Annotated in this window: 100 protein-coding genes, 4 pseudogenes and 1 other annotated feature; of the genes and pseudogenes, 50 read left to right on the plus strand and 54 right to left on the minus strand. The window is 37.2% G+C overall.

The window, feature by feature from the left end; all coding sequences use genetic code 11:
* The coding region (locus tag EGS47_RS00005; protein WP_125269053.1) for a hypothetical protein at positions 1-1,204 on the plus strand (1,204 nt) is incomplete at its 5' end.
* Positions 1,205-1,248: 44 nt separating this feature from the next.
* Here the strand turns inward: EGS47_RS00005 and EGS47_RS00010 are convergent.
* Positions 1,249-2,184, minus strand: coding sequence for an AraC family transcriptional regulator (locus EGS47_RS00010; protein WP_005006248.1), 936 nt, complete (start codon positions 2,182-2,184; stop codon positions 1,249-1,251).
* A 122-nt stretch (positions 2,185-2,306) separates the two neighbouring features.
* Between EGS47_RS00010 and msrA the strand changes: the two genes are divergently transcribed.
* Genes msrA through EGS47_RS00045 form a run of 7 tightly spaced genes read left to right on the plus strand, consistent with a single transcriptional unit; the run spans position 2,307 to position 6,134 of the window.
* Positions 2,307-2,795 (plus strand): peptide-methionine (S)-S-oxide reductase MsrA, encoded by a 489-nt coding sequence (gene msrA, locus EGS47_RS00015; protein ID WP_005006250.1) that lies wholly within the window; start codon positions 2,307-2,309, stop codon positions 2,793-2,795.
* A 27-nt stretch (positions 2,796-2,822) separates the two neighbouring features.
* The gene (locus EGS47_RS00020; protein ID WP_005006251.1) at positions 2,823-3,059 is read left to right on the plus strand and encodes a glutaredoxin; all 237 of its coding nucleotides are present in this window, start codon (positions 2,823-2,825) and stop codon (positions 3,057-3,059) included.
* A gap of 31 nt (positions 3,060-3,090) precedes the next feature.
* A complete protein-coding gene (gene msrB / locus EGS47_RS00025; RefSeq protein ID WP_005006253.1) occupies positions 3,091-3,531 on the plus strand; it encodes a peptide-methionine (R)-S-oxide reductase MsrB in 441 nt (146 codons plus the stop codon).
* Between the two features lie 55 nt (positions 3,532-3,586).
* Positions 3,587-3,832 carry a glutaredoxin family protein gene (locus tag EGS47_RS00030; protein WP_032056445.1) on the plus strand — a complete coding sequence of 82 codons (246 nt, stop codon included), beginning with the start codon at positions 3,587-3,589 and terminating at the stop codon, positions 3,830-3,832.
* Positions 3,833-3,882: 50 nt separating this feature from the next.
* A complete protein-coding gene (locus EGS47_RS00035; protein ID WP_002122973.1) occupies positions 3,883-4,191 on the plus strand; it encodes an antibiotic biosynthesis monooxygenase family protein in 309 nt (102 codons plus the stop codon).
* Positions 4,188-5,462, plus strand: coding sequence for an acetyl-CoA C-acetyltransferase (locus tag EGS47_RS00040; RefSeq protein ID WP_000857678.1), 1,275 nt, complete (start codon positions 4,188-4,190; stop codon positions 5,460-5,462). The genes EGS47_RS00035 and EGS47_RS00040 overlap by 4 nt, the downstream gene beginning before the upstream one ends.
* A 9-nt stretch (positions 5,463-5,471) precedes the next feature.
* On the plus strand, positions 5,472-6,134 hold the full coding sequence (locus EGS47_RS00045; protein WP_032056447.1) for a peptide-methionine (S)-S-oxide reductase MsrA: 663 nt from the start codon (positions 5,472-5,474) through the stop codon (positions 6,132-6,134).
* Between the two features lie 187 nt (positions 6,135-6,321).
* On the opposite strand, the gene EGS47_RS00050 is transcribed toward EGS47_RS00045, so the two are convergent.
* The 3 genes from EGS47_RS00050 to EGS47_RS00060 form a co-directional block, all read right to left on the minus strand.
* Positions 6,322-7,293: a sensor domain-containing diguanylate cyclase gene (locus tag EGS47_RS00050; RefSeq protein WP_005028453.1), complete on the minus strand. Its 972-nt coding sequence runs from the start codon at positions 7,291-7,293 to the stop codon at positions 6,322-6,324.
* A gap of 369 nt (positions 7,294-7,662) precedes the next feature.
* Positions 7,663-8,064, minus strand: coding sequence for a RidA family protein (locus EGS47_RS00055; RefSeq protein ID WP_005028450.1), 402 nt, complete (start codon positions 8,062-8,064; stop codon positions 7,663-7,665).
* Positions 8,065-8,176: 112 nt separating this feature from the next.
* On the minus strand, positions 8,177-8,878 hold the full coding sequence (locus EGS47_RS00060) for an IS1 family transposase (protein WP_005005861.1): 702 nt from the start codon (positions 8,876-8,878) through the stop codon (positions 8,177-8,179).
* 155 nt (positions 8,879-9,033) lie between these two features.
* On the opposite strand from EGS47_RS00060, the gene EGS47_RS18545 reads away from it, so the two are divergent.
* Entirely contained in the window at positions 9,034-9,447 is a 414-nt protein-coding gene (locus EGS47_RS18545) for a hypothetical protein (protein ID WP_010591495.1), read from the plus strand.
* A 75-nt stretch (positions 9,448-9,522) separates the two neighbouring features.
* Here EGS47_RS18545 and EGS47_RS00075 read toward each other — a convergent pair whose 3' ends face one another.
* Positions 9,523-9,951 (minus strand): hypothetical protein, encoded by a 429-nt coding sequence (locus tag EGS47_RS00075; protein ID WP_005006263.1) that lies wholly within the window; start codon positions 9,949-9,951, stop codon positions 9,523-9,525.
* 189 nt (positions 9,952-10,140) lie between these two features.
* On the opposite strand from EGS47_RS00075, the gene EGS47_RS00080 reads away from it, so the two are divergent.
* On the plus strand, positions 10,141-10,674 hold the full coding sequence (locus EGS47_RS00080) for a hypothetical protein (RefSeq protein WP_005006266.1): 534 nt from the start codon (positions 10,141-10,143) through the stop codon (positions 10,672-10,674).
* Positions 10,675-10,712: 38 nt separating this feature from the next.
* Here the strand turns inward: EGS47_RS00080 and EGS47_RS00085 are convergent, their stop codons facing one another.
* Positions 10,713-11,354, minus strand: a complete 642-nt coding sequence (locus EGS47_RS00085) for an N-acetylmuramoyl-L-alanine amidase family protein (RefSeq protein WP_005028445.1) — start codon at positions 11,352-11,354, stop codon at positions 10,713-10,715.
* 158 nt (positions 11,355-11,512) lie between these two features.
* On the opposite strand from EGS47_RS00085, the gene EGS47_RS00090 reads away from it, so the two are divergent.
* Positions 11,513-12,265, plus strand: a complete 753-nt coding sequence (locus tag EGS47_RS00090) for a hypothetical protein (protein ID WP_005006271.1) — start codon at positions 11,513-11,515, stop codon at positions 12,263-12,265.
* A gap of 275 nt (positions 12,266-12,540) precedes the next feature.
* Positions 12,541-12,924 (plus strand): annotated as a pseudogene (locus tag EGS47_RS18820) (site-specific integrase); the annotation flags it as partial.
* 73 nt (positions 12,925-12,997) lie between these two features.
* Here EGS47_RS18820 and EGS47_RS00100 read toward each other — a convergent pair.
* A complete protein-coding gene (locus tag EGS47_RS00100) occupies positions 12,998-13,324 on the minus strand; it encodes a hypothetical protein (protein WP_005028412.1) in 327 nt (108 codons plus the stop codon).
* A 145-nt stretch (positions 13,325-13,469) separates the two neighbouring features.
* On the opposite strand from EGS47_RS00100, the gene EGS47_RS00105 reads away from it, so the two are divergent.
* The gene (locus EGS47_RS00105) at positions 13,470-14,459 is read left to right on the plus strand and encodes an IS5 family transposase (protein WP_228711773.1); all 990 of its coding nucleotides are present in this window, start codon (positions 13,470-13,472) and stop codon (positions 14,457-14,459) included.
* Positions 14,460-14,512: 53 nt separating this feature from the next.
* On the opposite strand, the gene EGS47_RS00110 is transcribed toward EGS47_RS00105, so the two are convergent.
* Positions 14,513-16,237, minus strand: a complete 1,725-nt coding sequence (locus EGS47_RS00110) for a bifunctional protein-serine/threonine kinase/phosphatase (protein WP_125269054.1) — start codon at positions 16,235-16,237, stop codon at positions 14,513-14,515.
* 51 nt (positions 16,238-16,288) lie between these two features.
* Positions 16,289-17,098, minus strand: coding sequence for a formate/nitrite transporter family protein (locus EGS47_RS00115; protein WP_000323725.1), 810 nt, complete (start codon positions 17,096-17,098; stop codon positions 16,289-16,291).
* 280 nt (positions 17,099-17,378) lie between these two features.
* On the opposite strand from EGS47_RS00115, the gene cynS reads away from it, so the two are divergent.
* Positions 17,379-17,828 carry a cyanase gene (cynS, locus tag EGS47_RS00120; protein ID WP_017480642.1) on the plus strand — a complete coding sequence of 150 codons (450 nt, stop codon included), beginning with the start codon at positions 17,379-17,381 and terminating at the stop codon, positions 17,826-17,828.
* Positions 17,829-17,907: 79 nt separating this feature from the next.
* Here the strand turns inward: cynS and EGS47_RS18550 are convergent.
* Both EGS47_RS18550 and EGS47_RS00130 read right to left on the minus strand, forming a co-directional pair.
* Positions 17,908-18,015: pseudogene (locus EGS47_RS18550) on the minus strand (serine/threonine-protein phosphatase 2); the annotation flags it as partial.
* 49 nt (positions 18,016-18,064) lie between these two features.
* Positions 18,065-18,403: pseudogene (locus tag EGS47_RS00130) on the minus strand (integrase core domain-containing protein); the annotation flags it as partial.
* Positions 18,404-18,456: 53 nt separating this feature from the next.
* Here EGS47_RS00130 and EGS47_RS00135 point away from each other — a divergent pair.
* Positions 18,457-19,389, plus strand: coding sequence for an IS5-like element ISAba12 family transposase (locus EGS47_RS00135; protein WP_002114401.1), 933 nt, complete (start codon positions 18,457-18,459; stop codon positions 19,387-19,389).
* Positions 19,390-19,592: 203 nt separating this feature from the next.
* Here the strand turns inward: EGS47_RS00135 and EGS47_RS00140 are convergent, their stop codons facing one another.
* Genes EGS47_RS00140 through EGS47_RS00170 form a run of 7 tightly spaced genes read right to left on the minus strand, consistent with a single transcriptional unit; the run spans position 19,593 to position 25,417 of the window.
* Entirely contained in the window at positions 19,593-20,894 is a 1,302-nt protein-coding gene (locus tag EGS47_RS00140; RefSeq protein ID WP_125269055.1) for an MSMEG_0569 family flavin-dependent oxidoreductase, read from the minus strand.
* Positions 20,895-20,904: 10 nt separating this feature from the next.
* A complete protein-coding gene (locus EGS47_RS00145) occupies positions 20,905-21,195 on the minus strand; it encodes an MSMEG_0570 family nitrogen starvation response protein (protein WP_004638769.1) in 291 nt (96 codons plus the stop codon).
* The gene (locus EGS47_RS00150; RefSeq protein WP_125269056.1) at positions 21,183-22,229 is read right to left on the minus strand and encodes a sll0787 family AIR synthase-like protein; all 1,047 of its coding nucleotides are present in this window, start codon (positions 22,227-22,229) and stop codon (positions 21,183-21,185) included. Before EGS47_RS00150 ends, EGS47_RS00145 begins: the two co-directional genes overlap by 13 nt.
* Positions 22,229-22,792 (minus strand): MSMEG_0567/Sll0786 family nitrogen starvation N-acetyltransferase, encoded by a 564-nt coding sequence (locus EGS47_RS00155; RefSeq protein WP_125269057.1) that lies wholly within the window; start codon positions 22,790-22,792, stop codon positions 22,229-22,231. The genes EGS47_RS00150 and EGS47_RS00155 overlap by 1 nt, the downstream gene beginning before the upstream one ends.
* A gap of 10 nt (positions 22,793-22,802) precedes the next feature.
* Positions 22,803-23,882: an MSMEG_0568 family radical SAM protein gene (locus EGS47_RS00160; RefSeq protein ID WP_004638764.1), complete on the minus strand. Its 1,080-nt coding sequence runs from the start codon at positions 23,880-23,882 to the stop codon at positions 22,803-22,805.
* A 31-nt stretch (positions 23,883-23,913) separates the two neighbouring features.
* The gene (locus tag EGS47_RS00165; RefSeq protein ID WP_125269058.1) at positions 23,914-24,906 is read right to left on the minus strand and encodes a Nit6803 family nitrilase; all 993 of its coding nucleotides are present in this window, start codon (positions 24,904-24,906) and stop codon (positions 23,914-23,916) included.
* 28 nt (positions 24,907-24,934) lie between these two features.
* A complete protein-coding gene (locus EGS47_RS00170) occupies positions 24,935-25,417 on the minus strand; it encodes an MSMEG_0572/Sll0783 family nitrogen starvation response protein (RefSeq protein ID WP_004638761.1) in 483 nt (160 codons plus the stop codon).
* A 232-nt stretch (positions 25,418-25,649) separates the two neighbouring features.
* Between EGS47_RS00170 and EGS47_RS00175 the strand changes: the two genes are divergently transcribed.
* A complete protein-coding gene (locus EGS47_RS00175) occupies positions 25,650-27,560 on the plus strand; it encodes a sigma 54-interacting transcriptional regulator (protein WP_125269059.1) in 1,911 nt (636 codons plus the stop codon).
* Between the two features lie 132 nt (positions 27,561-27,692).
* A pseudogene (locus tag EGS47_RS00180) lies at positions 27,693-28,458 on the plus strand (IS5-like element ISAba31 family transposase).
* Positions 28,459-28,482: 24 nt separating this feature from the next.
* Here EGS47_RS00180 and EGS47_RS00185 read toward each other — a convergent pair.
* The 4 genes from EGS47_RS00185 to EGS47_RS00200 are packed head-to-tail and all read right to left on the minus strand — an operon-like array spanning position 28,483 to position 31,515.
* Positions 28,483-28,998, minus strand: a complete 516-nt coding sequence (locus EGS47_RS00185; protein WP_125269061.1) for a hypothetical protein — start codon at positions 28,996-28,998, stop codon at positions 28,483-28,485.
* Positions 28,999-29,015: 17 nt separating this feature from the next.
* Positions 29,016-30,236 carry a hypothetical protein gene (locus tag EGS47_RS00190; protein ID WP_125269062.1) on the minus strand — a complete coding sequence of 407 codons (1,221 nt, stop codon included), beginning with the start codon at positions 30,234-30,236 and terminating at the stop codon, positions 29,016-29,018.
* Positions 30,233-30,688: a response regulator gene (locus EGS47_RS00195; RefSeq protein ID WP_125269063.1), complete on the minus strand. Its 456-nt coding sequence runs from the start codon at positions 30,686-30,688 to the stop codon at positions 30,233-30,235. Before EGS47_RS00195 ends, EGS47_RS00190 begins: the two co-directional genes overlap by 4 nt.
* Complete coding sequence (locus EGS47_RS00200) at positions 30,685-31,515, minus strand: hypothetical protein (RefSeq protein ID WP_125269064.1); 831 nt, start codon at positions 31,513-31,515, stop codon at positions 30,685-30,687. The genes EGS47_RS00195 and EGS47_RS00200 overlap by 4 nt, the downstream gene beginning before the upstream one ends.
* Before the next feature lie 171 nt (positions 31,516-31,686).
* On the opposite strand from EGS47_RS00200, the gene EGS47_RS00205 reads away from it, so the two are divergent.
* Both EGS47_RS00205 and EGS47_RS00210 read left to right on the plus strand, forming a co-directional pair.
* Positions 31,687-32,079: a helix-turn-helix domain-containing protein gene (locus EGS47_RS00205; RefSeq protein ID WP_171455400.1), complete on the plus strand. Its 393-nt coding sequence runs from the start codon at positions 31,687-31,689 to the stop codon at positions 32,077-32,079.
* Entirely contained in the window at positions 31,971-32,441 is a 471-nt protein-coding gene (locus tag EGS47_RS00210) for an IS5/IS1182 family transposase (protein ID WP_077165880.1), read from the plus strand. The genes EGS47_RS00205 and EGS47_RS00210 overlap by 109 nt, the downstream gene beginning before the upstream one ends.
* A 12-nt stretch (positions 32,442-32,453) precedes the next feature.
* On the opposite strand, the gene EGS47_RS00215 is transcribed toward EGS47_RS00210, so the two are convergent.
* From EGS47_RS00215 to EGS47_RS00250, 8 genes are all read right to left on the minus strand, one after another.
* Positions 32,454-34,913, minus strand: a complete 2,460-nt coding sequence (locus EGS47_RS00215; protein ID WP_125269065.1) for a hypothetical protein — start codon at positions 34,911-34,913, stop codon at positions 32,454-32,456.
* A gap of 678 nt (positions 34,914-35,591) precedes the next feature.
* A complete protein-coding gene (locus EGS47_RS00220; protein ID WP_125269066.1) occupies positions 35,592-36,368 on the minus strand; it encodes a hypothetical protein in 777 nt (258 codons plus the stop codon).
* 90 nt (positions 36,369-36,458) lie between these two features.
* A complete protein-coding gene (locus EGS47_RS00225; protein WP_044432026.1) occupies positions 36,459-38,129 on the minus strand; it encodes a PcfJ domain-containing protein in 1,671 nt (556 codons plus the stop codon).
* Positions 38,126-39,766, minus strand: coding sequence for an LPD1 domain-containing protein (locus EGS47_RS00230; RefSeq protein WP_125269067.1), 1,641 nt, complete (start codon positions 39,764-39,766; stop codon positions 38,126-38,128). The genes EGS47_RS00225 and EGS47_RS00230 overlap by 4 nt, the downstream gene beginning before the upstream one ends.
* An 18-nt stretch (positions 39,767-39,784) precedes the next feature.
* Positions 39,785-40,168, minus strand: a complete 384-nt coding sequence (locus EGS47_RS00235; RefSeq protein ID WP_078389377.1) for a hypothetical protein — start codon at positions 40,166-40,168, stop codon at positions 39,785-39,787.
* Positions 40,169-40,174: 6 nt separating this feature from the next.
* On the minus strand, positions 40,175-40,942 hold the full coding sequence (locus EGS47_RS00240) for a hypothetical protein (RefSeq protein ID WP_078389378.1): 768 nt from the start codon (positions 40,940-40,942) through the stop codon (positions 40,175-40,177).
* A 1-nt stretch (position 40,943) separates the two neighbouring features.
* Positions 40,944-42,266: a hypothetical protein gene (locus tag EGS47_RS00245; protein WP_005005746.1), complete on the minus strand. Its 1,323-nt coding sequence runs from the start codon at positions 42,264-42,266 to the stop codon at positions 40,944-40,946.
* 90 nt (positions 42,267-42,356) lie between these two features.
* A complete protein-coding gene (locus EGS47_RS00250; protein ID WP_228262012.1) occupies positions 42,357-42,902 on the minus strand; it encodes a hypothetical protein in 546 nt (181 codons plus the stop codon).
* A 48-nt stretch (positions 42,903-42,950) separates the two neighbouring features.
* On the opposite strand from EGS47_RS00250, the gene EGS47_RS00255 reads away from it, so the two are divergent.
* A complete protein-coding gene (locus EGS47_RS00255) occupies positions 42,951-43,304 on the plus strand; it encodes a hypothetical protein (protein ID WP_005005748.1) in 354 nt (117 codons plus the stop codon).
* Positions 43,305-43,403: 99 nt separating this feature from the next.
* Here EGS47_RS00255 and EGS47_RS00260 read toward each other — a convergent pair whose 3' ends face one another.
* Entirely contained in the window at positions 43,404-44,150 is a 747-nt protein-coding gene (locus EGS47_RS00260; protein WP_125269068.1) for a hypothetical protein, read from the minus strand.
* Between the two features lie 60 nt (positions 44,151-44,210).
* Here EGS47_RS00260 and EGS47_RS00265 point away from each other — a divergent pair, with 60 nt between their 5' ends.
* Positions 44,211-44,573 carry a hypothetical protein gene (locus tag EGS47_RS00265; protein ID WP_005005750.1) on the plus strand — a complete coding sequence of 121 codons (363 nt, stop codon included), beginning with the start codon at positions 44,211-44,213 and terminating at the stop codon, positions 44,571-44,573.
* Positions 44,574-44,748: 175 nt separating this feature from the next.
* Here EGS47_RS00265 and EGS47_RS00270 read toward each other — a convergent pair whose 3' ends face one another.
* The 6 genes from EGS47_RS00270 to EGS47_RS00295 all read right to left on the minus strand — a co-directional run bounded on the left by EGS47_RS00270 (position 44,749) and on the right by EGS47_RS00295 (position 48,358).
* Positions 44,749-45,048: a hypothetical protein gene (locus EGS47_RS00270; protein ID WP_125269069.1), complete on the minus strand. Its 300-nt coding sequence runs from the start codon at positions 45,046-45,048 to the stop codon at positions 44,749-44,751.
* Between the two features lie 187 nt (positions 45,049-45,235).
* Positions 45,236-46,135, minus strand: coding sequence for a hypothetical protein (locus EGS47_RS00275; protein ID WP_125269070.1), 900 nt, complete (start codon positions 46,133-46,135; stop codon positions 45,236-45,238).
* 15 nt (positions 46,136-46,150) lie between these two features.
* On the minus strand, positions 46,151-46,930 hold the full coding sequence (locus EGS47_RS00280) for a M48 family metallopeptidase (protein WP_068523911.1): 780 nt from the start codon (positions 46,928-46,930) through the stop codon (positions 46,151-46,153).
* Positions 46,923-47,411, minus strand: a complete 489-nt coding sequence (locus EGS47_RS00285; protein WP_106438923.1) for a hypothetical protein — start codon at positions 47,409-47,411, stop codon at positions 46,923-46,925. Before EGS47_RS00285 ends, EGS47_RS00280 begins: the two co-directional genes overlap by 8 nt.
* A 9-nt stretch (positions 47,412-47,420) precedes the next feature.
* Complete coding sequence (locus EGS47_RS00290) at positions 47,421-47,930, minus strand: hypothetical protein (protein ID WP_125269071.1); 510 nt, start codon at positions 47,928-47,930, stop codon at positions 47,421-47,423.
* A gap of 5 nt (positions 47,931-47,935) precedes the next feature.
* Entirely contained in the window at positions 47,936-48,358 is a 423-nt protein-coding gene (locus tag EGS47_RS00295) for a hypothetical protein (RefSeq protein WP_005005760.1), read from the minus strand.
* A 164-nt stretch (positions 48,359-48,522) separates the two neighbouring features.
* Between EGS47_RS00295 and EGS47_RS00300 the strand changes: the two genes are divergently transcribed.
* A complete protein-coding gene (locus tag EGS47_RS00300; RefSeq protein WP_005005764.1) occupies positions 48,523-49,176 on the plus strand; it encodes a hypothetical protein in 654 nt (217 codons plus the stop codon).
* A 65-nt stretch (positions 49,177-49,241) separates the two neighbouring features.
* Here the strand turns inward: EGS47_RS00300 and EGS47_RS00305 are convergent, their stop codons facing one another.
* From EGS47_RS00305 to EGS47_RS00335, 6 genes are all read right to left on the minus strand, one after another.
* Entirely contained in the window at positions 49,242-49,754 is a 513-nt protein-coding gene (locus tag EGS47_RS00305; RefSeq protein WP_005005767.1) for a hypothetical protein, read from the minus strand.
* Positions 49,755-49,761: 7 nt separating this feature from the next.
* Positions 49,762-50,892 (minus strand): hypothetical protein, encoded by a 1,131-nt coding sequence (locus tag EGS47_RS00310; protein ID WP_125269072.1) that lies wholly within the window; start codon positions 50,890-50,892, stop codon positions 49,762-49,764.
* 685 nt (positions 50,893-51,577) lie between these two features.
* Positions 51,578-52,423, minus strand: coding sequence for a hypothetical protein (locus tag EGS47_RS00320; protein WP_227555112.1), 846 nt, complete (start codon positions 52,421-52,423; stop codon positions 51,578-51,580).
* Between the two features lie 125 nt (positions 52,424-52,548).
* Positions 52,549-53,151, minus strand: coding sequence for a hypothetical protein (locus EGS47_RS00325; RefSeq protein ID WP_005005776.1), 603 nt, complete (start codon positions 53,149-53,151; stop codon positions 52,549-52,551).
* Complete coding sequence (locus tag EGS47_RS00330; protein WP_005005779.1) at positions 53,144-54,934, minus strand: hypothetical protein; 1,791 nt, start codon at positions 54,932-54,934, stop codon at positions 53,144-53,146. Before EGS47_RS00330 ends, EGS47_RS00325 begins: the two co-directional genes overlap by 8 nt.
* 167 nt (positions 54,935-55,101) lie before the next feature.
* Positions 55,102-55,578, minus strand: a complete 477-nt coding sequence (locus EGS47_RS00335; protein WP_044432065.1) for a hypothetical protein — start codon at positions 55,576-55,578, stop codon at positions 55,102-55,104.
* A gap of 1,522 nt (positions 55,579-57,100) precedes the next feature.
* On the opposite strand from EGS47_RS00335, the gene EGS47_RS00340 reads away from it, so the two are divergent.
* The 23 genes from EGS47_RS00340 to EGS47_RS00450 all read left to right on the plus strand — a co-directional run bounded on the left by EGS47_RS00340 (position 57,101) and on the right by EGS47_RS00450 (position 98,383).
* On the plus strand, positions 57,101-58,735 hold the full coding sequence (locus EGS47_RS00340) for a hypothetical protein (RefSeq protein WP_125269074.1): 1,635 nt from the start codon (positions 57,101-57,103) through the stop codon (positions 58,733-58,735).
* Positions 58,736-58,766: 31 nt separating this feature from the next.
* Positions 58,767-60,803, plus strand: coding sequence for an N-6 DNA methylase (locus tag EGS47_RS00345; RefSeq protein WP_228711774.1), 2,037 nt, complete (start codon positions 58,767-58,769; stop codon positions 60,801-60,803).
* Between the two features lie 153 nt (positions 60,804-60,956).
* A complete protein-coding gene (locus tag EGS47_RS00350) occupies positions 60,957-61,349 on the plus strand; it encodes a helix-turn-helix domain-containing protein (protein ID WP_171455400.1) in 393 nt (130 codons plus the stop codon).
* Complete coding sequence (locus EGS47_RS00355) at positions 61,241-61,711, plus strand: IS5/IS1182 family transposase (protein ID WP_077165880.1); 471 nt, start codon at positions 61,241-61,243, stop codon at positions 61,709-61,711. The genes EGS47_RS00350 and EGS47_RS00355 overlap by 109 nt, the downstream gene beginning before the upstream one ends.
* Before the next feature lie 36 nt (positions 61,712-61,747).
* Positions 61,748-66,352, plus strand: coding sequence for a DEAD/DEAH box helicase (locus tag EGS47_RS00360; protein ID WP_228711775.1), 4,605 nt, complete (start codon positions 61,748-61,750; stop codon positions 66,350-66,352).
* Between the two features lie 72 nt (positions 66,353-66,424).
* Positions 66,425-66,631 (plus strand): hypothetical protein, encoded by a 207-nt coding sequence (locus EGS47_RS00365; RefSeq protein WP_077067968.1) that lies wholly within the window; start codon positions 66,425-66,427, stop codon positions 66,629-66,631.
* A 33-nt stretch (positions 66,632-66,664) separates the two neighbouring features.
* Positions 66,665-71,098, plus strand: coding sequence for a hypothetical protein (locus EGS47_RS00370; RefSeq protein WP_098733067.1), 4,434 nt, complete (start codon positions 66,665-66,667; stop codon positions 71,096-71,098).
* 2 nt (positions 71,099-71,100) lie between these two features.
* Entirely contained in the window at positions 71,101-71,994 is an 894-nt protein-coding gene (locus tag EGS47_RS00375; protein ID WP_044108758.1) for a hypothetical protein, read from the plus strand.
* 68 nt (positions 71,995-72,062) lie between these two features.
* On the plus strand, positions 72,063-72,491 hold the full coding sequence (locus EGS47_RS00380; RefSeq protein WP_125269075.1) for a hypothetical protein: 429 nt from the start codon (positions 72,063-72,065) through the stop codon (positions 72,489-72,491).
* A gap of 9 nt (positions 72,492-72,500) precedes the next feature.
* The gene (locus tag EGS47_RS00385) at positions 72,501-73,301 is read left to right on the plus strand and encodes a hypothetical protein (RefSeq protein ID WP_227555118.1); all 801 of its coding nucleotides are present in this window, start codon (positions 72,501-72,503) and stop codon (positions 73,299-73,301) included.
* Between the two features lie 25 nt (positions 73,302-73,326).
* Positions 73,327-74,289 carry a hypothetical protein gene (locus EGS47_RS00390; RefSeq protein WP_044108754.1) on the plus strand — a complete coding sequence of 321 codons (963 nt, stop codon included), beginning with the start codon at positions 73,327-73,329 and terminating at the stop codon, positions 74,287-74,289.
* 12 nt (positions 74,290-74,301) lie between these two features.
* On the plus strand, positions 74,302-75,138 hold the full coding sequence (locus EGS47_RS00395) for a hypothetical protein (protein ID WP_005028686.1): 837 nt from the start codon (positions 74,302-74,304) through the stop codon (positions 75,136-75,138).
* A gap of 5 nt (positions 75,139-75,143) precedes the next feature.
* Entirely contained in the window at positions 75,144-76,334 is a 1,191-nt protein-coding gene (locus tag EGS47_RS00400; RefSeq protein WP_005028684.1) for a hypothetical protein, read from the plus strand.
* 12 nt (positions 76,335-76,346) lie between these two features.
* Positions 76,347-77,588 carry a hypothetical protein gene (locus EGS47_RS00405; RefSeq protein WP_044108753.1) on the plus strand — a complete coding sequence of 414 codons (1,242 nt, stop codon included), beginning with the start codon at positions 76,347-76,349 and terminating at the stop codon, positions 77,586-77,588.
* A gap of 209 nt (positions 77,589-77,797) precedes the next feature.
* Positions 77,798-85,084, plus strand: coding sequence for an LPD1 domain-containing protein (locus tag EGS47_RS00410; protein ID WP_125269076.1), 7,287 nt, complete (start codon positions 77,798-77,800; stop codon positions 85,082-85,084).
* Positions 85,085-85,371: 287 nt separating this feature from the next.
* A complete protein-coding gene (locus EGS47_RS00415) occupies positions 85,372-92,598 on the plus strand; it encodes an LPD1 domain-containing protein (RefSeq protein WP_228711776.1) in 7,227 nt (2,408 codons plus the stop codon).
* 9 nt (positions 92,599-92,607) lie between these two features.
* The gene (locus EGS47_RS00420) at positions 92,608-93,039 is read left to right on the plus strand and encodes a hypothetical protein (RefSeq protein ID WP_005005806.1); all 432 of its coding nucleotides are present in this window, start codon (positions 92,608-92,610) and stop codon (positions 93,037-93,039) included.
* 272 nt (positions 93,040-93,311) lie between these two features.
* The gene (locus tag EGS47_RS00425) at positions 93,312-93,884 is read left to right on the plus strand and encodes a hypothetical protein (RefSeq protein ID WP_077170154.1); all 573 of its coding nucleotides are present in this window, start codon (positions 93,312-93,314) and stop codon (positions 93,882-93,884) included.
* Complete coding sequence (locus EGS47_RS00430; protein ID WP_077170153.1) at positions 93,838-94,626, plus strand: hypothetical protein; 789 nt, start codon at positions 93,838-93,840, stop codon at positions 94,624-94,626. Before EGS47_RS00425 ends, EGS47_RS00430 begins: the two co-directional genes overlap by 47 nt.
* 8 nt (positions 94,627-94,634) lie before the next feature.
* Positions 94,635-95,117, plus strand: coding sequence for a hypothetical protein (locus EGS47_RS00435; protein WP_005028671.1), 483 nt, complete (start codon positions 94,635-94,637; stop codon positions 95,115-95,117).
* Between the two features lie 97 nt (positions 95,118-95,214).
* A complete protein-coding gene (locus EGS47_RS00440) occupies positions 95,215-96,810 on the plus strand; it encodes a hypothetical protein (protein WP_125269078.1) in 1,596 nt (531 codons plus the stop codon).
* Positions 96,779-97,998 (plus strand): IS3 family transposase gene (locus tag EGS47_RS00445; protein WP_125269079.1). Its coding sequence is split into 2 segments (ribosomal slippage): positions 96,779-97,055 and positions 97,055-97,998, totalling 1,221 coding nucleotides; the frame shifts between segments, so codons are not numbered across the junction. The genes EGS47_RS00440 and EGS47_RS00445 overlap by 32 nt, the downstream gene beginning before the upstream one ends.
* Positions 97,054-97,170, plus strand: a sequence feature (AL1L pseudoknot). (Overlaps the previous gene by 117 nt.)
* Before the next feature lie 100 nt (positions 97,999-98,098).
* Positions 98,099-98,383 carry a hypothetical protein gene (locus tag EGS47_RS00450; RefSeq protein WP_228711777.1) on the plus strand — a complete coding sequence of 95 codons (285 nt, stop codon included), beginning with the start codon at positions 98,099-98,101 and terminating at the stop codon, positions 98,381-98,383.
* Between the two features lie 48 nt (positions 98,384-98,431).
* Here the strand turns inward: EGS47_RS00450 and EGS47_RS00455 are convergent, their stop codons facing one another.
* Complete coding sequence (locus EGS47_RS00455) at positions 98,432-98,833, minus strand: hypothetical protein (RefSeq protein ID WP_005028669.1); 402 nt, start codon at positions 98,831-98,833, stop codon at positions 98,432-98,434.
* 49 nt (positions 98,834-98,882) lie between these two features.
* Positions 98,883-99,296, minus strand: a complete 414-nt coding sequence (locus EGS47_RS00460) for a hypothetical protein (RefSeq protein ID WP_005028668.1) — start codon at positions 99,294-99,296, stop codon at positions 98,883-98,885.
* Positions 99,297-99,562: 266 nt separating this feature from the next.
* Between EGS47_RS00460 and EGS47_RS00465 the strand changes: the two genes are divergently transcribed.
* Complete coding sequence (locus EGS47_RS00465) at positions 99,563-102,568, plus strand: DotA/TraY family protein (RefSeq protein WP_125269080.1); 3,006 nt, start codon at positions 99,563-99,565, stop codon at positions 102,566-102,568.
* A 61-nt stretch (positions 102,569-102,629) separates the two neighbouring features.
* On the opposite strand, the gene EGS47_RS00470 is transcribed toward EGS47_RS00465, so the two are convergent.
* Positions 102,630-103,124: a hypothetical protein gene (locus EGS47_RS00470; RefSeq protein ID WP_098733064.1), complete on the minus strand. Its 495-nt coding sequence runs from the start codon at positions 103,122-103,124 to the stop codon at positions 102,630-102,632.
* Positions 103,125-103,367: 243 nt separating this feature from the next.
* Between EGS47_RS00470 and EGS47_RS00475 the strand changes: the two genes are divergently transcribed.
* The 3 genes from EGS47_RS00475 to EGS47_RS00485 are packed head-to-tail and all read left to right on the plus strand — an operon-like array spanning position 103,368 to position 106,253.
* Positions 103,368-105,380, plus strand: coding sequence for a peptidoglycan DD-metalloendopeptidase family protein (locus EGS47_RS00475; RefSeq protein WP_005028664.1), 2,013 nt, complete (start codon positions 103,368-103,370; stop codon positions 105,378-105,380).
* Positions 105,381-105,402: 22 nt separating this feature from the next.
* A complete protein-coding gene (locus tag EGS47_RS00480; protein WP_005005820.1) occupies positions 105,403-105,813 on the plus strand; it encodes a hypothetical protein in 411 nt (136 codons plus the stop codon).
* 14 nt (positions 105,814-105,827) lie between these two features.
* A complete protein-coding gene (locus tag EGS47_RS00485) occupies positions 105,828-106,253 on the plus strand; it encodes a hypothetical protein (protein WP_005028662.1) in 426 nt (141 codons plus the stop codon).
* A 52-nt stretch (positions 106,254-106,305) separates the two neighbouring features.
* On the opposite strand, the gene EGS47_RS00490 is transcribed toward EGS47_RS00485, so the two are convergent.
* Positions 106,306-106,950, minus strand: coding sequence for a hypothetical protein (locus EGS47_RS00490; protein WP_005028658.1), 645 nt, complete (start codon positions 106,948-106,950; stop codon positions 106,306-106,308).
* Entirely contained in the window at positions 106,943-107,941 is a 999-nt protein-coding gene (locus tag EGS47_RS00495; RefSeq protein ID WP_228711778.1) for a 3'-5' exonuclease, read from the minus strand. Before EGS47_RS00495 ends, EGS47_RS00490 begins: the two co-directional genes overlap by 8 nt.
* Positions 107,942-108,113: 172 nt before the next feature.
* Between EGS47_RS00495 and EGS47_RS00500 the strand changes: the two genes are divergently transcribed.
* Positions 108,114-109,246, plus strand: a protein-coding gene (locus EGS47_RS00500; RefSeq protein WP_223235881.1) for an IS3 family transposase whose coding sequence is annotated in 2 segments (ribosomal slippage) — positions 108,114-108,366 and positions 108,366-109,246 — 1,134 coding nt in all. Because the reading frame shifts where the segments join, the coding sequence is not laid out codon by codon here.
* Positions 109,247-109,277: 31 nt separating this feature from the next.
* Here the strand turns inward: EGS47_RS00500 and EGS47_RS00505 are convergent.
* From EGS47_RS00505 to EGS47_RS18555, 6 genes are all read right to left on the minus strand, one after another.
* A complete protein-coding gene (locus EGS47_RS00505; protein ID WP_125269081.1) occupies positions 109,278-109,784 on the minus strand; it encodes a UvrD-helicase domain-containing protein in 507 nt (168 codons plus the stop codon).
* 3 nt (positions 109,785-109,787) lie between these two features.
* A complete protein-coding gene (locus EGS47_RS00510; protein WP_005028652.1) occupies positions 109,788-110,345 on the minus strand; it encodes a hypothetical protein in 558 nt (185 codons plus the stop codon).
* A complete protein-coding gene (locus EGS47_RS00515; RefSeq protein ID WP_005028650.1) occupies positions 110,345-110,914 on the minus strand; it encodes a hypothetical protein in 570 nt (189 codons plus the stop codon). Before EGS47_RS00515 ends, EGS47_RS00510 begins: the two co-directional genes overlap by 1 nt.
* A 12-nt stretch (positions 110,915-110,926) precedes the next feature.
* A complete protein-coding gene (locus EGS47_RS00520; protein ID WP_044110994.1) occupies positions 110,927-111,601 on the minus strand; it encodes a hypothetical protein in 675 nt (224 codons plus the stop codon).
* 12 nt (positions 111,602-111,613) lie between these two features.
* The gene (locus EGS47_RS00525; RefSeq protein WP_044110992.1) at positions 111,614-112,519 is read right to left on the minus strand and encodes a hypothetical protein; all 906 of its coding nucleotides are present in this window, start codon (positions 112,517-112,519) and stop codon (positions 111,614-111,616) included.
* A 122-nt stretch (positions 112,520-112,641) separates the two neighbouring features.
* Entirely contained in the window at positions 112,642-114,171 is a 1,530-nt protein-coding gene (locus EGS47_RS18555; protein WP_024160802.1) for a Type IV secretion system protein IcmP/DotM, read from the minus strand.
* Positions 114,172-115,343: the final 1,172 nt, after the last annotated feature.

Genomic DNA, 115,343 nt, shown 5'->3' on the forward strand with positions numbered 1-115,343 from the left:
TCAAGTCGCGGAAGTGCCTTGCGTGCTGATTAATCGATTAGATAAAAACGAAATTTGTGTTCAGGCAGTTGGCAGTGTGTCGAAACCAGCTTTTTATTGCGATGAACCTATTCCATTGGCACTAAACAGTTATTGTTCCCAAGTCATTGCCAGTCACCAGCCATTGCTAGTTGAAAATGCAATCGGTACCCGATACGAGAACAATAACCCGACATTTGCCGCAGGCTTTAGTTATTACTACGGGCTGCCTTTGCTTTGGCCTAGCGGAGAAACTTTCGGTACTTTGTGTATGTTGGACCGGGCAAGCGCAGACCGGGCATCACAACACTGTTCCTTACTCACACTCTTTAAGCAGGCTATTGAATATGATTTGCAATTGCTGCAGCAACAACAAGAGCAGCTCAAGCGTGAGCAACAAGCAGACTTAAAATTTATCCAACTTTTCAATGAGATATCCAATAGGATAAAACCGGTAGCGACTAATAAGTTACTTCAATCCGAGTTATTTGTACTGTTGACTAGCCAGTACCAATATTGGCATCAGGAGCTTGAGCTACAGCTTAATCAAACTGTCTTAGCTCATGAAAACTCCATTCATATCGCGGCACTGGTTCGAATTTGGTCAAATTTGTTGGCAATTGCCCATGAAACAGAATGGTTGAGAGCTACAGCTGTCGCTGAACCTTATAGCTGTGAGGCTGAAGCGTCACTGGTTGATGCAACGCCATTATTAGAACAAGCAGTCTATAAAACAGCGTTGACGCTTGGTACTGAACTCGTTTTGAGGAGTCATTTGCCTAACCCACTGTTACTCAGTGGGAGACCTGAGTTATGGTCGCTGATAGGGCTGGCTATCACCAGCTTTTTAGTCATTGGCGCCAGCGGCACCAGTAAAACGGTATTTGTCAGTAGCCGAATAAAAGGTAAACATAGAGTTTTGGAATGGTCCCTCCATGTAAAAGGCCAGACGATGCCACTGCATTTTACCCGTGATAATCAAGCGCTTTATGGTTTTGCTTCCGTATGTGCCGAGCTCGCTGGTGCTGTGTTGGAATCTGGTGAGCAGCAATTAACTGAGAGTATTCATCAACAGAGTAGTTATCTGAACTCGAATCGTGATCACGTCGACGACATTGAAAGCAGGAATGCTTCAAGAACTCGGTTTATCTGCTTATGGATACCGGTGGTGGGAGACGATTTATAAACTCTCAGCGATGAAAGTCGAAGTTGTGTCTTAGATTATCATTTTTACGCCATTTTAGAATTTTCCTTTCTATAAGCACTAGGAGTTACGCCAATTTTTTTCTTAAATAATTTTTGAAAGTGTTCATGTGCCGGATACCCAATGGCTTCACTCACTTCAGGAACAGATTTACCGGTTTCTTTAAGCAGCTGCTTCGCTTTTTCAAGCCGACAATAGGTTAAATAATCAAGAGGTGTCATGCCAGACAGTTTCTTAAACTTAACGCTGTAGTTCGTACGCGACATTCCAGCAATCTCAGCGAGATCGTCAAGACCCCATTTTTTATCGAGACTATGATGGATAGCTTCCAAGGATTTGCTGAGTTGCGGATTTTCGATCAATTTGAAAAATCCTACATTTTTGTTGGATTTGTACATGTGAATTCTTAACGCTTGCACGAAGATAATTTCGGTCAGCTTCCTGACTAGCGTGTTGCTTCCAGGAAGCCCTGATTTTGCTTCCTGCTCTATAATACTTAAAAGCATGGTAAGCCAAGGCGAGTGGGAGTTCTCAGTACTCTTGATATGCACGACGTTTGGCAGCGAATTTAAGAATGGATGATCGGGTCCGCCATCAAAACAAAAATGTCCGCAAACGACGTTTGCTTTGAGCTTGCTCTGATCACCATATTCCAGAACTTGAGTTTCAGTGAGGTTGGCCTTGGATCTAAATTCGACCGCGGGCTCGGCCTTGATTTTTGGTGCACTGGTCATGGTGTGCTCCATCCCTTTGAATAAAATCAAAATATCGCCTTGCTCCGCCAAAGCCTTAAGTTTAAGTTTTGGCACCTCGTACCAAAACTCGCCATGGGTCACGATGTGAAATCTCGCTAGATTCTCTTCCTGCGGGAGACTGATGCCCCAGTCTCCTGCAAATGATGTTCTATACCAGTAGCTACTAGTAAGCTCTACCTTATCTAAAATCTCACTGAGAACATCCATACTTAGCTCCTACGCAAACTGTCTAATAAGTCACATTATACGAACTACTGGGCATGTTATATCTATTATACATGCTGTAAAGTCAGTTTAATCAGTAAATAGATAAAAACCAAGGAGGCTTTATGAAACTAAATTATGTGATCGTTGCCGGAGGGTGTTTTTGGGGTCTTGAAGACCTCCTTAGGAATCTGGACGGCGTGACGTCAACAAAGGTGGGCTACTCTGGCGGAGATTTTGATGATCCTACCTACGCCGATATTAAAACAGGGAAAACGGGTCACGCCGAAGCTGTTCGCGTGGAATACGACCCAGACGAAATATCTCTCGAAGAGATTCTACATTACTTTTTCAAGATCCATGATCCAACTACGAAGAATCGCCAAGGGAATGATGTTGGATCTTCGTATCGCTCTGCTGCGTTCTATCGTGACGATGCCCAGAAAGCGATTATCGAAAACGTGATTGAGGAGGTCAATGAGATCGGTCGCTTCGAGAATGAAGTAGTTACGACCGTCGCCTTGGAAAAAGAATTCTACGACGCTGAGGCATATCATCAAAACTATTTGCAAAGGAATCCCAACGGATACTCTTGCCATTTTGAAAGAGACTAAACCATAAACCAAATGAAAGAGGAAATTATGAAAACACTTAAGAATGTTGTCATCTATACGAAAGACCATTGTCCATTTTGCGCACGCGTAAAGAATTACCTAACTTCTGAAAAGGTTGATTTCAAACAAATTCGCGTAGACGACGATCCGAAGACTTACTTGGAGTTGAAGGAAAGAACAAATCTTCAAACTGTTCCGCAAGTTTTTGTGGATGGAGAATTCATTGGCAGTGCTACAGACTTCTTCTCGTGGATTGATGGCTAAAGAGCAAGCCCTAAAATAAAGGATCAAATATATGTTCAATTGGAAAAGCATTTACAGCTACCTCGATAACGGCACTCCAGCACCTCCCAGAAAAGTTGAAAGGAGCGAGGAAGAGTGGAAAGAAATTCTGACGCCCGCGCAATTTCGGGTTATGCGAATGAAAGGCACCGAACGCCCGCACACGGGAGGACTCTGTTCATTTTATGAAGCAGGTAGATACGCCTGTGTTGGCTGCGACACCGAACTCTTTGACTCGAACCTAAAGTTCGATTCGGGAACGGGATGGCCGAGTTTTTCTGAGCCTGTCGCCGACAACGTAATTCAATATGAACTGGATACGACGTACGGGCGCAGAATCGAAGTGTTATGCAATGTGTGCGAAGCCCATCTGGGGCACGTTTTTCCAGATGGCCCTGAGCCATCAGGGGTCCGATTCTGCATTAACTCTGAGTCATTGAAGTTTGTAGAATAATTTTTAAATTGAGGAGTTTTATGAAAGTGAACCTTTTGGAAAAAGAAGCCGTTGTGTGTTGATCAAGCTGTTCGGTCATAAAGACTGCCATAAAACCAAGATTTACCAGTCGTACTTGAAAGAAAAAGGAATCGAGTTTGATTTTTTAGATGTTCACGAAGACGACGCGGCAGCTGATGAACTGCGATCCCTTTATACTACTGGAAAGTTAAATTTCCCGACAATACTGGTTGGGACAAAGAAGCTGAGAAACCCCAAGTTCAAGGACCTTGACAAGTGGTTGGAAGCTTCGATAAATTAACGAGATCTTTTTTTTGAGGATTGTAATTAGCTTAGTAAGGAGTCAGATCAATGATTATAGCAGTTTTCCGCAGTCGTGTTGCCAAGGAGCACGGTGGGGAGTTTGAAAGAAGATACGCCGAGATGTCCGCGCTTGTCGAAGCCATTCCTGGTTACGGAAGCCATGAGCGGTTTTCTTCTCCTAACGGTGAAGATGTTCTAATTGTCGAGTTCCTTACCAGAGAAGCTTTCGATGCTTGGGATAAGCATCCCGAACACAAAAAAGCCAAGATGCTTGGCAAAGACTACATTTTTGAATCGTACGACGTGAAGGTCGGAGAAGTTTTTGAACGGCACACAAAGCCGGAGGTGAAATTATGAAAACGAGAAACGTTTATATCGTAGGTGGAGCTCGGATTCCATTTATGAAATCTATGACCGCATATCGAGACGTCTCAAGTGAAGAACTAATGACGGCGAGCCTAAAGAGTTTAGTTGATAGATATAACTTGGAAGGAAAAACTGTGGGCGATGTAGCCTTAGGAGCTGTCATGCACAGCTCGGCTAACTGGAATTTGGCTCGTGAAGTCGTTCAATCCTCCGGTTTGCATCCAAACACTCCGGCATATAACGTGCAACGTGCTTGCGGAACGAGCTTGGAAAATACGATTCAGATTGCTCACAAAATTTCTAGCCACCAAATTGAAAGTGGCATTGCGGGCGGTGTTGATAGCAACAGCGATTTGCCCATTATGGTTAGTCGAACTTTCGCAAGAAAATTGATTGCGTTGAATTCTGCCAGAACGCTTGGTGAGAAAGTAAAAATCATTTTAGGAATTAAACCTAGCGATCTAAAGCCAGTGTTGCCCGCAGTGGTTGAGCCACGCACCGGAAAATCAATGGGTGAGCATTGCGAACTCATGGTTAAAGAGTGGAATATTTCTCGCCAAGAGCAAGATGAGTTAGCGCTGGCAAGTCACAGAAATGCAGCTCAAGCATATAAAGATGGGTTTTATGATGATCTCGTCTTTCCATTCCAAGGAAATAAGACCGATGGAATTTTGCGTGCTGATACAACTTTGGAAAAATTGTCGAAGTTAAAACCTGTTTTTGATAAATCAGAAAAAGGGACTTTGACGGCGGGAAATTCAAGCTCGCTCACAGATGGCTCATCCACCGTTCTTTTGGCTTCCGAAGAAGAGGCTAAAAAGAATAATTGGCCGCTGTTGGCCAAGATTGTGGATTCTCATACTTCTGCCGTGGATTACGTCGCTGGCGAAGGTTTGCTCATGGCTCCAACTGTGGCGGTCAGTGAATTATTGAAGCGAAACGGCTTAAAGCTTCAGGATTTTGATTTTTACGAAATTCACGAGGCGTTCGCTGGACAAGTGCTCTGCACGATGAAGGCGTGGGAGTCTGCTGAATACTGCAAAACACGTTTGGGACGATCAGAGCCTCTCGGAAAAATTGACCGCTCGAAGCTAAATGTCCGTGGAAGTAGCATTGCCCTTGGGCATCCGTTTGCGGCTACTGGCGCTAAGATCGTCGGAGTTTTAGCAAAGATACTGCACTCAGCTGGTCCTGGAAAACGTGGCCTTATCGTCGTTTGCACGGCGGGAGGAATGGGAGTGGCTACAATTCTTGAAAGTTAGGAGAAAAATATGTCGGATCTAAAAATGAATAAAGAAGACGGTGTTGAAAGCTATGAATTTGCAACCCCTGAAGCTATCGAAGAAGCATTGAAAACCGGAAAACTTAGTCAAACGGTTTTTGGCACGGGCTGCTTTTGGGGACCGGATTCAAATTTTGGAGGGACGCCGGGAGTAGTGCAAACACGTGTTGGCTACGCTGGAGCATCAACTCTGGATCCGAGTTACCGCAACATCAAGGGACACGCCGAAGTCGTCAGAGTGATCTACGATAAAGACCAAATTAGCTATAGAGAACTTCTTGGAGGTTTTGAGTCATGGTTTGTTCATGTCAGAAAGCAGGGTCAGTATCGCCAGATACTTTTTGTCTTTGATCAGGAGCAAAAACAAGTCACTGAAGAACTGATCCAAGCGATTGGAAAGGATAAGTCTCCCGAGGTGATTGAAGCCGGACAACAAAATGGTTATTTTTGGCCAGCCGAAGATTACCATCAAAAGCATCGTCTTCGCAGAAACAAACAGCTTGTAAGTCTTGCTGAAGTAGATTTCGGTCCTCGCTGGGATGAACATCTGTATTTTACTAAATTGAATAGTACCGACAGAAAAGGCTTCAGTCTTTCAAACTGGTTAAAAAAGTTGTCTCCGCAAATGCAGAAAGCTTACCGAATCGGCTAATCTGAAATTGTGCTGGCTAAAGCACTCTATTTTCGCTACGCAATCAATGTGCCGGCCAACTTTAAATAGAGTCCCACAGTGTACAAAGAAGCTGTGCAAGTGGCATTTTACCGATGTATTTAAACGGACTAATTATTGCCCATATGAGACCAGCTTATCTACCAGTTGTTAGGTGATCCCCCTCAAATTAACAGAACACACTGGTTTGATTGCGGCCTTGGGCTTTAGCTTTGTATAACATCTGATCGGCGGCTTCGAGCAACTGCTTTTTGTCGTTAAATAAATCAGCGCTGGCCAAACCGATGCTGACCGTTAATTGTCGTAATGGCCATTCATGGTTAGCCACTACCAGCCTTAATTTTTCCAGTGTTTTATTGGCCGACACGATGTCTGTGCCTGGCAAGATCAGCACAAACTCTTCACCACCATAACGGGCGAAAAAGTCATAGTTCCTGCTGTTGCGCTGAAACAGACCTGCTACCAGGCTCAGTGCCTGATCACCTTCGGCATGTCCATAGCTGTCGTTAAAACTTTTAAAGTGATCAATATCAATCAGCGCCAACACAAATGACTGGCCTGTTCTTTGCCTGCGAGCAAATTCAGCTTCAAACCTGAGGTCAAATGCTCGTCTGTTGTTTACCCCTGTCAATGCATCTGTCATGCTGGTTTTGTGTAGTTGTTCGCCGACTTTTTTCAGTTCAAGTATGGCGATCACTTGCCTGGACAGAGCCTGTAAAGAGCTTATCTGCCGCTGATTCAGCTGCTTAGGCACATGATCATAGACACAAATTGTACCTATCACTACACCTTCGGGATCAATCAGCGGCGAGCCAGCATAAAATCGGAAGCCAGGCTCAGTAACCACCATCGCATTAGTACTGAATCTGGGATCTAAAGTCGCGTCAGGGACCACCATTACCGCATCAGGTGTTTCCATGGCATACACGCAAAAGGACTCTTTAATTAATACAGAGGTACCTGAAATACCAACTTTGGCAATTAAATTCAGCTTTGTGTCATCGATTCGCGTCACTATAGCCACCGGCACATCGCAGATATAACGCGCCAGTTCAGTGATATCCCGCAGGTTCTGATCTGCTTCAGCAGGATCTTTTAGTGTGGTTTCTGCAATAGCTGTTGGAGCTAAACTAATGGTCATATGCTTCTCCGTTTTTCTGCTGCATTTTTCAAAGATCCTGCATGGAAAAATGAATTAAGCCGTTGATTTAACTCTAGCATAGATCTGTCAGACTTGAAGTTATCCCTGTAGCATTGGTGTTGTTTTGTACAATAGTTACCTGCTTGATTTGAGTTTTAGCTGTGTTTATAAGCTTTTGGCTTTTCCTGTCCTTGCTGATACTGTTAATTGAATTGCTTTGGCCTCCTTCGTTTGTTCTATGACTCCATGGCAGGTTTCTGTCCGGAGGCTTTGAATGTTATTGTTGACTAAGCTTTATCAACCTGGCTATCTAAAGCTAATGCTGCTGATCACTAAACGGTCAACCGATAAAGTAGCTTTATAGTCACCTTATGGAATGATGGCTGTGACCCGTATTTCGATACGCATCTCCGGCAGCCCTAAAGACTCAACTCCCAACTGTGTCCATATTGGAGCCCGGTGAGGCATATAATGGCGATACAGGCTGGTCATTGTCTTGTTCACTATTGGGGGGAAACCGCCAACATGATAGGAGTTAACATGAACAACCTGTTCCCAGCTGGCGCCTGCAGTCGCAAGAGTGCGCTCCACGTTAATAAATGCCTGGGCGATCTCTTCCTCAAGAGAGTTTGGTATCTTTAAATCATCATTCCAGCCACCCTGACCAGATGTTTCGACACAATTGCCAATTTTTAGTGCCTGAGAATAATGCAATGCGTTCAGCAAAGTTTCTCCGTAGCCAGGGGTGATGAAAAGTAACGGTTTTTCCATGGTATTTCTCCGAATGGTAATTTTTCAATTATTTTCTTATCAAAGTGTGAAGCATCTTTTGTAAGCTTTTTCTGGAACAAAAAGTGGTGGTGTTTTAAAAAGTATGCTGACATTAAATGAAGCCATTATTGATGTAAAAGAAGGTTAAGTCGAAGGCTTTAAAATGGTTTTCAAGCTTTTTGGAGAAATTGCAACTTCTTCTAAAACCACGCCTTATTCGATGCCTTATTTTGCAATTATTACCTTCAATTCCTACAGTAAACAACTTACCAATACTTTGCTTGCAGTTTTTAAAAGCAGTGATGAAACTGTCCCAATGATCACTTGCAATTCGGGTGTAGTGAATACCTAATTGTTTAAGCTTTGTCTTCAACCTTTGGACTGTAGCTAAATCTCTCTTACCCCAAACATAAGCAACAATCTCACCTGTTTCTCGATGGTAGGCGTAAATAAGCCATTGTTTATTATTTTTATTTCCAACAAAAGTCCAGAATTCATCTACTTCGAGAGATTCATAATGACTTTGTTTAGGCTGAATTTGATAGGCCGATTCAGTTAAAGTCCGTAAGACTTTACCGATACTAATGCGCTCAACTTCAGCGATATCTCGTATACCGCTGCCTCTGACCATTAACTGTAATATTTTACGAGTAATGCCAGAATTACATCCTAGATAGCTCAGAGCATGGTCACCAATAAACTGACGTTTGCAGTCTTTGCATTGGTAGTTTTGTTTCCCATCTACTTTGATGCCATTTTTCTTTATACTGTCACTGAGGCAGGTTGGACATTTGATTTCTAGAGTTATTTGCATTTCTCTATTTTATCAAAATTCAACCTGCTTTTTTTTAGCATACTTTTTGATACACCACCGTTGTTCGATATACCTTTGACGGTTTTCTATCTCCAGAGTACCAACACTATATAGACGAATTCATTGCAGAAAATGAACTGGATGAAGATGTCATTTTGAATATCAGAAATAAAACATCATCAGATATAGGCCTGGTTAATGTTGGCTTTAATCTAAATGGTTGCATCCTTGGCTTAACCCATACGGATGAATGGATGGAACATTTATTCCACTTGGTTAAGTTCATTACTGACAGTGAAAAACGCGAGAAAAGTAGGAACTTTTTGTCTGAACAAGACAAAATCAAGGAACAAAAAGTTTTAGAAAAACAAGCCAAAGAAAAAGAAAGGGAAGTGATGATTCAACAGGTAGAGGATCTCACCAATACCGATGATTTTAAATTATGCAAAACGAAGGGTGAAATATTGTTGTTTTGGGAAAAGAACATTCCTGACCTATACAAAACTCTATCCAGAACTTTTATGGAAACAATGTCTAAGAAATATATCTCTATATTGCGTGGCTCATGAAGTGATACGATATGAGGAAGAACAACGAGTAGTGCATAAATCAGTGTTCTTGAACAACGCAAACAACAATAAATATTAGTACTCAGCATTCACCAAAGTTTTGTATTGAGAATATTTCGTCAAATTTACTGTGTCACGTACTTGGCCATATTGAATACTGCCTAGATCTGAGTAGGTAAGGTTTTTCTTTTGAGATACTGCAACCAATAATTCATAGTTATTTCTTTGATTGAGTTCAATTGCTGAAGCGATATTTTTGTCTTGGCTCACTTGAGAAATAATGCTTTGGATCTCCTTTCTATCTGAAGCAGATACATCCAATGTAGTTAAATAAAATCCGATCGATAGAAATATTGTGGCGGTTAAAGTGAATAGGGATGCACCAGTAAGATAAACGGCGCGTAGAGTTCTATACTTTGTATAAACCACAACTGAAGATATGCAGATTGCCAAACATAGCGCAAGAATAACGGCATGTTGGTCTAGATAATCTGAGAAAAGCATTGTAAAGCCTGAAGCACAAAAACATGTTATATCACTTAGCTACCAAGCCATTTGTAGTATTTGAGACTTATCGTATATATGAAATATAAATAGCAAACCTTTGGTATATACTGAATCGGTTTAAAGTGCTGAAACAATAGGCTTTAGAAATAAAATACTAGTCAAAATGTGAATAATCAGGGGGTACACATGGGGCAAGCTAAGCAAAGAGGTACAGCTCAAGAACGTGCTGAAAGTGCAATTCAAAGTACGATTGATGCAACCTTGGCAAAGATTAAGACCGTACTTGATAGATACTATCAAGACATGCCGAATAACTTCTCGCAAGCTGAAAATTACTTTACTGGATATGTCGCTGCATTTGATATTAAAGATGGGATGGAACTTGAAGGTAAAGAGTCTGAATGGGCTTATGATGGTTTACCTACGCCTACCGCTTTACTCAAACTCGTTGAAACTGAGTTAAACGAAGTGATACGTGAAGATAAAGAGTTTTTGGATGACTTTGATCCTGAAATGTATATTGAAGAACTAGGCGAAAACTTGATGTTCTTCCGCTATATAGGTGCTTCTAGTTTCGATACGCCAGATGATGTTTTGCATAATATTCAAACAGTGTCATTTTGGGCGCCACACTTGGTCATGATTAATGGCGTATGGCATAACACTTATGATGCTGGTGCGGTCAATGATGATGGTGAAACGGTCGGCATAAGATTCTAATTCTAGAGGGGTGCATATTGATTACTGCAGCATGCACCTTATTGGTTTAAACATTGCTGTATCGACTGAGCAATATTTTCAGATATTTTCCAGATTACTTTCTGATTAGATAAGCGATTTGCTTCTTCAGGATTGGCAATCACGCCGATCTCAATTAAAACCGCCGGCTTTTGTGATTTCTTCAGGACCACTAGATTGTCATATTGATATACGCCATTTGAGGTCAAAAGCTTTTTGTTTTCACCTGGTATATTAATGCCATGGTAAGTAGAAGGGCTTTCACCAATTGATTTTAGGTTCTGGCCAATGAGATTGGCGCATTTCAAACTTTTTCCGTATTCTGGATTTTTCTTTGATACAAAAATTGAAAAACCTTTGAGTTGATTCTTGTACTTGGTCAGCTCAGTAGGTATTGAGTCGTGGTGCACCGAAATAAAAAGATTAGCATTAGGGTATCTGGTCGCACGTTGAACCAGTGAGACTTTATCTTCATTCACTGAAGATCTGAGCACTTGGACATGACGCGATTTAAGAAAGTATTCAATAGAATTGACCATGCTAAGGTTGTAAGTGTATTCAGGATAGCCGTTAGCTGCAGTAGATCCAGCTTGTTTTGGTGAATGGCCAACATCAAGTACTACTGAATTTTCAGCAAAGATAGATTGTGTAATGATTGACATTGCTAATATCGATATACATTTTAGCTTTAGCACAATTAAAACCCTTTAAGCTATTATTATGGTTTTAAGTATATTTAATTTAAAAAAAATTAAAAGGTTTAAAAGGTTTTGTTAAAATGGTTTTAAGATGGTTTTAAGATGGTTTTAAAGTACTTATCATGAGAGCTCTAAATACAATTTTGGATATAAAATTTATACATCGACTGTTCACTCAGTTTGTAGAACATCACCCACGACCATTGAGTGTTCACTTCCTGAAAGGCACCTATATAGATGAATTAGAGGGTTATAAGTCTAAATGGCTCGTTCGTTCTATTCAGCGTCTTATTAAAAATTGGGTCCAATTGGGGATGATAGAGGATCTAGGGCGTTCTACTTGTCGCTCATCTAAATATTATAGATTAAGTAAGTATGGTGAGCTGTTCCTTAAAATATATAGAACGAATGCTAATGTTAACTTTTATGACAATCCTAAGTTTAAGATATTAAAAAAAGATATTTCATATCGTTATTTTACCTTTACATATTTTGCAGTTTGCCAAAACAAATCCTTTAAATTGTCAGATCTGCAAAAACTTGGTGACTGCCTGAATTACCACATTCACGGACGTTCTTGGCAGCGTAATATTAATTTGTTCATTGAAGCTGGAATTATTTCATGTGAACGTCAATGTCCATCAGAAAGTTATAATTATCATGTAATCAAAGCATCCATCCATGCATTTGTGAAATCAGAACCCATTGAACGCATTGAGTTTGAAAAAAACTTGCTGAACTTAGGTATCGTGAACAATTATGAAAAATATATAGACTACAATAATTTGCTGTTTCACGTTTTGTTTAGCAAATGGATTAACAGTCCAGTTGACTTTGGATATTTTGTCGATCAAAACTTTTACGGTGCCAGCTAAGCTCACTCAAAACATCTACGGTGTAATACACCGTAAAAAGAATTGCACCTGGTACTTGCCACTAAAAAATGACAGTGAATGACATTTTGAGAGAAAAAAATTGTGGGGTAGTGCCTTTTCTACTCCTTTGAGAATTATAATTATGACAATTCCGATACACCTAACAATAACTTCATATTTTTCTTTCTTGAACTAAGATTCAATAACTTAACTAATTTCTATTTCAATCATAAAATATGATATGTTGACCTTAAGAATAATTCATAAACTTTACTATGTTTGCTTTAAAAACAATTCATTTAGAAAAGAAAGTCTCAAACGAAAATCAAATTATTCTTTTATTTGATTTAGATTCATTCTGTCCATGTATGTACCCTATGCTGTACACCATGAAATTTCTTAGATTTCAAAGTATCTCTACGCAGCATGCAGATTTAATCGCAATAAAATTTTGGTATGAATTTTGGTTTGAAAAGTTTGCCACGTCCTTTTGTGAGTCGTTCTATTCGACATCCTATAATTTTGAGATCATTCAATGTGAAATTGATAATTTCATTGTTTACTTAGAAAATAATAAAAAACTTGAAAGTAATCTTATACGGCTAAGCAATTCAGAACATATTAATTACACAACAATTGGTCATAGAGTTAGATCCTTCTGGCTTTGTTGCATAAATATCTAAGACTATGATTTTGTTTAATTTATTTTTGGATTAAAATTTAAACAAATCCTTAAAAATCAGTATCTTGAAGAATGTTTATACAACAAAGCCGTTTTAAACTAAAAAATGTTTGTAATACTATTTTATTTAAATCACTCTGCGATCTAGGTATTAAATTTAAGACTTTCCATGGTTTTAAATAATCTTGCAGATTTTTTTGTGGTTCGAGAATATTTAAATCTTTATTAATATCAAAATTTGAGGGAATTCCATTTGTATTTTTTGCTAATAATTCCTTAACTAAATTTGTTGGAATAGCTCCATTTAAATGAACGTGTAAATCACCCTTAGGAAGATTCACTATCATATCTTCATTAATTTTTTGTAGTGCAGACATAAGTGTAGAAATTAATATAGCTGATTGAATTTTATCATAAAATCTATTTCCAAGTTATTTATTTTTAAATTTTTCTATTTCAATTCTGAATGGCTTTGTTGCACAAACCTATCTGTAAAGGGTTTTTCAGCGATATAATTTTCAAATGAAGAAGCCTACACACAAAATCTACCGCACAACCAATTGGCCCGCATATAACCGAGCACTTATGAGTCGCGGAAATATTGCCATTTGGTTTGATCCTGCTACGCAATGGTATGCGCCATCAAAAGGCAAACAAGGGCGAAATCAAACCTACTCCGACGCAGCCATCCAATGCTGCTTAATGATTAAATCCTTATTCCGTCTGTCTTTACGTATGGTCACTGGCTTTGTGCAAAGTCTGATTAAACTTTGCGGATTAAATTGGATAGCTCCAGATTACACCACGCTTTGTAGAAGACAAAAGCATATTGATATTGTAATCAGCTACCAAAAAAGTAGCGATGGGCTGCATCTACTCATGGACTCTACAGGCATGAAGTTTCTAGGTGAGGGCGAATGGAAACGCAAGAAACATGGACCTGGATATCGTCGCCAATGGCGTAAACTTCATATTGGTATAGATGCCAAAACCCTACAAATACGAGCAGTTCAGCTTACAACCAATAATGTCAGTGATTCACAGGTGCTTGGTGATTTACTTGGTCAGATTCCACAAGATGAGCGGATTGACTCTGTTTATACCGATGGAGCTTATGACACCAAGCAATGCCGTCAGGTCATTGCAGATCGGCAAGGGCATGCGGTGATTCCACCTAGAAAAAATGCGAAACAATGGAAAGATACAAAGAGTAGCTCGCTAGAGCGAAATGAATTACTTCGAACAATTAAACGTTTAGGCAGGACACTATGGAAAAAATGGTCAGGCTATCATCGGCGAAGTTTGGTTGAAACTAAGATGCATTGCATCAAATTATTAGGAGATAAACTCAGTGCAAGGAGTTTTGATAGCCAAGTGAATCAAATCCATGCACGTGTAGCAGTCCTTAACAGGTTTACGGAATTAGGTCGACCCTTACCCAAGTTACGCCTTAAATTTAGCTCAATTAGGGGCGCTTTGCATTTCAAATCTTTGTGCAACAAAGCTGTTTGAATAAAAACTTATCTATATACCTTCAATTTTAAGCATGGTTTGATCCTATCTTTTCAAATAAATGGCCATGCAATACTCAGTAAAAATAATAGCCCTAATACGGCGCAACTCATTTGCCAAAAACGCAAAGGATCTCGTTCAATGATTGCTGGTGGTTTAGAGTTTAATAATTCTTTGGAAGGATGCATTAGATTATGAATGAGTTCAGATAAGGCCTCAAAACGATGTGTCGGTTCAATACTCAGCGCTTGGCCTAAAATTTTATCTAACCATATAGGTAAATCAGGCCGATATTTCCTGATGGAATGATATTGAACTTTTTTCATCTGCTTTAAACTGTTACAGCGAGCTAAATCTGTCCCATAAGGTAATTGTTTGGTGAATAAATAATAGGCCATTACCGCCAAAGAAAATTGGTCTGAATGTACAGATGGCGAATGATCAATAAAATACTCCGGTGCCATAAATGCCAAGGTTCCGAGTGCTCGATTCGCATTTTTAGGATTAATTTCGACCAGGCCTCTTACTGCCGTTGAACCATAATCAATCAGTTTAATTTTCATGGCATTTTCTGCATTTATAACCATGATGTTTTTTGGTCGTATATCCTGATGTAGCATTTCCAGCCGGTGCATTGCATTTAAAGCCAAGGCTGTTTGTTGCAAAATTGGTAAAATCTCATCCAGATTTAAAGGCTTTTCTTGGCGATGCAGCCATTGAGCCAAGGTTTCACCCTGTAAATATTCATAACATTGGAATAAATATTTTTTCTCAGTGTTATGTGGATAACACTGCATCAGGTTGTCATGTTTCAGACGTTTCGATACCCAATCTTCGAGTTGAAACTGCTCTACGGCATTTTTATCTTGCTGTAAATCTACCCCCAAAGTTTTTATAACCAAGGGCTGCTGCTGAGTATCGTGTGCCAAATACAGGCAACTGCGATGATTTTGGTGCAAAATTTTATCAATAACATAGCCTTCAAACACTTCCCCTTTACTGAGCTGTTGTGGAAATACATAATCCTGCTGAATATGAAACTGATTCAGTTCAGGCAGCTGTTCTACATGGATCACCTGGAGACTTAAGTTATCATCACTGCCCTGTTCTAAAGCTTTTTCAACGAATGCTTTGGCAAGTTGATTTAAATCTGCATCTACTAAAATTAAATCTAATAATTGTTGATCTGTGACAAATTCATAGACCCCATCCGTCATCAGTAAAAAAATATCTTTTTCTTTGAGCTCAATATTTCGATAATCAATTTCAATACGATAGTCGGCACCTAAGGCTCGGCTAAGATAATGCTCTCTTGAAGACAACCAGACACGATGATCATGGGTCAGTAATTCAATTTCATGATCGCGAATGCGGTAAATACGACTATCACCAACATGAAAAACATGGGCTTGTTGCTGTTTTAAAATCAGTGCAGATAAGGTACAGACATAACCTCGGTCTTTATCAAAACGTCCTTGACTTTGTTGAGTCTGTGCATAAAGCCATGAATTGGTCGCGCGGATCACCCGTTCTGCTGAAGTCTGTGTACTCCAGGCATCTGAAGTAGAATAATAGTCAGATAAAAAACTGCCAACGGCGGTTTCTGCTGCAAGATGACTGACATTACTGCTACCGATTCCATCCGCTATAACACAGGCAATACCTTTCTGTTTCAGCACATGTCCTTCGGGCAGATATACTCCATGGAAATCCTGGTTCTGTTGTTTAATTCCGGCAGTAGAATATTGCCCAATACTGACTTTTAATGTTTTTTTCATGCTGAAAGCTCAAAAAGGGATCTATATGATCCCTTTATAAAATGGTGAATATTAAAATTCTTTTTTAACACCAGTACGGACATGGGTTGTATAAAGTGCCAGACCTGTTAATGCCAAACCACCCACCAGATTACCTAAAGCAACCGGCAGTTCATTCCATAGGAAGTAGTCAGCAATCGAGAAGTCACCGCCCATCATCATGGCAAATGGGAACAGGAACATGTTAACGACAGAGTGCTCAAAGCCCATGGCAAAGAACAGCATAATTGGCATCCACATGGCAATGAATTTGCCACTCACCGTAGTAGACATCATCGCGCCAATGACACCTAATGACACCATCCAGTTACACAGCATGCCACGGATAAAAATAGTCATCCAGCCGGCGAATCCGTATTCGGCATAACCTAATGTCCGCTCCTCGCCAATATGCGCAATTTTCACGCCGACAGGGTTTGGATCCGCTGCAAAACCCATGGTATAAACCGCTGCCATGAGCACTGCAACGACTAAACAGCCTGTAAAGTTCCCTACAAACACCAAGCCCCAGTTTTTTAGAATACGTCCCCATGTCACCCCTGGGCGTTTATCTAGCCATGCCAGCGGCGTAAGTACAAATACCCCAGTTAACAGGTCATAGCCCAATAAATACAACATACAAAAACCAACTGGAAACAGGAGCGCACCAATTAGTGCTGATCCTGTTTGCACGGCTATGGTAATGGCAAATACTGCTGCCAGTGCCAAAATCGCACCTGCCATAAAGGCACGAATCAATACATCACGGGTTGCCATATGTAATTTGGATTCACCCGCATCTACCACTTTTTTTGCAAACTCTGCAGGAGCAAGATATGCCATGTTGTCGTCCTCTTTTTCAATATACGGACCTGTTTTTCGAAAAAAAGACGCCTAAGATCATTGAAGACCTTAGGCGCCGTTGCCTTGAATATTAGAACAGGTAATGGTGAATGGCGTCGTTGCCATGTATATCGAAATATAAGCAAAAGCTATGCCACAAATAATTAACAATCACTTAAATATTCATTTTCTATTTAGCATGAACTCTAGAATGCTGTTGGCATGATATCTGCATTATGCGTTCTACATACATTCATTTGAGAATAATTTGGAGAGGATTATGATTACCCATCGTCAACAAGTAACTGACATGATCATTTCAGCGAAAGTTTTAAAGTCAATTAAGTGGTCAGATGTTGCCAAAGAGATTGGTCTTTCTAAAGAATGGGTAACCGCTGCATGTTTAGGTCAGATGGCGTTTAATAAAGAGCAAGCAGAAAAGATTGGTCAGATTTTTGGCTTAAGTGATGAAGCCGTTGCATGGCTACAGATCGTGCCATATAAAGGTTCCCTGCCAACTAGCGTGCCGACAGATCCGCTGATTTATCGCTGGTATGAGGTTGTCAGCGTCTATGGCATGACTATTAAAGAACTGATCCATGAAGAATTTGGTGATGGAATTATGAGCGCAATCGACTTCAGCATGGATATTCAGCGTGAGGAAAACCCGAACGGTGACCGGGTAAATGTCGTATTGTCTGGCAAGTTTTTACCTTATAAAACCTATTAATTAATCGTTTGATAAAGCCATCATATTGATGGCTTTTCATTTCTTCGTAAGGAGATCTTTTATATCACCGTCTTTATCCTTATTTAATTTTGACTATACACAGCTTCTGGGTATAAGAGGAACCGACATCAATATAGTGACAGTTATCAATCTGGGTATGTTTTTTCACAATGGTATGCCCTAAATAGGTTTTGAACTGAACCGTACCGGGTTTGTCGGAGACTATTTTATTTAAGTTAGGCCTCCTGACCTAACGGGTTAATCTTATCATAGTACATTGCTTCAAACTCAAAAGGCGATACATAACCCAGTGCACTGTGTACACGCTTTTTATTGAACCAATCTACCCAATTTAATGTCGCAAGTTGTACATCCGCTAAACCTTGCCAATCTGCTTTTAAATATTCAATCACCTCTGTTTTGTATAAGCCATTCACCGTTTCAGCCAGAGCATTATCGTATGAATCACCCGTTGTACCGACTGATGCTCGTAAATTTGCTGCTTCTAAACGATGGGTATAGCGAATAGAAAGATATTGAACACCTCTATCTGAATGATGAATCACATTCTTAGGGCTTTGTTGCACAAACCTATCTGTAAAGGGTTTTTCAGCGATATAATTTTCAAATGAAGAAGCCTACACACAAAATCTACCGCACAACCAATTGGCCCGCATATAACCGAGCACTCATGAGTCGCGGAAATATTGCCATTTGGTTTGATCCTGCTACGCAATGGTATGCGCCATCAAAAGGCAAACAAGGGCGAAATCAAACCTACTCCGACGCAGCCATCCAATGCTGCTTAATGATTAAATCCTTATTCCGTCTGTCTTTACGTATGGTCACTGGCTTTGTGCAAAGTCTGATTAAACTTTGCGGATTAAATTGGATAGCTCCAGATTACACCACGCTTTGTAGAAGACAAAAGCATATTGATATTGTAATCAGCTACCAAAAAAGTAGCGATGGGCTGCATCTACTCATGGACTCTACAGGCATGAAGTTTCTAGGTGAGGGCGAATGGAAACGCAAGAAACATGGACCTGAATATCGTCGCCAATGGCGTAAACTTCATATTGGTATAGATGCTAAAACCCTGCAAATACGAGCAGTTCAGCTTACAACCAATAATGTCAGTGATTCACAGGTGCTTGGTGATTTACTTAATCAGATTCCACAAGATGAGCGGATTAACTCTGTTTATACCGATGGAGCTTATGACACCAAGCAATGCCGTCAGGTCATTGCAGATCGGCAAGCGCATGCGGTGATTCCACCTAGAAAAAATGCGAAACCATGGAAAGATACAAAGAGTAGCTCGCTAGAGCGAAATGAATTACTTCGAACAATTAAACGTTTAGGCAGGACACTATGGAAAAAATGGTCAGGCTATCATCGGCGAAGTTTGGTTGAAACTAAGATGCATTGCATCAAATTATTAGGAGATAAACTCAGTGCAAGGAGTTTTGATAGCCAAGTGAATGAGATCCATGCACGTGTAGCAGTCCTTAACAGATTTACGGAATTAGGTCGACCACTTACCCAAGTTACGCCTTAAATTTGACTCAATTAGGGGCGCTTTGCATTTCAAATCTTTGTGCAACAAAGCCATTATAAATTAATCAGTAGCCTTTGTTAATTCTCAACAAGCCCTAGTATTAATTACAAAAGGTTGTTGATTCATTTTGGCTATCCTATGTTTTTTAACAATATTGGAGATTTGATGCAGCCGAAAGTTGAGACTATTCAGCTACCTGATAATTAAGCCAATGATGATAATGTTGAGGATATATGCAGAGGTGCAACATTTAATTGTTGAATGAGATGATCAGCAATAAACTCGGCATCTTTAGCAACATCCATAAAACGTCCTGAACCCCATGTGTTTAACCAAGGTAAACCAATAAAGCTTACTTCAGAGTCAACGGTAATACCGCGATCATGTTTTGGATATCCATTTGTCTGGAATATATCTAAATCAATCCAAGAATAGTCTGGTCTAAATCCGATACACCAAATGATTGAGGTGATGTTCTCTTCAACTAAATCGATATGGGTAATTTCCTGCTCTGGCTGCCAAAGTGGCTGATATACAGATGCTGGTTCTTCAGTCACAATATTATTTTTCTCTAGATAGTCATCAATAGAGGCATTAATACGATTGTAAGTTGCATCTGCCATATCTAAGTTCTGGATTAAATCTGGACGGAATACAAACTGACCTTCCTTATAATCCTCAAATCGTCCAAGCAGTCGCATACCTTCTAATGCAAATTTACGTAGATCAATATCACGACCACCATCTCGCCCAGTCACGTAATGATTAGTGCTGTTACGAACTTCTTCACTGTATCGATGATCTTTGACTGTAGTCTCGTAATAGCCCATTTCATAAAGCCACTTCACTACGTCTTTACCACGATAAAAACGTGCACAGCGTGGTGCATCTCCCGTAGAAAGATAGACCTTTTTACCAGCCAAATGTAGATCTTCAGCGATTTGGGCTCCCGATTGCCCTGAACCGACAACCAAAACATTACCTTCAGGTAACTGTTCCACATTAAAATATTGTTCTGAATGCAGAACTAACACTTGCTCAGGCACTTGATCACTTAGTTTTGGATAAATTGGGGTGTGATAACCACCAGCTGCTACAACTAATTGTTTAGCAGTAGTTGTGCCTAAACTGGTTTCAATTTCAAAGTGTTGAGGTGCAATTTTTGCAACATGGTTAACCTGAACATTTAATAAAACTGGTGGATTCAATTTTTCAATGAAGTCGTCGAGATATTCAACAATTTCATTTTTTTTCATAAATCCGTCAGGGTCATTGCCGTTATATGGATGCTCTGGAAGCAAACATTGCCAATTGGGGGTAACCAAAGTGAAATTATCCCACCGTTTACTACGCCAGCTATGGGTCAACTCTGATTCTTTTTCTAGAATCACATGATCAATCCCTGCTTTTTGTAAATAATGACTAATACATAACCCTGCCTGACCACCACCAACAATCACGACGTCATAATTTGGTTGTAAATCTTGAATTTGCATATTAAGCATCTTGTTCCCCTTATTCATTGTGCATTTCAGTAATTTCAATTTGGTCTTCGTCTTTTAAGGCGAATAAGTTAGCTTGGCGTTTAATCGTGGATAAGCTGTCCATGGCTGAACTACATGCAAAGCCATAACGTACTCGTACTCGTTCTGATGCAGCAGATAACCCATCTTCAGCCAACGTTAAAAACTGTATTGCTGGATATGAATGTCCTTTAGATAGATATTCATAAATAACCGTGGATGGAGAGTAATATTGAATCAGCTCACCATTTGGCCATTTCACGGTAAAATTTACACTTGGCATAATGTTGGCTCCTGTTGCTGTACATGTAGGGAAAGATGGGAAAATGGAGCTTGTGCAAGGACTTTTTGATAATTCAGCCCAGTAAAAGCCTGTTGTTGAAAATCCCAAAAAATCTGTTGCTCATTCTGCTGCTGAATCTGTACCTTGCCAGAATTTGTGACCTCACCAATCACCGCACAATCAATATCTTGTGAAGCAAATAATTCAATGATGTCCTCACATTCTTCGCTATCGGCAGTCAGTAAGAAGCCATAACTTGGGAAAATTTGAAGCCATTTCAACCAATCTGTATGTTGCGGTTTCGGAATCTTATCTAACCAAAGATTCGCTCCTGATCCCGTTGCCTCAAGTAGCATTAACAAACTGCCTAAGATTCCTGCATTACTGATGTCGCGTGCCGCATACGCGAGATGCTGTTCTGCAATTTCGGGCAATACTTCCAACTGAGTCCTTAAAACCGCAGCAGGAACATGTTCAAAACATTTCCAATAGGTGGTTTGCTCATGGAATTTGCCCTGCATATTCAGTGCAATTAATATCTTCTGCCCCGCTTGAACATGAAAGACCGAGAGCAAATGATTCGCCAATCCTTGTATGGCAACGGAGAGCGTAGGTTGAAAATCTGTATGAATATTGGTGTGTCCACCCACAAGCTTTACGCCATAGGCATCACAAGCTGCTTGCATGCCAGCAAATAACTGTTGACCACTTTGTGTATCGGTATGCCAATAACTATTCACCACAGTTAAAGCTCGCCCACCCATTGCTGCAATGTCGCTCACATTTGCCATCACCGCAGACCATCCTGCAAAATAAGGGTGCTTAGCCACAAAACTTGGTAGCATTCCTTCGCAAGCATGCAATAAATATTGTTCACCGAATTGCATCGCAGCAGCATCATCCGCAGGTAATGCATATAAATCTTGTATAGTGTGAATGTTCAGATTCAACTGCGATTTAATCGCATGAATATCTTGCTTAGACTGCATTGCTGGCGTGATTTGCAGTTGTGGTAGTAGTTCTGAAAGTCTCATCAGCAGATCTCCCTATAGCTATAAGCTTGCATCACCACATGTTGTAATGGGTAATTTTCAACTTGAGCCTGCATGAGCACATGTGGAATATTTGCAACATTCAGCTCATGTACAGTGTCCCAACACAACTTTTGAAAATATCGTTCGTTCTGTTGCTGAACCGTCGCAAGGAATGTGGTACAGCCTAAATTTTTGGCAGTGGATACGGCTGCATTAATCAACGCTTTACCAATTGCATGTTGATGACGGTATACAGGATCAACACACAAACGCCCGCCCCACCATGTCTGTTCAGCTTCAGGGAAAATACGAACAGCACCAATGACACGATCATGTTCCCCAAATATTTGTCCAATCGCCACAATCGCTAGAGCTTTGAAATCATGTTCATCACGATCTTCTTTTAAAATTTTCTGCTCATCACGGAACGTTGCTTCACGCAATTGAAAATATTGGCGACGCTCCCAATCTTCTGCTACAACTTTGATAATGATGTCATTCGTGACAAATTGCTTCAGCTCTTCATTGAGCTCAATCAACCATGCATAGTTAGATAATTTCATCATCAACTCCTTATTCATAAGCTCTGAGTGAAGAACAAGCCCCACATTTTGCACAACCTGCCTGCGTATCCTGTGAATTCAAACCATACTGGCGAAGCTGCGTGCCAATTTGGGGATAAAGCATTTGCATAAATGCTGAATCAGGTTTGGGGTGATGCTCTAAAGCCGTTCCCTGTATCGGCACAAAAGGAACTACAAAGGGATAAACCCCTATTTTTGCTAGACGTTCCGTCATGCTGATAATTTCTTGTTCGGTATCTCCTAAACCAACCAAGATATAAGTACTGACTTGCCCTCGTCCAAAGACTTTCACTGCTGCTTCAAAAGCAGAAAAATAGAACGCAAGTGATACTTCTGCCTTACCCGGCATAATTTGCTTGCGTACCCGATCACTTACGGCTTCTAGATGCATCCCGATGGATACTGCTCCTGCATCTTTTAATTTTCGAAACCAAGAAAAATCATCAGGTGGTTCACACTGCACTTGAATCGGTAAATCAACTTTCGCCTTAATCGCAACAACTGAGTCATATAAAATGGCTGCACCGCGATCAGGCGTATTCGGTGTTCCTGTGGTCAGCACCATCTGAGTCACCCCATCCAGTTCTACGGCTGCCTTCGCCACTTCAGCCAATTGGTCGGGGCGCTTGCGAATAATCGCGCGCCCATCTTTTAAAGACTGATCAATCGAACAAAACTGACATGCCGTTGTTTTATCATTCATGCGAATACAATGTTGCAGCACCGTTGTTGCCAACACATCATGGCTATGCAGCGTGGCAATCTGTTCATACGGAATGCCCTCTGCTGTGCTTAAATCATAAAATCTTGGTCGCGTTGGCGAAGTTAACGTTGCAACAGGTATGCGGTTTTTAAAGACAATCACCTCACCTGTTGCAGCATCTTTTTTACCCGTATAAGGAGAATCCTGTGAGGCAAGGTTTAACACCGGAATCATGAGCGTCTGACCACTCAAGGTCATGGCTTTATGATCGCTTGGACCAGCGCCACCTTTGCGAGAAAGTCCAACCTCACCTTCCCATTTCAACCCGTTACATTGCAAATCACTGAGTAATTCAATCGCAGACATGATCTTCTCCTGTTATTTTTAAACGGGGTTTCTATGCTTGTACTTCGGCAAATTCAGAAACTTTTTCGATGCTGTTATTCGATGGATTCTCTAGCTTTAACTCATGCAAAACTGAGGTAGGACGACGATCAATCAATAAACTAAGTAATTCTGGACGACTATAATGCCCAACAGAATCCATCATCCGTTTACGTTTTTCGATTAAGGCAAAGTCTAAATCGGCAATCACATAGCCTTCGCCTTGTGTGATCGGTTCAGACAAAAATTTACCTTCTGGAGAAACAATGGCCGTAAAACATCCCCCAGAAATTGGACCCAGTTCACAACCAGTGTCTTGCATAATTTGTTGTTGTTGCTCTGGATCAAGCCATGCTGTGGCATTCACCACAAAACAGCCCGACTCTAAAGCGTGGTGCTGAATGGTGGCACTGATCTGATCTGCAAAAATCTGCCCCACGAGTGAACCCGGAAACATCGCCGCATGAATTTGCTCACCATCCGCCATCAAAGCAAACCGAGCCAAAGGGTTATAATGCTCCCAGCATGCCAGTGACCCAATACGCCCGACAGCAGAGTCAATCGCACGCAACCCACTGCCATCGCCTTGTCCCCACACCATACGTTCATGGTAAGTTGGGGTAATCTTACGACGATGCTGAATAATCGAACCATCAGCATCAAACAACAATTGAGCGTTATAAATCGTGCCACCTGTACGCTCATTAATACCAATAGAAACCACAATGTTCGCTTCTTTGCATGCCTGTCCAATTAAAGTTGTTGCTGCCGATGGCACGACAACCGATTCATGCAATAGCTTTAAATGTTCTTTACCCATGGCAAACGGTGGTTGCACAAAAGAAAAATAAGGGTAATAAGGCACAACGGTTTCAGGAAATACGGCAAATTGCACACCTTGCTGCCCCAACTCCAAAATCGTGTCACAGATTTTCTTGACTGTACCCGCTTGGCTATACAACACAGGGCTACATTGAACTGCCGCCGCTTTAATGATTTGGCTCATGACTTATTCCCCTTTTTTTCTTAAATACTTAAACAGTCCACGTATCAATAATTAATGCATTGTCACGACGCATCAAAAGTTTGAGATCCATCACATCGAGAGGATTAATCGGACGAATTCCCTCCATTAAAGCTTTTTCAGTTTGCCCATAAAGTGCTTGTAAGGCGAAACGACAGGCATAGACTTCACCGCCTTCTGCCATAAATGCTTTTAATTGATTATTAACCGCCAAATGTCCCGGGAATGCTTCTGCACCCAACGTTGGAAAACCACGTTGTACCCCCAACTGAACACCCGGACCGTAGAGCAAAATTTTAGTTTCAAAGCCTTTACGTAATAATCGTTTTGCTTGTAAGACATTGACCAAACCAATAGAACCTTCAAAGGCAACGGTATGGAATGTCACCAATGCTTTTTCACCCGGTTGAGCTTTTACATCCTCAAATACCTTTTCTTCATAATCGACAAGAAAATCACCATCTTTGTATTGTTCAATATCTACTTTAGGCATAGCCGTTCCTCATATCTACGGTTTCAATTCAACCAACTGTTTTGGTCTATCCGTGTTATTGCGAGAGCCATGCCAACATGATTAAAATACTGTTTTAAAATCCCTATACTATTGAAAAATATATTTTTATTATTTATTTAAGAGAGCTTTATAAAAATAAGAATGTGTTGAATAACTACGGTTTTTCGTAGTATTATGAAATTTCATAGTCAAGATTACGATTTTTCATAGCATGAATAATATCGACTTTATTTCTGATTGGGCATCTTCTGAAGATTCGATTCGTCCGCTTGCTTTTGAGCATACATCTCAAGCATTAATCGTGATCGACCCACATCAAAATCGCTTTATTGATTTGAATATTAGCGCGTCTCAATTATTACGCTACGAACGACATGAATTGATTGCAAAAACAGTCACTTCTGTTTTTGGACACATCACTCAATTGCCACATCTTATGGCGTTTACAGATGAAGCTCTCAGTAAGGGCTATGCTTGGAACAATGAGCTATATGCTTTTGATAAAGAAGGTGAAAAAATACAATTGGATGTCACTGCCATTCGTCTGCCTTATAAAAATAAAAATTTACTTATTTGGTCATTGGTCGATGTTAAGGATTTAGAATTACGCCAATTGAATAAAAATGCAGACAAGGTCATTCGTGCAGGGCTTAAAGAATGGCAAGCTTTACAAGAATTATTTATTGAATCAGATACAGGCAAGCATCTACTTCTTAGCTCAGTTGGTGATGGAATCTATAGTATTAATAAGCAAGGATTATGTACCTTTATCAATCCTGTCGGCGCAAAAATGTTAGGTTTGGAGTCCGATGCTGTATTGGGTAAAAATATTCATAAAATCCACCATCATACCCATGAAACTGGAGAACATTACCCTGTAGAAGAATGTCCCATCTATGCTGCCGTACAAGATGGAATTGTTCATGAAGGCATCCAAGAAGTTTTCTGGCGACGTGATGGCAGCTATTTTCCAGTTGAATTTACCAGTACGCCGATTATCCGTGACAGTGAAATCATTGGTGCTGTGGTGGTTTTCCGAGATATTACTGACCGTTTAAATACTGAAAAACAACTTACCCATGCTCTTAACGAACTACAAGACTTAAAAAGTCGACTAGAACAACAAAATGAATATTTACAGGAAGAGATATTACAAGAGAATCAATATCATGAAATTGTGGGAAATAGTGCCTCAATTTTACAAATCATTGAAAAAATTAAAGTGGTTGCTTCTACTGATGCCAATGTCATGATCTATGGAGAATCAGGAACTGGAAAAGAGTTAATCGCACGTGCCATCCACCAGTCCAGTCACCGTAAACAGCATCCACTGATTCGTGTGAACTGTGCGGCGATCCCCTCTGAATTATTTGAAAGTGAATTCTTCGGACATGTTAAAGGTGCTTTTACAGGCGCAATTCGTGATCGAGCTGGACGCTTTGAACTTGCTGATCAAGGGACTTTATTTTTAGATGAGATTGGCGAGATTCCACTCGAATTACAAAGTAAATTGCTCCGAGTATTGCAAGAAGGGACTTTCGAAAGAATTGGGGAAGAAAAAACACGACACGTTGATGTCAGGATTATTGCTGCCACTAATCGAAAATTAAAAGAAGAAGTGAAGCTGAAAAACTTCCGTGAAGACTTATATTTCCGTCTGAATGTATTCCCAATCCATTCTCCTGCATTACGTGAACGTAAACAGGACATTCCTTTACTGGTCTCGCACTTTACCAAGCTGATCAGCGAAAATCGTAAAGTGCCTTATTTACCTTTTTCACAAAAGCATATACTCGAACTGCAACACTACGACTGGCCAGGTAATATTCGTGAATTACAAAATGTGTTGGAACGTGCATTAATCACTGCCAAACACGGTGCTGTTTCTTTCCAATATTTACTGGAACAAGAACCATCTCAGACCGTACAGCACAATCACGCCGCAGCAATCGAACAAATCCTGACGATACAACAACTCAAACAGTTAGAAACGACAAATCTTCAACTGGCAATCAAACAATGCGAAGGGAAAATTTTTGGTGATGAGGGTGCAGCTAAACTGTTAGGCATTAATCCTACGACACTAATTTCAAAATTAAAAAAAATGGGAATTGAATATTAAAAACCTCTCTTAAAAGCATGATCGAACTTGATCATGCTTTTCAACCAGAAATTAGGGTGTGTTGACACTTTTAGCTTAAAAAAATAGCGAAGTAGTAAAATCAAATCGCCAAACACAATTTTACTATTCGCTATGCCTCGTACCATGCTGACAGATCAACACTGGCAAAAGTTGAAAGTTATTCTGCGTAATTTATCCATTCACCTCAACTCAAATTTACGCAATTTTATTGAAGCTATTCTCTATAGAATTAGAACAGGCTGTCCGTGGCGAGATATTCCTTCTTGTTTTGGTCATTCCAACTCTATTTTCAAACGTTTTAATCGTTGGTCAAGCAGCGGTAAGTTACTTAGATTATTCAAATTACTAGCCTCATGCCCCGATATGGAGTGGATTTTTATTGATGGCTCTCATGTACGTGCTCATCAACATTCTGCCGGCATAGCGAATCAATCTATTTCTAAAAGTGTAGGAGGAAACTCCTCAAAAATACATTTGATTGTTGATGCACATGGCAATCCTATTGATTTCATGATTACCGATGGAACCACACATGATGTTAAAGTTGCACCTGATTTAATATCAACATTAGATTTAAAAGAGACAAAAGTGGTATGTGCAGATAAAGGCTATGATTCAGAACCACTGCGTGAACAGATCAGGAAAACAGGGACTAAAGCGAATATACCAAAGAAAACAAATAACCAATCGAACAATGACCATATGGACTGGTATTTATATAAAATCAGGCATTTAGTTGAAAATATGTTTTGTAGATTAAAGCAATTTAGAGGAATAGCTACTCGATATGACAAGCTCAAAAGAAATTATCAAAGTTCTGTTGCTTTAGCCTGTATATTTTTATGGCTACCTTTATAGGGTTAATTATGAACAGTAAATGTCAACAGACCCTAATTAATATCTAATTTAAAGTTGATTTGTTGTTGGTCTTTGTCGGAGTCTCAAAAGAAATTTTTTCAAAAACAATTAGGCTAAAAACCAAAACACCGATTAAGCCTATTAGTCCCATGATTAAGAAAGTTGATCTAAATATTAGACCATAAGTTATAATTTTAGTTACAATTTTTTTTTCCATATTGGCTTTTGACAGATTACTTTCTTCATTACAAAAAATTCCAATATCAATGGAAGAGTTTCTTTCTAATTTTTTAAAAACCTCTTCAGACTGTTTAATAAGAAAGGATGTTCTTTGATCTAACTTCCAGAAAACAAATGAGGTAATACTAAGAAAAATTGATAAAAATATTCCTATATAAGCAAAGGTACTTGCAGACTGAAAAGAGACGCCTATCGCAGTCCCTAATCCTGCAATGATAAAAAGAAAATAATTAAACATTGTAATCCTTTGGTTTGAGTGTAGCTCAAAGTATTTCCATGCATGTTCAACTGCTTGTTCAGAATTAATCTTGTTAGTCATAAGTAATTCCCATTTAATCAAAGAATCTGAGAGAGAAATTTTTCAAAAAATTTATCTAAAATTATGGCACTATTATTAGCTGCATAATCTTGTAAATCGTCATTTTTTTCAGAATCAGCATAATCGCTTACACCTTTCAAAGCAAAATATATAGGCTCATAATATGCACTGGTGCAAGCATCATATAAACCATAAATTTCCATCTCAACACCATAAATATTTTTATCTTGCTGATCTTGAATTTTGTCGATTGTTATATCATCTGCTATTACTGAGGCTCCTGAAACTAATGAACCAATTTTGATAGCTGGAGAAATATTAAATTTTTGACAATTAATTTTTAATTCCTCTAAAACATTCATGTCTCTTGAGAGTTGAATAAAACAATTTTTAATTTTATCCTTTATGTTTAAGTGATGGGGCTTAACCTTAAATTCTACTTCATCAGTAACTTTATTTTTTAATAGTTTTCCACTTTGATAGTTCCAACAGGATTCCGCAATAATTACATCACCTAGAGAAACTTCATCTTTATTTCCTGCACAAATTCCTGTCATAACAACAATTTTAGGTTGTAATATTGGAAGTAGTCTAGAACATAAGATAGATGTAGCCACCATTCCAATTCTAAGTGCATAAGTTGCAGCAATTTTATATTCAGTGCCATCAATCGTTAAAATACCAGGATAAATAAAAATATTATCATCTAAAAGTATAGGCTTACCCCAACTCCAATTCAAAGCTAGTATTTTATCAAGTTCAGGTGAATGTAATGCACAAATAATAAGTATATCAAAGGTTGTTTTCGATTCTTTGATAAAGTTATTTCCTTCGATTATATAGTTTACACAAGCTAAAATATTATGAAGCCACTTATCATCTGTATCACTATATTCAAGAACAACCCAAGATTTATTAGAAAATATATCTCTTAACTCAGTAATTAAATCACAATCACTAGTTATTCCTATAATTCTTTTAGGTTTATTACCACACTCATCATGAAGGTATTCTAAAAAATCAATACAATTTTGCTTATCATCATCATCAACATTACTATATGGAATAAGAATATCTAAAAGTACAATATCAAAAATAAGTTTATCTACATTATCAGTTGCATCAAGAATATTTGAAACAATTACAATATCATTCTCAGAGATCGTATTAATTTTCAACAGCTCAGTTTTTAATTTTCTGTAACGTCTGGGTTCATTATCAACAATAAGAATCTTCATTTAATGAACCTTGTAAAGTATTCTTTTAATGATGTTTTCCAAGAATCATTTGTTGAATTATAATGTATTACATCCAATATGTATTCTGGGAATTCAAACTGTAAACTTTGTTTTAATTTATCAATGTCTAATGATAAACCATCATCTTTAAGAAATGATTCATATCCCGTTACTACAATAGTTTTACACACTATTTCTTGAATTAATAAAATACGTAAAACATCTTCACCGCCAAATCCTCTTGGTGTTCCACCATTATCATGATCATTAATATCAAAAGTAGGCAATGACATATCTAAGATCATTAAATCCGGTATTTCAATATCAATTGAATCTAAAGCTGAATTAGCTGAATTAGCAAATGAAATTTCTAAATCTAGTTTTAAACCTTTAAGAAAATTTAAAATATTTTGTCGTTTAGGGTATTCATCCTCTACTAACAAAATTTTCATTTGATATCCTCAATTTTTTCGTTAATAAAATCTGTTCTAATTAAAGGATAGACCAGTCTGACTCTAAAACTTTTATCCGTATTATATCCAAAATCAATACTAAAGTTATCATCATTATCTTCAGCAGCAACTAATTTAATTAAACCAGAATGTCCCTCTTGTCGGCTTCTAATGATACTTTTAGATTTAATTTCTGCATTAATTTGACTTACTGTTTCAGAATTTTTTATTTTAGCACGACTATGACATTCATTAATAAATTCAATTTCTAGTCTATTATTATCACAATCAAATATTGTATTGGATATAACTTTTGGATTATCTAATAAAGAATGCTCCTGAACATTATCTAATAGAATAAAATAAATATCGTTAAAAACGGGTAGATTTGATAGACTTAAGCGAAAATCATCGCCAGTACTATCAATAACTTTTATAGAATTCTCTATTTCAACATTAATGTTATTAAGTGATTTAGAAGCTGTGCTAATGGCTAAATCAATCATTTCTTCTGGTTTAATGTATGTAGAATGTGCTTCTAAGTCATTTCTAGTGAACCAATTTCCAATTTCAATAAGTACGGCTTGTATAGAAGAATTACATCCAGTAATTTTTTGATCCAATTCTAAATACTTATCATTGATAATTGGTAGGTGTTCACCGATTTGCTTTTTAATATTTAATTTTAAATTATCAAATAATGTACTAATTTGATGGCTTAAATCATTATTAATATAACTTTTTGTAATTTTTAGTGAGTGACTTAAACTCCCCCATAGAATATCTATTAGAGATGCTAATATACTATCAATATCATCTTGCTTCATAATAGACTTCCTTCATAAATCAAAAAACGTACAATTTATTTGATCTTAAATTAATCAGCAAAATTATTTAATTCAAGGGATAATCCTTGGATGAAATTCAAAGATATTCAAAAATTATCAGACGTTAAGTTTCGTAGGCTTACCGGTGTTAGTTGGGCTACATTTAACCTCATGCTGGCCGAGATAAATAAGCAGTTACCCCGTCATATTGGTAAAGGACGACCGCATAAATTACCGTTGGAAGATCGTTTGCTCTTATGTATAGAATATTGGAGAGAATATCGAACATTTTTCCATCTTGGTATGAGTTACGGTGTATCTGAAACGAGTGCAATTCGTATCACACGTGTTATTGAAGATACCTTAATCCGTTCTGGAAAATTTAACTTGCCAAAACAACTTCCTAATCGAGATGAAGTGGATTGGGAAGTTGTTGTGATTGATGCAACTGAAATATTAGTTCAACGTCCAAAAAAAAACAGAAGAAATGGTATAGCGGTAAAAAAAAGCGACATACCTTTAAATTTCAGCTATCTATGCACTATACAACAGGTGAAATACTGAGTGTATGTGGAAGTCATGGAAGCATGCATGATTTTAAAATATTTAAAAAAAGCATGAGGAAATTAAAATTTAAGCCCTTTTTTATCGTTGATAAGGGGTATTTAGGGATAAAGAAATTGGGTTTTGGATGCCTCATGCCATCTAAAGCAAAGAAAACTGAAAAACTAGATTCTGAATTAAAAAAGTTAAATAAAGAGATTGGTCGTAGACGAATTCAAGTAGAGCATGTATTTGGAAGGATGAAATGTTTTAAGATTTTATCTTGTGTATATAGAAATCGTCGTAAACGATTAAACCTGCGGTTTAATTTACTTGCTGGCATATACAATTTAGATTGGGTGAAAGATAAACTATTAAATTGATTGAAAAATGATTTATGAAGGAAGTCTAATATATCGAAGTATGGGTATATAGTTTGAAGGCGTATTTAATATAAGCATTCCATCGGGCTTTTCTGGGGATTTTATATGTAAACGATTTTCTTTTAAATCCAGTAAATTTTTGTCGAAAGAAGCTGAAAAGTTTTTAAAAACTTTCTGTAACTTATCCTCGAGTTCGTGATGTTCTAAGCATAAATAATCAATCCATAATTGATTGTCTTGATAGCTTCCATTTTCTGAAACTTTTGTAGTAATAAGTTGACTTTGCTCTAGTTCATTACGTAATCTACCAATAAATGATTGATGTCTAATTCTTTTGCTGAGGTAATAATCTAATCCCCAATTTGAATTGAAAAGAAATGCTTGTTCACATCTTCGAAGAATATTTAAAAGTAACAAGTCAGCATCACTTTCTGGAACAAAATTGCTCAGGTAGTTTTCATTAGAGTAAAGACCTTGAATTAATTCTAAATATTGTACATTATGATCAGGTAATATTTCAGCTAAGTCTTGATATCTGCTAATTTCATCAGAGATCTCATGAACTGCCCATTTTTTAAATGCATCAACATCTACATATATTCTAGATGAACTTAATACCTTTTGCCCTTCATCTAAAGTTTTTAGATAGTTTAGTCTTGAAAGTTCATGTTCATATTTGTCAGAATTAATTTTATCTAAATATCTTAGTTTATTACAAATTTCTATTCTTTCATCAATTACAAGCTTGCTTCCATTCAGTGCTTTTAAACGGCACATATCAAGATTGTTTGGGACACATATTTCAGAAAGAAAATTTACTAATTTAAAATTTGTTGGAAGCTTGGTTAATTCAGATGGCTTATCTACATTATAAAAATTACATACAGACTTTATACCCAAGCGTAAACTTGCCAATAGATTACTATCATCTGAGTGTAATAAACACACATGAATTATATTTTCACGATCTAAGTGGTTTTCAATATTTTTAACATCTTTATATTTTATACTTTTTACAATTTTTTTAAAAATATATGAATCATAATTGTTTAAAAAATCCAAATTTATTGAGTTTAATATATTTAACACACCTATTGTATCATTTTGCAAGAAACATAATTTTAATAAATTATGTTTACAATAATTATGTATAAAAATATTTTCTGATGAGTCTAGCTGTAACAATAGGTTGTAAGATGAACCATAATTTTTTGAGTTTAAAAGCTTAATGGTTTTCAGTAGGATATGAATATCACTATTACTATTCAGTTTTTCTAAATCAATTTTTTTATCTTCTAAACCGATAGTTGGACTGTTTAAACCAAAATTATCATATTCTAAATGACAATCAATTTTCACATCACTCAGTGGTTTAATTATTAATGAAATAGCTTTAACGGTAGGGAGTAAGTCAAAGTTTAATACATGTTTATTATATTGATTTAATATTGTGGCAGACGTTTTATTGAACTTTGTGAAATTTAAAAATCCATTTATTGTTTGTTCAAATAAATTTTCTCCATTATAATATTCATTTTCGTACAAATTATACGCATTATTTATTATTCCCCAAATATCAACGAGATTATTTTCAATAAAAATTCTTTCTTTTGCTACATTTGGATTGTTATTTAGCTCATGCCAAGTGTAATTTCTAGCATTAGCATTAGCATTGATATCATTTTTTATTAATTTAATTATTTTCTTTATTCTATAATCATCAAGGATATTCAATTGCTCAATTTTTTTAGAATATTTTTGTAAAAAAATAATTTGATTATTCATTATAAGATGTTGAATTACATTAATAAATGTATCATATAAATCATAAATAGAGTGGGCTTGTTCAATTAAGAGTAAATCTTTAATGTCATTAAAATCTTGAGGATATTGACCTAATATTTTGTATCTTAAATAATTTGTTAATTCTTTTTGCTCTTTATAATATTTATGTTTTGAGAGTGAATTTTCAAAATCTTCAACAAACTTTAAATAATTTGTTTTTTCTTCATTTCGTGAGCTAATAAAAAATACGATATAAGACAATAATCCTGTTTTATATATTTTTCTAAATGAATTTGTATATTTCTTTTGTTCTGCAAGTCCATTAAAAGTTTGTTCAAAACTAATCTTTAGTTGTATAGACCATAAAGATGCACCATTTTTATTTTCGAAATTCTCTAATTTATCAAATATTATTTTAAAGTCACCACTGTAAGCAAGAGTTTCAACTTCGACTAAAAATTGAAAAAAGCTGTTTAACTTTTCTGCTTCAGCTATCAGTCTCTCCATTACCCATGATAACTCTTTATCCCAACTTACTTCGGGCATGTTTACAAAAAGTCCTGCTGTATCTGCATAAGATTTATTAGTATATTTATTATTATCTCTTATCTGACATTCAACTTGTTGTTTTACCCATGTTATAAATTGCTTAAAATTTTTAGGTTCTAATTCAGCTCTTGCTAGCATAAAAATTTGATTAATGTTTCTTTTTAACTTTTCATTGGATCAGTTTAATGATTTACCATCAAAAACTTTCTGGTTTTTTCGTTCAGCTATCACTCCCCTAACTTTATTTTGTAATTTTTCATACTTATTCATGATTTTATAAGCCATATCTAGATATTTTCATTTTTTATTTTCTTATAAATATCAATGAATTTCAATATGTTTAACTTGTTGTTGTCGCTTAATATTATAATTTTATTTTTTTATAGAATATTGTCTAAGATATCCAAACCCCACAGGTTCATGAATCAGATTTATGAAAATCGCTAACTATAAATATAAATAGTTGAATTATTTAGTTATTATTTATTTTTGTTTATGAATCTAACTTTAGGTAAACATAAGTTAAATTGAGAATTAAAATGAATAGGGTAGTCGCAATTTCCAAAAAATGACAGCTCAAGTGTCGTTTAGATACTAACAATTTGTTTATTATAACAAATCTTAAGCATGTTAGCTGTCGTCATTCTTTGATACGGTCTACGTACTACCGTACAATCATCAGCTATATTCATGGTGTTACTTTGCATAATTTACATTTTCTGCATTCAAACCAATCAATCCAAAATTACGTGCACGTTCGAGACACATAAGCTGTCATTGACGACACATGTAATGTCACTGGTTGCGTTCGTGCGTCTATTTCCGTTGAACTATGCTATACCTTGAATAGCCAGTTACTCGGTTCACTGAAATACTGACCGACACGTTAGATTTCAGTTTTAAATCAAAATAGCGATCAATCGTCACAATTAGATGTTTTACATAATCAAAAACTACATATGTTAAATCCTTTAAATCATTGTTCTGGTGTGCAACTTCAATAAATTCTGAAAACAACGCTACACCTGTTTCGTTGGCCAGATTCGCTAACTGATTATCCAATCCGGCAATTGCCGTTAATTCTGATGCAATCACCACTTTATGCATTGCTGTTTCCGCTTCAATGCCTTTGTACTCAATCCCCTTGTATATATAGACATCGTTTTCTCGTTTGCCTTGGTTCCAAGGGTTATCCGTACCATCCAGTCTAGGCATGCTGTACGGTCGTTTTAGTTTTGCTGGAGGTGTTTGTTTAGCGGTGACTTCATAAAGGTTAAATACGCAATCTGTGTAGCGTTTAAGGCTATGGTATGTCAAAGCTTGCTGTTTGGCGGTCAACTCCCGTGGTGATACATGATTCACCAAGGTTTTGAACATTTCTAATGATTCTGGTGTGAACGATCCATCTTTTTTTGCATTGTCCATCAGGTCTTTTTTAGCCCATTTATGCTTTAGTTTTTCCGCTTCAGCATCAGATATTTTCTCTCCCCGATACACGTATCCACGCGCTGGGTTTGTATACTCAAAATCTGCTCGTTTTACTGCCTTGTAGACCATTGTTTTTGTCATTTGTTTTGCACCAGTTTTTCCCATAAGGGATTATCAGTTTAAAGCCTCATTCTCTATTTAAATATGGATACAAAACTTAATTTTTGCACAATGATTTTAACTATTTGTCTTTAATTAACGAACTTGGTTTTGATTAATTTCTTTTAAAAATGCTCGTGTAGCTTTTTTAAGGCCATCACTCGGTACCTTGTTACGGTATCCGTAACTTTGAAATACCACATACTTTTGATCGACCATCTCTAAACCAAGTGTCGCCTGTTCGTCTAGATCGTTGTCTTGTTGAACATGGAATACGATCACTGAACCCTCTTCTGCTGAGTGTTTGAAGTTGTGATATACACAATGGCTCATTTTACTTCCCTCGATGTAGAGGTCATAAAAATTCAGGATCTCAGTAAAACGGTACCCGTTGTGCTCAACTGGTTCGGGTAAGACTCTTGCTGGCCAGTTGCGATCGATTAATTTTTGTTTTTTGTTTTCTATCTGCAGTCTATTTTTTTCATCTATCCAGTGTTGAATGCGGATCTTCATGCCTTGGATGCTTGACCGCTTATCAAACTGGTGAGCTCTAACCTGTTGCATGTAATCAAAGATTATATCTATATCTGAAGAAAGCTGGTTTGACTCTGACTGCTTCCCGATATAGGCGTTTCGTGCCTTTGTGTCTTTGTTGATATACATATGCTTATAGAAAGCATGGTAAATGGTCTTAATGTTATGTTTGCACAACTGCCAGTTATTGCCACGCAACACATGGCGAAGAGTCCTGTTTAGCAAGCGATTTATAAAACGACTATTCGGTTTTTTTACACCGAGCTCCAGATGTAGTCCACTCAAATAAAGTAGGATCTCAACGCTTTGATGTTCTCTGAAACGGTTTACATGTTCATCATAGGTGCCATTTGCCTTACCATACATCATGGCATTTTCTCTGCCGTACTCAAGATCAGTTCTGATTATTCCAAAAAAATGAGCCGTGATTGAGGTACCAATGTTTTTAAACCGGTTAAATGATTTTCTCGGTATTTTGAACAGATAATTCATACAACCATCAATATTCAAAAATACGCCGTCATTTAAAAGTTCGGCTGTGATTCTTTTCTCGCGGTCCAGCGGATCTAGGTAGACATATAGCGCGGTAAAATCTGGATTGTTTATGATGTACCTTTCAGCTGCAGCACAATCTAGACTTCTCTTTGCCAAGAAATCTACGATTTTGAGTGTTTGCAGATGCCGTGCTGTATAGTAGCCAACCTTAAAACCTGTCTTTACAATATGTGTGAAGTCGATCCCACTGGTTCTTTTAAACCATTCAACTATGACGTAATTTGAGTATGAGTGGTTTTTGTATAAGCCTCTTATGTAAGACATATACAGTATTTCCACAAGCGTAAGCTCTTTGCTCGTGAAGTTAAAACCTTTCTCGATTCTCTTTACATGAAGAAAGTCGGTGGCTACCTTGACAAAGATTTCTCCAAATGAGGTGTAATGACCGTAGCTGAAATAATTAATTCGGTAGATTGGGTTGTGGCGACCGCTTGAGGGCTTAACACGTACCCATTCTTTTTCGCTTCGGTCGTAACACCAAAACTCGTACCCTAAACAACAACGTTTATTCACGACATAGCGGTAGGTGTTGCAGATCGTAAGCATATTCTCAGTGGCGTTAACTTCCCAAGGTTTAAACGCAATAAGCTCTGTTATTGCTTCCCTGTAAAGTCGTGTTGCTTTGGGATTATTGAATAAGATCCGTTCTTTTTTTGAGGTCTTGGTGATTGCATTCATTTCGTCCACGACCACACTAATGCTTTTAGCCAATCATCCATCAAATCAACTAAAATTGCCCGTTCTCTGCCTGTTGGATATGCGCTTAACTTCATATTCCAACTATTTGCCGACTCTTCTGTGCCGTGCACCAAAAACCCATTTTGTTGATCATTTTCAGCCAGCTTATCCGTCACCCAACATTCAAACAGTCTGGCAAAGATTTCTGTTGGCTGTGACCAATACATTGACCGTGATTGATCTAGGTGCATGGCGTTATTCATAAAGCCCGTACCGCCTTGTCTTTCTTCGTAATCAAGGTATTTGGTTGACTTAAAAGTAAGATAATTAACCAGCTTGATAAACTTATCTGCAGTCTGGCCATCTTTAAGATGTTTGTATGCTGACTCTTGATGATTCTGTACTGAGTAACGCCCTTTACTGGTGTAAAGAAAGTATTCGCTAAAAAAGTTATTATTGAGTCCGTTTCGTTTTGCCAAAACACAATCAAATCCGTGCGCGAACTCATGGGCTAGTGCTCCAACACCTTGCGTCTTGGTCAAATGAATAAGCATATTACCTGGTTCAAAGTGAGCAGCTGCGCTATCAACGCCTGTGCCACGCGAACCGAATGCTATTCCTAGCTTACCGCCTAAAGATGCGAACGTAACGGGTAGACCTAGAAGTTCGACAAGATCCATTAGTGAGTCATACGTGCAATTCAGAAACCATGCACGTTCCTTTTGATTTACCCAATTACCGAACTCGACTCCAGAAAATTTGAAATAGTCCATAAGCAACTGGCTATCGATGTTTTCACCCTTTCGATGGTCCTTACCCTCGCGTACTTCAACTCTGTCGTAGCGCGGTCTTTTTGGGGGTTTTGCGCGTCCTTTTTTGGGTTCTATGACTCGTTCATCTAAAATTGGCTGAAAAAATGTTTTTACTTTTTCTAGTGCTGCATTGAATGTGTCGTATTCTGTCCAATCATCTAGTGTTTGAAAGCGCTTTGCTGAAATGGATTTAACGGCATACCACTTATATTGACCAGTCTCAGTGTTTAATAACTTTTTGGCACCATAATTATCTGCATCAAGTACACGATCGTCTGGCCATCCTAAAGGGATTAGATTATTTAAGCGTAACTGTGTGTCTGAACTAAATGATAGTGGGTGTTTAACTCTGCGATTGGTATGTCGTCCAGCTGAGTAGCGTTCTAAAATATCTTTTTCACTTCGTCCAGCACCAAACTTAACGCTCATGTACGCATTAAAGTCGTCTGTCAGTTGTTCTAAACGTTCATAGTGTGAGCTTTCATATTTGTTTTTTAAGAAGTGTAGTGTAGCAATGTAGGCATCATCCCATTGCTTTTGATCTATGCTAAACCAACCACCCCCTAAAGGCTTGTTGGTTAAGTTTGCATAGACCAAAGAAAATAATAGTGCATGTTTTACAGGTTTGTGGCCAGATTGGGCATCAGCTCTAAAATCAGGCTTTTGCCAATATTCCTTTTTAGTCACTAGGCTGTCAGACTTAATTCCATTCATGTTGCCTGAAAAGTCTGGTGATGGGTTGTCTTTACGTGCACCAGCAAACTTTTTACCTACATCCGTAATAGGACCATCTTTTTTTTCATTACTATTTATTTCTTCAGTCATAGCTAAACCACTTAATTGTTAGTTGCGTATATCGTCCAAGATCTCTGACAGATCAAACAGATTAATATCTTTGAGTTTCGCTTCAGCATTGATGCGCTCAAGTAATTTCATAAAACCAACAAAAATAATGTGTGGTATTGGTCTATTGTTGATATGCACGGGTGTTGACCAAGTGCGTACACGCGTTTCGCATATTTCAAGCCCTTGTTCTTCAAAAAGCTTGATCAATGTCGGGATGTCTTTGTCTAGTTGAGTAAGGGCTAATAGCGACCGAAATACATCATTTAAGCTAATAGAGTGGTGATGACGGTTCGGATTGTGCTGTTTTCTATTGTCGCCCTGTTGTTGATTAAAGTAATGATGGTTTTCGCGGTTTTGAGATGGTCTGTTTAAATATTTCATTTGTTATTAAGCTCCAAAAAGATAGCTGTAAATCAGGTACAAAATAAAAGTTATTGTTAATCCCGACACCAATAGAGAATTGATCGGGTAATTTTCTAAGTTAAAAGGTTTTCTGTGATAGCTCACTCCCCAATCTGAAACAGATCCTCGCTCTACGGCACTGTAAAAGTTAGTTTGTGAGGCGTTTAAACGGTTGTTGTCTACTGATATGAATTCCAGTTTGCACAGCAATTCGTCACTCAGGTAGTTAAAGAAAGTCGTTGGTGCACCATTTGATAGGATGTGTATATAACCGACCTGTTTTTGGGTATAACCCATTCGCTCATACGCTTTTTGAAATTCGTGCGTTAAAGTCGCACTAAACTTATCCCCCTTATTTTTGCCAATCAGTTCAATTGGTGGCTCAGCTCCAGCCTGAATAAGCTTGGTGAATTTAGGACTACCACAACCCCAATTTTGAGAGATCCAAACACCGCGTTTTGTGTCGTGAATCAAACCATCAACAATGACCACGGCTGCATCACCGATGTCGCCGTTTTCTTTTTCTGTAAATTCGGTGTTATCAACGTCTTTTCTGAATTCTTCAGGCATTGGCCTTAAAACTTCTAAAAGATTGGTACTGTCACTTTGTACATGACCAGTAGCCAAAATCATCGACTCAATTTTTTTTAGGGCATGTTCAGGTACTATCAATACTGAATGTACACGCTGGTCATACGCATCAGATTGAATGTCTTGAGCTTCGGTATTCTTTTCAATAGTGCTTAATTCCATATTATTTCTCTGCCTGGGCTTTCTGGTATTCAACTGCAGTCTTCATTGAATATTCGGTATCATCTTCGTGCTCTGTACCAACCATGCTTTGCTGACCTTGGTATATACCTTTAACAGCATTGACGAATGCGTTATGCGCCGTAGCGTTGTAATACGTTAAGTTTCCAGCACTGGTCGAATCATTGAATGTCAAAGTATTAGGAACATGCCAAACTGCTGAATAAGCCTTGCCATCGATAACAACAATAGGTTCAAACTCGACCGCTTCACGGTGCTTGGTTTCATTCCATGGTGTATAGAAAACAGTATTGTTTTTGAGGTTGTAGACCTTGAATACGATCTGGCCAAGATTCCGTATTTTGGCCTCTTTGTTGTATGCCTCTAAAACCTTGTCTTTTTGGAAGTCTGTAATTTCAAGCTCAGGGTTCTTCGTAATCACCAGTGTTTCATCAGTCGTTTTAATCTCAGATGGAACGTAGATTTTTGAACCTTTAGGGAAACGTCCTGATTTCTCCAATGCGGATCTAAACTTGTTATTTGCATCCAAGAAGTTGCCAAACTCACTACTGAAGTAGCTGTAAAAATTTGATGCACTGGTGAACATGCCAAACTGATTCACCCGAACAATTTGCTCAGATACAGTGGATGCTAAACTTGCATATGGTTTGCCCGACACATCAATTTCGCGCCATTTGTAGTTACGTACACCTACTTCTTTGTCGCATGCATCATTAAACATAGATGTAGAAACAATATCGCCGTCCAAGCGCTTCACATAAGCAACCGGGTAACTGCGGATAGGTGCCATACGAACAGCTTTGTTTGAATTGGTGTAAAAGCCAGATGACGAAATGATATTTTGTTCAGATGATTTAATTTGATAACTTCGTAATGTATTTAACTGTCGATCAAAGCTATCAATTTCAGATTCATATAAAACATCACCCTCAACAGATGTCGCGATTGAATAAGGGGCATACATCACATCGCCCTGAACTTTATCCATGATCTGCTCAGCTTCAATACGATATAACGGCTGTGAGAACATGCCATTTGATGCCAAAGCTGGTAGATCTCCCCCTACACCAAAATTACACGCTACTTTGTGGCTGGTGGTAGAAAGGCTTGATTGAGGTAATTTGTAGTTAGATGGATTGTAAGTGGTAACACGTTCATCATATTTGCGAACTTGTTCCTCAACTTTCTTTTCAATGGGATCTATTTGTTCTTCTTGAGATGCAGTATCAGTATTTGAAGGCTTTAACTTATCACAACCAAATAGCAAAACTGACAATATCGCTATGGTAAGGGTTTTCTTATTCACTAATTAATGACCTAACTTAAAACTACTAATACCCCACATTATAATTAAAAATAAGTATTAATGAAGTGGTATTTAATAGTTTAAGGACTTTTAAGCGAAAAACCCAATATCATTAATTAGTTTTAACGAACATTCTTTTAATGCAACTTCATAACCGCCGTTATTATTAAATGTAAAAGCAAATGGTAGCATTTTATCAATCGCAAATATCTTCTCTAATAAGTCGTTGTTTTCTGCAGATGGCTTATCTTTTAAGGCATATTGCATGGAAAACTTAGCATTTATACCCGTGCTTTTATATAAAGCATTTATTTGTTCTTTAAGGCTTTTTTCCACTTCTTGCACAGTATTGAAAATAAAATTCTGATTAACAGTGAATTTATCAGTTTTCAAAGATCCAAAGGTCCACGCCAGACTCTCCGAAACCACATACCCTAGAACAGTCTGCAATTCTTCATCTTCAAATTTGTGATAATGAACGTATGATTTAGTTTTACCGTTAAAATATAAAATAGAAATGGAGAACAACACCTCTTTTTGAGCATATTTAAAAGGTACTTTAACAAGACTATAAAAGTTTAAGAGCTCAACGTTGGAGGCTTTAGACATATTTTTTAAAAAAATTTTTAAAGACATTAAAGTGATTATACTAAAAATATAAAAGAAATGTTAAAGGGTTTTAAAATGGATACAGTTGTTCTAAAAAATAGTTTAATTGCTAGTTTAGTTTTTGTATGTGTGTTCCTGGTGTTCCAAAACATCGACCATAGAGTTTCTGAACGTATACAGCTTGAGTCAACCAGTGCAGCATTCGAGTCGCTTGATAAAGACTTTTCTGCGATCAAAAGAAATGTGGATACTGAATTCAATAAGCTCCCGAAGTACGTGAAGCCAAGCAAAGAGCAATCGATCAATGATGCATTGGAATTCATTAAATTCTCGAAACAGACCTTTACTGACACAATGGCCCAAAATGAAGAACTTTTAGCAGAAGTTAAGGGTTTTGAGAAAAAGGCAAATGATGTTTTAGAAAAATAATAGTTATTTTAAAAAGAAAAATGGGAAGCTATAAGCCTCCCATTCTTTTAATGTCGTAAGAAACATTTAAATTTTGTTCTTAAAAGTATTATAGTAAAACTAATAATTTATGCAAATACTTTTAACAGAAATATCTAAAAGGTCTTTAACACTCAACGAATCCGAATAACTTAGACAGTGTGAATAAATTGTTAAAGTAGTCGAGTGTATATGTAAAACATTGGTATACCCATTAGAGATATGCGAATTATTATATATGTAAAACCTAACATACTTTTTAGTCGTATCTTGCGTAAAACTTACCAGATAATCTTTTGTGTTTTCATTTATGTTATCTTCGTATTGCTCTGTTATGCTCAGGATCTCTTTGCTGTTCAGCCAATAACTGCCTGTTTTATCTTGTTTAATCTGTTCCAAAATCAAATTATTTAATGACTGGTACTCTTTCGTTATTGCTTTGGCATATCGTTTTGATGACTGATGTTCTTTCCAGTCAATTTTTGCTTTCTTAAACAGTTTGAAAGCTGTAACCGCGCACAATATAGCTGAGATGGTACATAATATTATTCTACTACTATCACCTATAATGCCAATCATTCCTAAATGCACATCTTTTGAGAATAAACCGTTCAAAGATAGGTATACGCCAAAGATACAAAAACTTAACGCAAAAACCACAACTAAAATTAAAGTTGCTCTAATTAAAAGCTCATTAAAAGTAATTTTTCTTAAACTTTTGGTATAAAGCTTAATCTTATCTTTTTCAGATTTTAACATTTTAGCCAAGAACTTATGTTCTCTTTTTCCTCTGATAAAAGGTGGTGTTACAGCATCTTTAAAAGTCATGTATAATCTAAAGTATTTTAACGTTCCATTAAATATACACTACACCTGGGCCTATTTAAAATGAAACATTATAGAATTATCGCTATTTTAATACCTTTAATATTTTCAGGTTGTGCAGCAAGCCACTCAGACAAAGAGCTTGTTGACTCTTATTACAATGACCAACAAAAAACAATAGAAAGCGATGTAGATCAACTCGTTAATTCCTACTCCGCTAAAGTCGTTACTCAGTACTACCCTGAACCATACTTCAATCCAACCAAGCCAATACCGCATTATTACGCTTTAAAGCTTGATGAAATGGGTATCCCTTACCCAAAAGAGCTTGTATACGACAATGCCGACTATAATTTTTATAAAGAGCAGGCTAAGTTTAATGCAAACAATAATGACGTAATTGATACAGATCACCACGATCACTAAAACTTTTTTATCGTAGGTGTTTTGTTGAGGGGCGTTTCTTGCCGAAACCTTTCTTAACCCCTTAGTGTATGAGGGTAAAAGATTCATACTATATTTTAGAAAATACACTTGATGGAGATAAAGACCAAAAAATCAAAGTGTTGAGAGTAAGCCAGTATGATACTTTTTATTACCCTCATACATTATCTTCTGAACTATCTTCACTCCTTTTTTGATTGGCTTCTTTGATAACATTTTCAATAAAACAGATAACTAAATTTAAAGCGATTAAAAATAATACGATATAGCCAATATTTTTTAGAGTTAGTACAAAGTTATTGAATACATAAGTTGATGCTTTTCCTATTCCTATATAAACCACATAACATGCAAATATAACCAATGCTATTGCACTAATTGAAATTATTGCAAGTCCAGTATTTTTTAAAAATGAGCGCAATAAGTATTTATCGAATTTAGAATTATTCATAGCCATATACTATCCTTCATAAAAATTTCATTTTCTAACATTGAACGAAGCGCAACTATTGCTGCACCACCGCCAACAATAATTATGATAAAGCCGAATAAAAAATTGAGATTCATGTTTGCAGCTATGTTTAATTATTTAGATTTAAGCAACTTAATTAGTAGCATTACAATAGTTATTGTACGAGAGTACTTTACTCTCGTACACTTAGAAGATAAGCATCTGGATTCGTTTTTAATTCTTTATCTAACATTATTAGCTTATTCAACATATCTTGGTTTGTCGTCTTGGGAATGATCCAACCGCCAAAACTAATATTGTTTAATTTGATGTTAGGTAGTGGATCTTGTCTATTTTGTTCCAGTAACCAAAGATAGTTTTCACTACAAACAAATAAGACTTTTAATTCCTGATCAATGCGCCGTAAATCACAATATCTGAATAGGTTTACGTTACCTGGTGCTTCAGCATTGATAATTGGTTTTTTTCTTGTTTTTTCACCATGTAACTTAAAGTATTTAACACAACTTTCAATGTCACTTTTTAAATTGATTGGTGCAGTTTCTATTGGTGCCTCTGATAATTGTTCTTCAGCATATTCAAAATAGATCCAACATACATCTTGGTCTTTTAGCTTTTCAAAAAGCCAATCTGGAACGTCATGCAATTTTTGTTTTAGTACAAATGGTTTTCCTACATTCGTAATCTTGACGCTTCTTTTCTTGTACGTGTCCAGCTCCCCTATCTTCTTCACGCCACTTTTATATAAATAACGGTTTTTGAGAACTACTTTACTCTTTTTTATCTCTTTTTCAGGTTTAGGATCAGTACTGGATTTTTCAAGCTCAACATTCAAACAAAAGTAATCTATTCCTTTGGTAAACAATTGAAACTTCCCCTCCTTTTCAATTAAGGCAAAATTCCCTCTGATTTCAGCACCTACTATATCTTTAGATATTAGAAATCGATCATCAACGGTTTGTTCATTTAAGAGCAGTAAAGCCGATTTAAAATCTACCTTGTGTTCTGGTATTACAACATAACCGTGGTCAAACAACTTTTTGCTCACTCGGATAACTGTGTAAATATCCATAACCAGCTCCTTATATTATTTCCTGTAATTTTGGTTGATGTAGTCTTGGATCGCTACAATTCTTTTTTCTGAAGTAGGATGCGTTGATAAGAAATCAATTTTAGTGCCCTGTTTTTCTTGGGCTACTACTTTATTCCAAAAGCTGACTGCGCCCTGTGGGTTGTAACCAGCACGAACCATAATATCAACACCTAGAAGATCCGCTTCACTTTCAAGTTTGCGCGAACCAGGTAAGTTAACCCCATAATCGCCTAGTAAACTTGTGCCAGATACAACCATGTCACCAAGACCAGCCGAACTAGCTGCAAGCACACCTAAACCAGTTAAAAGCTTTTTACTTACCTTTTCACGCCCATGATCACGTAAAGCATGTGCAATTTCGTGGCCGATCAGTGCAGCCAATTCATCATCAGTTGCATTAATTTTTGTGATAGAACCAGTCAACACACCGATCTTGCCTCCAGATAGACAAAACGCGTTGATTTCATTATCTCGGATTGTATTAACTTCCCAATTCCAATTTGCTGCGTCAGCTCGATAATGTGGAACTTGTGCGATAAGACGTTTTGCTACTCTATTTACTTGAGCGTTATTCACAATCAATCCACGCTGTTTAGCAGTCGTGATGATGTTGTTGTAAGACTGAGTACTTTGCTGAAGATATTCTTTTTCAGAATACAACATGATTTGTTTGCGTTTAGAACCCATTCCATCAATAGTACTAGATACGCAACCAGTTAAAAGAGATCCGGCAACAGCCAAAACACACAAAGATTTCATCTTAAAATCAAACATTTTGTTTTCCTTTATTTTTAAAAACATTTAACAAGTTAAAACTGCGCTTATTAAGCTTGTTTTTATCTTCCAAATCAGTAATACATTTAAACTCTTTTAAGATGTTTTTGTAATGCTCTTTTTGTTCATTTTCTGACTTATTAAAACCTTTCAAAGCTAACTGTTCAATAGTTTTAGGGCTGAATAATTTCAGAAGAACTATATTTAATATTAAAGTACCAGCCAGTAAGCCCAACGCATAAAGCTGAACAACTGAAGTACTGTATTTAGGTTCCATCGGACCAAGTGAACCAAAGCATATAAAGCTAAATACAGATAAAGTAACTGCAGCTATAAAACTAGATACCGTAACTTTAATCTTGAACTTATATCGTGCAATTAAAGCGACAATTAAAAAACCAAAAAGTATGGTACCAATTGCCGTAGCCATTATGACTAAAAAGAGTCCAGGGTTTGTGTTTGATGGATCTAACATTTCCATAGAATATCCTTAAATAAAACCCTTGCTTTCTAATAGGGTGAAACGATCTTTAAACAGTACAAAGAATGTTTTTTTAACGCTTTCGTACTGGTGTTTGATAATGTCTAAAGCACTATCATATGCACCTAGTTTCACGTAATTAACAAAATTGGCATGATCAAAACCTTTAAGTTTGTGACGTTTAATAAAGTCCTTAAAGTCTTGCTCTTTTTCTTTAAATTGATTCTCAAATTCAAAGAAAAGTTTGCCTAATTTCATGCTGTATAGTTTTAAATTGACAATAAGTTCGACTAAAGGTGTTTCATTTCCTCTAATCGTAACCAGCATGTCTTTATCTTTTGTGATTTCGAGCGATGGTAAAAAATTAGATAAATTAACCAGTAGATCACTTAATAAAACTTGTTTATTAAAGTATGTGACCAAAACAGGTGCGCTATCTGGCACATATGCTTTGATACGTTCAAATTTACTTAAAGCTTCTGGAGAAGCATGACCACTAAGGGCTAATTTCACTAACATATATTTCACTCGACATCTAATTCATTTTTTAAAACCAATTTGTATTTTGGATGAACCCCAAGTCTAAGTTGAAGTAATGTCCACGCTTGCTTTGTTATTAACTTTTCGCCACTTTCAAACTTTGACCACTGTATATTGTTGTACAATCCTGTGTGACTAGACATTTTGGTTTTACTTAAACCACTCCAGACTCTTAGTTGTTTTCCTAAGACTGGTATTGGAACCAGCATTAAACCATTGTCCTCTTGTTCCTTTAAAATCTTTAAAGCTGCCTTTTTACCTACTAATTGACCGCCATCTTCACAAATATAAGTAATACGAGCTGTATATTGTTCAGAGTTTAAGCACTCTTCTAACAATGCTAGAACTTCATCCTGAGGATTCGTTAAACCCCCTCCAACCGTATCGCCTGTATCAGTTTTAATCACGAGTTATACCTTTTAAGATAGATATTCTTATAGTATATACGAAAAACATTTAAAAGATTTTTTTAAAAAAACAAAATGTTCATTTTTTGTATTTTAGCTAAAACCACTTATAATATGATTATTGGTATTAACCAAAGTTTAAAACATATTGAAAGGTGTTTAAAATGACTAACTCTAAAACTAACGCTAAAACCAAAGAGAACCGCTTAAACCAAAATGGCAGTTTAAGCAAAACCGACCAACGCAAGCTTAAACCTATTTCTTTTTGCTTATTAGATACAGAACAAGTGACAATGCTGGAGAAAATTGAAAAGTTTCAATATGGCAATTTCTTTAAAAACATTATTGCTTCTATGACTGATGAAGAAGTTGAACAGATCGCGAATAGCAACAAGAAAAGCGATCCAATCATTCCTCAAAAATTACTAGATCTAAACATCACAAAAGGTTTCTTATCTTGTCGTTCAATTGCAAAGGTGCTTTTTAAACACAATAAAGTTGAATCTATGCTGCATGAGCTACGTAACTTTATCTCTGACGAATTCATTTTAAAGTTAGCTGAAGACCGCAACTTAACACTATCTATAAGCGACTCAGAAGTCGATTCTAATACCTCTTCAGGTATGTTTGATGATCGCTATGCGATGGCTGATACTGGCTATAAGAGCCGTACAACACCTGTTTTCAATCAGCAAAATATTGAATCTATAAAATCCATTGTTCGTGAACATGAGAAGCTTCCAAAACATGTCGAATTAGACAATGATTTCATTGAACAGTTTATGAATGACAATCCTGAAGTATTCGCAAAATTATAAAAACACAAACAAAAAAAACCATCTAATTTTTAGATGGTTTTTTTATGTCTTAATTATTTCTAGAATCAGCTATAAAGCTTCGCTGGCTCGTCTGCAACTGGTATCACTGGCTGTACTTCTTGCATAAGAATTTTAGTCACTTCATCCAGTGGTGCAATGTTGGAAGGTAAAAACTCTATTGCTTCAGGAAATTGTGATTTAAGGTAAGCATCTATGGCTTTGTGAATAGCTCGGTACCATTCTCGCGATTCGCTCTCTAAATTAAACATGCTTGAAATTGAAGCTTCTAGATCCGCAATATATTTACTTGGTAGTAAAGCTTTACGCTCCATATAAGCTTGATGTGCCATAGCAAGCCAGATAAAGCGATTTAATTCCTTACTACTTCCCTCTACGCTATTATCTTTAAAGTTCAACGTTCTAAATTTGCAAATGTGAAAATGTTGCTCACTAAAATATTTAAAGAAATCTTCATACTCAATTACAGAAATGGATTTTTGTAGCACCAATGGTATATCTAATGCGAGATCCACTTCGACTTTACGTGTACCAATGCCATTTTTAATAACAAATTTCATATTCACCTCAAAATAAATTAAATTGTTTAAAGGTGTCTCTATCATTAAAAGTAACCAGGTGATGCGATTCAATTAACGATTTAAGGTCCTTAGCCTGAGCAACTGGCTGTATTTCAATGCTGGCGATTTGTGCAGCTTCATGAATTAACCCTATGATTTGAGCACGGCTTTCTAAATATGCAGATAGATCGCGAGTTTCTTTGAATGAAGAAATGACAAAGTTAATATTCTTTTCTAAATTCTCACTCAAACTGCTTAGTGTTTGGTTAATTGGTGCATACTTTTCTATATGCTCTAAGACTGTTGCATGATCTAGAAAAAAACTAACTTCCAGCAATAATGAATTGTAAAAATCAATAAAGTTCGTTTCTTTTTCAAAGATGAAAATTTCTTGGCTATCTTCGTCATTAGGTATCTCAATTGAACCTTTTGAGATCTCAAAACTTTCATCCCCCAACAATGTATGCAGAATTCGGCCTAAGTGTTCTGCATGTGGTTTGCTGTTAGTAAAGTTGATTTTCAAGTTTTCATTTGAATCAGCAATACGGACTAAAATATAGTTTGTTGTGTGAAATAATTCATCTGCATTGTCAGTAAAATTTAACATTGAAATCTGATTATCTGTTCCAGCATCAGAATCAAGTTGCTTATCCAAAAATTCATGGTTATCAATAAAAAGCTTAGCTACACCGTTTGTAATAATGCTTTCGTATTCACCAAAGTTTTGTGCAAGGTATTCGCTCATTAAATTTGGCAAAACTTCTAATAAACTTTTTTTAAGATCCGATAATTCAATAGCAGAATTGAATAACGAATCTGGCACAAGGTTTTCTACCTCTTCATCAAGCGCTTCATCGTTTGGTGACAACCCTTTTTGCTGTGCAATTGCATTACGGAAGGAAGCCATAATTGAGATTGTCAAAATTGAAAGTGTTACCGTTTTAACCCATTCACTTTTCACATCGTTAGGCACGTAAAAAGCGCAATTACTAACCCACTGGTGGTTATGATTAAGAATCCGCCTTAAAGGGGTTTTAGTGGCTGGAAAAATTTCAAAGACAGTATTTAAGATTGGGTTTTTACCCAATTTGATGCTTTTATTATTACCGTAAAAATAGATGCTGCGAATATCAGACATAATATACTTTCTTAAACTTAACTTTGGTTACATATTATCACTGATTTAGTTTTAAAAAATATTTTTTAAAACTATTAATTTTATTTTTTTGTGTTTTAATTCTGCCCTTGCTCACTGCTTTTAAAACCCAAAAAAAAAGGTAACTTTTGCTTAGGCTACGGTGGGAACTTGGTATTACAGTGTTATTTGGTAGCTAAAAAAATAAACATTGATAAACTATTGATAGTAAAAGAGATAAGGAATAGATAGATTTCTTTGCGTGTAGGGATATACTTTTCATCAAACATTTTGTTTATCGCATACAGAAGTGAAGAAAAACATAAAATGAATATGATGATTTGCAATATATATGATGGAGTATTGAGGGTTTCTGGTAGATATTTAATCTTGTATATCGTTGTATTTAAAAACATTTCAAACACAAAGAATACAACTACAAAGATGTAGCAAATATTGAAAATGGCAACTAAGTTGTATGCCGATTTGAGTACCAGGCCTGTCATCGATTGTTCACTTGAATCAATCTCACCCGTTTTTGGAATTTTAAAAAGCACAACGCATTCCAGTTTTAAGAGTGTATCTATTATACTTTTAGAATACCTTTTATCAACTATAAAACTTTGTTATTAAAATAAAAAAATGGCCTTTTAAGACCATTTTAAAACACCCTACCCTCCTTTTAAGACTAGCCGTTGTGCTTATCTTTAGAATCACGGTAAGTAGAGATATGGTAGAAGAAAAAGCACGATAAAAGTGAGAAAAGCACCACCCCGAACGTGTTCCAAAATCTGCTATTTGATAGTTCAGAAATACGTTTATTGATTTCTGAGATAACACATGGATTCGCTTTTGCAACTTCAACATTTACATTGCAGACTTCAGCATATTGGAATAGGAATGTTTTATGGCCAATGTCATACATTTCTTGGATCTGGTTAATATTGGTCGTATTCAGAAGAACCATAACAAGAGAGATCAGTGCTACAAATATAGAGATAACAAGAAAGCACTTCACAATGATTTCACGAGCCACATCATCAACACCACTTAAATATCTTTCGAGCAATATATTTAGCTTAGTTCGACCATCAAGGATAATGTTATAGTCATGTTTTACTTCATTATTTCCTGTATGGTTTTGATTTGTTGGTTCAACAGGAATGTCAGATAATTCGGCTGGTAAAGTGACTGCAATTACATTTTTTTGTTCTTCAGGTGCTAAACTTTTATTGCTGCTGTTTGATACAAAATCTTTTAATAAGGGTACTGGCTCACTTTTAAGGTGTTCTGTTTTTACAACCTCGTGAGCCGACTCATTTGCATCGAATAAGATCTTGTCTGTTCTTTCTGGATGCTTGAGATGTATATATTGATAAATAAAATAATTGATCTTTTGCTGTAAGACCGGGCTTTTATCAACTTCACTTTCCACATCTGCACCAAAAGTCTCTGTTATAGATGATTTTAATTCTTGTACTTCGGATTGATTCAGCAATTGATATAGTTCATATATTGTTTTAGAACTGATCATGATAAAACCCACATTAATATTCATTAAACTGTTAGTAGTATATAGAATGTGGTTTTAAAATAAATAGGTATGTTTTAAGAATAAAAAAAACCGCCTTTTAAGGACGGTTTTAAAAGGGGGTTTAATTAGTATAAACAGTTGCCGTTTGCACCAATAGAGCGTCCATTCTGGCTTAAATACCGTTGTACGGTGTTAGCAACATCTCTTGGGAGTTGATTATTCACTTTTTGTATAACATCGACTTTGTATTTATTCTGACAACTCACAATACCAGCCAACATGTTATTGATCAGTGATGTATTGTCTTTACCATCCAATTTACGTGTTTCTTCGTTTATCACTATGAATTGAACAATATTTAGATAGTTATTCGTGAGGTTGTCACCACTTTTTGATGACTTGTTTAGATTCTCAATGGTCGAATTCAAGTTATTCATTCGTGCTTCAAGGCCAGAATCACCAGTGACATTTGCATTATTGTTTTGGTAACGCGTAGCTGTGGTGTTCCGATTAGAATTATATTGTCTTTGCTGTATCGGCTGTTGCTGAACCTGAACTGGTGCTTGCTGTTGAATTTGACCAGGTGCTTGCTGTTGTTGAGCTGGCACTTGCTGAGTTGAATCTTCATTTGAAGTTGCTTTTTTATACCAATCACTAAAATCGGCATTTGCACTACTACTCAATATAGTAGCCGTAAAAATTGCACATAAATAAAGTTTATTATTCATTGTCTGAACTCTCTTTACCGTTGTAGTTCGCTGGACTAATAGCTTTTAAACTGAACTCATTTGCAAGTTTCCACAACCGCATAAATGTCTTTTGCTTTTCTTGTACCCAATAGTCCTTATCTTTTTTTAGAAGATTCTTTAATACATCTGAGTTCAAGTGGAAATTATCATCAAAAAAATGTTCAAACAGGAGTTCTGTTAAATAGTTTTGAGTTAACGTTTTTTTATTTTCATTACCCGTACCAAAGAATATTTGGCAAAGCTTTGTGCTTTCACACACGAGATCTATGTATTTTTTCTCGTCTGCATTTCGCTGGTGGCGCAAATGAGGATGTGTAATAAAAATAGAATTACGTATGAAAGCATAATCAATAATTACAGTAGCTTCCGTTTTCTTTGAAATGTACTCAGCGTTTGTAAGAATTTCACAAGTGGTAACATCAACTTTGTCGCGAATATTAATGAATTCGCTTGAGAAAGTAGATGCACTTTTGTTTTCGATCTCAACTTTCTTATCACGATTTCTCAGATAAAGTAAATTATCTGCTTGCTTCATATCGTTTAGGAATCTTTCAAAGAAGTGATTACTTTTATATAGATCTTCTAGAGCTCGCGTAACATAAGACGCAACCAAATTAAGATTTTTAGCTAAATATGATGGTCCATTCTTAGTTGTATAAGCAGCTAAACGATCCTTAACAAGTTCTATTACTTTTTCAGGTTCACCATTATTCAATCGAATTGCTGAAGTGAAGAGCGCATTACTGATTTTAAGCTCATTGCCCTGTTCATCCTGAACCTTTGCACACATTTCATTTAATGTATTAAGCGCTTTACGATAGTTGGACTTCAACTGAATCTGAAAACGATAATTGCAAAAATTGTCACGATCTGGTGTACGCTTATTGCATGGTTCATACTTAACAGAAATAAATAATTCAATAGATGGATTATTATTCAGTCTTTCTAATGAAACAAGAAGTCGTTTACGGTAAAAATCACTTGCTTTGTATTTAAATTCTACTGAAAACTCGGTTAATGCTTTGAAGTCAATGTAAGGAATAACCACTTCGCCACGAAACTCATTGATCTTCATCAAGTTATACATATAAAGATCAAAACGGTCCTTAAATCCAAGAACCGTTAAAGTGTCGAGAACTGTGTAGCGCCCCTTTTTATCAAAATCTAATTCAGATAGATTGGCAATCAACGTTTCTTCAAGCTGATAGCAAATAAACGCATTGTTATCTAATTCAAAATAGCCCGTACTGGCAAACATTCTTTTATGAGTTACGCTGTCTACGTCATTTCTTGAAAATGGTTCGCTGTCCATTTGGCGTAAAGAGCTCATTGGTAGCATCACTTTACCAACACTATTTAGCGTATTCCATGCCAAAGATTTGATACGGCCATTGCTAAGGTAATTAGCTTTATTTTTGAATAAAAGAATTTGACGGATGTATTCAAAATTCAGAACAAAGTTGTTCGCTAGTTGTAATGCTTCAATTTGGGATAATTCAGGTTTTTCAGCGATAACGCGCTGCAGCTGATGTGCATACTTATTTTTGGCATTCACCAACATTAAGTAAAAAATGAATTGATCAACAACTGGAATATCTAGATAACATTCGACTATGAAATTACTGATTTTGTTGCCGTAACCCAAGAGATCCATGGTTTTTGTTTCGGCATTAATAATTGAATCTTTGATTGACTGCGATAGTCCAAAAATTTCATCTTCTGAAATTCCTTTACTTATGCAGACTTGTGAAGAATCTTGCATAACTGCTCCACTTTAGACAACGTACAACGTACATTGCCTGAGATTGAATTAAAAAATAAAAATAAAAATATATTTGCAACCCAACTAACGTTGTAGTCTTTTCGCTTTAAAGCTGTGTATATACTAACTAAATTTTAGACAATAAAAAAGCCTCGTCAGAGGCTTAATTACGCAATTAACATTATTTGTTGTCCGATCTGCGGTAACTCTAGTTTAGAAGTAGTGAACCTGTATGGTAGCTTCTCATATATGCTTTTAAAACTAAGAGAATTTCTAAAAAAATCAAAACTTTTAGTGAGTTTAAAAGTAATATCGCCACTTGATAAGATTTGAATTTCGTCAATCATAGGTGCTGCAGCTTGCTTCACATCTGTATCAATCATAAATGATAAATCACAAGCTTCTCGCATGATCTGGTTGATAGTTTTCTTATTAAAATCTAGACCTGTAACGTGGTTAACTTTTTCAGCTGATACAACGTATCTACCGTCTTCTGCAGAATAAAATGCATTTAAATTATCAACTAGAATAAGCAATTCTGCAGATAAAACACCTTTTAGCAAAATATCAGACGAGCCAGAGCTAAACACATTGAAGTTAATGAGTATTTTTTGATGTCTAAGACTAAATGATTGAAATTGCATATCTCGAATTCCCATAGGCATTCTAAGTAGACACTATAGCATCAATTCGTTAATTAGACTACGATTAAAAGCATTTTTAACAGTAATTTCTTAATAAATAAGACTATGAAAAACAGTGCCTTATATGAGAAATATTCACAATTACAATGTAAGTTAACCAATGTAATACTTGATCAAAAAAAATATGTGCTCAAGATAGGCACCCAGCGAAACTTTTTTATATGTAGATGTAAACTTTCTTCCGTCCTAATAACGTAAGTTATTGATTTATAGTGGTGCCAAAATACGAGCGAAAGTTTTTTATAACTGGATGTAAACTTTCTTCCGTCCTAATGACGTAAGTTATTGATTTATAGCGGTGCCAAAATACGAGCGAAAGTTTTTTATAAACTGGATTGTAAACTTTCTTCCGTCCTAGTGATGTAAGTTATTAATTTATAGTGCTGGCAAATTTCGAGCGAAAATTTTTTATACGTGGATGTAAACTTTCTTCCGCCCTAATGACGTAAGTTATTGATTTATAGTGGTGCCAAAATACGAGCGAAAGTTTTTTATAAATGGGTTGTAAACTTTCTTCCGTCCTAATAGCGTAAGTTATTGATTTTACTTTTTTGTCCAGATCCAATAGCTCGACTATCATAGATAGTACGCTTAGTATGTTTTAAGGTTAGGTTATAACTTTTTGGCTGTACCTAACTTCCAGCGCAAATTTTTTATAAGTGGATGTAAACTTTCTTCCGTCCTAATGACGTAACTCATTGATTTTCTGTTATAGTAAGAACTCAGCGAAACTTTGTTACATCCAGTTGTAAACTTTCTTCCGTCCTAATGACGTAAGTTATTGATTTGTCGTAAAACGAGCTAAATAGCAATCGTTGGGTCGTATATAAGGGCTATTCCTCATAATATCTGAAAGTCTTTATTATCAAGGCTCTCAGGAAATTGGAAAAGTTATCCTCAGGATTTTGAATTTAATTTGCGTTCAAATGAATTTAATTTGCGCTGGAAGTATTTTTGGTTCTATTTAATTTTATTATAAACAGTGACTTACAAGACTTGCTGGTTTGCAAATTTCCAATATTGCAAAAAGCTAAAAAATGAACAATATTTTTCTCATATTTTTAAATTCATTTTAATATACAAGAACTTAATTTGTGGATAGAATTTAATTGCAAAGTGGATAAAAACGTCAAAAACCAGCTAAAAACGCCTTTTTTTCTAAAAAATCAAATTCAATTTGCGCTCAAATGAATTTGATTTTCGCTCGTACCATTTGTGCTTTTCCGTCCTAACCCTGTAATATCATGAAAAATAAGCATAAAAAATGTCCCTAATTAACTTCCCTTAATTAGAAAGATAATAAACATAAATTTCTTTTTAAAAATTTACTCTTAAACTTTTTAATATATTTTTTAATTTTTTATTTGCCTCCTTAGTATATACCAATGAGGTTTTGTAGTATTTTATAAATAGCTTGAGTCAATGACCAGCAATCAAAAATATAAAGCGTGGAATTTAAGAAATGAGTAAAAGTGATAATACGATTAAACGTATCGTCATGACTGTAGATCAATTTTACAAACATGATGAACAAGACGAGCAGTATGCATACGGCTTTGATATGTCTACCAATGAACCAGTTCGCATACGAATGAGTTCATCTGAAGAATTCACGAAGATCATTAATAAACTCAACAAGCATCATACTGAGAATGTTTCAGTAGATGAAGTCCACGCAAAATTTGATTCTGGACGTAACCAACGTACTTCATTAGACACACATAATCGCGGTGCTAACCGTGGTCGAATTATCTGTTTTGACAAATGTGTTGACTCACCCAACGAATCTCTTGACGGTTATAAAACCTATGTTGCTCAGTGGTGCAACGTAATGAGTAACAACCCGAATTCGCAATTAATCAAAGCAGTCACTTCTATCAATGTGCATCAACAAAAAAACGGCGATTTCTTTGTTAAAGCTCAAATCATTGAAGATGCAGCACATATGCAAGTGCCCAATGTAAAAATTAATTCTCCAGCACTTCATAACGCTATTATTAAAAATAATTTACAGCTTCTTGTTAAATCTTTATCGAATAGTACTGACAACCAACCTGAGCGCATTCCATTTTCAAAAATTGTTGTGCGCTATGAGTCTGGTTCTGTATTAACTACAATCCCATTGATTCCAACCTATGACAGTGCTGATCGTGAAAGTGTTAAGCAATTCGCTAAGCCAGATCCGTTGATGCAACGTGGCGGTATTGATAAAACTAAAAAGTCTTATCGGGTTGCTAAAGATCCGATTGAAAGTATCAAAGATATTTTGAACGGCAATGACTTTCACACCGCAACATTTGATCCAAATTTTGTACCATCCAACCAGTATGAAAAAGACCAGTTCGATAAACAGGCTCAGAACGTTTATGTTATGGACCAGGCCCGTATTGCCCTGTTTGCATTACTTGGCGATCGACAAATTAAAGTGTTCTACAATGAAGATGTAGACAAAGAAAAAAATCAAAATTTAAAACGTCTTTACGCTGGCTTGGTGAGTCAAAAATTACTGCCTGAGGTTTATCATGGCCAACAACTACAACTAGGTGCGCTTTACAAAGACACGTTCTTAAAGAAATTTTTCAACAATAAAACGCCTCACGCTGGTTTTCGCAAGGTAGATCCAGAAATCGATTTACGTACTGGTGAGGGTGTTCGTGGTGTTGGTGCACCTCCCCTAGTGAATCAATTTACCGATGACTACGGCAATCCAAAACCGCACGACTTAAATCCTCAATTTTTAAGTCAAGTTGATCGTCAGACCATGAATAAATTGACGCATGCAAAACAGCAATTTGCTGAAGCGTTTATTGTTATTCAACCACACCAACGGAACTCGAATAATTGTTTTGTCTCGTTTATCGAGCCTGTTGAACTTACTCAAACCCGTATGAATGCGTTGAACTTTTCAGAAATTACGGTAGAGCATGTACAGCAACATAAAGCTTCAATCGATAGTCCGTTATCTAAGAACTTCAACCACGATCTTTTACCTGATCCGCAAGAGTTAATGATGATAGTCAGACAGCCAGAAATGGATGTTAAGAAAAGCCAAGAAAAGGCTGCGACTTCTGATGTCTATAACGACATGACTTTTTAATCAAATAAAATAATTCTTCTTCAGGTTCGCTATGACTACTCATGATTTAAACGAAAAAATTAAATGGATCGACTTATCACAAGCTGGTGTATATCTCGATGTACGGCGTGTTGGCCAGACGGATAGCCAATTACTTTTATTGGACGTTCAAAAAAAACTATCTAAAGAAAATTTGAATAATATTGGTTTTACACCGATGAAGTTTGAGGCTTATCCTCACTTTGACGGTCACTTGTATCAATACAATTTGAATGAAACGATCAAACCAAGACTGTTTCATGAAGTTTTGGGTATTCCAAAAGAATTTATCCGTAGTGTGCTTGCGACTCGCCAAGAATTGCATGATTTATTCAATGCCCAAGCAAAAACATTGGTGCCACAACGATTGAACGTTGCGTTGAATAGTGCAACTCCACTCGGTTATAACTCTGATGGCAACAAAATCTATGCTTCAGCTCATAACCGTTTTTACGTGAATGCCCAAGGTACGCAAATACCTGAAGGTCCTAATGATCAGCCGTCTAGTCTGTACTTACGTGCGACCAAGCAAAAAGATTTAAAAGAATGCTTAAGAGGCTATATCTATCAATTAGAACATGAAACAAAGAGCCATAATCACCAGGACTTTTTAAAGTTTTTAGCTCTAATCACGCAAGCCAAAAATGCTGACGTTGATGTATCCAAGGTAACAGATAAACAGATCCATACTGCAGAAGAAGCGCTTGAAACAGTGATGGTCGAAAAGTTAGGTGAGCTTGATTTTACTGAGAGCTCATTTAAAACGAGTTTAGCGTTATACAATCGCATGCCGACTAAGACCATGCGAAACAATACGATTCGTATGTTACAGCAATATTCGACTCCAATCCCGATGTCACTTGTGGCTCAGCGCTTATTGATTGAGGGTGATAACCGAACAAAACAAAACTTTTCCGTGCTCGAGCCAACTGTGGGTAATGGATCTTTAATCGGTTTATTAACCCAAGAGCGTAATGCTTCTGTCTATGCGGTTGAGTTAGATCCCAAACGTGCTGAACGTACAAAAGCACTGACTCAAAATTATGAATGCACGGTTGTTACTGCAGATGCTACACAAATTGATTTTGAGCAAACGTTTAAGCAAAAAGTTGACTATGTGATTGCCAACCCTCCTTTTGGTGCTATGGATAAATTAGAACGTGTTGCACCTATTTTGGTTCAACAGCGTAACGGCGTAGATCCAAACCCATTATTGGTAGATCCATCAGAAAACGTCTGGTTCAGTACGGATAAATTGGACCATGCTATTCTGGTTAAATCACTAAACGCACGAAACGATCAAGGGAGTTCAGTTTTCATTATTGGCTCAGATAAACAGATTTCAGATGGTACGGTTGAGCGTAAATCAAAGAATTTACTCAATTATCTCTATAAGCATTATGAAGTTGAGGCGGTTGTAGAAATCCACGGCAATGCATATGCACGAAACGGCGCTAATCAAAATGTTCGTATGTTGGTGGTAGGCAATCGTAAAAACGAACAAGCGTTACTACAAACTTACCAATCTTCTGTGGTACCAGATAAGTTGAAAGTCATAACGGACTATGACGAACTTTGGGGATGGGCTAATAACGTAATCTATAAACGTTTGAATCCGAATAAGGATCTATACTTCAAGCCAACTACTCCGACTCCAGTTGAGCAACAAGCACAACAAGCACCAGTGGTTGAACCTGTTGTTGAGGTTAAGCCTGTTGAAAAAGATAATGACGATTTGTTTGCCAGTCTAGGTGATGAACAGCCTGTTTCGCCACTTGAAGATATTGCATCAAGTGTAACGCCTACGTCTGCAGTCACTATGTTTGATGAAGTCGTGGTCGCTAAAGAAGAAGAGATTAAGCAAGAGGAAGCTGTCAAACCAAAACCGATGTTTGGTCGTAAACCTAAATCAAAACCGAATAAAGTTTCTTTTGACTTCGGAACCGTTGAAGTTAGTACGCAAACAACCAGTTCAGATGATGATGTACCTACACCAACTGAAGCTACACCAACGTTTGAAAATGAAAATGACAATAGACTTCCTTCATAAATCAAAAAACGTACAATTTATTTGATCTTAAATTAATCAGCAAAATTATTTAATTCAAGGGATAATCCTTGGATGAAATTCAAAGATATTCAAAAATTATCAGACGTTAAGTTTCGTAGGCTTACCGGTGTTAGTTGGGCTACATTTAACCTCATGCTGGCCGAGATAAATAAGCAGTTACCCCGTCATATTGGTAAAGGACGACCGCATAAATTACCGTTGGAAGATCGTTTGCTCTTATGTATAGAATATTGGAGAGAATATCGAACATTTTTCCATCTTGGTATGAGTTACGGTGTATCTGAAACGAGTGCAATTCGTATCACACGTGTTATTGAAGATACCTTAATCCGTTCTGGAAAATTTAACTTGCCAAAACAACTTCCTAATCGAGATGAAGTGGATTGGGAAGTTGTTGTGATTGATGCAACTGAAATATTAGTTCAACGTCCAAAAAAAAACAGAAGAAATGGTATAGCGGTAAAAAAAAGCGACATACCTTTAAATTTCAGCTATCTATGCACTATACAACAGGTGAAATACTGAGTGTATGTGGAAGTCATGGAAGCATGCATGATTTTAAAATATTTAAAAAAAGCATGAGGAAATTAAAATTTAAGCCCTTTTTTATCGTTGATAAGGGGTATTTAGGGATAAAGAAATTGGGTTTTGGATGCCTCATGCCATCTAAAGCAAAGAAAACTGAAAAACTAGATTCTGAATTAAAAAAGTTAAATAAAGAGATTGGTCGTAGACGAATTCAAGTAGAGCATGTATTTGGAAGGATGAAATGTTTTAAGATTTTATCTTGTGTATATAGAAATCGTCGTAAACGATTAAACCTGCGGTTTAATTTACTTGCTGGCATATACAATTTAGATTGGGTGAAAGATAAACTATTAAATTGATTGAAAAATGATTTATGAAGGAAGTCTAATGATTTCGTGCCTGAGGTAAAGAATCCGCACGAGAACCAAAATCAGGATGAAGACCTTGACGATGACGTTAATCTTCAAGTAGGTGATACCACGGCGATCAATGAGGGTGAAACACCTGAACAAACACCAGCTGAAGAACCAGCGGTAGAGCAAGTAAAACAGGAACCGGGTTTAACTGCTGAAGAGATTGCTAAGTTAAATTCTGAATTAGCGATCGGTACTGAGCAAAAAGAAGAACCGACTGTTGAATCTGACCAATCAAATTTACAGCCGATTGTTCCTGTTCCTAATGCTGAAAACACAACAGAACCAACTCCGGAAAATATATACCAAGTTAAGTATATACCGATGTCTATGGCATCTGAGCCAATTGCTTTAGTGGCTAAAAACCAGATTAAAGCGATTAATCAGGCAAATGCTCAATTGACTACACACATCCAAAATGTATTAGGTTTTGGGGGTATAAATTTCCAAGCTGAAGTCGATAATGGTAACTACCCTACTCTTGTTGATGCCTATGTCGCTAAGAAATTGCAATATGACAATTTTGATGCACTAAAGTCCGCTTTTGCATGTGAACAGGTCGATGCGGTTGCCCATATCATTTTACGTTTTGACCAAAACTTACCTGTGCTTATTGGCGACCAGACGGGTTTAGGTAAAGGTCGTATTGCAGCTGCGTGTTTACGATATAGTGCGTTAAGAGGAAAGCCCCCTGTTTTCCTTACAGATACAACGCAACTCTTGAACGACATTTGGCGTGATATTGTTGCTACAGACAGTGACAAGTTCTTTAAAGATCCGTTTATCTTTAACTCGGATGCTGTGATTAACCGCTTTGGTACTGAAGAGGTTTTATTCACTGGTCAAGATCTGCCTAAGGAAATTGAAGATATTCCAGCGCAACATGACTTGGTATTGGCAACGTATAGCCAATTTAACCGACCAAACCGTAAACGTGCGTTATTGACTCGTTTTATTAATCAAGACACTGTTTTGGTGATGGATGAAACGCACCGTGCAGCATCCTTGAAATCAGCTACAAGTCAATTTTTCTTAGATGTTATTGATCAGACCAATCTAATTAATTTCCAGTCTGCATCGGCAATTAAGAAACCTGAAAATCTTGAATTCTTCCATAAATTGTTCCCTCGATCCGTATCTCGTAATGACTTACAAAAGGTTATCGATAATGCAGATGGTCCAATTTTGGAGTTTATTTCTGAAGGTTTGGTAGACAGCTCTGCCATGATTCGTAGAGAGCAAGATCTCTCGCACATTACCATTCAAACCTTTGTGCCAACTGAAGAGGAAATTAAGAAATTTCACAATTACTCAGATGTTCTTTCTGACATCTTGACGGACATGGTGAAATTTTCTAAAGACATTCGCCTCGATGCGCTAGAAAACATTGCCAATGATGATGATGCTGTTGCCAATTTAGACTTTCATCAGGATTCAGACGATCCGAAAAACCGTTTAAGTTTGAGTGTGATGAACTTTGGATCTCGAATGTACCAGATCCAAAAGCAATTCCTATTGGCATTGAAAACTGACTCTACAAGTGATGCTGTGATTCAGGCGTTACATGAGGGTAGAAAGCCCGTGATTGGTTTGGAAAATACGGGTGAGAGTCTATTCAACATTTTGATGCAAAGTCGCATGGAAGCGATTTTAAAAGCAGATACGGCGCAAGACGTTACCGCTGATTCGCCTGAAAAAGAAAAAGCGTTTAATAACTTCAAGTCGGTATCGTCAGAAATTGAATTTCTTGAAAATGAGCTTCAAAAACTCATGATCAAAGAAAACCGTGACGCTGGCGATGAAAAAGCAGCGAAAAATATTCAAAAGGAATTGACTAAGCTTGAAGATAAGCGCGGTAGCTATCTGCAAAGTCAAATTTCTGTTTTAGATGAACTCCCACAATTCCGTGACTTGCTTGAAGTGATGTTAGATCGCATCGATGTGGTGAAAGCTGAAGATAACTACGGTAACTCGTTCGTTAAGAAGCTCAGTACGGAAGTGACATTTAATGAAAACGGCGATCCAGTGGTAAGTCCGTATAAAATCATTTTGGATCGTATCAAAGAAAAGATTCAAAAGTTCCCTGACCTACCTTTGATGCCTTTGGACGTACTACGTAACAAGGTGACAAAAGCTGGCTTCAAGATTGATGAAATCTCTGGCCGTCAGATCCACTTAACGGAAACAAGAGACGGCAAATGGAAGGTTAATAAACAAGAGAACAATACGACACAAGGTAAGATTTTGGTTCAATCAAAATTCCAATCTGGTGAAATCGATGTTGTTATTGTGACTCGCTCTGGTTGTACGGGTATTTCTCTACATGCAGCCAAAAACCCTGATCCTACAATTCCATCGGATCACTTGCGCCAACGTGAGTTGTTTTTCTTGCAAAAACCTGAGAACTCTACCGATACGATTCAGATGATCGGTCGTGTGGGTCGCCGTGGTGAAGAATCACATCCGATTATGACGACAGTAGATTCGGGTATTCCAGCAGAAACACGTATGCACTTAATGATGATGCGTAAACTGTCTACCCTATCAGCGAACGTCTCTGCCAACTCAGAAACCAAGTTTAACGAAAACGATTATCCTGACATGCTCAACTACATTGGCAACCGGGTAGCGTTGGACTATTTAAAAAATAACGTGAACTTGGCGAACACACTTGATATTGATATTTCGGATGATGAAAAAGGACCATCGTATCGCACGGCGCAAAACTATCATGTAAACCAGTTGCTATCTAAACTGATTTTGATGCCGATTAGTCAGCAAGAACAGGTTTATCAAGACTTGGTTGTTGACTATAACGATAAGATCCGTGAATTAGACTTGTTGGGTCGTAACCCTCTCAAGACCAACTTTTTAGACTGGAAAGCTAAAAAAGTCCGTGAGTTTGAAGTGAAGGACAACTTCTTTACCGTGACTTCAGAAACAGAAGCAGCCAAGATCAATACCTTTGATCTACCTGTGCGTTTTGAAGGTCTGCAATACATTGAACATGTTGAGCCATTACGTGCTGACAATCTAAAACTCATGTTCAAAGAAAGTGATGATTATCTGGTGCGTCAATTTAAACGTATCAATGAAAACATCAATGAAACGGTACACGGACTACTACACTATGCCTATAACTTTGAGGCATTGATGTACCAAAAATATGAAGGCTTTGCTAAGCAAAAGTTATTTTTCAAAAATGGGCAAATGCGTGGTGAAGTAATTCGTGATTATCGACACGAAGTATTTGATCATTTCGGTGTTGTTGAAGCCAATGTAAAACACATTGATGATATTCAATTTCGTAAACCTGATGATCACTCTGCAGATGCCTTTGAAAAAGTAGCTGAAGCGGTTTATCTGGCCAATGATCCTATTCTGACCTCTAACTTTGATCGCATGTATCGAATTGTTCAGGATCTAAAATTCTTGGCTCGTTCTATGGAAAGGAACGAAAAAGAAGGTCATTCAGCGCATGGGTTATTGTTCCTTATCTCAAAACCTAGTCTTTTTGATGATGAAGTGACGCCAGATCACAAAACAGGTGCTTTGCTACGTCTAGACCTACCGCCGTTACGTGTAGGTGCAATCACACCGAATGCGGTTAAGCTTGATTTGGTTTACCCTGGTGATAAGAAGTCGTTTAAAGTTCCACTGATCAATTACACCATGCAAAATGCCAAGCAAGACTTGGATTGGGTAGCTCCAGTGAGTGAAAAAGGACGTATTATCCTAAAACGCTTCAATCCTGAATTTTATTCTTATGCTGATGTGAATAGACGTCATGTTGAGGATCGTCAACCCTTGGTGAACTTATTTACTGAACAAAACAATTATTCCCGTTATACGCGTACCTATTTTGAGAAAGCGCCGTCTGGTGATGTCACACGACAAGCGATTACCTTAACGGGCAATATGTTCAAGGCACATAAGATTGTCAGCTCACTAGATCTACGACATTCAACCGTTATATTTACCGATGCTGATGGTATGCGTAACCGTGCGTTATTATTGCCATCAAATACACCAACTGACTTGTTTGAAAGCTCTCTTGAAAACCAAGTGACGTTTAAGCAAGTTAAAGAGATTGCGAACTTCTTTAATCAATTGCCTGTAAACATTGATTTCAACCGCAATAACTATGTGGGTACTAAGGTTAATTTCCCGTACAAGAAAGCAAGTATTGAGTTCTACTACAACGGGTCAGACTGCTTTAATGTGACGGTGAAATCTGTTGCAAAACAGTTCAATCGTTTTATGTCGAATACCAACGTATTCCATGATCCTAAAGGCGGTAAAACAGATGAATCGTTGAACATCCACTTTACTGAGCCAGGCCGTAATGAGTTTAGATTTGCGCTTGATCTCAAGGATGTTGAACGCTTTGTTGACGAGCTGGACAGTACAACCAAAATTGAAGCTGCCTTTTTGGATTTAAAATCTAAGCTTCCTGATGGTAATGATTACTTTTTAAATGAAATTAACCGTATGCTTAATCCTCCAGAAGAGCCAGCTTATAAGGCTGAGTTACCTAAGGGTAAAACCTTAGATAACGATCAAGAAATCCAGCAATTATCTTTCTAAAACCCTCCCTTAAAAGGTATATACCAGACCATACGTGAATAACAATTACGTGTGGTCTAGTTCGTATATACCATGTATCATATCCGTGACGATCACATTGACGTTTTAAAAAACAAATACAGGTATTTTATGTGCAACTCTAATCCCTTAGAGGAATCTTCTAATAACTCAGATTTAGTGGATTTTGACAGTGAATTAGACATCACAACTGGTTTTAATTCTGACTTTAAAGAAGACTTTATTTGGAATGTTGATACAGATTCTAAAAAGGACTCTTAAAACCAGGAAGGCCACCTGTCATAAGGATCAAATATGGACCAAAGCCCTAAACAAGATAATTTTGACGAGCAAACACTTGATCAACTGCAAGACGGCCAATCATTAACTTTCAATGAGGGCCTGGAACAGTGGGATGATTTAAGTTTGGACGGCGTGGAATTTCAATCCATCCAGCCTACGCCACAACAAAACAATGTTGCACAAGATCAATCGCAACAATACCAGTCTGAACCATATCCCAATGATCCCCTATCTGAACCTCCATTAATGGAAGAACCGCCAGTCATGCAAGATGATGGGTATCAAAATAATCAGTATGATCAGTATGAACAATATGATCAGCCTATGGGCGGTAACTCTGTACCTCCTGGGCACCCAGATTATGATTACGCTCCCCCTCTTGAAGATACTCGGTTGAACGATGATGAACCGATGTTTTTTGATGAAGGTGATTATGAGCGTAGTAGCTACCCGAACTACGAGAATGAACAGTCCATCATTCCTGAAAACACTTTTGATCTTTCCGCTGTCACTGTCAATGATTTAGCTGAACTTGATCCTGTTCTGATTGGTAAAGTATTTGATGCACTTGAGCAAAGAGATCCAGCCAGTCAATTAGAATTCTTTGCAGACATCGGGCTTGATCTGCAGAATGATGATGATCTTAAGTTTATTGCGGATCTGAATAAAATCCAGACTAAAAACGCACTGGACCAAGGATTAGGTAATATTGCTGAAAATAACAGTTCATTGCCAGTTGAAGACCGTGTTTATACAACTGCAGACTCTAAATTATTTCTATCAGACAATGATCCTGATTTCCTCCTTTCCAAAGAAGAAAATCCATTTGAAGCCGTTCAAGTGGCTGAAAAAACCCTATTTAACTTTGAGACAAAATCTTTTATCACTCAGCCCTACTATGGTTTAAGCCTGAAGGGTGCAACTAAAGAAAATGCCCTCAACTTCCTGAGTAATCGTCAATTCGCGATTGAAGGCTTGATTAACCAAAACCAAGTCGTGCGTGAAGCAAAACAGCAGATCTACAACGAAGTTACGGGTGCACCGAATACCTATTTTTCAGGTGAATTAACCGATAAAAACCAAATTAACGCATTGATGCGCCAAGTGCGTGACTTTTGCTTAATTCGTGGGATTGAAGCTGAAGAACTTGGCTTAGTGCCAAAATCTATCGTCATGGATCAATGGCGTGTGAATAGCGACCATACAGCTGCTCGACTTGAACAACTTGAGATTCACTATCTTGAATTCAATACGGACACGTTAACCAAGGAAGTAATTCAGTTATTAGAAACCCGTGAACATAGCGACCAGTTACAAGCTGCTCTACTTTTGAAAGAACATAAAGAAAATCAGAAGACTAAAGAGACAGTAAAGGAAGATGTTGAATCAGCTGATCCGAATGCACCAAAAGGTACACCAAAGAGCACATTAAACATTGCTGGTGGTCCACAAGACAAAGCAAGTTTGGCTGCAAGTAGCGTTGCCTCTAAAAGCTTTAAGGATATGCGAAATGAGGAAGGTAACGAACGTCCTCCTTTAGCGCGTGAAAATAGCCACGGCCATCCACGAACGGTCGCTGATGAACTCGCTGCGCTCAGTGCAAAAATGATTGCAGTCATGATTGAACTGGTTAAGAAAACAATCAAGTTGATCATTGCAGCGATTATGGCCATGTTCAACAAGAACAAAAGCCTTGATAACCTGAAAAACATTTGGGATAAACCAATCAATCCTGATGTTACCGTTAAAAGTAACCATCCAGACGCACAACAACCCGAACAGCTTGCCAATACAGCCGATAAATCAAAATTGACTGAACCTGGTAAGAATGCCGATATTTTAAAACCGATCTCAAAAGAGCAAATGTTGCCTCTTTTAAACGATCCATATACCACTCAACTGAATAAAGACCGTGACGGCGTTACCTTAGAAGAATTCGATCTAAATGTCGGTAAAGTCTATGCCATTGACGGTGAACAATACATCGTGATTGATGTAGTCGGTAAGGATTCTGTCGAAGGTATTGAATCCTCTACCCCATTTATCAAACTAGTTAAAGAAGCAGATTTACCGCCTCAAGTGGAAGGTAGCGATGCACCTACCCCGATTACGCCGTTCTATTTAGAAACGATTGAAGACAAAGTAACGTTTCTCTCAATTGAAGAACTGCACGAAGGCATTAAGTCTGAAAAGATCCATGAGTTTGAAGGTCGCTTTTTTGAACCCATTTGTTCTCAGTACTTAGAACAAGCACGTATGTTCCTTGGTGCCGAATATCCATTAGGGCAAGATCCAGAACAAATGACTGAAGAAGCCAAAGCTTCATACAAAGATCAGTTTATTCAACGTGCCTATCAATCAGGTCAAATGATTTCGGATCAAGTAAAGAAAGCCAAATCTAAACTTTCAAACCTTTTGGGTAAGTTTAAAGGCAATACTGCAGAACAGTCGGCAACTCAATCAGCACCGCAAAGCCAAGACCAAAACAATGACGGTAAACCAATGAACCCTTATGACAGTATTTATGTTGATCATGATTCTGACTTAGAAGCATTCTTTAATGACCGTCACAACAATGTTTCTTATGCTGAAATTGAACAGTTTGTCGGTATGGTTTATGAAGATGAAACAACCCAAACCAATATGGTTGTTTTGGATATAGCTTCCGATAATCTGGATAAACGTGCGATCGTTGTGCCTCTTTCGGTGATTGAAAATCTCGAAAATATCACTGAAAAAGATGTGCTTTATTTTAAAGACATCGTGAATGAATCCTCTACCGTTCCACTGTATGAGCTGGAGTCTGTCGAGCCGATAGACGAGTTAAATGCGCTTGGTAAATTTTCAAGCGAATACTTAGACAAGCTCAAAGCCGATACCATCAACAATACTGCAGAACAGACTAATACTTACGCCAGATCTGCCGAACGTGAACTTGAACTTTCAAAAATGATTTTGGAAGGCAAACTCAGTGTTGTAGGCGCCATGGTGAAAACGGATTACGGTCAATTCGTGGTACTGACTTCAGATTCGGAAGGTCATAAATCAATTGCACCCGAATACAACGCCGTGGCCATTACTAACCTTGATCGTCAAATTACCACGGAAGATATTATTAATGCCGGTATTACAACGATACCGCGTAAAGATATTTTAGAGTGGAATACTGTCACGGCGCTCAATGAAGAATCTGCCAATCAGGTGACTTATTTAGATCCTGAAGTTTACCAGGCAGTAAGTAATGCAATTCATCAAAATCGCGAAAAAGAATTGATTCAAACCTTGAGTACATTACAACCCTCTGCTGCACTCAATAGCATCGGTTCAAAAATCATTACGCAAGATGGCAATACATATATTGGTCTATGCGCCAAAGATGATGGCAAATCAGGCGAGTACTACGCCGTAAAAGCTCCAGATAATCAACTCTCCCCGATTGGTGCAAGCTATATCAATGATGTTGGTGTTGAAGTCATTAGCCGTAGCCAAATTGCTGAATTTCAGAATGCGGAAAATAATCAGCAACAACTAATCAGCCATGATGTGTTTGTTACATTGCTAAATGCAGTCAATAACAGCAATGAACAAGAAGTACTTCACCTCTTCTCTAACTTGGACCAGGTGAAACAACAAATTAAAGATTCGTTATTCAGCGAAAAGGAAAGTGAAAAAGTGATTGAACAAAATCAATTTATTGAACAACTGAAAAACAATAACCTTGTGAAAGCCGATCACATTAACGCGCTTAATCAAATTGCTGATCAGATTCAAAATACGCAACTGAAAAATGTTGTTAAAGGTATGGCCTCAACCGTTGTTGCGCCTGAAAACTCTCAAAACGAGATGTATGTTCAAAGCTTTCTACATCTCAACCAACGCCTAGACACGTTACAACAAGATTTAAAGCTTCAAGCAGCATCAAATCTTATGAATGCTGAATATAAGCAACTTTTTGAATGTATGGATGATCATCTAGTACTACCTACTGCGTATGGTGATGCCAAGTTTGTTAACCTTAATAGTGTTGAGCCTCGTATTGTTGAATTTAGAAACTCGGCTGAAACAGGTCAAATCTTTGACAGCTTCAACGCCGTGATTGCTGAAACAGGAAACGTGGAAATTGCGCTTCAGCACTTAAAGCAAGAGATCTTAACTGATCACTATATCGCTGCGATTCATGAAGATGTGAAGTTACACCGTCTAGAACAGCAAGACATGGACAAAATCAAAGAAGTGAATCAGATCCTTGAGGCTGATTTTGATAAAACTGGCCTACGCTTAGAAGCGCTCCAAGATGGTTTGAATTTCAATACTAAAAACTACTTAGACCAAGTAAAGCTTGAGAAAAATACGACATCTCAATTTTTGAGTGACCTTGATAAGCATATAGATTTAGAACTCGCACGTAGAAACGATCATGACAATAATCAAACATTGGGGCGTTAATCATGGATCTCTATAAAAACGTAATTGGCGACATCGATGCGATGATTACTTTTGATAAAATCTTAGGTGGTTTTGGTCAAAATACAGTGAATACCACGCGAGAGCGTGTTCAAATCAACTCTAAGCATGAAAAGGTAGAGCGTGAGATTGAAGGTGCCAGTCCGTACCTTAAAAGCGATTATGAGCTATTTGTCGAGCATCACAATATGTTGATGCAAGAGTATCGGGCAACTCAGCTACATTTACGCAATATCTTAGAAAAGAAAAATGAGGTTAAAAGCATTCAAAAGCTTGCGGATCTCTGCGAACGGCACCAGTGCTCCAACATCGCTCAATTATTCGTTGAGAAAAATGAAGATGAATATGTATTGCAATGCTTTCAAGACTTTCAGCAAGACTTAGAAAACAATAACGCTCTGCGAAAAGACTTTAATCACTTTTCAGACTCGTTTGAAGCCTACCGATACAATATGGAGATCTGCAATAAGCTCTCTGGTATCGATCAGCCGTTTACCCTTGAACGTCCGAATGACAGACAGTTGAATTTCGTTATCCATAGTCATGAAAACATCAATAAAACATTGTTGGACTATCAGGCGAAGATCATTGAGCAACAAACAACTGTGGACCAGCTCAAGCAAGATGCTTCCTATACTGCCCTATTTCCGATCGCAACCAATGATAAGAACATGTTCTCAATTGCAGCGACCGAAGTTTATGTAGAACAGTCACCGAAATATCAAGACTATCTTAAGGTCATTAAAAATGAGCTTAAGAACATAAACGAAACGGGTAAAAATACGTTTAGTCAGCATTACAAAGATACTATTACGCAAAGCAATCTTGAAAACGTTAAAACTAAAGAAAGCGCTTCAACTTATAGTAATGGGTTTTAATTAATTTTAAATAAAAACATTTAGGGTGTTTTAAGATAGAATCTAAATACCCTTTAATGGAGTTAAACATGATTCAAACTAAAATCACTGAACCGACAAGAACGCCGTTTAATCCTCATGGTTTTGCAGATGCAACGCCTTTACATGCGTTTTACTTGGGATTATTAGAAAAGGGATTAATCAATAAAGTTCTTGAAGAAGGTAATTTGGAATTTGAAAACCAAAACTTGTTCATGACGATCGATTGGGAATCAATAGACGTTCAAATGGATGCTTATACGTTTGATGTGAAATTAGATATTGTATGTGGCGTCATACTTGATGAACAAAAGGTCACGAATAGCATTCAAGTGTTTATTAATGAGCAAACTTTGTTTATAGCTTCAGCTAAAACCTTTAACCCTAAATCTGGTCTAACGCAAAGTCTTAACTTTGATATTCCTTTACGTGTTTTAAGTCAAATGGGCTATTACGCCCTACCTCTCAAAGAGGACTAAATTGTGGGAATGAGCATAGAAAGCCAAAACATAGCATTGTCTCAAGAGCCTACAACCTTTGTACCAGAAGCTTTTGTACACTCTATTAACTACTTTTGTCAGACCTTAGAGAACACTTTTCATTTTGATAAGCGTTCACTCAATTTCTTTGAATCAGGTACACCAAAAGAATACGGCTTGTATCTTACTGAACAGCATTGCCTTGTTTTTTTGAATGCTTGCAGTAGTGGCTATCTTGGCGAAACACGCAAAGTTACCAGCTTCACCGCTTTTGTTCTTTTAAATCAAAAAAATAATGAATCTGAAATGCTCGACATCACGTTAAACGATCCAAAACGTGTAGAGGAACATTTCAAAACTGCGTCTAAAGATCAGATCAATATTTACTTAAAGAACGTGCATGAATTAAGTAATTTTCTGAAAAATAAGTACTCGGATTCAGGTTTTTTAAAAGATATTGTGACTGAGGAAGGTTTTTCTAAAACCCTAAAGCCATCGGTTTTACAGGAATGCTTAAAAGAGGAAGTAGAGCTAATTAATACTTTAATGTGTTTGGTTAGTACTCAGTTTATATATATTACGACAGCTATTATTTTTAAGCGTCCTATTTTAAAAGAATTCATAAAACTATGTTTAACCAATGAGAAGTATATACTACAATATGGTGAAGAATGGTATTATGATTCTATATATAAGTTCGCTAAAAGGATATATGAGTTAAAACACCTTATAGCTACCTTATATTTAAGTAGTGAAGCTGTAGTAAAAGATGTTGTAGTGCTTTGCGAACTTGCTTCTAAAAAACATTAATCATAACTCTTTTAAAGGGCTAGATATGCGTAACAATCACAAGAAAGCTAAAAGGCTACAACAAGTTCGGGGCAAGACTTTAAGGACTAACCCTAATCTACAAAATGTTAAGCCAGCTTTTAAAACTAAAAGTGCTTTAAGCATTTTTGTTGCTACCGTTATTGGGTGTTCAAGTGCTATTGCAGTTCAACAAAGTTCCGTTGCTTCTGTTACCAGTAATACTCAAAACATGGGTAACTTAAACATCGCAACATCATCGACCATTGCAAGTAGCTCTGGTGGTGATACGCCTTTGTCGAATTCAAATAGCGGATATTATTCGTCTACCAGTTCTAATTCGTCATTCAACTCTACTGCTGCTGAAAACAACTTCATGGCGGTTAAAAAAGGTGAACAAGCAGCTGCTCAAAACATTCAAACCAATATTGAATCATGTGCAACTGATGGGATCGGTAAAGTCGTTAAAGACAACTTAGATCTACAAATGACGGTTTGGGGTCGTCCAATCGATATTAACAAAATGTTCAGTCCAGCTAGTCAAGGTGGCTGTTTTGCTGACATCGGTAAAATCATTGACCTTTCTGTGACTATTCCATCACTTGATACAATCATCAATGCAGCGCAACAAATGGTTGTCGATTACGCGACTAAAAAAGCGTGTGACGCAATGAAAACTGCAAGTACTGAACTTGTTGGCCCATTGAATGATGTTATAGGTGAAATCAACAAAGCTGGTCAATATACTGATGTATCGGGTGCGCTTGGTACTGCTGTGAATGGTCAACTTGGTAAACTTGATCCTGGTCTAGTTATGCCTAGCGGTGCTTTTGAGGGTGGAGATACTTATACAATCAATGGTAGTAGCTCAACTGCTCCAGTTTCTTATTCAACTGATCAAAAAGCCAGTACTAGCACACCGTCTAACGCAAAAACTTCAGGTTCAGAATCTACTTCTGTCACCCAATCAATTAAAGACTTTTTCTCTTAAGTTGGGGGTGGTATGAAAAATAGAAATAATCTGCGTAAAAGAAGAATTACTGTTAATCAGTTTTCACCTGTTAAAGCAATTGCGGTGGGTACTTTAACGGTTGGTCTATTATCCGTACCACTTTTTACCAATGCTTTTAGTCTTGGCACTATCCTTTCTGAGCTTGCAATACAAGCTCAGCAATTGATGGTACGTTCTGCTGTGCGTGTATCTACTCAACAAACAGCGGTCAGTGCAAATCAAATTGTTGATAACCAAACGCGTGATTCAGAAATGATCGTTGCTGGTATTCAAAGTGTCGATAAAAATATTGAGATCAAAAAAGCGATTTTAAATTCTGGTACGAATGCTGCCCTCCCTGATTCAGCTTTTTGTACGGCTCTTGAAGAACGTGAACAAACCGATCTCAATAGAAACTTAAAAGACTTTAACGTTTCTAAATACATGCAAGACGTTTCAGGGAAACTTTTCTCAAATTCAACAGATGAAGCAACCTCACCATATGCGTTTCACTTGGCGACCTCGTGTGGCGTAGAAGAAGCAAAAATGGGTGTCTGTAATTTGATTCCAAATGGTCTGCAGTATGGCGACATTGATACTGCTTTTGTTTTTTCTCGTTCTCGACTTTCTGAACAGCAAGCGACTGTTGCATTGAACTACTCGTCAATTGCATCTAACAACGTTGTTCCAGTCGGATTGATGGAATGCTCTTCATCAACTTGCGTTGATTTTCAAAATAAATACATGGCTGGAAGTACTCTTTCATCACTGGCTAACTATTCGGTGGCTAATAATGTGATGCAACGCACTACACCAAACTCCAATGCTTCAGCCAAATTCTTTGAGTAATGACTATGAGAAAGCGTAAAAATACTTTAAGACAGCCTAAAGGAAAATCAAAGTTTGTACCTGTCATTTTAGGTGCAACTTTGGTGATTAGTAGTCCTGTTTTTGCTGAATGGGCTACGGTTGGTTTGGGTACGATTATGAGCGAGATGTCTTCTCAGATTCCTAAGCATGCAAGCAACCAAGCAAATGATATTCAACAAGTATCTCAAAGTACCCGTAGAAAGTTAGATGATTCGACTGAAAACATCGTTGCAGCGCTTAAAGTTGCGGTGAAGCAAAAGGCGCAAGCTGCTAACCAAATTACCGATGCGACAACTAAAAATACCCAAACTATTGCCTCTGGTATTCAAGCGCTTTTACAGTCAGATACCATGAAAAAAGCACAATTTGCTTATGGTGCCAATACTGGTCAAGGCTTTAAGTCTTGTGAGGTTTTGGCTGAAAATACAAATATGTCGAGTGCATCTGGTCAAGTGATTGATCAAGCAGCTGATATGGCGACTCAAACTTCTCAAGTCGGCGGTAAATTAGTTGGCTCTCAACAGGAAGTGATTAATCAACGCCTAAACGTGCATAAAGCTGAATTCTGTACGGTTGCTGAAGCACAAGCTGGTCAATGTACGTTGTCTAAATTACCGGGTGGCGATACCAATGCTTCCCTACTGTTTAAGTCTGTTGCACCTGGCTCAAAAGAAGCTCTTGCAAGACATTACGTGCGTGAAAACATTTTAGGTACACCAGATAAATCATTGTCTAATGCAACGGCACGTACTCCAGCTGGTCGAGATTATTTGCAAGCAACCAACCAAAAAACAGCTTTACTTGCTATGCCAGCGTATAGCTTGGCGGTTATTGACGCGCAAAATACAAAATCATTCAAAGATATTGACGGCAAAATGGTGTCTGCCAACGATTTGATCGACCAAACAATCGCACGTTACTACGGTGGTCCTGAAGCTAAAAAATGGCAAATGGCGATGGCGATGCAAGATCCACGCGGTCTACTTAAAGAAGCCAATATCATTAACGGCGTTTCTGTTTATTTAGATCTTCAAACTTACAAGCAAAGTTTGCGTGAAGAAGGTTTATTGTCTGCATTACTTTTAGCGAAATCTCAGCCGATAAAAGATGATGTGAAAACGAAATACGGCCAGTCAGTGAAAGTTAAGCTTTCACAAACTATGCCTCAATTTTAAGGAGACTAAATAATGCGTACTCCGAAAAGAACATCACGTAAAGTTATGAAAGCGCCACAAGCGCACGGCTCTCGTTCAAGAATTAGTGCACTCGGTTTAACCCTCGCCATCATTAGCGGTTCTGCATCTGCTTATTACTGTGCTTCCGTGGGCAACCCGATGGCAGTAAATACCTTGAATATGCTTATTCAACAGGCTGATGCGGTGGAAAGCGCTGCGTTACGTGCGTTGGACACAAACTTATCTTTGGGCATTAAAAAGCAACAAGATGATGTGACGACAGCGATTAAGATCCTGACGAAACAAGAGGCTGTATCTGCTCAAGGTATTTCAGATAACGCACATAAAAACGCACAAAGTCTTGTAACGGCGTACCAAGCTGTTAAACAAAGTGAGCAAATGAAAAAAGCTCAATTTGAGTTTGGTGCACATGGCCAAGCATTTAAAGCGTGTGAAGTTTTAGGCGATCGTGAACAAGCTCAACAAGACAATAAATCTGCTGATAGTTCAATTTTAAATAAAGTTGGCTCTGAAGTGGTTGCTGCGCCTGGTGTCTACATGAACCCTCACAAAGCACAAGAAGCTATGTTACAAGCTCATAATGAGTTTTGTACCACTTCTCAGGCTGCGTCTGGACTATGTGGTGCTGCTGGTGAAAATGCTGGTCTAAGTTTACAAGCTTCAACTTTATTCACGACTGCAGCGCCAGACACGGCGATGGCTCGTGCTCAAAATGCATTGATCAACAACATGGTTGGTCTACCTGATGCCCCAATTGACGGTAAAATTGCGAAAACATCTGCTGGTCAAGATTATGTGATGGCTAAACTGGCGAAAGATGCTTTAACTTCTCCAGCAATTACCTCTTTGAAAGCAATTCAAGCGCAATACTCCCCTGTTGCTGGTGGTGGTACCAATAGTCATGATTCAAGTACCAAACTTGCACCGATGCAACACTTGGAAAAAAGTGTCTCTCGTTATTTAGGTTCAGGGCAAGATTACAAAGACTTTGCTAAATCACAAGCGATTAAAGATGAACGTGGTTTGATGGTCGATGGTTTAATTCAAAGTACTGAACGCTTGAACTTGCAATATCAACAATACAAGTCAAATGAACGTAAAGAAGCGGTATTGGCTGCGCTAGTTTCTGCTGAAAGCAAATTATCTGACGGCTCAATTGAAGTGACAGATCGTTCTAAGTCTACGGGTAACATTCGTAGGATTGCACTTTCACAAGCAATGGCAAGTAAATAGCCTGATTTTTTCATTATCAGACTGATAATGAAAAAAACTTAAAAAATAGGGATGGTTTTAAGCCATCTCTTTTTTTTGTTTAAAACCCTTTTAGATAGTTTCTTTATATAAATTCTCTTATAATCTTTAGTATATACCGCTCAAAAGTAACCGATGGTGCTTTGATATTTTAATTAAAAGATGCTTATACATATTGCCATGGAGTTTATATGTCAACTAAAAAGAAATGGTTGGATCTGAGTAGCTTTGGCGCTCAACTTGTAGTAACCCCTAAAACTGATTCAAGAAACCAAGCAGCCATTATTAAGATTAAAGATGTTGAGCTTTTAGAGAAAAAGTTGAACACATCCTTAAACAGCTTCTTAACTGGTTTAAAACAGACTGGAAAGTTTGTTTATATCACCAATGAGCAAAATAACGACCTTAGTTTTATGTATAAGAGTTCGCAAGATAGTCTCTCTCTTGCTGACATAAAATCTGTTTTTCCTTACGACTCTAAAAATGACCTCATTGAAATGGATATGTCAGATATATATCTGCAAAACCCAATGAGTAGTGCTGAAAAAAACCAGTGGCAATCCCTATTTGAACTCAATAATCAAAAGTCCGTTGTGCTTTACCAAGCAAAACAGCAAAAACCGTTTGCCCAAAATACAACCATTATGGGTGCGGTTAAACAATTCAATAAAGCAGATTTAGGCTGGAATAAGCTACCGACATTACTGCAGTCAGTAGATCCATTGCCGTTGGCTGATTTAGACAATTACGGGTACCAAGCAGATAAAACACTGACTCGTTATTATGTTGATAAAGAAGCAGCGCTAAATGCTGGACTCATAGAAGATACGATAGAGCCTATTGAACTAAGCAAACAGCTAGTGATTTCGGTTAATTCAGGCGGTGAAGTACTTGCCCTAAAAGATATTACGCAAATCCCTGAGCTGACCAATTATAAAATATCTTCACATCCAGCATGGCCAGCGTATAACAGCTTACCGAAGCAATTTATTGATATTCGAGAGCTGAATAAGGGACTGAATACGAGCATTGATCCAATTGTGAATGCGCTTAGATCGGATGATCATGCCGTTAATCACCAAGGATTGATCAAGCTTCAAACCTTAGTCACGAAAATCAATGACTGTTTGTATTCATACGAAGAAAACAGCATCCCGTCAGCATTGGCACCATTTGGTATAGAAACAACTGCGTTACAGCTGGTGGACAATGATTGGAAAGTTTGGGAATACAACAACCAAACTTTAGATGTAGAAGAATTCGACCTTACCGATAAGATTAAGGACCTGATCCAAAGCGTTCAAAATAATATTAATAATTTAAGAACATTTGATCCCTACTCAATTGGTGATAGCAGTTTTGATCGTGAATTAATTTATGAAAGTTTGGATGACATCGGTACAAGTTTAGAAAGCTTGGATCTCAATCAAATTAAGCAAACCATACCGCCTGAACCTAAGGTTCCAGTAAAACGTTTGTTCAATCGAATTGATCACTTTTTTAGACACACCAAGTTTAAGCCGAACATTCCGGAACCAGTCATTAAGGACTCTTTGACTAAACTCGCTTTAATGCGAAAAATTAAGCAAGAATACCTACAAAAAATTGCAAAGCTCAAAGAAGAACGTCAAGCCATTGTTGAAGCAAAAGCAACACATACCATCAGTGAGCGTATTGAAAAAGCGGTTGCGATTCAAGTCGCTGTTGCTACTGAAAATGCGTATGTTTTGGATCAGCAAGCCTATGAAGATCAAGCTTATGAAATGGAATTGGCATTAAGTCAGTTAAACATCGCTTCTACGCGTCTGAACAATCTTTATGATAGTTTTTTTGATTCAGTGATAGACCGTGAAGAATACGGCACGGATCTGGATAACTTCCTACAAAGCGTTGTCACCGATGATGAATTGCAAGATGAAATGCAACGTCTATTGGATGAAGCGAACGAGTTTGAAGCTACTCACACCTCAAATGACATTGACATTTATCATTTCAACGTTGATCTAGGTGAAGAACCTAACGGGCTTTGGAATGAAGCTGTTAACCAGTTTGATGTGGTTCATTATTATGATGAACAAGATCAAGAGTTATCTGCAGTCGAAAAGTTTGAATATTCTATTTTGGGATATTCACCATCTCAAGAATCTGCAATGCCAGATTTTAACGATATGGTGTTCTCGAATGCTGTATCAGTGCTGGATAACAGTATTGAGGACATGATTGCGACCAGTGCTGAAAATGTAGGTAAAAACTACTTTTCATTTCATCAGCAAATGCCTCGTATTCTTCAACAACTGCATAGTATTAATAGCCAATTTACGGCGCTTGGTGATGGTGATGCCCATAGCATTGCATCACAATATTTATCGGATGAAAGCTTAGAGCGATTCTATAACCTGTTAGAACAGGACGGTAACTACAAGGGTTTTAATAAGCGCATCGATGTGGCTCATGTGCTTTCTGAGCTGAGTAGCAATATTGGCAACAATCCTGACTCCCCTATCCTTAACCGATTACCTGATATTAGGTCGCAACTCAATCATGCGATAAATGAGGAATTACGTGTACGCACGAATCCTGGTAATGCACTGGCCAACGCGATTGTTTTTGCTGCGACCAATGAAGTTTTGTCTTTAAAAGAAACACTCGAAAAAGATGAAATCTATGTGGTAGACAGCTTTCAAAACTATCTGCCTAAGGTGATACATAAAGACCACTTCAACTCAAATACACAAGAACAGCTTTTTGCCTTAAATAAAAAGGTCGCGGTAAGTATGGCGTATAAGCGCTATCTACAAGACTTTTATCAAAATGCCGTGGGTGAAGAGTCTAAATCTGAAGCGGTTACTGCCATTATTAATAATGAGCACAAGCATATTTTGATGGCACTAGGTTATCTAACACCGACCTACAATGAAGTCACGGCGCCAAAAGACTCGAAAATTGAAAATGTCGTCACGTTGACTGAAGAAGCGGTAAAAACCTACCTAGCTGAAGGTAACGCTTTGATGGTTGAGCCTGAAGTTAGCGCACGTTCTTTGGCGGTGTATAGCAGTACGATAGCATCTGATCAGAACTTCATTCGCTTACTGCCGATGGATCTAGGTCAAAAGGTTAGTTCATTACAAAAGCAAAAAACCATTATGATTAATGGTGCTTCTTCGTTTGAACATATCCTGAGCTCTAATCCGATCAGCAAAAACAAGCTGACCTATGATGACCTTAAGAATGTAATTCTTAATCGTATTTTGACCAAGGAAGCGGTACCGAAATATGAAAAAGGCTTAAAGCTTGATATTGAAGTTAAGAATGTCTATGAGCATGCATCAAGTTTCTTGCCACTTGAGAAGACCGATGTTAACAGTAAAAATGACTTTGGCAATCTCTTTAAACATGGGCTTGTGCTTGAAGCATTACAATCGACTCCAGACTCACTCACGAATGGATTTAACCTCAACCGTGATTTAATCAATTCTGCCCTACTGCAGTCATTTGAAAATCGTTCTATTGAAGAATGGACGGCACTAAAAAATAAATCCCTCGAGACAAAAACGGGATCTCTTTTAAGCATTATCACCAATCCAGAACGTATCAAAGAGTTTGAGTTTCCTGAGATAAATCTTTATCTCACGGTTTCACCAGCTGATGAACAAAAGCACGGTGCGATTAACTTATATTTCAGCGGTGAACAGATTCCGTCTACCGATCGCTTAATCGTTAAATCAAGTCTGAATGACTTAGCTGCAGACGATAAGGCGCTGTTTAAAGCTTTGACGCTTAGCAATGATTCAGTTTTAAGTACGCAAGAGCAAATGCAGTACTTGATCGACTCATTAGAAAAACGCTATCAGATCTTCCAGTCGATCGAAAACCTACACCTAAAAGAAAAGGTATTGTTTAACCCTGAGTTGGACGATTACAAGGCATTAACTTTGCGTGATGCCGATAATCAATACATCGATCCAACGGCGAAACAAGATCTAATCGATTTTGTGAAAAGCAATGATGTGATGACCAATGTTGATTTGATGAACGTCTTTACCGACTACATCAATCAAAAAGAAATGGATCAAGCGTTTGAAAACGGCTCCAAAATTATTGTGGCCAATGACGGTGCTGATTTAGTGATTTCTGTCATTGATAAAGACACACCAGTTTTACAGCATGATCAATTACGGGTTTTTGATAATGTTGAGCAGTTTGCTAAATTCAACGAGCGTGGTGGATTGTTTAAAGACTTCCAGTTAAACGGGATAAAAGCGCATCTTGTGGACCAAGTATTAAATGATCTTGGGCTACGTGAAAACATACTGCAGACAATCAAGGTGCCATTATCACCAGGTTTTGAAAATATTGATGTTAAAGGCCTTAATGAGATTGTGGCTGTTAATATTTCAACATTGGTCAATAAAATTGATTTTACCTTTGGTGAAAAGCTACTTGAATCTAAAGACCGGTTCGATCTCGCGATTAAAGTTGCCGATGATCAATCTCCGTTAAAACTGGCCATTGTGAATAATGCCGAACATCAGCAATTTGTTGATCAAGGCTATAAAATTCTTCCTACGCCAAAGCACCCGAACTCTAAGAACTTCTTAATTACTGATTTTGCAAAATCATTCAAAAAAGCAGAATTATTTAAGTCTCGCGATCAAGTATATAAACCTGAACATATGGTTCAAAGCGCACCTGTTGTAGAAGTTGCCCAAGAACCATTGGTTGAAGAACCGATCGTAACTGAACCTGAAGTTCAAAAGCCTACTGAACCAGAAGTACAGGAAGCAACGGTAGAAGTTGTAGAGCCGACTGAGCCAGTTGCTCCAGAGCAAACATCACTGTTTGAGTCTGAGGGTAAGCCTGAAGCTGAAGCACCAAAAGAGCCAAAAACAACCAAACCGAAAGCCACTGAGCCACGTTCTGAAGTTGGACTTATTGAAGATACGGGTATGAAAATGCCTGGTGCGAAAAAGGATCTGTATGGTCCACGTTTATCGCTCAGTCAGATTCAAGATATGTCGCTTTTGCAAGTCAAAAACCTAATTACGCGTGACAAAATTTGGAAAAAGGAATCGGTTTTACAAGCAAAAGAAGCTGGTCGAGATATTTACATTCACTTGCTGACTGACGCTGTACGCAAGATGACGAATGATCAGCCACGTTATCCGCTTGAAAATGCCACTGAAGAACAGTTTAAAAAAGTAGGTGCTGGATACTATGACGCTGTTTTAAGTATGCGTGATGCATTAATGGAAGCAAAAACAGTTCGTGAATTTATTCCTAATGCATGTGATTTATACGTTCGTTTGAATGAAGACAAAGATCTGTTCACGGCGTTTAAATCATTAGATCGGTCATTATTTTCATTGGTAGAAAGCTATGCTGAATATGCTGCCACTGACATGATTATTAGTTCTGAATTGGCGAAAACCGATAGTACTGAAGCACGTAAAACGCTCACTGAAGCACTTCATCATTTACGGAAAGAGTTACCGCCAGTTAAAGGCACCTACTCTATCTATAAAAAAATACGTAGTGCGATTGATGCCAAACCGTTCCAAGACAAAGTAAAAGCGACTGTTACTTTTAGAAGTGGCAACATTATAGATTCGAGTACGCTATTTAGCAGATCTGATGCTGGTCTATCTGAACAGGTAATGGATCTGTTAACTGCTAAAAAAACCAAAGACGCAACTGCAGAGAATGATGATACTCAAGAAGTCTCGTTATCTGAAAAGAATGTATCGCACATTGTAGATGACACGGCGAGTACCTTAGATGCCCTATTCAAAGAGTATGCTAAGCCTCGTACTATGCGTAAGGCATTCAAGCTCAGTGATGTGGTTGTGACGGAAAACATTGCTTCACGTAATGGCCAAGATGTTACAGCACATACCTTGCAAGCGACCTTTGGATTTAAAGCCGTAGAGTTTGGCGAGTACTTGAACCAGAGCGATCGTCAAATCGCGTTAAATAACGCATATGACGGTTGTTTCGCTCTTGCTAAGGCACTTGATATAGATCCGAAATTTGTTGGCTTTAACGGTATGTTGGGTGTTGCTTTTGGTTCGCGTGGACGTTCCGCTGCGATGGCACATTACGAGCCATCTAACCGTGTGATTAACTTAACCAAGAATTCAGGTTTTGGCTCGTTTGGTCATGAATTTTTCCATGCCTATGACCATCTCATTTTTAGTGCGATGACACGCAATCAACCAAAAATGATGATGGAAAACGTACAGCCTTATCTAACTCGTTTTGCAGAATTGAATAACATTAAGTCTGAGAAGTATGCCAACATTAACCAAGATTTGTTGCAAGCTGCAGCCAAAGTAAATCAAGCGATGTATTACTTGCCAATGAAAAAGGATGACTCGATAGAAGTACTTCGCACGAGTCTTGAGAATCAAGTCAAGTTTTATGAAACCAGCATCAAAACGATTTTGGATAAAACATTGATAGATCAACCTGACATTGTTGATTTGTTTACGCCAGATAGAGACAGCATAAAAGAGAAAATTAATACGTTTATTGCGGAACGTGGCAAGTTGCATACTGAACTATCTTCATTGATTAACTTCGCTAATCGTCATGAAGATCCTGAACTTTTCCAAAAAGACGCTATACAGCATAGACGTTATATGCACGTTGCCCAAGGCTTGCATAAGTTCTTGTCTGAAAATGAGTATCCAATCCCACGGACTGAGCTCAACAAATATATCACGCAATCTCGTTCTGAAATTGATCATGATCGTGTCTTTGCAGCGCAAGTACTTGGTGCAGCGAACAGTACAGTCTTTAGATCAGTTGTATTCCGTGATTATCGACAAATGTTGCGTAGTCAGTTTGCGATATGTGCACTCGACTTCATCAAAGAAAACAGCCCTAAACCATTGTCAGATGAACACTTAAAGTTAATTTCTTTAAGCTTACAGACGAACGATCGCTTAACATCAGCTAATCAATCTCAGCTAAAAACTGATTTCTACAAAAATGCGATGGTATTAGAGGGCTTAACAAGTGCTAAGAAGCCGTATTGGACGACCGCACATGAAATGTTTGCCCGTAGTGGTGAGCAGTACTTACAAGTGACCTTAGCAGAAATGAACTTGCGTAATGATTGGCTTGTTTACCCTTGTCCTGAAGGTGGTTCATCTTCTGTAACTCAACCGCATGGTATAGAAAAAGATGCAATCATGAAGGAGATTCGCGAATTTACGGTGAAAGGCCTGGACTATATTCAGGAAAATATTGCTGAACTGCGTTTTGCTGATCATCAGCAGTATGTCAGAAATGCAATGCACTTCTTCCAACCGGGTACAGATCAACATGAGAACCTAGTTAAATGGAATGAAGTCATTAATGAGATGTCACAAGCTGAATACGATGAATATTGGACTAAGCTCATGACCAACATTGAAGTACAAGCAGATCCAGAATTAAGCAAACAAAAGAATAGCGATCCTGAATTGGCACTATAAGCAATTTTGAGATCTTGGATGCTATCCCCTGTGGGTGGCATCTTTTTTTATACGGTGGCATTTTTATTTATAAAAAAAGAAAGAATAGTGCACGGTTTTAGATGGTTTTATTAAAAATGATAGGTATTTAAACAGTGCTATTTACTCGGTATATACTATTTTAAAGAATAACGCTTAAACCCTCCCTCAAAGTTAATTTTTTAGTTTAATATAAGCACATATAAGTACTCGTAAGAGTCGTTTTAAAGTCTTGGATCATGCTATGTGACCAAGTAGGAGACTATAAAGTGAATGAAGTTAAATGGCCTAATTTAACTGGTCTTGGTGCGCGTCTTGTAGTATCGCCAGCCAACAATTTTCGCCCAAAAACGGCGATGCTTGTTGTTAATGAATTTGAGCAATTCAAAAAATCTATTGAACAAAACAGTTCTAAGCAATTTGAACAAGTGTTAATGGATGCCCATTTTTATGAAGTGCAAAATGATGATGGTATTCATGCGTACTACTATAAAAACCCGGCAAAGTCTGGTATCGATCTAAACGATCTTCAGAAGGTCTTTCCAGCGTTTACCAACGATATGAAAGTACCGACTAAGCAAGAAGATATTTATCTCACCAATCTACCGTTTAAAAAGAACATTCCGAACTGGAAAAGTTACTTCGCATCAGCGACCGAACGCCTTTCCGCTTTCCCTGAAGTGTATGTCAGCAAGCTAAACAATGGATCTAATATCCTTGATACGCTGAAAACCAGTCTTCAGGAATCGAACAAATCCTACTTGGCTCAATTTCAGTCTTCAAAAATTCCTTTTAATCGTCTTCAAGATTATGGCTATGAAAATATCTTCTCTAAAGTCTATCTAGATGAAGAATCGGCGATGGCCAGTGGCGAAAGTCCAGATAAACTAGCCAAAATTAAGTTGTCTCCATTTGCAGTACCCGTCAATTACGAAAAAGATGGTTCGTTACTGATTATTGATGACTTGCGCCATATTCCTGAAATCTTTGCTCATGATCCGTATGAAGCATTGGGGTTAAATGACAATATTAACCTGGTGCATTTTGCTCATGAATACGAGTCCACTTTTAATCAGCTGATTGAGCATGGCCGTGGCAACAGAATGTTTAACATGAGCTTTAAAGATGTTGATGCTTATGTACAAAAATTAGCTTCTGATCTTGTTGTGATAGACCGTGTGTTTAATCAACAGCAATTGCCGTATCCAAAGCTATTAGAATCAGCTAAACAAGGTATTCCAGCTTTTTATAAAGATGAACACGGCACATGGATGGCGTCTAAACAAGGTATTGAAACACGCCTTGTAGATAAGATGGTGTATGACGCTGCCATGCTTCGCCATGATGTCTTACAACAAATGGTACGCCAGATGCCAACAGGTAAAGTTTTCTTTGCCGATCTGAGCCAAGAGTTCTCTGAATTCTCTGTAAACATCGTTCCTAAGTTTAATGCGTTCTATGATCACCAATCTGCTGAAATCAAACAGCGTAAACTAGAAGAACAACTCAATGAATCAAATGTTAACGAGATCTTGAATGATCTTGATGTTAATTTTGAGGCAACTGAGAAGGCATCTATTACTGAGTCTGATCTACTCAACATTGCAAATGACCTCCCTACTCCAGAAATTGATGATGTTGCCGTACTTAAAGAGCTCTTAAAGTTTCCTGAAGAATTATTGGATGCAAGAGGCAATGACAAGGTGCGTGATTTCGCGCCGTCTATGCTTGAAATTAGACAGATCTTGGATGTCTATGTCATTCCTAAGGCTACCGAACAAGCTCAACAAATTGAGAAGCAATATAGTGATTATCTAAATCAGAAATATGCTGAAATTCAAGATGTCGTGCGCTCAGCTACACAAACAAAAAGCTTCAGCGTAGATGATATTCAAGCGATCTCTGACGAAATCGACACACACAATGTTGAGATCTCAAAACAGTACAATGAAGTTAAAAAAGTCTTATGGCAAAGTGAAACTTTGGTATCTGGCATTACGTCTGCAACAAATACCTTTTTGTTTAATAAAAACAGCTTCTACTACGCTAAAGATGAAAACGGCAAATTTGTAGGTTTTGAATCTGAAGTAGAAAGTAATCAACACAAAGCGGATCTGTTCAAATTACTATCTAAGCAATTCGACAATCAATTGGTTTCAATTAACACGCCTGAGCTTCAGGAATTTGTGAATAATGAAACTGCAGTTAATATGTTGATGTCACGCACGAACAATTATGTTGAGCAAAATATCAATGATTTTGTTGCTGGTGATTTTTCTGCGCCGTTAGAGCTAGAGCAAGATGCACAGCGTTTAGAGTTAAGCGATCTGTGCACGGCTGATCTTGCTAATAACGATAAATTAGCTTCAGCGTATTTTGAAGAGTTTACTCGGCTTCTTGATGAATCAAACTTTGATGAAGCATTTTTAAAACAATCTCTATCACAAACTAAAAGTGCGTCATTCTTAAAGAACGGTGTAAATGAGATTTTATTCCGTAATTTATTGGTGCCAAATGCAAGTGAAAACTTTAATCGTAAGACTAAATCTGATTCTGTTCCTGAGGATATTTTTGCTAAAACTTCATCACATACAGATGGGTTTAGTCTGGACCGTCAGTTCAATCGCTTTGTTGAAGTTCAAAGCTTCCAAAAGGCATTAACAGCCAAATATCCGCAACAAGACTGGTCATTTATCACAAAGGATGACCGTGGCGAAAACATCAAGTCGATTGCTGAAGATATGCAGTCTGACATCGAAGAAGACTGCAAAGATGCAAAGGATTTGTTGTCGAGTATCGAACGTCAGTTTTATTCTAAAAATTCGACCTTATTTGTCTCGAACATGGATCTCGCTGCAGATGAAATCTATGTTCAGATTAAACCAACGGGTGACATTGACGATTTAAAAGTTAAAACCGTTAAATCAAATGAATTTGATGAAAACAAACATTATTCATTGTCTACCGATGCCTACAAAGCAACAAATCAAGCGTATGCGAACATTGCCAAGTATTTTGTTGAGAAAACCCTATATCTAGAAGATGGCGATTATGACAAGGCACAAAAAATAGCTGCCTTAGTGATTGCTGGTGAAGATAAAGAGCTCAAACAAGAAACTAAGAAAGTCTTTGGTGTAGAGCTGACTGCAGATGACTTAAAGCAAGTCCAAAGCATGCAGTTAGAAGATGGTAAGCTCCAGTTAAACAAAACTGCCCTACCGAACCACAACTACAACAACATTCAGCTATTCAACTATCTGAACCTGATTGATATTAATCAGCGTACAGTTTTTGGCAAATTTGATGTTGAAGTACAAAAAGAATTTGAGGTGATTAAGGATCTTCTCAAACCTAATGTAGCTTTTCAGAATAACGTTAAATATTTTTCGCTATCAGCTGAAGAAGAGAACGTACAGTTCAATAGTGAATCTGAATACTTTAACACTCAGCTAGAAAATGCTGTAAAGCACTATGAAGATCACCACGGCGCAATCAAGATCCCTGATCATGATTTGTTTATCACCGTGTTTCAAAAGAATGATCTTCAGTATATACGCCTCTACAATCATAAAGACAAAAATGCGCCGTTTATTGGGCATTCAGTTTCCCTAGATGCCAATATGCATAAGGCTACTGGCTTTAATGATAGAGATGCGGTTAAAACGTCTGCGAATGCTTTGTTTAAGTTATCGACTTCACGCAACAGCATGACGTTTATGCCTCCAGCTAAGTTCACTTTTGAAAAATATTACGAGTCAGATCTCAACTTCTTCAAAGCTAAAGACAGTCAGCAAACTTTAATCAATAAAGTGTTTACGTCTTTACCAAACAAGATGTTCCAGTACATTTCTGATCATCCTTCTAATTTCAACTCTAAATTAGATTTCATCAGCAATCTTAATTCTGCAACATACGAAAAGTTTGAGGATCTTAGCTACGATAAAAAACCGAATGAAGTCACTGAGCTTCTGAGCAACATCTCTCCAGCGTACACCTATGTTATCGCTCATGTAGATGGCCAGACAGCAATCATGCCTAAAAACTTAACCAAAGTTTTTGATGTTCAGGCATTTGAAGAAGTTCATCCGTTTGATTTGGTGAACTCTAAACTTCAGAAAAGCGATCTTAAAGAACTTTTTAGCAATGGTATCAATGGTGAACCTGATCCATTCATTAATAAGCTCAAATTTAGTGTTGTATTAAACCGTGTAGGCAATCCAGAACTTGAGGATATTCAGCCTAGATTTATGTTAGAGCAGATCGCCGTGAATGAGGCGTTTGCAGAAAAATATAAAACCTTAACCGCTTTAAATGAAGTCAATGCCGTCATGCTTGAGCATGTCAAAGCATTACAAGATACGGTTAAACAGGCTTATGCTGAGCATTTTGTAGGTTCCAACCCTAAAGTTCACCAATACAAGTTGCTAAACAAATCATCTCAACAAGATGAAACACCGCAATTGTTTATGGTTGATACGGACTATGAGCCTCAATTGACTGCCGTGCTTCTTCGTATACCGTCTCATGACTATCAGTATCAATTGATTACTGGTTTTGATGATGTAGACCAGTTTAGTCACGAAATCTTAAATGCTATCGAATCTAAGGTTAATTTCGGTACCACTTTAGAGCAATTAGCACTTTCTAACTTGCCTGAAATTCAGATTAAACACAAAACTGACTTTGAGAATAAACAGTTAGCAAGTTTGCATTTCCAAACTTTGATTACGAATACGCTTGGTGCTCTATACGATCAAACTGCACACATAAAGCCGTATATCAAAACTGAAAATCACAAATTGTTTTTGGCCATCAAGCCATCGACCGACAATGAATATGCATCGGTTAAACTTTTTGGTGATAAAGGCGATATTCACGGTGATTACAAGTCTCTGTGCGTTTTTCCTGTTAAAAGTATGCGCTCAGTTGAAGATGTCTTACAACTTCAAAACCGTGTGTTTACTGACTTCACGTTTATCGATCAATTGGTACCAAAAGACAAATATGTGCCTGTTGATGTAAAGGTAGAGCCAAGTGACTCCCCGGCTACGTACTTAGGTGATGTAGGTGCCAAGTTTGGCGGTGCACATAAAGATCGCTACGGAGAATATATTTCATTGGAATATATTTCAGCGACATCAGCCGATCAAACAGCTACGGACTATCGAAAAGCAAAAATCGTTGCAAATAAAGAATTCCAAGCTTGGTACACCAATACGCCACTCGGTATTGATGACAAAATATTCGTAAAGGCAATGTATGACTACTGCCCAACTAAACCGTTATTCTCTAAAAATGCGTTGATGCTTGATAGCCAACGTGCGACAGAATTACGTGCGTATGTGGCTGTTGTTTCTAACATCAGAAATTTGATGGTAGATACTCAAGAAGAGTTGATTCATGCGGTAAGAAACAATAAAAGCTTATCTGCTGAAAGTCTTGGTATGACTGATCGCCAACGTAAAGACTATATCGGGCTTTATAGTAAAGGTACCAAGAACAACTACAAAAACTACTTCGAATTGCTTAGCAATTTGAATGATTACTACATTATGCCAGAACATACAGGCGGTATCAGTGTTCAGCTTGAGAAAATCATCGAAAAAACGATTGATAAAGAACTCAGTGAGATTCTATCAACAGGTAAGATCTTTGATTTTTACGGTAAGTCGAAAGTCACTAAAGATGTGAGCGATGCGATCAGCAACATGCAACGCACTGGCTTATATTCAACTGTGCTTGAACCATACGTTCTGAAAAGTGCGATTGAAAGTGGTTTAGTTAAAGCTGAATCTGCACCTATTTATGTTAAAGATCCTGTTGCACCAGTTATAGAAGCAACGACTGAAGCTGTGAATACACCTAAAGCACCACGTTTGCCGTCATTTACCAGTGAAGTGAAAAAACTTGAAAATGGCTTTGTGACTGAAAAAGTCCAATCAAGCATTTACGGATTGTTAAATTACTCTCGTACTGGTCCTGATCATCGCCAAGGTGCCGATGTGGATTCATTCAAGCTTAAAGATGACTTTTCTATCCGTGGTGTTGAAGTAGGCAATAAAGTTAGTCCTGTGGCTCAACAGTTGGTTAATGCCGTGTATGACTCATTGGCTGACTTAAAACAACTCATGGGCTTTAAATCAAACAATGGTTTATTGAACTTGGGTGTTGCTTTGGCTTCACGCGGAATTAAAGGATCTGCAGCGCATTTTGAGCTGTCTAAGAACGTGGTTAACTTGACTCGTGATAGCGGATCTGGAAGTTTGGCTCATGAGTATGGCCATGCGCTAGATGCACACTTGGGGATGTTGGAAAAAGCGGAAGTATATAAAAATCACGCTCAAATGAATCGTTCTGTACTTCAGGACTATTATGAAGACATCCCTAATTTTGAGATACCAGGTGCACGACACTTCTTATCAAATATGTTGGATGCTGGATACTCCCCTGTTACTGAGTCCGGTCGTGCTTTTGAAAAGTTACATCGTGCGATGATGAATGAGCCAGTTCAGCCAATGAAAAATTACGGTCAAGTACTTCATGAGAATGCTGAGACTGCAATCAAGGCGTACCACATTGTTGCTGATTCAATGCATGATGAAGTGATTAAGAATAAAGAGAATTATCCTAATTCTACGCGCAAAACTTTAAACAACTTCTTTGACTGGCACCAAAAGCACTATGAAGATCTCATTCGCCGTCAGTTTGAGAAAATTGAAGAGTACTTGAAGAAGTATGAGCGTGAATATAAAGCTGATAAAAACCTATCTTTCTTCAGTACGGTTCAAGACAAGGTGGATGTCATTGTCTCTAAAATTAACACTGACATTAATGCTATAAGCTTTAAGTCGTTTGAGCGCTATCAGCAAAAACTTAATGATATGCGCCAGCCAGAACATCATTTACCTACAACCGGTTTGGAAGAAAAAATTACAGGTGTTGCGACTGCAGCGAATGTGGATTTAAAAACACTATCGCAAAACCTATCTGAATACTTGATAGAGTCATCTAAATACAAGTTCTATAACCTGGTAGAGAAGTACATGCCTGAGGGTGTTAAAAATCCTCATACTCAAATGCAAAACTTCTTTGATAAGTCGCAAGACGTAGAAGTAAGCGTAGGTGATATTCGTTTTAGTGACAATCTATCGCGTTATAAAAAGGATTGTTTAAATATCGACAGTGCTGAAAATCGTGCAACGCCGTATTACGCGACCAGTACCGAAATGTTTGCCCGTTATTTTGAGACTTATTTGTACTCTAAAGTTTCAAATGAAAATGAAATGAAAAACTCATTTTTAATTGACGGCTACCCTACCGTACAACCTAAAGGTTTAGAGTTTGAGATCTGCAGAAACTTGACTGAACAATTAGTCGAAACTTGTGTGAATGAAATATTTGATCAAGATCTGCAAAACGAAAATACCCAAAAAATTATTGCTGAAGTTTCGATTGAAAAAGAAAATGAAGCTGACCAATTAAGACTTGAGATGTGAGATAACTAAATGCAATACGAAAATATTCATGAAGCAAAAACGCCACTTAAAAGCATGATTACTCGTAGTCATGCCTATATTCGCCTGTTGGTAGAAAAAAGTATGGCTGATGGTATTAAGTTTAAATATCACAACGGTAGACGTTTAACTCAAATTGATGATCCTGAGCGTGTTGTTTCTCAAATCTTCCCTTATTTTTTCCGTTTAGTTTTCTTGGAAATATCAACTTATTACGGTCAAACATTTGATGGTCTTAAGTTTCATTCTAAGAAACGTGCAACAGGAACATTGCAATTAGAGGTCAGTATTCTTGAAGACAAAATACCGAACCAATTAGAGTTTTTCACCTTTATTAGTTACGTTTTTAACTATGGGTTTTTAAAAAATCAATTCCATGAAGACTTAACCCTTTTAACCAAAGCAACAAAGTTTGCCAGTTAAAAGTTAGATCCATTTTAAATCTTAGATTTAGGTATATACTAAAAATAATTTTTAAATATTTAAACTTTCAATGTGGCTTTATAATCAAATAAAGCCATATTGATTTAGAAACAAGTTAGATATTTCTGAATTAAAAGTGTGGCGAAAGTATCAGTTTTATAAGTCAAACAGTCTGCAGTCTTTTAAGTAACTGTTATAACGAAATAGTCATAACTGAGTCGCTGTACATTTGATGTGTATGCCCTTTTATTAATCCCATTGGAGATGATCGAATGCAAAAACCATTGCATGAAAATCTTGAAAACTTTCTGCCTTACTTGAAAAGTGAACTCGCTGCCAAAGGTATTTTAAGTGCGTCACTCAAAACCATCTTTTTGAACTACATTGATCAGATCACAAAAGAGAATAGATTCGTCACCCATACCAATACGACCGATCGACAAATTGTATATATAGAACGTGGCGATGATGCATTGATGTTGCGCTTTAAATATTTTTTAGAAAATAATGAGTACTTAGAAGTTGAGTTAATCATCACGGATACTCATGTAAAGTTGGTTTATGCTGAATCACCAGAATTACACTTGCTTTATGATGATGAAACACCAATTTGCTTAGATGCTGGCCAGTTAATCAAGTGTACCAATGACTATGGCACATCACTTGCTACTTTAATTAGCGCCCTATTCCAATGTTTACTCAGTGATGATCCACAAAAAAATATCCAAGACGTACTTAATCAAACTAATCTTTTTGACAAAGTTTCAGATGAAAATGCCGAATTAAACAAGGGTTCACATGATTTCGATAACCGACAAAATCAAGCAAATATCTGGGTTTTCTGATTCAGATTCAGAAGTTGTTAAGGATAGTGTTTTATCCTTATCTACTGCTTTGTGGATCATGAATATACTCATGTCCACAAATTTTGTTATTGGTTTAACCAAGAGAGATCAGAAGCTTTTTGATAATGCCAAAGAAACACTGATTACTGAAATGAAGCGGTTAAATTACAATCTTAGCGATTATAAAGTACTCCCTGTTTCAAAAAAGAATGAACCGCTTTTGCTTCAAATTAAACTTGAACAAAAATCAGATCGGATCATAGATTTAGTCAATGCCAATTTAAAGGATTTATCCAAAGACGAGTCCATGGTTATTGAAGTTCTTTATGCAAATTTAATGAATAGTAATAGTGGTGTTTGCATCACTATAAGCGATATTCATGATAAAACAGCGCTTCAAGTCAGTGAGATTCTTACTGACATTTCAAAAGAATTAAAGGTATCTACTTTATCCGATGTTCTTGATATTTATGCACGACCAATTGAACATAATAATGCCAAGGTGAGATTTACCCTGGTGAACCCATGGGCATTATCAACCGATAGAAAAAAGACTCTTTGCATTGCTGCACCCATATTCAATGAATACAACAGTCCATTTAAATTAATTGCACTTCTTCAAAATATCATTTATCTAATTAATCAGAAGTGTACTAAAGAGACGGACCTTCTATTCGATTCCATTAACCTACCAAAATTTCAAAATAGACTTTTTGGCCAAAGCTTTTTTTATATTAATTAGGACTAACCATGAAAAACCAAACACGCCCATTTACTGTAGTGTTGTTGGCTCCTATTGCAGAACAACCTATTCATGCTTTAGTTGCGCCATCAGGTGATTCAATTCTGTTATCACAAGATACGAAAGTCTCTACTCTCGCAAATTGTCCAGATATGATCGAATCTGAGTTCGGTACATATGATGAATTTCTTATCGAACATCGCGATCAATTTATGCTGTTTAACCAAGTCGCATCTGATTTAGATCCTGATCTAATTTTTCCTAAAGTGCATTCAGACCTACTTGAAGATAGCTTATGTATTATTCGTTCTATTTTCGCTTTTGAACGTTTCAAATTAGAAGAAGAACAAAAGAATGCTACTCGTAAAGAGCCTAAAGAAATTAATCAAGAATATTTAATGAAACGTGCGATAGACCAGGCAATGACTTTAGAGCAAGATGTTTCTGACCTTTCATCAAATGTAGAGCGCTTACAAAGCCCGATGTCTTAAACTCCATTAAATATATTTAAAATTAACTTTAAACCCTCTCTTAAAACTTATATGCTTATTAGTAATAGTTTAAGGGTGTGGTTTAAAGTATTTTTAAATGGATACAAATTTAGTTTTTTTCGATGACTTTAACGCTACTTCTAACACCTCTTCTGGTGAAAATCACCGTTCTTTAAATAACGTACTATTCTTCTTTCTCAACTATCATAAAGGTACGTTTTTAGCTGATACGATATTTTTTGATACCCACTATCAAACAATTGACAACCGTAATATTGTCGGGGTTTTGCCTGTTCTTTTTAGTATCTGCCAGATTGACCGTTCAGAAGGTCACACCGGGCAAATAGTCGATATTCAACAGGATCTAAATAACGTAGATGAAGATGATTATGAACCTGTAATTGATATAGATGATACGCAAACATTTAACTTGTTCTACCACTTCCTTAAACCATCCAATGATGCACCTGTAAAACCACACCTTAATCAACTAAAAGTATTACCAGACAACTTAATCGATTCGATTAAACACCATGAGCTTTTAAATTACATTCTTGCTCTCATTGAGAATAAGATCTGGACCGATTCTGATGTATTTAAGTATGAGTACAAAAATAGGTTTTTGTTTTGCGTTTTTATCTATTTGTCCAAGACCGTAGATCTAAGTTTTAATAGCTCTCACGATTCTTTCACGAGCTGGCTTGAACTGCGTAACCTATCTTGGTTTGGTGCTAATGAAGTTGATACCAGTAACTTTGCAACATTAGAGCTTTATATACATGCCCTATCCTACACGCTTAAACTGGCAAACCATATTGTAAAAGCAATCATCAATAATAATGTGACGCCGTTTAAAGTTGCACCGCAAGAAGAATTGTTTTACTTTTTTGCTGAACGTACAGACGCACGTTCTCCTAATGAAGAGACTACACCGCCGTATACGCCAGCGGAAGATGATGAAACTTTTTCCACTGAACTTTCTAGTGCTCCAGTACCAGCACCGTCAAATAAGGAAACACCAAAAGTAACCGATGCTTATTTATTGGTTGGTGCGGATCTTGAGGATTCTGAGTCCACAACATCAGAAAAGAATGTGATTACTCAAGACTTCAACTACCAAGCACGTTTAAATGAATTATATGAGCTGTCAAAATTCATCAAAGATGAAATTATAGATGCTCCAATCATTTCTATTAATCAAGCGTGGAATATAGTGCAAGATAAATGGAAGTTTTATCTCGATACTTTTTCAAGTAGCTACTTCAATATGAATGATTTTGAGAAGACGGCTATTCTTAAACAATTGAAATCACTCAAAGCCAGTATTTTTATGAACTGGTTTGATATTAAGTCGGGTGCTGGCCAGCAAGTATTTATTGATCTAGTGTCATACGACACGTTTAAGATTGAGTTTCTTTCTTCTGAAGCTAAGATTATCCAAACTTACATGAAGAACCGTATTAAAAATCAGATGTATTTTGAAACTACGGCGCCACAACCAAAGTTTTTGAGAAATCTAAACAACTTATTTAATGAACGTGTCGATACGCAAAAAATTAAAGACATTGAAAACCCTGAACTTTTGTTGAAGGTGAATGGCATTCTTGACGGTGAACCGTACCGGGTTTGTCGGAGGGTCAATATTCTGAGAGACTATTCCGATGAAAAAACCAAACTATACCCCCGAAATTAGAGAAAGAGCGGTTCAATTACTAATTGAATCTGAAAAAGATTATCCTTCTACTTGGGCAGCAATCACAGCTATTGCACCTAAGATTGGTTGTACTCCTGAAACATTGCGTGTTTGGTATTTAAAGCATATGGATCAACTAAATCCTGCCAAAGTACAACAGATATCTGACCAAGAAAAAATGAAGCAAATGGAACGTGAAATTAAAGAATTAAAACGTGCCAATGAAATTCTACGTAAAGCAGCCGCTTTTTTCGCCCAGGCGGAGCTCGACCGCCCACACAAATAATGGTGGATTTTATCCATAACAATAAAGATCGATATGGTGTTGAAGCGATTTGTAGAATTTTACCGATTGCAGCTTCGACCTATTATCGGGCTTTAGATCTCGTTGATAACCCAGAACATCGAGCGAAACGTGCTCAGCATGATTTACATCATGCAGAACAAATCAAACGTATTTGGAAAGAAAGTTCAGGTCGATATGGTGTACGTAAAGTCTGGCAAAAATTGAAACGTGAAGGCTATGTTATTGCACGTTGTACAGTTGCTCGATTGATGCAGAAGCTAGATATACAAGGTGTTTGGCGTGGTAAGAACAAACAAACTACCCGCAGCCGAGATGATCAAAAACGAGCAGATGATTTAGTGAAACGGAATTTTAGTGCTGATCGACCTGACCAATTATGGGTCAGTGACTTTACGTATATTCAAACCAATTCTGGCTGGGTCTACACTGCATTTATTATTGATGTGTTCTCGCGAGCAATTGTTGGATGGAAAGTATCTACACGGATGAATACAGATATGGTGCTCGATGCATTGGAGCAAGCATTGCACGATCGAGGCATGCCAAAGAATGTAATTCATCATTCCGATAGAGGTGTTCAATATCTTTCTATTCGCTATACCAATCGTTTAGAAGCAGCAAATTTACGAGCATCAGTCGGTACGACAGGTGATTCATACGATAATGCTTTGGCTGAAACGGTGAATGGCTTATACAAAACAGAGGTGATTGAATATTTAAAAGCAGATTGGCAAGGTTTAGCGGATGTACAACTTGCGACATTAAATTGGGTAGATTGGTTCAACAAAAAGCGTGTACACAGTGCACTGGGTTATGTATCGCCTTTTGAGTTTGAAGCAATGTACTATGATAAGATTAATCCGTTAGGTCAGGTGGCCTAACTTAAATAAAAAAGTCTCCGACAAACCCGGTACGGTTCACGGTGTTACCAAAGATCTCATTGACAATATCAATCTGCATTTATCAAATGACATTTATCTTGTGAACTACTTTTCTAATGTAGATAAGGAACTGGAACCGCCCAAATATCACTTATTAGATATTTTGCTTCGTACTTCAGTGCTTAACCTTATCTATGTTTGTCCTACCGCATCACTCAATGCTACCAAGGATCTTCTAAATGCAATCACTGATCCTGAAATTGAGGTTTCAGCTTTTGACACATTCGACCGCAAACAATATCAAAATCAAATTGTAAAAGAACTCGCATGTTCATTCCGTCAGCGCATAGATCCATCTGAACTTTTGAAGCTAGATATTACGTAGATATAAAAAATGCCCATCATTCGGGCATTTTCTTTTTAATGGTTAGGCTTACCAAGGTCTAGGCTCTGGTGGGCGTGATGTGTATTCATTATCCATATTGTTTTCAGATTCATTGTCTTGGTCCAATTCTGGATCTGTTTGTTTGTAGCGGTTTTGGTAATCTTGCTGCTCAATTAAATCTTCTAGAGCCATTTCTTTAAAGTGACCAACAAGTAATGAACGTGTTTCTTCTTGGTATTCTGGTTCTTGCGCTAATTGACGTCCAATTTCATTCGGTAGTTTATTGTCGTAGATATATTTTAGGTTGGTTCGTTGTGTTTGTAGTGTAGGTTGTGGGTTAAACTCGTCAGTAAGGGAAACTACTTTAGCTTCACTAAAACTAGTGCCACAATTAAAAACGGCTCTGGTCGCGTCTTGAAGTATATCTTCTTCGTTCTGTATGTTTTCCATTTGGCTTAAACCCTTTATTAAAGTCAGAATCTTAAAATTAAGAGATGTATTAAGATACCCAATTATACTTCAATAAATTTTCAATTTGTACCTTTAACGCTTCTTGCTCTAATCTGTCTAAACCTATTGTTGCGATGTTCTCTAAAAACTTGTCTTTATACTCGTTGTAACTTTCTATATCGTCTTTTTTAATGGTTTTGTCTAGATTTAACGTAAGCATGAGGTTTAATACTTTTAATATTTTTAGGTTCTTCCGTTTTTTGAGAACTTCAATAGGATCTAATTCAAAAGTATTTATTTTATCTAGTTTTTCTTTATAAGTTATTGCCATTAAAGGATTTATGCTTTGGTTGAGTATGTAGGATAACTCTAAAACAGTTATATCTTTCCCCATATCTTTAGATACAGATTTCTTAATTTCCGACAGTAAAATTAAGTGAGATGTAAACTTTGCTTTATCCATAATAGTCTCTTGTATTTAAACTAAATCATTAAAACAATTAGCAAGTCATGTTTAAACTTTCTGTATATACCAATAACAGTTTTGTGGTACATTATTGCTAATTTAAAAACCATTGTTATTTGTAATAAAATGGTTTTAATGATTCTTTGGTTAAAAGGTATTAAGCCTTTTAGTTAAACGTCTAACTTGTAATTTATAACACTTTGCTTTTAGTCGTCTTAAGTAAGCGATGTATAAGAAGCATTAAGAAAAACGGTGAGTTAGCTATGAGTTTATTTTGTCAATCGACAAATCCGAATTGTGATGGCGACCAAGCCGTTACTCTTCTCTCATCTATCTTTGGACACGACTTCATCAATGCGTTTATCAATGCGTCTGGACCAGCCTCGACAGTACCATCATCAGGTTTACTCACTAATATATTATTAGGCGGTGTAGCTAGTGTGGCAATGTCGTTGGTTTTGGTTTTTGCGATCGGTATTGGTTTAACAGCACTTTTGAAAAGCGCCCAGGACGGTGAAGCTTTCGGGAAAGATTCAAAAGTCACTACGATGTTTTCCCGAATATTATATTCGATTATTTTACTTTTACCTACGGCGTCCGGCTACTGTTTCATTCAAGTAGTCGTGCTAGGTATGGTGCTATGGTCAAATAATGTATCCAATACAATTAATAATAGAACGTTAGGCGAATCCTTAATGGCTTCGGCTAGTTTGTCAGATACGCACGATCATCAGCGTGACATCTTTGGATTTAGGAAAAATGCGCCTGTTATGCTTCGCCAGTTGCATTGTATTAACGTTCTAAACCAAGAGTTTTATACTCTACCGCCAGCATTCGGGCGCTATTTTAGTGATGGTGCTTATGGGGCGAATGCTAATCCTGGTGTTAGCATGACTGCAGTAGAGAAAAAGCAAAACTACATTGATAAAACCGCTAAAACTGCAAGTAACTGGACATCTGTTACTTATAACTTCGCTTACGCTGACAGCCGTTTAGAAGTTGGGGGCAAAAAAGAGCCGATCTGTGGCGGTGCTTCAATGAACGTTGTTAATCCAGCTGCGGTTAATGCTGAGTTAATGGACATTCCTGTTTATAAACTTCGCCAATCAGATCAAAACAAGATCAACGTTGCTTTGGCAAATGTTCAAGCTAAGTTACAACAAGAAAAGAACAATCTATATCGTCAATTCTTTATCGATTTAGAAAAGTGGTATATCGCATATCAAGTAAGCCCTAATGCCACTGAACAGGAAGGAACATTCCCGATTAGTAAAGCTGCTATGGATGCTTTCAATGCGCTAGTTAATAATTATGTGAATAAGAGTCATACCGTAACGAATAATGTTCTGACTTCTGAAAATGGCTATACTGCGGTTCAAACTGTTGTTAATACGCTAAATCAGCGCGGTTGGATGATGACGCCTGAAGCTCGTATTAAAGTAGGTCAATATCGCGCTATTGTTGAGAAGTATATTACTGAACCTTTGTGGACGTTCAGCCCTCCTACACTGAATTCAGCAATCATGAGCAACTCAAAAGGTGAAGCAATTTATAACACCGTTTATGTTGCAATGGATAATGCTGTTGGTAGCATTACATCCAACAATAATTGGGTGGCAAACGGCGATATTGCCGACTCTACCAACTTAATATCAATGTCTACCGATGGTGGTGACTCAAACAAAGTATCCAACATCGATCAAAAGTTTTCGGCATATGGTTCTGCTTGGGCAACAAACATTACTAAATCATTGGTAATGGGTGTATTGGTCGGTGAAAAAGGCGATGCGGAATTATTAAATAATAATTCGTCAAGCTCAAATATCAGCCCTACTACATTGCACCGCAATACGAATGTTATCCGTAATATTCAAGATACTGGTGAAGCAATCTTAGTCTATAAAGCTGTGGCTCAAGGTACTGTTGTCGGCATGAAATTAGTCGTGCTTACTGCTCGTTCTGGTTCTGCTCTTGTTCAATGGGTACCAGGGCTTAAGGGCGTAACTGAAGAAGGCACCAACGCTTTAGAATATGCCGTTGAAAATATCTTTGCTCCTATCCTTGGTCAGCTAGTAACGTATTTGACGATTCTTGGTGTGTGGATGGCGGTTGTTATTCCATATATGCCAATGATCTTCTTTGGTCTAGCTTGTGTAGGTTGGATCATCCATATCCTATACGCTGTGTGTGGTTTGCCTTTATGGGCGCTAATGCACATGATCCCTGAGCGTACTTTTGTCGGTAGCCAAACACAAGGTTATGTCACGGTATTAACGTTGTTCATGCGACCAATATTTATCATTGTTGGTTTCTGGATGGCTGAAATTATTATCGGGCCAGCTCTTGTTACGCTTACTGATATGTTCTTTAGCTACCAAGGTGCAATGAGCATCGCTTATTCATCTAATACGTTTACAGTTATCTTTACTGAGCTGATTACGTTTATCTGGAAGTTCTTCTTATATCTATTCTTGATGACTTCAGCGATCTACCTGATTTACGGGTTGGTATTTAGTGTTGCTGACCAAGTACAACAATGGATTGGTTCTGGATTGAATGGCGGTCAGTGGGGTGAAACAAACTCAAAAGAAGCTATTCAAAAGTTTGGTGGCGCTGCAAGTACGTTGTCTGGTCCATCTCCAGCATCTCGCCGTCCTTTACCGCCTGGTAGACGTCCTGATGGTGGTAAGGGTGGTCCAAATAATCCGAAAGGTGGTGGTGGTGGCAATGGTGGTACAGGTGGTAATACATTAGGCGGTACTGGTAGTACGACTGCATATAGCCCTGTAAACATGCCAGCTAGATCCGCTTCTTTTGGCGCTGCAACTGGTGGTACAGGTGGTATTACTCCAAGTGGTGTCACTGGTGGTACGGGTGGTAGAACTGGTCTTGGTGCTAAACCAACATCACCTACCCCAAGCCAAGGTCAATCTACATTCGGTATGGGTGCTACAAGTGTAAGTGGTACAAATAATACGCCTACTACTGGTGGTGGTCTATATGGTGCAAATGCTTACGGAAAAACAGCTTCTACGTTTAATCGTGGTGTAGCTAAAGCATCAGCATCTAAGACTGGTTCTACTTTCGGTAGTGTGAATGTTGCAAGTGGTACTGGCTATACGTATGGTACTGGTTCGACTCCTAATGCACGTTTTGGTGCTAGTTCTAGTGCAACCAAGAAATCTAATATTTCTGGCCGTAGCACTATGACTAATCGTGTGCGTTCAGGTTTAAGTTCAACTCTGTCTAAGTTTAAAGGTAAACCTTAAAATCTAGACAATAAAAAATGGTGCTTTATAAGCACCATTTTTTTTATCAAAATATTCATAATTAAAAGTTGATTTTCTGAATGTTGTTTTTGTTTGTAGAGTTAAAAATAAATCTACGAACGCCGATATTAACAAGTTGCTGTTGATCTTTCTCTAGCTGACCAACTGCATGACTGTAAGCACGGTTCAAATTGTTATATGAACGGTTTTGCACAAGTAAGTCAAAGTTGTTGATACGCTCTTCTTCTAACTCAATTTGCTTGTTATTAAGCTCGATGTCTTTTGCTTTCATTTGGGCGCAAACATTGTTGTACTTGTTCGCCAGCTCATTGTGCTTGCTTGTAACGTCATCAATGTGTGCGTTCGCTTCAGCAACCAATTCGTTGTACTGATTTGTAATACCTTTGATTCTGTTTTCTAGCATTTCAATGTGAGCTAACAAGGCATTTTCATTCTTCATGTGTACTTTGTTTTGGATTAAAAAGTCTAATCCCATTGAAGCACGGTCAATCGCTTGGTCTAAAGTAGCGCTTAAAACGTGTGCGTGATTTAACATATTTAGATACCTCACTACTTTTATTAAATTAAAATATTAAAACCATGTAACCTTATTCTTAAACCTATCAATAAGATTAACACTATATGTATATACTATCTTAAAACAAAACCTAAAAACTTTTTTTAAAGTATAAAATAAGTATTTAATCGTATATACTTAATCCGTCCACTTAGCTATTAGGGACATTTAATAAGAAGTTAATTTATTTTAAGAACTTCCTTTAAGCCTGGCGATTCACTTATGAAATTTAAACCCTCATTTCAATTAAAGCCCTTGAGCTGTGGCATTAAAGTCGCAATTTTAGTGACTTGTTCGGCTTTTATTTATACCGCTAACGCCGATCCTATTTCTGAAAACGTAACCGCTACAAATGCTAATACGGCAAAAGTTCCTAACAACGCTCAAAAAATGATTTTCCATAAATATTCGATCATGCCGAATGATGGGCGCCGTAGTGCTGGTCGTTTTGGTGAATTTCGTTTGCGAGGGGGCGCTGCTGGTAGTCATAACGGTATTGATATTAGTCGTGCGAATCCTAATGACCTTACACTTAAAGCAATTGGTTCAGGTTCTATTGTCTCTTATGACACACGTTCATCTGGTGCAAGCAACCAATCAACCACTAACCCACTAATTATGCAGATGGATACTGGCGATCGAATCATGTATCGCCATACTGATCCATCGTATCAAAAAAAATATAACGCTTACCCTGGTCAACGTATTCAAGCTGGTCAAAACATCGCACACATGTCAAATAAAGGCTGTGGTTCATGTGCCGTGCATTTGCACATTGAATATGGTGTAAAGGCAAAACGTGGGCTAGATGTTTGGCTGAATAAAAACTTAGATCAAGTTTTTAAAAATCCATCCATTGCACTTCAGCAACGCGTTAAAGGATCTGCGCCATATGTGGGTAGTTCTGAATATAAGTTAACAGATCCTACGCCATATTTACCTCAAGACGTTGTGATTAGTGTCTCGCCACAAGGACAAGCATTAGAAAACAAATACACACCGTACTTGGGTAACACCATTAGGACTCAATGGAATGCCTTATATTCATCATCAACAGGAATCACCCTCCCCGTTTCTTCATCGGTAGATGGCATTGCAGTAAAACAAGGCAAAAAGCTTCCAGCACTTGCATTTAGTGGCGATGTTTCGATGGATGCTTATGGATCTGCACAAGTGCAAGTCGCTCAAATGATTGCTGACGGTACTATCTCACCTGAAGCAGCTGCAAGCGGTACCATTTATGCAAATGATGTTGCTCAATATGCACCGCCTAGAACTATTTTTGGTGGTACGGCTGATGATGTGGGTTTTGATATTGGTGCACTTAATTCTACGCCAGCAGAATTAATTGAAAACATTGGTACTGGACGTTATGGCAACTCTAAATGGTTTAATGAATTAGCAACTATGTCGATGATGGGGCTTTTGATTGAAAAGCTAAACATTATCAATGCACAAAACTATTTGACTAAAGAGATCCATAAACAAAATGAACGCTTAGAGGCTCTTTTGGCAGCTTATACAGCGTCAGAAACTCAACGCTATTCTGGCCGTGTAGATGAACTTTATACGAAAGCTGAACAACCAACTGTTATTCCTGAAGTAGCAGTAGTTGAAATGAAACAGCTTTTTGAGGAAGGTGGAAACGGGCAAGTTTATTCAGATGCACAAATCTTAAAAGGTGGACAAGGTACTCCAGATCGTAAATGTGGTTGGGGTATACCAGGTGCTTTTGGTGCGGTTAAAGATGGTATTAAACGTGTTTCTTTAAAACATGGTTATAACCCTAATGACGTTGCAGCTATTCTTGGTTTTGAATCTGCCGGTTTTAATCTTAAAATTGACAACAACGCTGGTGCATATGGTTTAAGTCAATGGACTAAAATTGGTATAACAGATATTAATGCTTCAGATTTAACAGCGAGAGGAATACCAGCTTCAATTAAATCAAACCCTAAGCAAATCACTACACTGAGTGCTCAACAACAAGTCGAATTATTAGATTTATATCTTGCAGTAAAAGCACGACAACGTAAAAGCGACTATAATAATAAAACAATAGCTGGGTTTTATGCTCTAGTTTTAGGTGGACCATATAAAAGCCCTAGTCGTGAATATAATGCGAACAGAAACCTCGATAGAAACCCTCGAGATGGTGTTGTGACTTTAGCTGAAGCCGTTACATTTGAAGGTATTGTTATGCGTTTATGCCCTTACTATTCTGAATACCCTTAATAGAGCAATTAAAGGAAATATTATGAAAAACAGATTTTTGTCTTTATTGGGTTTTAGCCTTTTAGCATGTGCATCTTTTAATGCTAGTGCTAATACTAGCTCAGACTCTATTCGTGCTGAACTTGAAAAACTGCGCTTAGTAAACGTTAAATGTGCTGCGGTTTCTAACGATCCATTTGATGCAAAACACCTAAATTGCTATACAAATGTTTATAACCGCGCAAGTCAGCTTGGTAGCCTTGCTTCTAAATATATTAATAATGAAGAAGCTCCGCGTGTTCTAGCTGATCACAATCGAAACTTTACTCAGTTACTTGCTAACTGCGATCAGTTATACGCTGGCCAGACTGCAAAGTACAAAACACTAAGCATGCAATGTAAAGCGACCAATAAATTAGGTTGGGCAATGTTTATTCCGGCATTAATGAAGTAATAAAGGATCAGGTTATGAAAAAGTTTTTAAGTTTAGCTTTGTTATGTGCTGCTACCATTATTACGTCATCTGCCAACGCTGGTTATAAGACCAAAGCTGAAGCTATTCAAGCTTATAACAAGGTACAAGCTGAGTATCAAAAATGCGTGTTTAATTATAATGAAGCGCGTGATTCTGAGTACGGTTCACCAGAACTTAAGTGCAATACACCATACAACCAATCATTAACACGTTTCATCAAAGACGTTCGTGCGGAAAGTCAAAAGAATGCTGCAGCTTGGCAAGCAATCAATACACAACATATTAAATTTAGCCAAAACTGTGATAGTCAAACTATGGTGAGCTCATACAATCCATCGTTTTTTATTCGTCAATCTTTTATGTGTGAATCCTCTGCTTTTACATCTTTAGCACAAGTGGCAATCGACCTTTCTTATTAATTTCAAAACATAAAAAGGGCATCTATAAGATGCCCTTTTTTGTCGTTTGGTTTTAGACTTTTTCTATAATTGTTTCGGTATCTGGTGTTTCAACTTCAAACCCAAAGTGAAGATTACCGTATTCAATTGCTTCTTCTACCCAATGCAAGCCCATGTTTTGCTCATTTCCTACTTTGCTTGAATCATAAGCCTCAAGGGGCATCACCCTCTTAATATCATTTTCGATGAAAAAATATGTATAACAGTGAGGGTGCACATATATTCCATCAAAATAAAATGGAATTAAATATCTCCCCTTTAATTCCTTAAACTGCTCAATTGTATGTTTACTTGAAGCAATTCCACCGCCTGAATCTATGACAATGCTTCTAAAAGATCCTGAAGGAATATCAACGATAGCCAGGCCATCGAACGTTTCTACACCATTTAATATCTCTTTAGTTTTGAGATAAACACCTGGTTCAAAATGGCGTTGCTTGAAATTAAAATCTTCCGTGAAACTAAAGATTGACTTTGTTTCCTTTTCAATTAGATGAAACATTTCAAGAAGTGGTGTGATTATATCTGCGACCTGTGAGCCCTTTTTCTTAACAAGCTCCATGATATACGGTTCGTGATGAAACTCTCCGCGAATATAACTAGCATTGTGACATGCCTGAAACACTCTATTTTGCAGAACTTCAACTTGATTAGGCATTTGAAATCTCCGTATTTTTTGAATTTAAGTGTTCCAATAAATCATTAATGCCATCTGTAAATAATATGTTTTTGGCTCGTGTTACGGTCACATACAACAGCCGTTTTTCATCTGCAGAAATCATTAGCTTTTTATCGAGAATTTTATAGTTAAAGCCTTTTGCGATTAGGACATTATCCCACTCTAAACCTTTACTCTTGTGTGATGTGCTAATGACCAAAGTGTTTTTTGGGTCAGTTTCATCATCAGCCATACTATTTTCTAACGCCCACTCAATCACTTGCCATGAGTATTGGTTTGTTAGATCCAGAAAGGTTTTTAATTCTGTAGTTGCCCCCTCCACTTCTCCAAACACTTGTATATGGTCCACAAGCTCTTGGTAGGAAGAAAAGTTTTGAAGCTCTTTACACGTTGGCCGTTTATTTGCTCTCAGTTGAAAAATCCCACTGAAAATATCTTTACTGCGCTTTCCATCAACCTCAAGACGTATTTTCTTTTCGCCATTAAGGTAGCCATGAAACTTAAAAAAGTATTCAAAAGCCGTAGCATTTGTTCTACAAATAATCGCGTTCAATGAAGATGGTGCATAACTTGATGTACTGAAAGTGGTAACTTTTGACGTTTTACTTGGTAAACCTTTTAACTGTCTGGTTTCACCAAAAAGTTTATTGAGAAGTAGATTAGCTATATCTGCAACTGCATTACCAAACCGAAACGACTGTTCTAAGTACAATGCTTCAAGATCTAGGTTCTGTAAAATATCTTTCGCACCCCTAAAGCCATATATGCTTTGGTATGGATCTCCAACAAAAATAACTTTTGCTTTTTGACGTTTGAGTACGTCTAGTATTAATTGGTCACTATCTTGGCTTTCATCTACCATCACGTAATCAAAATCAAGTTGTGGTTTTTGCAGTACCCACCACTTGAGATAGTAATCGTGTGTAATACCATAATCACCGTTTGGATCAACTACATCATTCCAGATCATTTTCGCAATTGAAGTGATTTTATCTTCAAGAACGTCATTGCGCTTAATTGATGTTTGTTCTTTTAAAGCTATGTAAGCATGATCAGAGGTGGATCAGGAAATTTGAACAACACTTATAAGTGATATTTTGCTCCCCAAATGATGTTATAAACATCAATATATGGAGTATTTTATGGCACGTAGACCAAGAAGAAATCATTCAAATGATTTTAAAGCTAAGGTAGCACTTGCTGCGATTAAAGCAGAAAAAACACTTGCTGAATTGAGTGCTGAATTTGATGTTCATCAAAACCAAATTATCGACTGGAAAAATCAACTGATTTCAGCTTCCTCGCAAGCTTTCGATCAATCAAAAGCTCCAACAGAACCACCCATCGATCTAAAAAAACTACATGCAAAAATCGGTGAGCAGGCATTAGAAATTGATTTTTTAGAAGGTGTGTTGAAGAAACTGGGCCGCTTCAACCACAAAAGTTAATCGATGACTCACTTCAGATTTCAGTATCTAAGCAAGCTCAGCTGCTGAAAGTCTCCCGTGGTTGTTATTACTATCGCCCAAAACCTGTGAGTGCATCAGATCTGAAGCTAATGCGGTGTATGGATGAGTTACATATGCAATACCCTTTTGCAGGTAGCCGGATGATGCGTGATTTGTTGAATCGTCAAGGACATCATATAGGACGACGTCATACACGTACTTTAATGAAGAAAATGGGCATTAATGCGTTATATTGCAAACCAAATTTAAGCCAGGCTAATCAAGCTCACCGCAAATATCCATATCTGCTCAAAGGATTGGCTATTCAGCGCAGTAATCAAGTGTGGTCTACGGATATAACGTATATCCCTATGGCAAAAGGCTTTGTTTATTTATGTGCTGTGATTGATTGGCATAGCCGCAAGGTACTTGCGCATAGAGTATCGATTAGTATGGAGGTTACATTTTGCATAGAAACATTAAATGAAGCTATTGAAAAATATGGTCGACCTGAAATATTTAATACAGACCAAGGCAGTCAGTTTACCAGTGATGCATTTATTGATGTATTGAAATCAAATGGCATTCAAATCAGTATGGATGGTAAAGGTCGATGGGTTGATAATGTGATGGTTGAACGATTATGGCGGAGCGTTAAATATGAAGAGGTGTATCTCAAAGCCTACAGCAATGTTTTGGATGCGAAGAAGCAATTAAACGCATATTTTGAATTTTATAATTTGAAACGACCTCATTCGAGTCTGGACAAAATGACTCCAGATGAGTTTTACTATGACCAGCTACCACAACAAAATAAGGTAGCTTAACTAGAGCAGAGTATCACTTATAAATAAGCTTTTAGTTGTTCAAACATGTGGGACCACCTCTATCATTGGTAACAGTCTGATCCACTGTCATACAAAAATAACGTAATGTATTAAGGATAATCAGCGCTAATGTTAGATCGGTGAGTTGTCGGTTTTTCCCGTTGTACTGAAATCGAATGTTTTCAAGCTTAAACTTTTGAACAATATCTTTAGGAAGTAACGTAGGCTTGTTAATCTTATTTTTCAGCCAACCAGGTATATTTCTGTAAGCTAGAGAATGGAATGTAGAACATGTGACTGAATTCAGCCCATATTCAGCGAATTTTTGATTAGCTTCATCTGCCATCTTTTTATTAAATGATAGATATAGTCCAAGCTTACCTAGTTGTTGCAAAGCACTACTACAATGGATCAATGTCGTAGTCTTACCAGTACCAGCAAAAGCAATCAATTTAAAACTGGTTTTTAGTCGTGTTGCTTTATCAATTGCTCGTTGCTGTTCACTGGTAGGTTTTTGAGTAATTTTCTTCACAACCATTGCTTAATTTCGTGCTAAAAAAGAACTTGGTTTTTTGTTTTTCATTACAAGCACATCGCTTTCAACAATTTGCATCTGGCTTGCTAAAAAGTTAACTTGTTGCTTCAGTTCGTTTATATCGCTTTTTAGTTCAACTACTTGCACTTGCATCTCAAGGTTTGAATATTTGAGCTTGTTATTCTCAGTTTCTTTCTCTTTTAGTGCTGCCTGTAATCTTTTGATTTCCTGTTGGCTCTCTATGTTAGCCACATTAATATTGCTTTTGCTTTGAATATTTTGTGCTTGAGAAGATGTACTCTCAATTGCAACAGGTGTTGGCTTTGGTTGTACTGTGCCATTATATTTGGTTGTCTCTGAGATCTTATCCCATAGTGAATATGTGCGTAATGGCGCTGGTATATTTTGATTTGGTGTTGAAAAACTGGTGCGTAAAGCATTTGCACTGTCTTTAGATACAATGTCTCCAGAACTATTAATTTCAGTAAAGCCAGCATAAGCAAGTGAAACAACTGTTGAAACTGCTATTGCACCAATTACCTTAAAATAGTTTGATTTCTTCATTAGAATGCCCCTTTCAAGCGCTTATTTTTTGCCGTTTGATTTGATGATTTTCGAGTGATTGTGTTGTTTTCTAAATTGATAGAAACACCTACATTCATGACCTGATTTTTCTGTGGGTTGTATTGAATAAAGACCAGTTCTTTTGCATATTTCTTTGCGTGTGTTAAACGTTCAGCATGAATTTCATCAAGATTAAATCTGATTTGCATTCGCGATATATACAGCTTGAATAACTGATCATTTACTTCAGCTAAATTTAAAACTAAGCCTTTTTCATCTATAGAAGCAGACTCGAAAGTTAAATCATTTAAAAACCAATTTTCGGGTTGTATTAGTAAATAAAACTTTTCAACTTCGCTTGTGATTGCATATGAAAAACAAAACTCATTCACCTGATAGGTGCTTAAGCAAATGGTTTCATTGTTATAGCCACGTTTCATGTTTCGGTCATATGAGCTCAACCACCAAACTAAATAGTGTCGTGCTTCCAACTCTTTAACGGTTATTTGTGCTATTTCTGAGGCCTTTAGCTGTAATGCTTCAAGGTTTTCTATTCGTCTAGCTCTCATAGATAATTCACCTTATTTTTCTTGAAAGCATGAGTTATCAAAAGCCATTGAGTTAGGATCTAACCCCATGTTTTTAAGAGCCAAGGCTTTACCGTCAAGTTCAGGGTTATCAGATGTGCTTAGTTGTTGCGAACTTGTTTCTGAAGATGCATTTTTCGCATTAGTACCTGAACCTAAAAAGTAACCGCCTCCAGCAAAAACAACTACTGCAGCTACAATGCCCATAGCTGGCCAAGACGTTTTAAAACTAGAGAATCTATCTGCTAAAGATAAGCTGTATTTTTCTTCATTAGAACGTATAGGGCTGTCTGTAACATCAGCCTTATATTCATTTAGAGCTTGATGCCAAACTTCCTTTATGTAGCTCTGAAGTTCATATGTACTGAAACGAACCTTGCTTTTGTTTAAGTAATAGCATGGCTCACTAATAAGAATTTCTGTGTTTTCGTCAGACTTTAAGAAAACTTGTCCTCTAAACAAATTATTCTCGACCTGATCAAATCCTTTGATCGTTAATAGTAAATCCGTGGCCTTTGCATCTATATTGAAGATGCTCACCTGGCGATTTCTATCCGTATCTCCAGAAAGGTCAGAATCTAAAAACATAGACTCATTGTTTATCTTAGAGAAATAAGGTGAAAAGTTTCCGACAATCGATTGGAAAGCTTTCAATTGAGTTTTGTTCATCTCAATTCCCTCTTATTTGAAAATATAGTCAAGAGTGGCTGTTTCTGAAGTTCCTCTACGAGCTTCAACTTTTCCAGTCTTTTTATTTACAAAGATAGCAACTGGTACACCAGCAGTTAGTGGCTGTGGCTTTTGTCCAGCGCTACGAATTGCTTCTCGCTGTTCACGATCTTCTTTTGGCATTGCAACAATATCTTCGTGATAGAAGAAGATAGATTGAAGAGCGCCTAAGTGTTTATCCAACTCAGCAAGTTCCTGTGGTGTAGGAATCACTTTAATTGAGTTAATTTCTTCATCTGTTCCATTAAAGGTTTTATTAATAGTATCTTCAGATGGTTTACGAAGAATTCCAGCTGCTAATTGTTTTCCGTTTTCACTTTGGTTTAGAACTAAAGCTGGAATCCATTTAATAGTTGCACCGCTTTTAACGTATGAGCGAGAAAGGTTGAATGTTTCGTGACAATATTTACAGCGTGGATCGTAAATGATGTATACAGTGTTGTTATCATTCGCTTTCCCCTCTTTAAACCCTGAAAGCGTTTTTACAGCTTTAAAGACTGGATGATTGTATGCACTGGCCAAATTCCCAACGGAAGCTGTTGGTTGTTGTGCTGGTGTATTCATTTTTTTTGCAGTTAATTTAAGAGGCTCAGATATATTTTTTTTAGTAGCAGAATCCCAAGCTGTACCATGTAAGATGACTTTTTCATCGGATGTTGTAAAAAACACCGCATTTTTCCCATTAGGTGCCTCAAGAATCCAAGAAGTTAAACCTCCACTAAAGGGTTTAACTTCTTTTACTTTGCCCATTTTTTGCATCTTAGAAGTAAGGTCCTGAGATGGTGCAGCGTAAGTAGAGATTGTAATAATACTAATAGCGCAACTTGCTACTATTTTAGTGAAATTATTTAAAAGCATTTTAGAGTATTACCTTTTAAGCCATGTTTTAGCAGTATAGTTAAAATATGGTTTTAAAAAAATAGTTAAATAAAAAAGACCGGTGTTTTAATACCGGTCAATTATAACTTATAAGTTTAAGACTAAAACCCTTTTTGCTTATTTTTTTGTATTTCATCCTGTGGTATTTCTACGCTCACCATATCAAAAACATGATCGTCACTATACTTAAAATCATCTTTATCATTGTTTTTAGAGTTATAAGATCCGTTGTTTAATTCCTTGTCCGTAAACTCTACTACTCGAATAATACTGTTCACATCTTCAGCAGCTTTTTGTCTAGCTTCAGTCATGGCAAAACTCAATAATTCGTATTCAAAACCAACAAGGCCAATGTTAAAGTCTGGCTCTTCTAATGGCTTCCCTAATTTCACCTCAATTAGATAATGCGAGATTGGACCTAAACCCTCACTAAACAAAGACGGTCTACCAATATTCTGTATGAATGCGTATGCAGTTCGATTGTATAGTTTTAACCAGCGTATATCTGTTGGTGGCATTACACCTAGTTGTCTTGCTGTTAATACAACCTCACACAAAATAGTTCTTACATATGCATGGTTTTTAAAAATCTTAGTAGCAACGGGATGTTTAATGTATTTGTGAATTCTTTTTCTAAGGAAATCAAAATTAAACCCTACAAGCTTACGATCGCCCTCAACATACTGATTTTCAATTGCAAACAATGGGTTGTTAGGTATATTTTTTGTGCAAATATCCCAATAGTAATTAATTAATGTTGTTGAATCTTTTTTGATTTTACGGAACTCTTCATCATCCATAGATTCATCGGTCGCACATGCTACTGGTAAATACAAAGCTAGCAAAATTGTATCAACATCGGATAAATACGATAATTCATCGGGTGATGTTTCTTTTGAATTATCAAGGGTTATCCAAAGATCCCCTAGTTGTTCACGTAAGACATTTAAAAACTTCTCTTCATCTATGATAGGTACTGTTTCACTTTTATCATTATATTCTTTCGTTACTCCGTTGATTGTAATGTTCACAAGGCGCTCTTTAGTTCCTGTAATTAATTCATGCCTATTTGCAAACTCATAAGTTGAATCTAGCGCTTTAAAATGACCATTGTTCGTATCATATTTTGACAAGTCTAATGGACCAAAAACCTGTAAGTGTCTTTGGTTTGGAATTTGTTCCTCTATGAACTCTTCTAGGTTCATGCTTTTGATAAAGCCCCGTGCTGGATGCTCGCTGTTGAAGCGGTCATAAGCTTTCTTTATCCAAGGTGTTGCCAGCAAAAATATTAATAAATTCCATGCTTGACTGGCTTTTGAAATTTGAAAAATAGTGACTTCGCTAAACTTATTTTGACAAAATAATGGAAGCCAATTGTTTGTTGGTTTACATAGGTGTTCTGTTGAATACACCAACTCACTTAGTAAAGGCACGTAGTTAAGCCCGATAGCTTTGAATATGCTATGTATCCACCATAGAGGAATAATTAAAATGCCTTTTGTGTATACTAAAAACCCTACAATTTGAGGTTTATAAGCAAACCATACAGCCAAAAAAGCCACTAAAACCATAACAACAGTAAATATATAAATATGATTCTCATGTACAAGCTTATCTTTTGGATCTGCCATTTTATAGCCTATTAATATGTGTATTGTTGGGTATTATATAGTTAATATTGGTTTTAATCTAATTCCCCTTAAACCTTTTAAGGATTTTAAGTCTGGTTTTAAGCTCTTGACTAAAGTGGCACTTAATACCTTTTAAAGCTTAAATCAGGTCAATCTCAACACTAAGCCAGTATTCTTGGTCAAATACTAAAAAGAATGAATAAGAAGCCCTCCCCTACTAGACATTTAAGTGGATTAACCGCCTATATAATAAATTTCTCTATAAATATTGTTGGTAGTCTTTTTATTGAATAGGGCACTCCCCTACTCAGCTAATATAGATCATTTTCAGTTGTGCATTTCACAACGTCTACCCATTTATTTAACTGTAAGTAGTAGTAAGCCCTCCCCTCTTCTTGGCAACTCCCTTTTTATCAGTCTGATAATGAATAAATCAACGATTTAGAATCGAAAAACCGTTATCAGCCTGATAATGAAAAAACCACGCCAAGGGATCTAAAGCAGTTATCAGTCTGATAATGAAAAAACCACGCCAAGGAATCTAAAGCTGTTATCAGTCTGATAATGAAAAAATCCACGACAAGGAATCTAAAGCTGTTATCAGTCTGATAATGAAAAATCCACGACAAGGAATCTAAAGCTGTTATCAGTCTGATAATGAAAAATCCACGACAAGGAATCTAAAGCTGTTATCAGTCTGATAATGAAAAAACCACGCCAAGGGATCTAAAGCTGTTATCAGTCTGATAATGAAAAAACCACGCCAAGGAATCTAAAGCTGCTATCAGTCTGATAATGAAAAAATCCACGCCAAGGAATCTAAAGCTGTTATCAGTCTGATAATGAAAAAAACCACGCCAAGGAATCTAAAGCTGTTATCAGTCTGATAATGAAAAAACCACGCCAAGGAATCTAAAGCTGTTATCAGTCTGATAATGAAAAAACCACGCCAAGGAATCTAAAGCTGTTATCAGTCTGATAATGAAAAAATCCACGCCAAGGAATCTAAAGCTGTTATCAGTCTGATAATGAAAAAATCCACGACAAGGAATCTAAAGCTGTTATCAGTCTGATAATGAAAAACACATAAGATATGGACACATGTTAGGCATATAGATTGAAAAAGTTGAAATATATTAAAAATAAAGTGAAAAAGTATTTTAAATATTTTT

This window comes from Acinetobacter sp. FDAARGOS_515 (genome assembly GCF_003938865.1).
GTDB classification, from domain to species: domain Bacteria; phylum Pseudomonadota; class Gammaproteobacteria; order Pseudomonadales; family Moraxellaceae; genus Acinetobacter; species Acinetobacter ursingii.

Bases quoted from the DNA above. Each gene is read 5' to 3' on its own strand.
- EGS47_RS00010 (WP_005006248.1), bottom strand. From the start codon at position 2,184: ATGGATGTTCTCAGTGAGATTTTAGATAAGGTAGAGCTTACTAGTAGC.
- msrA (WP_005006250.1), top strand. From the start codon at position 2,307: ATGAAACTAAATTATGTGATCGTTGCCGGAGGGTGTTTTTGGGGTCTT.
- EGS47_RS00020 (WP_005006251.1), top strand. From the start codon at position 2,823: ATGAAAACACTTAAGAATGTTGTCATCTATACGAAAGACCATTGTCCA.
- msrB (WP_005006253.1), top strand. From the start codon at position 3,091: ATGTTCAATTGGAAAAGCATTTACAGCTACCTCGATAACGGCACTCCA.
- EGS47_RS00035 (WP_002122973.1), top strand. From the start codon at position 3,883: ATGATTATAGCAGTTTTCCGCAGTCGTGTTGCCAAGGAGCACGGTGGG.
- EGS47_RS00040 (WP_000857678.1), top strand. From the start codon at position 4,188: ATGAAAACGAGAAACGTTTATATCGTAGGTGGAGCTCGGATTCCATTT.
- EGS47_RS00045 (WP_032056447.1), top strand. From the start codon at position 5,472: ATGTCGGATCTAAAAATGAATAAAGAAGACGGTGTTGAAAGCTATGAA.
- EGS47_RS00050 (WP_005028453.1), bottom strand. From the start codon at position 7,293: ATGACCATTAGTTTAGCTCCAACAGCTATTGCAGAAACCACACTAAAA.
- EGS47_RS00055 (WP_005028450.1), bottom strand. From the start codon at position 8,064: ATGGAAAAACCGTTACTTTTCATCACCCCTGGCTACGGAGAAACTTTG.
- EGS47_RS00060 (WP_005005861.1), bottom strand. From the start codon at position 8,878: ATGCAAATAACTCTAGAAATCAAATGTCCAACCTGCCTCAGTGACAGT.
- EGS47_RS00075 (WP_005006263.1), bottom strand. From the start codon at position 9,951: ATGCTTTTCTCAGATTATCTAGACCAACATGCCGTTATTCTTGCGCTA.
- EGS47_RS00080 (WP_005006266.1), top strand. From the start codon at position 10,141: ATGGGGCAAGCTAAGCAAAGAGGTACAGCTCAAGAACGTGCTGAAAGT.
- EGS47_RS00085 (WP_005028445.1), bottom strand. From the start codon at position 11,354: ATGTCAATCATTACACAATCTATCTTTGCTGAAAATTCAGTAGTACTT.
- EGS47_RS00090 (WP_005006271.1), top strand. From the start codon at position 11,513: ATGAGAGCTCTAAATACAATTTTGGATATAAAATTTATACATCGACTG.
- EGS47_RS00100 (WP_005028412.1), bottom strand. From the start codon at position 13,324: ATGTCTGCACTACAAAAAATTAATGAAGATATGATAGTGAATCTTCCT.
- EGS47_RS00105 (WP_228711773.1), top strand. From the start codon at position 13,470: ATGAAGAAGCCTACACACAAAATCTACCGCACAACCAATTGGCCCGCA.
- EGS47_RS00110 (WP_125269054.1), bottom strand. From the start codon at position 16,237: ATGAAAAAAACATTAAAAGTCAGTATTGGGCAATATTCTACTGCCGGA.
- EGS47_RS00115 (WP_000323725.1), bottom strand. From the start codon at position 17,098: ATGGCATATCTTGCTCCTGCAGAGTTTGCAAAAAAAGTGGTAGATGCG.
- cynS (WP_017480642.1), top strand. From the start codon at position 17,379: ATGATTACCCATCGTCAACAAGTAACTGACATGATCATTTCAGCGAAA.
- EGS47_RS00135 (WP_002114401.1), top strand. From the start codon at position 18,457: ATGAAGAAGCCTACACACAAAATCTACCGCACAACCAATTGGCCCGCA.
- EGS47_RS00140 (WP_125269055.1), bottom strand. From the start codon at position 20,894: ATGCTTAATATGCAAATTCAAGATTTACAACCAAATTATGACGTCGTG.
- EGS47_RS00145 (WP_004638769.1), bottom strand. From the start codon at position 21,195: ATGCCAAGTGTAAATTTTACCGTGAAATGGCCAAATGGTGAGCTGATT.
- EGS47_RS00150 (WP_125269056.1), bottom strand. From the start codon at position 22,229: ATGAGACTTTCAGAACTACTACCACAACTGCAAATCACGCCAGCAATG.
- EGS47_RS00155 (WP_125269057.1), bottom strand. From the start codon at position 22,792: ATGAAATTATCTAACTATGCATGGTTGATTGAGCTCAATGAAGAGCTG.
- EGS47_RS00160 (WP_004638764.1), bottom strand. From the start codon at position 23,882: ATGTCTGCGATTGAATTACTCAGTGATTTGCAATGTAACGGGTTGAAA.
- EGS47_RS00165 (WP_125269058.1), bottom strand. From the start codon at position 24,906: ATGAGCCAAATCATTAAAGCGGCGGCAGTTCAATGTAGCCCTGTGTTG.
- EGS47_RS00170 (WP_004638761.1), bottom strand. From the start codon at position 25,417: ATGCCTAAAGTAGATATTGAACAATACAAAGATGGTGATTTTCTTGTC.
- EGS47_RS00175 (WP_125269059.1), top strand. From the start codon at position 25,650: ATGAATAATATCGACTTTATTTCTGATTGGGCATCTTCTGAAGATTCG.
- EGS47_RS00185 (WP_125269061.1), bottom strand. From the start codon at position 28,998: ATGACTAACAAGATTAATTCTGAACAAGCAGTTGAACATGCATGGAAA.
- EGS47_RS00190 (WP_125269062.1), bottom strand. From the start codon at position 30,236: ATGAAGATTCTTATTGTTGATAATGAACCCAGACGTTACAGAAAATTA.
- EGS47_RS00195 (WP_125269063.1), bottom strand. From the start codon at position 30,688: ATGAAAATTTTGTTAGTAGAGGATGAATACCCTAAACGACAAAATATT.
- EGS47_RS00200 (WP_125269064.1), bottom strand. From the start codon at position 31,515: ATGAAGCAAGATGATATTGATAGTATATTAGCATCTCTAATAGATATT.
- EGS47_RS00205 (WP_171455400.1), top strand. From the start codon at position 31,687: ATGCTGGCCGAGATAAATAAGCAGTTACCCCGTCATATTGGTAAAGGA.
- EGS47_RS00215 (WP_125269065.1), bottom strand. From the start codon at position 34,913: ATGCTAGCAAGAGCTGAATTAGAACCTAAAAATTTTAAGCAATTTATA.
- EGS47_RS00220 (WP_125269066.1), bottom strand. From the start codon at position 36,368: ATGGGAAAAACTGGTGCAAAACAAATGACAAAAACAATGGTCTACAAG.
- EGS47_RS00225 (WP_044432026.1), bottom strand. From the start codon at position 38,129: ATGAATGCAATCACCAAGACCTCAAAAAAAGAACGGATCTTATTCAAT.
- EGS47_RS00230 (WP_125269067.1), bottom strand. From the start codon at position 39,766: ATGACTGAAGAAATAAATAGTAATGAAAAAAAAGATGGTCCTATTACG.
- EGS47_RS00235 (WP_078389377.1), bottom strand. From the start codon at position 40,168: ATGAAATATTTAAACAGACCATCTCAAAACCGCGAAAACCATCATTAC.
- EGS47_RS00240 (WP_078389378.1), bottom strand. From the start codon at position 40,942: ATGGAATTAAGCACTATTGAAAAGAATACCGAAGCTCAAGACATTCAA.
- EGS47_RS00250 (WP_228262012.1), bottom strand. From the start codon at position 42,902: ATGTCTTTAAAAATTTTTTTAAAAAATATGTCTAAAGCCTCCAACGTT.
- EGS47_RS00255 (WP_005005748.1), top strand. From the start codon at position 42,951: ATGGATACAGTTGTTCTAAAAAATAGTTTAATTGCTAGTTTAGTTTTT.
- EGS47_RS00260 (WP_125269068.1), bottom strand. From the start codon at position 44,150: ATGACTTTTAAAGATGCTGTAACACCACCTTTTATCAGAGGAAAAAGA.
- EGS47_RS00265 (WP_005005750.1), top strand. From the start codon at position 44,211: ATGAAACATTATAGAATTATCGCTATTTTAATACCTTTAATATTTTCA.
- EGS47_RS00270 (WP_125269069.1), bottom strand. From the start codon at position 45,048: ATGGCTATGAATAATTCTAAATTCGATAAATACTTATTGCGCTCATTT.
- EGS47_RS00275 (WP_125269070.1), bottom strand. From the start codon at position 46,135: ATGGATATTTACACAGTTATCCGAGTGAGCAAAAAGTTGTTTGACCAC.
- EGS47_RS00280 (WP_068523911.1), bottom strand. From the start codon at position 46,930: ATGTTTGATTTTAAGATGAAATCTTTGTGTGTTTTGGCTGTTGCCGGA.
- EGS47_RS00285 (WP_106438923.1), bottom strand. From the start codon at position 47,411: ATGGAAATGTTAGATCCATCAAACACAAACCCTGGACTCTTTTTAGTC.
- EGS47_RS00290 (WP_125269071.1), bottom strand. From the start codon at position 47,930: ATGTTAGTGAAATTAGCCCTTAGTGGTCATGCTTCTCCAGAAGCTTTA.
- EGS47_RS00300 (WP_005005764.1), top strand. From the start codon at position 48,523: ATGACTAACTCTAAAACTAACGCTAAAACCAAAGAGAACCGCTTAAAC.
- EGS47_RS00305 (WP_005005767.1), bottom strand. From the start codon at position 49,754: ATGAAATTTGTTATTAAAAATGGCATTGGTACACGTAAAGTCGAAGTG.
- EGS47_RS00310 (WP_125269072.1), bottom strand. From the start codon at position 50,892: ATGTCTGATATTCGCAGCATCTATTTTTACGGTAATAATAAAAGCATC.
- EGS47_RS00320 (WP_227555112.1), bottom strand. From the start codon at position 52,423: ATGATCAGTTCTAAAACAATATATGAACTATATCAATTGCTGAATCAA.
- EGS47_RS00325 (WP_005005776.1), bottom strand. From the start codon at position 53,151: ATGAATAATAAACTTTATTTATGTGCAATTTTTACGGCTACTATATTG.
- EGS47_RS00330 (WP_005005779.1), bottom strand. From the start codon at position 54,934: ATGCAAGATTCTTCACAAGTCTGCATAAGTAAAGGAATTTCAGAAGAT.
- EGS47_RS00335 (WP_044432065.1), bottom strand. From the start codon at position 55,578: ATGCAATTTCAATCATTTAGTCTTAGACATCAAAAAATACTCATTAAC.
- EGS47_RS00340 (WP_125269074.1), top strand. From the start codon at position 57,101: ATGAGTAAAAGTGATAATACGATTAAACGTATCGTCATGACTGTAGAT.
- EGS47_RS00345 (WP_228711774.1), top strand. From the start codon at position 58,767: ATGACTACTCATGATTTAAACGAAAAAATTAAATGGATCGACTTATCA.
- EGS47_RS00350 (WP_171455400.1), top strand. From the start codon at position 60,957: ATGCTGGCCGAGATAAATAAGCAGTTACCCCGTCATATTGGTAAAGGA.
- EGS47_RS00365 (WP_077067968.1), top strand. From the start codon at position 66,425: ATGTATCATATCCGTGACGATCACATTGACGTTTTAAAAAACAAATAC.
- EGS47_RS00370 (WP_098733067.1), top strand. From the start codon at position 66,665: ATGGACCAAAGCCCTAAACAAGATAATTTTGACGAGCAAACACTTGAT.
- EGS47_RS00375 (WP_044108758.1), top strand. From the start codon at position 71,101: ATGGATCTCTATAAAAACGTAATTGGCGACATCGATGCGATGATTACT.
- EGS47_RS00380 (WP_125269075.1), top strand. From the start codon at position 72,063: ATGATTCAAACTAAAATCACTGAACCGACAAGAACGCCGTTTAATCCT.
- EGS47_RS00385 (WP_227555118.1), top strand. From the start codon at position 72,501: ATGAGCATAGAAAGCCAAAACATAGCATTGTCTCAAGAGCCTACAACC.
- EGS47_RS00390 (WP_044108754.1), top strand. From the start codon at position 73,327: ATGCGTAACAATCACAAGAAAGCTAAAAGGCTACAACAAGTTCGGGGC.
- EGS47_RS00395 (WP_005028686.1), top strand. From the start codon at position 74,302: ATGAAAAATAGAAATAATCTGCGTAAAAGAAGAATTACTGTTAATCAG.
- EGS47_RS00400 (WP_005028684.1), top strand. From the start codon at position 75,144: ATGAGAAAGCGTAAAAATACTTTAAGACAGCCTAAAGGAAAATCAAAG.
- EGS47_RS00405 (WP_044108753.1), top strand. From the start codon at position 76,347: ATGCGTACTCCGAAAAGAACATCACGTAAAGTTATGAAAGCGCCACAA.
- EGS47_RS00410 (WP_125269076.1), top strand. From the start codon at position 77,798: ATGTCAACTAAAAAGAAATGGTTGGATCTGAGTAGCTTTGGCGCTCAA.
- EGS47_RS00420 (WP_005005806.1), top strand. From the start codon at position 92,608: ATGCAATACGAAAATATTCATGAAGCAAAAACGCCACTTAAAAGCATG.
- EGS47_RS00425 (WP_077170154.1), top strand. From the start codon at position 93,312: ATGCAAAAACCATTGCATGAAAATCTTGAAAACTTTCTGCCTTACTTG.
- EGS47_RS00430 (WP_077170153.1), top strand. From the start codon at position 93,838: ATGATTTCGATAACCGACAAAATCAAGCAAATATCTGGGTTTTCTGAT.
- EGS47_RS00435 (WP_005028671.1), top strand. From the start codon at position 94,635: ATGAAAAACCAAACACGCCCATTTACTGTAGTGTTGTTGGCTCCTATT.
- EGS47_RS00440 (WP_125269078.1), top strand. From the start codon at position 95,215: ATGGATACAAATTTAGTTTTTTTCGATGACTTTAACGCTACTTCTAAC.
- EGS47_RS00455 (WP_005028669.1), bottom strand. From the start codon at position 98,833: ATGGAAAACATACAGAACGAAGAAGATATACTTCAAGACGCGACCAGA.
- EGS47_RS00460 (WP_005028668.1), bottom strand. From the start codon at position 99,296: ATGGATAAAGCAAAGTTTACATCTCACTTAATTTTACTGTCGGAAATT.
- EGS47_RS00465 (WP_125269080.1), top strand. From the start codon at position 99,563: ATGAGTTTATTTTGTCAATCGACAAATCCGAATTGTGATGGCGACCAA.
- EGS47_RS00470 (WP_098733064.1), bottom strand. From the start codon at position 103,124: ATGTTAAATCACGCACACGTTTTAAGCGCTACTTTAGACCAAGCGATT.
- EGS47_RS00475 (WP_005028664.1), top strand. From the start codon at position 103,368: ATGAAATTTAAACCCTCATTTCAATTAAAGCCCTTGAGCTGTGGCATT.
- EGS47_RS00480 (WP_005005820.1), top strand. From the start codon at position 105,403: ATGAAAAACAGATTTTTGTCTTTATTGGGTTTTAGCCTTTTAGCATGT.
- EGS47_RS00485 (WP_005028662.1), top strand. From the start codon at position 105,828: ATGAAAAAGTTTTTAAGTTTAGCTTTGTTATGTGCTGCTACCATTATT.
- EGS47_RS00490 (WP_005028658.1), bottom strand. From the start codon at position 106,950: ATGCCTAATCAAGTTGAAGTTCTGCAAAATAGAGTGTTTCAGGCATGT.
- EGS47_RS00495 (WP_228711778.1), bottom strand. From the start codon at position 107,941: ATGATCTGGAATGATGTAGTTGATCCAAACGGTGATTATGGTATTACA.
- EGS47_RS00505 (WP_125269081.1), bottom strand. From the start codon at position 109,784: ATGGTTGTGAAGAAAATTACTCAAAAACCTACCAGTGAACAGCAACGA.
- EGS47_RS00510 (WP_005028652.1), bottom strand. From the start codon at position 110,345: ATGAAGAAATCAAACTATTTTAAGGTAATTGGTGCAATAGCAGTTTCA.
- EGS47_RS00515 (WP_005028650.1), bottom strand. From the start codon at position 110,914: ATGAGAGCTAGACGAATAGAAAACCTTGAAGCATTACAGCTAAAGGCC.
- EGS47_RS00520 (WP_044110994.1), bottom strand. From the start codon at position 111,601: ATGAACAAAACTCAATTGAAAGCTTTCCAATCGATTGTCGGAAACTTT.
- EGS47_RS00525 (WP_044110992.1), bottom strand. From the start codon at position 112,519: ATGCTTTTAAATAATTTCACTAAAATAGTAGCAAGTTGCGCTATTAGT.
- EGS47_RS18555 (WP_024160802.1), bottom strand. From the start codon at position 114,171: ATGGCAGATCCAAAAGATAAGCTTGTACATGAGAATCATATTTATATA.